This window comes from Arthrobacter sp. 05T442 (genome assembly GCF_056395945.1).
In genome coordinates this window covers 171961-285454 of record NZ_JBFTKM010000002.1, presented here as the reverse complement: position 1 = coordinate 285454, position 113494 = coordinate 171961, and the positions used below count along the sequence as shown (strand labels likewise).

The 113494-nt window shown below is 66.5% G+C and carries 106 protein-coding genes, 1 tRNA gene and 1 other RNA gene (2 of these 108 running past the window's edge); 62 read left to right on the top strand and 46 right to left on the bottom strand.

The window, feature by feature from the left end:
• A protein-coding gene (locus AC1DES_RS04395) for an APC family permease (RefSeq protein WP_476894452.1) crosses the window boundary here: on the top strand, window positions 1–1398 show its 3' portion. The gene continues 579 nt to the left of window position 1, outside the view; only the last 1398 of its 1977 coding nucleotides appear in the window; its start codon lies beyond the left edge, outside the window; it ends in the stop codon at window positions 1396–1398.
• Between the two features lie 139 nt (window positions 1399–1537).
• Here AC1DES_RS04395 and AC1DES_RS04390 read toward each other — a convergent pair whose 3' ends face one another.
• The 3 genes from AC1DES_RS04390 to AC1DES_RS04380 all read right to left on the bottom strand — a co-directional run bounded on the left by AC1DES_RS04390 (window position 1538) and on the right by AC1DES_RS04380 (window position 4608).
• Window positions 1538–1741, bottom strand: coding sequence for a cold-shock protein (locus tag AC1DES_RS04390; protein ID WP_013599688.1), 204 nt, complete (start codon window positions 1739–1741; stop codon window positions 1538–1540).
• Window positions 1742–1986: 245 nt separating this feature from the next.
• On the bottom strand, window positions 1987–2943 hold the full coding sequence (locus AC1DES_RS04385) for an alpha/beta fold hydrolase (protein ID WP_476894451.1): 957 nt from the start codon (window positions 2941–2943) through the stop codon (window positions 1987–1989).
• Between the two features lie 411 nt (window positions 2944–3354).
• Window positions 3355–4608: an ROK family transcriptional regulator gene (locus AC1DES_RS04380; protein WP_476894450.1), complete on the bottom strand. Its 1254-nt coding sequence runs from the start codon at window positions 4606–4608 to the stop codon at window positions 3355–3357.
• A 140-nt stretch (window positions 4609–4748) separates the two neighbouring features.
• Between AC1DES_RS04380 and AC1DES_RS04375 the strand changes: the two genes are divergently transcribed.
• From AC1DES_RS04375 to AC1DES_RS04340, 8 genes are all read left to right on the top strand, one after another.
• Window positions 4749–6161, top strand: coding sequence for a sugar ABC transporter substrate-binding protein (locus AC1DES_RS04375; protein ID WP_476894449.1), 1413 nt, complete (start codon window positions 4749–4751; stop codon window positions 6159–6161).
• Window positions 6142–7113, top strand: coding sequence for a carbohydrate ABC transporter permease (locus AC1DES_RS04370; RefSeq protein WP_476894448.1), 972 nt, complete (start codon window positions 6142–6144; stop codon window positions 7111–7113). The genes AC1DES_RS04375 and AC1DES_RS04370 overlap by 20 nt, the downstream gene beginning before the upstream one ends.
• A complete protein-coding gene (locus AC1DES_RS04365; protein ID WP_476894447.1) occupies window positions 7110–7979 on the top strand; it encodes a carbohydrate ABC transporter permease in 870 nt (289 codons plus the stop codon). The genes AC1DES_RS04370 and AC1DES_RS04365 overlap by 4 nt, the downstream gene beginning before the upstream one ends.
• A complete protein-coding gene (locus AC1DES_RS04360) occupies window positions 7979–9058 on the top strand; it encodes an ABC transporter ATP-binding protein (RefSeq protein ID WP_476894446.1) in 1080 nt (359 codons plus the stop codon). The genes AC1DES_RS04365 and AC1DES_RS04360 overlap by 1 nt, the downstream gene beginning before the upstream one ends.
• Before the next feature lie 2 nt (window positions 9059–9060).
• Entirely contained in the window at window positions 9061–10269 is a 1209-nt protein-coding gene (locus AC1DES_RS04355; protein ID WP_476894445.1) for a CehA/McbA family metallohydrolase, read from the top strand.
• A gap of 138 nt (window positions 10270–10407) precedes the next feature.
• Window positions 10408–11313 (top strand): TIM barrel protein, encoded by a 906-nt coding sequence (locus tag AC1DES_RS04350; protein WP_476894444.1) that lies wholly within the window; start codon window positions 10408–10410, stop codon window positions 11311–11313.
• On the top strand, window positions 11313–12446 hold the full coding sequence (locus AC1DES_RS04345) for a Gfo/Idh/MocA family protein (protein WP_476894443.1): 1134 nt from the start codon (window positions 11313–11315) through the stop codon (window positions 12444–12446). The genes AC1DES_RS04350 and AC1DES_RS04345 overlap by 1 nt, the downstream gene beginning before the upstream one ends.
• On the top strand, window positions 12443–15184 hold the full coding sequence (locus AC1DES_RS04340) for a glycoside hydrolase family 38 N-terminal domain-containing protein (protein WP_476894442.1): 2742 nt from the start codon (window positions 12443–12445) through the stop codon (window positions 15182–15184). The genes AC1DES_RS04345 and AC1DES_RS04340 overlap by 4 nt, the downstream gene beginning before the upstream one ends.
• A gap of 52 nt (window positions 15185–15236) precedes the next feature.
• On the opposite strand, the gene AC1DES_RS04335 is transcribed toward AC1DES_RS04340, so the two are convergent.
• The 4 genes from AC1DES_RS04335 to AC1DES_RS04320 form a co-directional block, all read right to left on the bottom strand.
• On the bottom strand, window positions 15237–18029 hold the full coding sequence (locus AC1DES_RS04335; protein WP_476894441.1) for a PEP/pyruvate-binding domain-containing protein: 2793 nt from the start codon (window positions 18027–18029) through the stop codon (window positions 15237–15239).
• Window positions 18022–18333 carry a hypothetical protein gene (locus AC1DES_RS04330; RefSeq protein ID WP_476894440.1) on the bottom strand — a complete coding sequence of 104 codons (312 nt, stop codon included), beginning with the start codon at window positions 18331–18333 and terminating at the stop codon, window positions 18022–18024. Before AC1DES_RS04330 ends, AC1DES_RS04335 begins: the two co-directional genes overlap by 8 nt.
• Before the next feature lie 148 nt (window positions 18334–18481).
• Window positions 18482–19537, bottom strand: a complete 1056-nt coding sequence (locus AC1DES_RS04325; RefSeq protein WP_476894439.1) for a zinc-dependent alcohol dehydrogenase family protein — start codon at window positions 19535–19537, stop codon at window positions 18482–18484.
• Between the two features lie 39 nt (window positions 19538–19576).
• A complete protein-coding gene (locus AC1DES_RS04320) occupies window positions 19577–20155 on the bottom strand; it encodes a TetR/AcrR family transcriptional regulator (protein WP_476894438.1) in 579 nt (192 codons plus the stop codon).
• A 95-nt stretch (window positions 20156–20250) separates the two neighbouring features.
• Between AC1DES_RS04320 and AC1DES_RS04315 the strand changes: the two genes are divergently transcribed.
• Window positions 20251–21462, top strand: coding sequence for an MFS transporter (locus AC1DES_RS04315; RefSeq protein WP_476894437.1), 1212 nt, complete (start codon window positions 20251–20253; stop codon window positions 21460–21462).
• An 11-nt stretch (window positions 21463–21473) separates the two neighbouring features.
• Complete coding sequence (locus AC1DES_RS04310; RefSeq protein WP_476894436.1) at window positions 21474–22334, top strand: 3-hydroxyacyl-CoA dehydrogenase family protein; 861 nt, start codon at window positions 21474–21476, stop codon at window positions 22332–22334.
• 68 nt (window positions 22335–22402) lie between these two features.
• Here the strand turns inward: AC1DES_RS04310 and AC1DES_RS04305 are convergent, their stop codons facing one another.
• From AC1DES_RS04305 to AC1DES_RS04295, 3 genes are read right to left on the bottom strand one after another with little or no spacing between them, the layout of a single operon-like run.
• Complete coding sequence (locus AC1DES_RS04305; RefSeq protein WP_476894435.1) at window positions 22403–23599, bottom strand: acetyl-CoA acetyltransferase; 1197 nt, start codon at window positions 23597–23599, stop codon at window positions 22403–22405.
• The gene (locus tag AC1DES_RS04300) at window positions 23596–24291 is read right to left on the bottom strand and encodes a CoA transferase subunit B (protein ID WP_476894434.1); all 696 of its coding nucleotides are present in this window, start codon (window positions 24289–24291) and stop codon (window positions 23596–23598) included. The genes AC1DES_RS04305 and AC1DES_RS04300 overlap by 4 nt, the downstream gene beginning before the upstream one ends.
• Window positions 24292–24332: 41 nt before the next feature.
• Entirely contained in the window at window positions 24333–25079 is a 747-nt protein-coding gene (locus AC1DES_RS04295; protein ID WP_476894433.1) for a CoA transferase subunit A, read from the bottom strand.
• A 192-nt stretch (window positions 25080–25271) separates the two neighbouring features.
• Here AC1DES_RS04295 and AC1DES_RS04290 point away from each other — a divergent pair, with 192 nt between their 5' ends.
• A complete protein-coding gene (locus AC1DES_RS04290; protein ID WP_476894432.1) occupies window positions 25272–26057 on the top strand; it encodes an IclR family transcriptional regulator in 786 nt (261 codons plus the stop codon).
• 298 nt (window positions 26058–26355) lie between these two features.
• Window positions 26356–27321 (top strand): plastocyanin/azurin family copper-binding protein, encoded by a 966-nt coding sequence (locus AC1DES_RS04285; protein ID WP_476894431.1) that lies wholly within the window; start codon window positions 26356–26358, stop codon window positions 27319–27321.
• Between the two features lie 178 nt (window positions 27322–27499).
• Here the strand turns inward: AC1DES_RS04285 and nadE are convergent, their stop codons facing one another.
• Window positions 27500–28354, bottom strand: a complete 855-nt coding sequence (gene nadE / locus AC1DES_RS04280) for an ammonia-dependent NAD(+) synthetase (protein WP_476894430.1) — start codon at window positions 28352–28354, stop codon at window positions 27500–27502.
• Between the two features lie 10 nt (window positions 28355–28364).
• Window positions 28365–29420, bottom strand: coding sequence for a LacI family DNA-binding transcriptional regulator (locus tag AC1DES_RS04275; RefSeq protein WP_476894429.1), 1056 nt, complete (start codon window positions 29418–29420; stop codon window positions 28365–28367).
• 194 nt (window positions 29421–29614) lie between these two features.
• Here AC1DES_RS04275 and AC1DES_RS04270 point away from each other — a divergent pair, with 194 nt between their 5' ends.
• The 11 genes from AC1DES_RS04270 to AC1DES_RS04220 all read left to right on the top strand — a co-directional run bounded on the left by AC1DES_RS04270 (window position 29615) and on the right by AC1DES_RS04220 (window position 44039).
• Window positions 29615–30973, top strand: a complete 1359-nt coding sequence (locus tag AC1DES_RS04270; RefSeq protein ID WP_476894428.1) for an ABC transporter substrate-binding protein — start codon at window positions 29615–29617, stop codon at window positions 30971–30973.
• A gap of 11 nt (window positions 30974–30984) precedes the next feature.
• Window positions 30985–32064: a carbohydrate ABC transporter permease gene (locus tag AC1DES_RS04265; protein ID WP_476894427.1), complete on the top strand. Its 1080-nt coding sequence runs from the start codon at window positions 30985–30987 to the stop codon at window positions 32062–32064.
• Window positions 32061–32981 (top strand): carbohydrate ABC transporter permease, encoded by a 921-nt coding sequence (locus AC1DES_RS04260; protein ID WP_476894426.1) that lies wholly within the window; start codon window positions 32061–32063, stop codon window positions 32979–32981. Before AC1DES_RS04265 ends, AC1DES_RS04260 begins: the two co-directional genes overlap by 4 nt.
• A 2-nt stretch (window positions 32982–32983) precedes the next feature.
• Window positions 32984–33832, top strand: a complete 849-nt coding sequence (locus tag AC1DES_RS04255) for a sugar phosphate isomerase/epimerase family protein (protein WP_476894425.1) — start codon at window positions 32984–32986, stop codon at window positions 33830–33832.
• 11 nt (window positions 33833–33843) lie between these two features.
• On the top strand, window positions 33844–35076 hold the full coding sequence (locus AC1DES_RS04250) for a Gfo/Idh/MocA family protein (RefSeq protein WP_476894506.1): 1233 nt from the start codon (window positions 33844–33846) through the stop codon (window positions 35074–35076).
• Window positions 35073–35984, top strand: coding sequence for a sugar phosphate isomerase/epimerase family protein (locus AC1DES_RS04245; protein WP_476894424.1), 912 nt, complete (start codon window positions 35073–35075; stop codon window positions 35982–35984). Before AC1DES_RS04250 ends, AC1DES_RS04245 begins: the two co-directional genes overlap by 4 nt.
• 201 nt (window positions 35985–36185) lie before the next feature.
• On the top strand, window positions 36186–37604 hold the full coding sequence (gene uxaC, locus AC1DES_RS04240) for a glucuronate isomerase (protein ID WP_476894423.1): 1419 nt from the start codon (window positions 36186–36188) through the stop codon (window positions 37602–37604).
• Window positions 37601–39049: a mannitol dehydrogenase family protein gene (locus AC1DES_RS04235; protein WP_476894422.1), complete on the top strand. Its 1449-nt coding sequence runs from the start codon at window positions 37601–37603 to the stop codon at window positions 39047–39049. Before uxaC ends, AC1DES_RS04235 begins: the two co-directional genes overlap by 4 nt.
• Complete coding sequence (manD, locus tag AC1DES_RS04230) at window positions 39046–40275, top strand: D-mannonate dehydratase ManD (RefSeq protein WP_476894421.1); 1230 nt, start codon at window positions 39046–39048, stop codon at window positions 40273–40275. Before AC1DES_RS04235 ends, manD begins: the two co-directional genes overlap by 4 nt.
• Window positions 40275–42590: a gluconokinase, GntK/IdnK-type gene (locus tag AC1DES_RS04225; RefSeq protein ID WP_476894420.1), complete on the top strand. Its 2316-nt coding sequence runs from the start codon at window positions 40275–40277 to the stop codon at window positions 42588–42590. The genes manD and AC1DES_RS04225 overlap by 1 nt, the downstream gene beginning before the upstream one ends.
• 201 nt (window positions 42591–42791) lie before the next feature.
• Window positions 42792–44039, top strand: coding sequence for an FAD-dependent oxidoreductase (locus AC1DES_RS04220; protein WP_476894419.1), 1248 nt, complete (start codon window positions 42792–42794; stop codon window positions 44037–44039).
• A gap of 103 nt (window positions 44040–44142) precedes the next feature.
• Here the strand turns inward: AC1DES_RS04220 and AC1DES_RS04215 are convergent, their stop codons facing one another.
• Genes AC1DES_RS04215 through acsA form a run of 5 tightly spaced genes read right to left on the bottom strand, consistent with a single transcriptional unit; the run spans window position 44143 to window position 49719 of the window.
• The gene (locus AC1DES_RS04215) at window positions 44143–44385 is read right to left on the bottom strand and encodes an acyl carrier protein (protein ID WP_476894418.1); all 243 of its coding nucleotides are present in this window, start codon (window positions 44383–44385) and stop codon (window positions 44143–44145) included.
• A 13-nt stretch (window positions 44386–44398) separates the two neighbouring features.
• The gene (locus AC1DES_RS04210; protein WP_476894417.1) at window positions 44399–45874 is read right to left on the bottom strand and encodes a 2-oxo acid dehydrogenase subunit E2; all 1476 of its coding nucleotides are present in this window, start codon (window positions 45872–45874) and stop codon (window positions 44399–44401) included.
• Window positions 45867–46847: an alpha-ketoacid dehydrogenase subunit beta gene (locus AC1DES_RS04205; RefSeq protein WP_476894416.1), complete on the bottom strand. Its 981-nt coding sequence runs from the start codon at window positions 46845–46847 to the stop codon at window positions 45867–45869. Before AC1DES_RS04205 ends, AC1DES_RS04210 begins: the two co-directional genes overlap by 8 nt.
• Window positions 46844–47827 carry a pyruvate dehydrogenase (acetyl-transferring) E1 component subunit alpha gene (gene pdhA / locus AC1DES_RS04200; protein ID WP_476894505.1) on the bottom strand — a complete coding sequence of 328 codons (984 nt, stop codon included), beginning with the start codon at window positions 47825–47827 and terminating at the stop codon, window positions 46844–46846. Before pdhA ends, AC1DES_RS04205 begins: the two co-directional genes overlap by 4 nt.
• 14 nt (window positions 47828–47841) lie before the next feature.
• Window positions 47842–49719: an acetate--CoA ligase gene (gene acsA / locus AC1DES_RS04195; RefSeq protein WP_476894415.1), complete on the bottom strand. Its 1878-nt coding sequence runs from the start codon at window positions 49717–49719 to the stop codon at window positions 47842–47844.
• Window positions 49720–49875: 156 nt separating this feature from the next.
• Between acsA and pyrE the strand changes: the two genes are divergently transcribed.
• The 3 genes from pyrE to AC1DES_RS04180 all read left to right on the top strand — a co-directional run bounded on the left by pyrE (window position 49876) and on the right by AC1DES_RS04180 (window position 52018).
• Window positions 49876–50460 (top strand): orotate phosphoribosyltransferase, encoded by a 585-nt coding sequence (gene pyrE, locus AC1DES_RS04190; protein ID WP_476894414.1) that lies wholly within the window; start codon window positions 49876–49878, stop codon window positions 50458–50460.
• A 98-nt stretch (window positions 50461–50558) separates the two neighbouring features.
• Entirely contained in the window at window positions 50559–51353 is a 795-nt protein-coding gene (locus AC1DES_RS04185; protein ID WP_476894413.1) for a GAF and ANTAR domain-containing protein, read from the top strand.
• A gap of 95 nt (window positions 51354–51448) precedes the next feature.
• Entirely contained in the window at window positions 51449–52018 is a 570-nt protein-coding gene (locus AC1DES_RS04180; protein ID WP_476894412.1) for a hypothetical protein, read from the top strand.
• On the opposite strand, the gene AC1DES_RS04175 is transcribed toward AC1DES_RS04180, so the two are convergent.
• Window positions 52015–52632, bottom strand: coding sequence for a hypothetical protein (locus AC1DES_RS04175; RefSeq protein WP_476894411.1), 618 nt, complete (start codon window positions 52630–52632; stop codon window positions 52015–52017). The two genes, AC1DES_RS04180 and AC1DES_RS04175, sit on opposite strands and share 4 nt — an antisense overlap.
• Window positions 52633–52762: 130 nt before the next feature.
• Window positions 52763–52939, bottom strand: a complete 177-nt coding sequence (locus AC1DES_RS04170) for a hypothetical protein (protein WP_476894410.1) — start codon at window positions 52937–52939, stop codon at window positions 52763–52765.
• A 77-nt stretch (window positions 52940–53016) separates the two neighbouring features.
• On the opposite strand from AC1DES_RS04170, the gene AC1DES_RS04165 reads away from it, so the two are divergent.
• On the top strand, window positions 53017–54057 hold the full coding sequence (locus AC1DES_RS04165) for a thioesterase domain-containing protein (RefSeq protein WP_476894409.1): 1041 nt from the start codon (window positions 53017–53019) through the stop codon (window positions 54055–54057).
• 31 nt (window positions 54058–54088) lie between these two features.
• Here the strand turns inward: AC1DES_RS04165 and AC1DES_RS04160 are convergent, their stop codons facing one another.
• Window positions 54089–54943 carry an HAD-IIA family hydrolase gene (locus AC1DES_RS04160; RefSeq protein ID WP_476894408.1) on the bottom strand — a complete coding sequence of 285 codons (855 nt, stop codon included), beginning with the start codon at window positions 54941–54943 and terminating at the stop codon, window positions 54089–54091.
• Between the two features lie 67 nt (window positions 54944–55010).
• On the opposite strand from AC1DES_RS04160, the gene AC1DES_RS04155 reads away from it, so the two are divergent.
• From AC1DES_RS04155 to AC1DES_RS04135, 5 genes are all read left to right on the top strand, one after another.
• The gene (locus AC1DES_RS04155) at window positions 55011–55685 is read left to right on the top strand and encodes a TrmH family RNA methyltransferase (protein ID WP_476894407.1); all 675 of its coding nucleotides are present in this window, start codon (window positions 55011–55013) and stop codon (window positions 55683–55685) included.
• A 142-nt stretch (window positions 55686–55827) separates the two neighbouring features.
• Window positions 55828–56163, top strand: coding sequence for a hypothetical protein (locus tag AC1DES_RS04150; protein ID WP_476894406.1), 336 nt, complete (start codon window positions 55828–55830; stop codon window positions 56161–56163).
• Window positions 56148–56759 carry an endonuclease domain-containing protein gene (locus AC1DES_RS04145; protein WP_476894405.1) on the top strand — a complete coding sequence of 204 codons (612 nt, stop codon included), beginning with the start codon at window positions 56148–56150 and terminating at the stop codon, window positions 56757–56759. The genes AC1DES_RS04150 and AC1DES_RS04145 overlap by 16 nt, the downstream gene beginning before the upstream one ends.
• A 209-nt stretch (window positions 56760–56968) precedes the next feature.
• Window positions 56969–57988 carry a class II fructose-bisphosphate aldolase gene (gene fbaA, locus AC1DES_RS04140; protein WP_476894404.1) on the top strand — a complete coding sequence of 340 codons (1020 nt, stop codon included), beginning with the start codon at window positions 56969–56971 and terminating at the stop codon, window positions 57986–57988.
• The gene (locus AC1DES_RS04135; RefSeq protein ID WP_476894403.1) at window positions 57988–58413 is read left to right on the top strand and encodes a DUF3151 domain-containing protein; all 426 of its coding nucleotides are present in this window, start codon (window positions 57988–57990) and stop codon (window positions 58411–58413) included. Before fbaA ends, AC1DES_RS04135 begins: the two co-directional genes overlap by 1 nt.
• 156 nt (window positions 58414–58569) lie before the next feature.
• Here AC1DES_RS04135 and AC1DES_RS04130 read toward each other — a convergent pair whose 3' ends face one another.
• Complete coding sequence (locus AC1DES_RS04130) at window positions 58570–59202, bottom strand: uracil-DNA glycosylase family protein (protein ID WP_476894402.1); 633 nt, start codon at window positions 59200–59202, stop codon at window positions 58570–58572.
• Window positions 59203–59376: 174 nt separating this feature from the next.
• Entirely contained in the window at window positions 59377–60585 is a 1209-nt protein-coding gene (locus AC1DES_RS04125; RefSeq protein WP_476894401.1) for a cobalamin-independent methionine synthase II family protein, read from the bottom strand.
• A 209-nt stretch (window positions 60586–60794) separates the two neighbouring features.
• On the opposite strand from AC1DES_RS04125, the gene AC1DES_RS04120 reads away from it, so the two are divergent.
• The 13 genes from AC1DES_RS04120 (at window position 60795) to AC1DES_RS04060 (ending at window position 70055) form a co-directional block, all read left to right on the top strand.
• On the top strand, window positions 60795–61139 hold the full coding sequence (locus AC1DES_RS04120; protein ID WP_476894400.1) for a hypothetical protein: 345 nt from the start codon (window positions 60795–60797) through the stop codon (window positions 61137–61139).
• Window positions 61140–61447: 308 nt separating this feature from the next.
• A complete protein-coding gene (locus AC1DES_RS04115; protein WP_476894399.1) occupies window positions 61448–62737 on the top strand; it encodes an adenylosuccinate synthase in 1290 nt (429 codons plus the stop codon).
• Window positions 62738–63037: 300 nt separating this feature from the next.
• Complete coding sequence (locus AC1DES_RS04110; protein WP_476894398.1) at window positions 63038–63526, top strand: hypothetical protein; 489 nt, start codon at window positions 63038–63040, stop codon at window positions 63524–63526.
• Between the two features lie 99 nt (window positions 63527–63625).
• A complete protein-coding gene (locus AC1DES_RS04105; protein ID WP_476894397.1) occupies window positions 63626–64174 on the top strand; it encodes an RNA polymerase sigma factor in 549 nt (182 codons plus the stop codon).
• Window positions 64171–64917: a hypothetical protein gene (locus AC1DES_RS04100; protein ID WP_476894396.1), complete on the top strand. Its 747-nt coding sequence runs from the start codon at window positions 64171–64173 to the stop codon at window positions 64915–64917. The genes AC1DES_RS04105 and AC1DES_RS04100 overlap by 4 nt, the downstream gene beginning before the upstream one ends.
• 146 nt (window positions 64918–65063) lie before the next feature.
• Window positions 65064–65489 carry a CoA-binding protein gene (locus AC1DES_RS04095; RefSeq protein ID WP_476894395.1) on the top strand — a complete coding sequence of 142 codons (426 nt, stop codon included), beginning with the start codon at window positions 65064–65066 and terminating at the stop codon, window positions 65487–65489.
• Between the two features lie 388 nt (window positions 65490–65877).
• On the top strand, window positions 65878–66471 hold the full coding sequence (locus AC1DES_RS04090) for a polysaccharide deacetylase family protein (RefSeq protein ID WP_476894394.1): 594 nt from the start codon (window positions 65878–65880) through the stop codon (window positions 66469–66471).
• Window positions 66472–66555: 84 nt separating this feature from the next.
• Window positions 66556–66978 (top strand): MmcQ/YjbR family DNA-binding protein, encoded by a 423-nt coding sequence (locus AC1DES_RS04085; protein WP_476894393.1) that lies wholly within the window; start codon window positions 66556–66558, stop codon window positions 66976–66978.
• Window positions 66975–67523 carry a DUF1990 family protein gene (locus AC1DES_RS04080; RefSeq protein ID WP_476894392.1) on the top strand — a complete coding sequence of 183 codons (549 nt, stop codon included), beginning with the start codon at window positions 66975–66977 and terminating at the stop codon, window positions 67521–67523. The genes AC1DES_RS04085 and AC1DES_RS04080 overlap by 4 nt, the downstream gene beginning before the upstream one ends.
• 13 nt (window positions 67524–67536) lie before the next feature.
• A complete protein-coding gene (locus AC1DES_RS04075; protein ID WP_476894391.1) occupies window positions 67537–68139 on the top strand; it encodes a hypothetical protein in 603 nt (200 codons plus the stop codon).
• A 98-nt stretch (window positions 68140–68237) separates the two neighbouring features.
• The gene (locus AC1DES_RS04070) at window positions 68238–68555 is read left to right on the top strand and encodes a putative quinol monooxygenase (RefSeq protein WP_476894504.1); all 318 of its coding nucleotides are present in this window, start codon (window positions 68238–68240) and stop codon (window positions 68553–68555) included.
• A gap of 128 nt (window positions 68556–68683) precedes the next feature.
• Window positions 68684–68977, top strand: coding sequence for a DUF503 domain-containing protein (locus AC1DES_RS04065; RefSeq protein WP_476894390.1), 294 nt, complete (start codon window positions 68684–68686; stop codon window positions 68975–68977).
• A 136-nt stretch (window positions 68978–69113) separates the two neighbouring features.
• A complete protein-coding gene (locus tag AC1DES_RS04060) occupies window positions 69114–70055 on the top strand; it encodes an endonuclease domain-containing protein (protein ID WP_476894389.1) in 942 nt (313 codons plus the stop codon).
• A 204-nt stretch (window positions 70056–70259) separates the two neighbouring features.
• On the opposite strand, the gene purL is transcribed toward AC1DES_RS04060, so the two are convergent.
• Genes purL through purS form a run of 3 tightly spaced genes read right to left on the bottom strand, consistent with a single transcriptional unit; the run spans window position 70260 to window position 73610 of the window.
• The gene (gene purL, locus AC1DES_RS04055) at window positions 70260–72602 is read right to left on the bottom strand and encodes a phosphoribosylformylglycinamidine synthase subunit PurL (protein WP_476894388.1); all 2343 of its coding nucleotides are present in this window, start codon (window positions 72600–72602) and stop codon (window positions 70260–70262) included.
• Window positions 72599–73357, bottom strand: coding sequence for a phosphoribosylformylglycinamidine synthase subunit PurQ (gene purQ / locus AC1DES_RS04050; protein WP_476894387.1), 759 nt, complete (start codon window positions 73355–73357; stop codon window positions 72599–72601). The genes purL and purQ overlap by 4 nt, the downstream gene beginning before the upstream one ends.
• A gap of 1 nt (window position 73358) precedes the next feature.
• On the bottom strand, window positions 73359–73610 hold the full coding sequence (gene purS, locus AC1DES_RS04045) for a phosphoribosylformylglycinamidine synthase subunit PurS (RefSeq protein ID WP_011690410.1): 252 nt from the start codon (window positions 73608–73610) through the stop codon (window positions 73359–73361).
• 332 nt (window positions 73611–73942) lie between these two features.
• On the opposite strand from purS, the gene AC1DES_RS04040 reads away from it, so the two are divergent.
• Window positions 73943–74128: a hypothetical protein gene (locus tag AC1DES_RS04040; protein ID WP_476894386.1), complete on the top strand. Its 186-nt coding sequence runs from the start codon at window positions 73943–73945 to the stop codon at window positions 74126–74128.
• A gap of 112 nt (window positions 74129–74240) precedes the next feature.
• On the top strand, window positions 74241–77618 hold the full coding sequence (locus tag AC1DES_RS04035; RefSeq protein WP_476894385.1) for a S8 family serine peptidase: 3378 nt from the start codon (window positions 74241–74243) through the stop codon (window positions 77616–77618).
• A gap of 102 nt (window positions 77619–77720) precedes the next feature.
• On the opposite strand, the gene AC1DES_RS04030 is transcribed toward AC1DES_RS04035, so the two are convergent.
• Genes AC1DES_RS04030 through AC1DES_RS04015 form a run of 4 tightly spaced genes read right to left on the bottom strand, consistent with a single transcriptional unit; the run spans window position 77721 to window position 80153 of the window.
• Window positions 77721–78092, bottom strand: coding sequence for a serine protease inhibitor (locus tag AC1DES_RS04030; RefSeq protein WP_476894384.1), 372 nt, complete (start codon window positions 78090–78092; stop codon window positions 77721–77723).
• Window positions 78089–79072: a 3-methyladenine DNA glycosylase gene (locus AC1DES_RS04025; RefSeq protein WP_476894383.1), complete on the bottom strand. Its 984-nt coding sequence runs from the start codon at window positions 79070–79072 to the stop codon at window positions 78089–78091. Before AC1DES_RS04025 ends, AC1DES_RS04030 begins: the two co-directional genes overlap by 4 nt.
• Entirely contained in the window at window positions 79029–79580 is a 552-nt protein-coding gene (locus tag AC1DES_RS04020) for an SSI family serine proteinase inhibitor (RefSeq protein WP_476894382.1), read from the bottom strand. The genes AC1DES_RS04025 and AC1DES_RS04020 overlap by 44 nt, the downstream gene beginning before the upstream one ends.
• A gap of 45 nt (window positions 79581–79625) precedes the next feature.
• Window positions 79626–80153: a MarR family winged helix-turn-helix transcriptional regulator gene (locus AC1DES_RS04015; RefSeq protein WP_476894381.1), complete on the bottom strand. Its 528-nt coding sequence runs from the start codon at window positions 80151–80153 to the stop codon at window positions 79626–79628.
• A gap of 79 nt (window positions 80154–80232) precedes the next feature.
• On the opposite strand from AC1DES_RS04015, the gene AC1DES_RS04010 reads away from it, so the two are divergent.
• Entirely contained in the window at window positions 80233–80457 is a 225-nt protein-coding gene (locus tag AC1DES_RS04010; protein ID WP_476894380.1) for a hypothetical protein, read from the top strand.
• Between the two features lie 146 nt (window positions 80458–80603).
• Complete coding sequence (locus AC1DES_RS04005; RefSeq protein WP_476894379.1) at window positions 80604–80798, top strand: hypothetical protein; 195 nt, start codon at window positions 80604–80606, stop codon at window positions 80796–80798.
• A gap of 112 nt (window positions 80799–80910) precedes the next feature.
• Here the strand turns inward: AC1DES_RS04005 and AC1DES_RS04000 are convergent, their stop codons facing one another.
• The 4 genes from AC1DES_RS04000 to ffs all read right to left on the bottom strand — a co-directional run bounded on the left by AC1DES_RS04000 (window position 80911) and on the right by ffs (window position 86547).
• Window positions 80911–82269, bottom strand: a complete 1359-nt coding sequence (locus tag AC1DES_RS04000; protein ID WP_476894378.1) for an aspartate kinase — start codon at window positions 82267–82269, stop codon at window positions 80911–80913.
• A 485-nt stretch (window positions 82270–82754) separates the two neighbouring features.
• On the bottom strand, window positions 82755–83354 hold the full coding sequence (recR, locus tag AC1DES_RS03995; RefSeq protein WP_476894377.1) for a recombination mediator RecR: 600 nt from the start codon (window positions 83352–83354) through the stop codon (window positions 82755–82757).
• 51 nt (window positions 83355–83405) lie between these two features.
• Window positions 83406–86423 (bottom strand): DNA polymerase III subunit gamma and tau, encoded by a 3018-nt coding sequence (locus AC1DES_RS03990; protein ID WP_476894376.1) that lies wholly within the window; start codon window positions 86421–86423, stop codon window positions 83406–83408.
• A gap of 27 nt (window positions 86424–86450) precedes the next feature.
• Window positions 86451–86547, bottom strand: an RNA gene (ffs, locus tag AC1DES_RS03985) — signal recognition particle sRNA small type.
• A gap of 376 nt (window positions 86548–86923) precedes the next feature.
• On the opposite strand from ffs, the gene AC1DES_RS03980 reads away from it, so the two are divergent.
• Window positions 86924–87008 (top strand) — tRNA-Ser (locus AC1DES_RS03980).
• A gap of 68 nt (window positions 87009–87076) precedes the next feature.
• Here AC1DES_RS03980 and AC1DES_RS03975 read toward each other — a convergent pair.
• On the bottom strand, window positions 87077–87988 hold the full coding sequence (locus tag AC1DES_RS03975) for an oxygenase MpaB family protein (RefSeq protein ID WP_476894375.1): 912 nt from the start codon (window positions 87986–87988) through the stop codon (window positions 87077–87079).
• A gap of 326 nt (window positions 87989–88314) precedes the next feature.
• Here AC1DES_RS03975 and AC1DES_RS03970 point away from each other — a divergent pair, with 326 nt between their 5' ends.
• The 4 genes from AC1DES_RS03970 to AC1DES_RS03955 all read left to right on the top strand — a co-directional run bounded on the left by AC1DES_RS03970 (window position 88315) and on the right by AC1DES_RS03955 (window position 93022).
• Window positions 88315–89754, top strand: a complete 1440-nt coding sequence (locus AC1DES_RS03970) for a M23 family metallopeptidase (protein WP_476894374.1) — start codon at window positions 88315–88317, stop codon at window positions 89752–89754.
• A 116-nt stretch (window positions 89755–89870) separates the two neighbouring features.
• Window positions 89871–90356, top strand: coding sequence for a glutathione peroxidase (locus AC1DES_RS03965; protein ID WP_476894373.1), 486 nt, complete (start codon window positions 89871–89873; stop codon window positions 90354–90356).
• 221 nt (window positions 90357–90577) lie between these two features.
• Window positions 90578–91789, top strand: a complete 1212-nt coding sequence (gene fdhA, locus AC1DES_RS03960; protein ID WP_476894372.1) for a formaldehyde dehydrogenase, glutathione-independent — start codon at window positions 90578–90580, stop codon at window positions 91787–91789.
• Between the two features lie 291 nt (window positions 91790–92080).
• A complete protein-coding gene (locus AC1DES_RS03955; RefSeq protein WP_476894371.1) occupies window positions 92081–93022 on the top strand; it encodes a phosphodiesterase in 942 nt (313 codons plus the stop codon).
• A 52-nt stretch (window positions 93023–93074) separates the two neighbouring features.
• On the opposite strand, the gene AC1DES_RS03950 is transcribed toward AC1DES_RS03955, so the two are convergent.
• Window positions 93075–94652 (bottom strand): stealth family protein, encoded by a 1578-nt coding sequence (locus AC1DES_RS03950; RefSeq protein WP_476894370.1) that lies wholly within the window; start codon window positions 94650–94652, stop codon window positions 93075–93077.
• A gap of 129 nt (window positions 94653–94781) precedes the next feature.
• A complete protein-coding gene (locus tag AC1DES_RS03945; RefSeq protein ID WP_476894369.1) occupies window positions 94782–95696 on the bottom strand; it encodes a hypothetical protein in 915 nt (304 codons plus the stop codon).
• A gap of 176 nt (window positions 95697–95872) precedes the next feature.
• On the opposite strand from AC1DES_RS03945, the gene AC1DES_RS03940 reads away from it, so the two are divergent.
• Together AC1DES_RS03940 and AC1DES_RS03935 are read left to right on the top strand one after the other, a co-directional pair.
• Window positions 95873–96172 (top strand): type II toxin-antitoxin system VapB family antitoxin, encoded by a 300-nt coding sequence (locus tag AC1DES_RS03940; protein ID WP_476894503.1) that lies wholly within the window; start codon window positions 95873–95875, stop codon window positions 96170–96172.
• A complete protein-coding gene (locus tag AC1DES_RS03935) occupies window positions 96165–96842 on the top strand; it encodes a LytR C-terminal domain-containing protein (protein WP_476894368.1) in 678 nt (225 codons plus the stop codon). Before AC1DES_RS03940 ends, AC1DES_RS03935 begins: the two co-directional genes overlap by 8 nt.
• Window positions 96843–96863: 21 nt before the next feature.
• Here the strand turns inward: AC1DES_RS03935 and AC1DES_RS03930 are convergent, their stop codons facing one another.
• The 9 genes from AC1DES_RS03930 to AC1DES_RS03890 all read right to left on the bottom strand — a co-directional run bounded on the left by AC1DES_RS03930 (window position 96864) and on the right by AC1DES_RS03890 (window position 105707).
• The gene (locus AC1DES_RS03930) at window positions 96864–97502 is read right to left on the bottom strand and encodes a TetR/AcrR family transcriptional regulator (protein ID WP_476894367.1); all 639 of its coding nucleotides are present in this window, start codon (window positions 97500–97502) and stop codon (window positions 96864–96866) included.
• A 130-nt stretch (window positions 97503–97632) separates the two neighbouring features.
• On the bottom strand, window positions 97633–98955 hold the full coding sequence (locus tag AC1DES_RS03925; RefSeq protein WP_476894366.1) for a nicotinate phosphoribosyltransferase: 1323 nt from the start codon (window positions 98953–98955) through the stop codon (window positions 97633–97635).
• A gap of 130 nt (window positions 98956–99085) precedes the next feature.
• The gene (locus AC1DES_RS03920) at window positions 99086–99799 is read right to left on the bottom strand and encodes a DsbA family oxidoreductase (protein ID WP_476894365.1); all 714 of its coding nucleotides are present in this window, start codon (window positions 99797–99799) and stop codon (window positions 99086–99088) included.
• A 55-nt stretch (window positions 99800–99854) separates the two neighbouring features.
• Entirely contained in the window at window positions 99855–100400 is a 546-nt protein-coding gene (locus tag AC1DES_RS03915; protein ID WP_476894364.1) for a GNAT family N-acetyltransferase, read from the bottom strand.
• Between the two features lie 134 nt (window positions 100401–100534).
• Window positions 100535–101389 carry a TolB family protein gene (locus tag AC1DES_RS03910; RefSeq protein ID WP_476894502.1) on the bottom strand — a complete coding sequence of 285 codons (855 nt, stop codon included), beginning with the start codon at window positions 101387–101389 and terminating at the stop codon, window positions 100535–100537.
• A 267-nt stretch (window positions 101390–101656) separates the two neighbouring features.
• Complete coding sequence (locus AC1DES_RS03905; protein ID WP_476894363.1) at window positions 101657–102652, bottom strand: sugar phosphate isomerase/epimerase family protein; 996 nt, start codon at window positions 102650–102652, stop codon at window positions 101657–101659.
• 1 nt (window position 102653) lies between these two features.
• The gene (locus AC1DES_RS03900; protein ID WP_476894362.1) at window positions 102654–103853 is read right to left on the bottom strand and encodes a Gfo/Idh/MocA family protein; all 1200 of its coding nucleotides are present in this window, start codon (window positions 103851–103853) and stop codon (window positions 102654–102656) included.
• Window position 103854: 1 nt separating this feature from the next.
• Window positions 103855–104976, bottom strand: a complete 1122-nt coding sequence (locus AC1DES_RS03895) for a Gfo/Idh/MocA family protein (protein ID WP_476894361.1) — start codon at window positions 104974–104976, stop codon at window positions 103855–103857.
• Window positions 104976–105707 carry a sugar phosphate isomerase/epimerase family protein gene (locus AC1DES_RS03890; protein ID WP_476894360.1) on the bottom strand — a complete coding sequence of 244 codons (732 nt, stop codon included), beginning with the start codon at window positions 105705–105707 and terminating at the stop codon, window positions 104976–104978. The genes AC1DES_RS03895 and AC1DES_RS03890 overlap by 1 nt, the downstream gene beginning before the upstream one ends.
• 197 nt (window positions 105708–105904) lie before the next feature.
• Between AC1DES_RS03890 and AC1DES_RS03885 the strand changes: the two genes are divergently transcribed.
• The 5 genes from AC1DES_RS03885 to AC1DES_RS03865 all read left to right on the top strand — a co-directional run bounded on the left by AC1DES_RS03885 (window position 105905) and on the right by AC1DES_RS03865 (window position 112006).
• Window positions 105905–107131, top strand: coding sequence for an ROK family transcriptional regulator (locus tag AC1DES_RS03885; RefSeq protein ID WP_476894359.1), 1227 nt, complete (start codon window positions 105905–105907; stop codon window positions 107129–107131).
• Window positions 107132–107384: 253 nt separating this feature from the next.
• Window positions 107385–108713, top strand: a complete 1329-nt coding sequence (locus AC1DES_RS03880) for an ABC transporter substrate-binding protein (RefSeq protein ID WP_476894358.1) — start codon at window positions 107385–107387, stop codon at window positions 108711–108713.
• A 73-nt stretch (window positions 108714–108786) separates the two neighbouring features.
• Window positions 108787–109761, top strand: coding sequence for a carbohydrate ABC transporter permease (locus AC1DES_RS03875; RefSeq protein ID WP_476894357.1), 975 nt, complete (start codon window positions 108787–108789; stop codon window positions 109759–109761).
• The gene (locus AC1DES_RS03870; RefSeq protein ID WP_476894356.1) at window positions 109754–110593 is read left to right on the top strand and encodes a carbohydrate ABC transporter permease; all 840 of its coding nucleotides are present in this window, start codon (window positions 109754–109756) and stop codon (window positions 110591–110593) included. The genes AC1DES_RS03875 and AC1DES_RS03870 overlap by 8 nt, the downstream gene beginning before the upstream one ends.
• 219 nt (window positions 110594–110812) lie before the next feature.
• Window positions 110813–112006 (top strand): MFS transporter, encoded by a 1194-nt coding sequence (locus tag AC1DES_RS03865; protein WP_476894355.1) that lies wholly within the window; start codon window positions 110813–110815, stop codon window positions 112004–112006.
• A 201-nt stretch (window positions 112007–112207) separates the two neighbouring features.
• Here AC1DES_RS03865 and aceB read toward each other — a convergent pair whose 3' ends face one another.
• On the bottom strand, window positions 112208–113494 hold the 3' portion of the coding sequence (gene aceB / locus AC1DES_RS03860; protein WP_476894354.1) for a malate synthase A. 378 nt of this gene lie beyond the right edge of the window; 1287 of the gene's 1665 nt are visible here — the last part of the coding sequence; the start codon falls outside the window, past its right edge; its stop codon occupies window positions 112208–112210.

Sequence of the window (113494 nt, the reverse complement as noted above, 5' to 3'; positions counted from 1 at the left end):
GCCATCGGCGTCGCGGTCGCCCTGGTGGCGCTGTACCTGGGCCTGAACGTGGTGGTGGTCGCATCCTCCGTCCTTGAGGTGATGAACCATCCGGTTGCCGTGGGGGACTGGTGGCAGGCGCTCTCGACCTCGCACGGCAACCCGGTGATGGTGGTCGGCCTGGCCCTTCTGGTCTTCCCGAAACTCGCCCTCGGCCTGTCCGGCTTCGAAACCGGCGTTGCCGTGATGCCACAGATCCGCGGCCATGCCACCGACACGGAGGACAATCCGGAGGGCCGGATTAGGGGCACCCGCAGGCTCCTGACAACGGCCGCCGTCATCATGAGCTGCTTCCTGATCGTCACGAGCTTCACCACCGTGGTGCTCATCCCCGAGCAGGAGTTCCAGCCTGGCGGCCAGGCCAACGGCCGCGCCCTGGCGTTCCTTGCCCACGAGTACCTGGGCGTGGGTTTCGGCACCGTTTATGACGTCAGCACCATCGCCATCCTGTGGTTCGCGGGCGCCTCCGCCATGGCGGGGCTGCTGAACCTCGTGCCCCGCTACCTGCCCCGCTACGGCATGGCCCCGGAATGGGCCCGGGCCGTCCGGCCGCTGGTCCTGGTGTTCACCCTGGTCGGCTTCCTCATCACATACCTTTTCGACGCCGACGTCGACGCCCAGGGCGGCGCGTACGCCACCGGCGTGCTGGTGCTGATGACCTCCGCCGCGGTGGCCGTGACGCTCTCGGCCCGGCGCCAGAAACAGCGCAAGCGGACCGTGGGCTTCGGCGTCATCGCCGTCGTATTTATCTACACCACGGTGGCCAATATCTTTGAGCGGCCCGAGGGCATCCGGATCGCCTCGATCTTCATCGTGGGCATCATCGTCATTTCCCTGCTGTCCAGGGTCCGGCGGTCCTTTGAACTGCACGCCACCCATGTCCACATGGACCGTCAGGCGCTGGAATTCATGTCCGACGAGGTGGACGGGCCGCTCCGGATCATCGCCCACGAGCCGCTCCGCCTGAGCCCGGAGGCGTACCGCCAGAAGCTGGAATCGGCCATGGAGGTCAGCCACCTGCCAGTGGACTACCGGGCGCTGTTCCTCGAAGTCATCGTGGATGATTCCTCCGACTTCGAGACAGCGCTTGAGGTCCGGGGCATCACCCGGCACGGGTACCACATCCTCGAGGTGCACGGTCCGGTCGTGCCGAACACGATCGCCTCGGTGCTGCTGCACATCCGGGACGTCACCGGGCTGATGCCGCACATCTACTTCCGGTGGACGGAAGGCAACCCGGTCACGAACCTCCTCCGGTTCCTGTTCCTGGGCGAAGGCGAAATCGCGCCGGTCACGCGCGAAGTGCTGCGCGAGGCCGAGCCCGACGTCACGAAACGCCCCTGGGTCCACGTCGGCTGAGCGCCGCGATTGTGTTGAGCTCCCGTCAGGGGACTAGCACACGGGGAACACAAACGCCCCTCCGGAGGAAACCTCCGGAGGGGCGTTGTGGTCTTCGGGGAATGTCCCGGCCGAGCGGCCGGGGCGCTTTCCTGAGTACTTAGAGCGGGCGGATGTTCTCAGCCTGCGGGCCCTTCGGACCCTGCGTGACGTCGAACTCGACCTTCTGGTTCTCGTCCAGGGAGCGGTAGCCGCTGCTGGCGATTGCCGAGTAGTGGGCGAAAACGTCGGCCGACCCGTCATCCGGGGCAATGAAGCCAAAACCCTTTTCGGCGTTGAACCATTTAACTGTGCCTGTAGCCATGCCATATCCTTCTGAAATGCTGCTGATCTCCGGCGGCCATAAGGCCAACGGCTGCGGAGACATTCGTCCGCTGTCCCCCAACGTACGGGGCGATCGCCCGCGGTGCAAGAGGCTGGCGACCGCATTTCGGCGCAGCCGGCCGCCATAGCCGGCCCGCCATGTCCACAACCTCGGTGGTTATCCCTTCCCGGAACGACGCCGAAAGGCCGGCCGTCTGCCGGACAGCGCCGCCGCTGGGAACGGGATCAGGCCGGCGGCCCTGATCCGTCGAAGAGGGCGATGAGATCCCTGCTGATCTGGTACGGCGACGTTTCACTCGGGCTGTGGCCGCCGCGGTAGACCGTGATCCGGGCCCCGATGGACTGTGCGAAACGGCGGTGCAGCGCCAGCGGCCAGAGATCGTGTTCCCCGACGGCGACAAACTTCGGCAGCGTCGCTTCGGCCAGGACCGCGCGGAGATCGGGTGCGTGCTGCATGAGGCCGAAGATGTCGTCGACGGATGCGCGGCGGGTCAACCGGAAGCGGCCCTTCACGAACTCCAGGCGCTTCGGGGGGACGCGGTTGATATTGCGGCGGATGCCCCAGATCGTCAGTGCCGCGCCGACGCGGCTGCTGGCGTAGGGGGTAAGCCGGCCGATAAGCCGCACTCCGCGGAAGCTCTGCCCTGGTTCGGGCGGGCAGCTGATAAGGGTCAGGCTCCGGAACATCTCCGGGCGTTGCGCGAAGGTGATCTGGGCGACGACCGCGGCGAAAGAGTACCCGACCACATGGGCGGGGCCGTCGCCGGCGTCGAGCATGGCGATCAGGTCATCGCGGAAGAGATCGTACGTGTAGCGGGTCCGGGGTGGCACGAGGTGCTCGGGGCCGGCCCCGGCCGATTCATACTGGCCGGCGATGTCGCAGGTGAGCACAAAATACCCGGCGGCGGCGAGCTCGGGCAGCATGAGCGAGAAGTCCTCTTTGGACCCGGTTGCGCCCGGGATCAGCAGCACCCGCGGGTTGCCGGGATTGCCCATGGCGATGGTGGCCAGTGTGCCGCTGGGGGCCTCGAACCGGCCCCGCACCACGCCCTCGGGAAGGACGGCCCAGTCGAAGTCAGGCAGTGCGGCGTCCCTGCGGGCAGCATCGTCAACGAGCCCCGAGCCGAAGCCCTCAGGCTCCGGTTCCGGGGCGCCTCGGGTGTTGCTGCCAGCAGACGCCATGCACTAAACATAGCGCGGGTGTCCACCGCCGCCCCCGACGCGGGCGCCAGGACACCCTGTGAACGAAGGGCCCCACGATGGAAACCGGCACTGAACGCCTTCGCCATCAATGCCCCGGGAAGAATCACCTAAACGCCAACTGCGGATCCGCCGCAAAACAGACACTCTCGTCAACGGACCCTTCCCGTTGGTCCAACCCATTGACTTGCTGAAACTCCTTCAGGAATTTCTGACGAAGCGCAGGGTGACGTGCTGGAAGGACGCAGCGTTGGTTGAACGGTCGTGCCGGTGGTGTCCACGGCCGGGGCGCTGGGAATCTCGCGTACCAAGTGATGACGCGCCCAGGGTGAAGAGTCCGGCCAAATGTCGGGAATTGATTCTCGCCCACGTAAATCCATTTGGATGACTTAGTCAGGAGATACTTGATCCCACCGCCGCGCCCTCGAGAAGCAACCCCTCCGGGCGCGGGGAAAGAGCATGGTCCAGGACTATGCAGGCGGCGCCCACGGCAGCAATGTCCTCACCAAGGAGCGACCCAGTGACCTGTACTTGGTGAATGCTGCCGACGGCGAGCCGATTCGCCAAGGTGGATCGGAGTATTCCCAGGTAGCGTTTGCTGATCGGCGACCAAGAGGGGCCTCCGAATACAATGCGGTCCACGTCCACCAGATTGGCTATGTCTTCGACCGCCCAGGCTAATCGGGCTGCTGCGCCGTCTAGAATTTTGGCGGCGCGGGCGTCCCCCGTGTCGGCCTGCGCCGCAAGTTGCCGGAACTGGGCGGCGATGGCCTGAAGGTCGGAGTCGTCGAAAGGTTCATCGATCACTCCTGTCGCGACACCTTCCCCTACGAGGTACGCGGGCATGATGGCCAGTCCCACGCACCCTGTCCGGCCGCAGCCGCACCGCGGGCCGCCCGGGCCGGTGGAAAAGTGCCCGATTTCCCCGACATTGTTCGATGATCCGCGTACAACCTCGCCATTGTTGACCAGCCCGGAACCCATCCCTGTTCCCAGGTAGATAAACGCGAAGTGCTGGGCCGTCCGGTCTTCGCTGATCCACAACTCGGCATGTGCGGCCGCGGTCGCGTCTTTGTCCAGGAATACGGGAAAGCCCGTTGCCTGCTGCAATGACGCACGCAACTCCACCCGGTCCCATCCTTTCAGCTGAGGCGGGCCGACCACGGCACCTCTCTGCTGATCGATGGGGCCCGGAGACGCGATCCCGACGCCGAGAACCCGATCCCGTGATATTCCCGCCTGATGGACGAGGCTATCTACGGCCGAGGTCATCTTTTGAATGGTCGTATCCGGGTCGGCCACGGACTGGATTGGCACATGCGAACGGGCCACGACCGAACCTGCCAGGTCCAGCAAAACAAAGGTAATGACGGACGGATCCAGATGAATACCGACGGCGAACCTGCTGCTCGGATCGATGTTGAGCACGGTCCGGGGCTTGCCGGTCCGCCCGCTGATCTTTCCGGTTTCATTTATCAATCCCAGATCCAGCAGCTTCCGGACGATATTGGAGACCGTCTGGGTTGACAGCCCGGTGATCCGGACGAGTTCCACCCGGCTGAGGCTGCTGTCCGAGCGCCGCACGTGGTCCAGCACGACGGCCTGGTTGAAGGTGCTGACACGCTCCAGATTCGACCCACGCGGCATGAAAGCTCCTATCTCAATTCAGTTGACTAATACTATACGGTGACTATAGTGGTCTGGGTCACACTGATTGTCAGGTGGTACGGACAATCGATCAAAGCCGCTCCGCCTGAGGCGGAGCCCTTCAGACCAGGGAACCTCATATGACTCGGAAGAGATTTGTTGTGGCTGTGGCAGGCGTACTCGCGGGCACCGTTGCCCTCACTGCCTGCGGCGGCTCGGATGCGGGAAGTTCAAACGCAAGCCAGAACGCGGATGCCAAAGATGTCACTCTCACCATCACCGCAAACTCGATTTCCGGCGGCAAGAACGCCGCTGGGGCCGACTGGATCACCAACTATGTGATCCCGAAGTTCGAGGAAGCCGAGAAGGCAAAGGGTGTCACCGCCAAGGTGAACTTCCAGCCCAATGGTGTTGACGATCAGGCGTATAAGACAAAGATTTCCCTGGATCTGTCTACCGGCCAGGGTGCTGACATCGTCTCCGTCGACGGCATCTGGCTGGGCGAGTTCGCCGATGCCGGGTACATCAAGCCCCTGAACGATGTGGTGGGCAAAGACAAGGTCACCCAATGGGACGGCTGGAAGCAGATCAAGCCCGCCGTGCAGCAGGTGACCAGCTATAACGGCGACCTCTACGGTGTTCCTGACGGTACCGACGGCCGGGTCATCTACTTCAACAAGAAGCTTTTCGCCCAGGCCGGCCTCCCGGCCGACTGGCAGCCCAAGAGCTGGAATGACATCCTGGATGCGGCCCGCAAACTCAAGGGCATCTCGGGTGTGACGCCCCTGCAGGTCAACGCCGGGACGGCGATGGGCGAAGCGACGACTATGCAGGGCTTCCTGCCGTTGTTGCAGGGCACAGGCCAGCCCGTCTACAAGGACGGCAAGTGGCAGGGAAACAGTCCGGCAGTCCAGGACGTCCTGAACTTCTATTCCAGCGTTTACGGGTCCGAGAAGCTGGGCGATCCGTTGCTGCAGCAGGATGCCAAGGGCCGGGACAAGTCGTTTCAGGAGTTCTCCCGGGACAAGCTGGGTATCCTCATCGAAAGCGACTATCTGTGGCGTGGCGTGATCAACCCCAAGTCCGGCATTGACCCGATGGCTGACCGGGATTCGTCGGTCGGTTGGGCCAAGATTCCTGCGCAAGCGGCAGGAAAGGGTCCCGGCGGAGCCGATTTCGTGAGCATGTCCGGTGGTTCGGGGGAAGTCATCAATCCCAAGTCCAAGTACCCGCAGCAGGCGTGGGAACTTCTGCAATTCATGAATTCCGCCGATGCCATCAAAGCACGTATCGGTGCGAACCCGCAGATATCTCCCCGTGATGACGTCAACAGCCAGATTCTGAGTGCGGATCCTCTCTTGTCGTTCATATCGACGCAGGTGCTTCCGATCACCGCTTACCGTCCGGGTCTCGCGGACTACACCCAGGTTTCCGCGGCCTTGCAGGGCGCTACCGCCCAGGTCTCCGCCGGCAAGTCGGCCCAGGATGCCGGATCCGGGTATGAGAAAACGCTGGAGGGAATTGTCGGTGGTAATGACAAGATCTTCAAGTGACACGCTCGTAAAGGACTCCGAGGCCTCTGAGGCCGCCTCCGCGGCGGCCTCAGGCAGGCCCGCCCGTGCCGTCCCTGATGACGGAGACGTGGCGGGCCTGGGCAAGGCCCGGGCAGCGGCGTTCCTGGCTCCGGCGTTGTTGCTGATTTCGATTTTCCTGGTCTTTCCCGCGTTGTGGACGCTGTACCTGGGTGTCACGAACTTCCGGCTGAGCGGATCGGCAGCCAAGAATCCGGTCTTCGTGGGCCTGGATAACTACATCAACGCCCTCACCGACGACCGGTTCCTGAACTCGCTCGGGCTGACCCTCGTTTTCGTGTTTTGCTCCGCGGTGCTGGGCCAGTCGCTGCTTGGGTTCACGATCGCCTGGACCATGAGCAGGGTCCGGAAATCGGTGCGGGCCGTGGTCGAGTTCTTCGTGCTGCTGGCCTGGATCATCCCCAGTTCCGTCACCACGTTTCTTTGGTACGCGCTTCTGGACCGCAGCAATGGAACGTTGAACGCGATGCTCTCGAGCGGACACGTGGCGTGGCTGCTCGACTACCCGCTGCAGAGCATCATCGTGTTCAACACGTGGGTGGGAACGGCGTTCTCGATGCTGCTGTTCAGCTCTGCCTTGGCTTCGGTGCCGCCCTCCCAGCTCGAGAGCGCGCGCATGGTGGGGGCGGGTGCGTGGGCTCAATTCCGCGATGTAGTTTTCCCCCACATCAGGGGACATGCGCTGACCAACACACTGCTGATCACCCTCTGGACGTTCAACACCTTCACCCCGTACCTGCTCACGGCGGGCGGCCCTGATGATCGATCGAACATCCTCCCGATCTTCATCTATCGCCTGGCATTGAACGACGGTGCGCTCGGCCAGGGCTCGGCCATTTCGCTGATCATGATCATCATCAACCTCGTCATAGCCACCGTCTACCTGCGTCTCTTGAAGGAGAAGAAATCATGACCGGCCAGAGAGGCTCCAGTGTTGTTGTCAACCGTGAAAGCCGGCAGATGATCGCCCATTTCATGGGCTTGATGGGCAAGACGGTGTTTACAGCGCTGATCCTGGCTTTCTTCGTGGTTCCGGTGCTGTGGCTGGTGTTTGCTCCGTTTGACGCGCATCCGAGCCTGAACGTGAAACTGCCTGACTTCACTTTCAATAACTTCAAGGTCTTGTTCGAGAACCCCAATGCCGTCGCGTCGTTGGGGAACTCACTGATTCTGGCGTTGGGATCAATGGTCCTGGTACTGGTTCTGGGGTCCCTGGCGTCCTATTCCCTGTCGCGCGTGAGAATCCCCGGACGGGATGTGCTGCTGTATACGTTGTTGCTGCTGTCCTCGATCATCACGGGCACCGCGGCGATGGTGCCGACCTTCCTGCTCATGGTCAAGCTAGGGCTGATCGACTCCCAGTTCGGCGTCATCCTGGTGCTCAGCGGCGGCATCTTGCCCACGGTCATCTTCATTCTCAAGGACTTCATGGACTCGACCCCGAAGTCCTACGAGGAATCGGCCCGCCTGTACGGGGCCAAGCCCCTGCAGATCCTTTGGGACGTGGTCATTCCGCTGGCCAGACCAGGGCTTGCAACCATCGCAGTCTGGGCGGTTGTTCAGGTGTGGGGAAACTTCCTGGTCCCCTACATCCTCCTGCGTTCGCCCTCGAAATCACCGGCCGCTGTGGTCATGTACACGTTTTACACCGAAGGCGGCCAGCCAAACCTTGCCCTGATCTCTGCCTTCTCCCTGCTCTTCTCAATTCCCGTCATCGCTATGTACTTCTTCGTCAACCGGCGCTACGGGTTCCGTTTCCATGGAGGTATCAAAAGCTAATGGCCAGTATCACGACCAGCTCCCTGATCAAGGAGTATCCCGGCGGGGTCCGCGGCGTCGACGAAATGGACGTCACTATCCACGACGGTGAATTCTTCGCCCTCCTGGGCCCGTCCGGCTGCGGAAAAACCACTCTGCTGCGCACTATCGCCGGGCTGGAAAAATCCACCTCGGGCAGCATCAAGATCGGGGACCGGGAGGTCACGAACCTCGAACCCGGCCAGCGCCGGGTGGCCATGGTGTTTCAGGACTACGCTCTCTTCCCGCACATGTCCATCGCGGAAAACATCGCCTACCCGCTGAAAATCCAAAAGATGGCCAAGAAGGACCGTCTTTCCAACGCCGAGGAGGTGGGGAACAGTCTCTCCCTTCAGGGCCTCATGGAAAGGCGGCCTGGCCAGCTCTCCGGCGGCCAGCAGCAACGCGTCGCCCTTGCACGTGCCGTGACGAGCCGGCCAGATGTGTTCCTCTTCGATGAACCGCTTTCGAACCTTGATGCGCGCCTCCGGCTCGAAGCACGCACGTTCCTGAAGAAGCTGCAGCTGGATCTTGGCATCACCACCGTGTTCGTCACCCACGACCAGGCCGAGGCCCTCGCCCTGGCCGACCGCATCGCGATCATGCGGGCGGGCAAAATGCAGCAACTGGGCACGCCCCGAGAAATCTTCCAGCGCCCGGCCAACACCTTCGTGGCGTCGTTCGTGGGCTCGACGTCCATGAACCTGATCAAAGGCACCGTTGCGGGCAACAAAGTCGTGATCGGCCAGCACCACATCCCGTTGCCATCCGCCGCTCAAGACAATGTCGCCGAGGATCAAGCAATTACGTGGGGAGCCCGGCCGGAGTACCTTGCAATCGAAACCGAACCGGTGCCCGATGCCCTCAGCGGAACCGTCACGGTATCGGAAAACCTCGGGGCGGCGGTGCTGCTGACTGTGGATCTGACTGGCGGCGAGAACCAGGTCCAGGTCGTCGTCGGCGAGGATGAAGAGCCCGCGATCGGAACAGCCGTGTGGGTGACAATTGAGCCGCGCCGGACCCTCCTGTTCGATGCTGAGGGATTGCGGATCGGAGACTAAGCATGCGTCTGGCACGAACCCTCACTCCCGGGGACCGGATTGATACGCCCTATTTCGAAGTGCCCTTCGATATCAAGGGCGGCCGGTCCCTGGAAGTGCTGCTCGAGTACGACAAGTCGCGCGCGGTCATCGACCTGGGCTGCCAGGGCCCGGCGGGCTGGAGGGGCTGGTCCGGCGGAGCCAAAGAACGCTTCGTGATCACCGCGGCAGCGGCTTCCCCCGGCTACTGTCCGGGTGAAATCGAAGACGGGGAATGGAAGATTATCCTCGGACTGCACCACGTGCCTGCGGAGGGGATCGCAATTGTCCTGACTATCAACACCCCGGCGGAGGGGAGTGTGGAAGCCGAGCCCGATGCCCCCGTCCCGGCCGCGGTCCGCCCTGCAAGCGGCCGCCGCAACCTCCCGGCCGGAGCAGGTCTGAGCTGGTTCGCCGGGGACTGCCACGCGCACAGTCTTCATTCGGACGGAACCCTCAGCATCCGCCAACTCGCGGCGCAGGCAGCCGGGGAAGGGCTCGACTTCCTCGCCGTCACGGACCACAACACGGTCAGCCATCACCGTGGGCTGTCACCTGCCGGAGCTGAATACGGCATCACGCTGCTGCCGGGACAGGAAGTCACCACGGGACGCGGTCATGCCAACGCCTACGGCCGGATCGGCTGGGTCGATTTCCGCCGCCATCCCGACACTTGGCTGGAGCAGGTCGAGGATCAAGGCGGTTTCCTCTCCGTCAACCACCCCGTCGCCAGCGACTGTTCCTGGCAGTGGTCCCTGTCCCGCAAGCCCACGCACGTCGAAATCATGCACTCAACCTGGCTGCGGGACCGCACCGACACGAGCATCTGGTCCTGGTGGAATGCCTGGGGCACAGACATCATCCCGCTCGGCGGCGGAGACTTCCACAGGCTGGAAGACGGCTACCTGCCGGGACTGCCCACGACGTGGGTAGCGGCCGAGGACCCCGGTGAAGAGGGGATTTTCGCCGCCCTGAAAACCGGTCCCACCGCGCTGAGCATGGGCATTGACTCACCCCTTCTTCTTCGCGTCGACGGCGAGCTTCTGGCCGTCGACGCCGAAGGGGCCGTCCTGATGGACTTCGAAGGGCGTCGGCGGATCATCCGGAGCCCGCTTCAACGTTTAGCGGATGCGAACTGCGGACCCTACCGGCTCGAAACGCCAGAGCGCAGAATCCTGGCCATCAGTCCGTGACCGCCAGGGCGGGACGGGAAATGTCCCGCTTGGACCATTATTTGTAAGGACATGCGGTGTTGCCCTTCCCGACTGAATTTTCATGGTCCGGCCGGGGGCCGCTGGCCGCAATCCATTTTCCCTATGAAGGAGTATGACGTGATCTCTGTGGCAGGTGCACCGGTGAGTTTCGGGGTGTTCGAACTGGGGGCGGAGCTTGGAGCCGTCCTTCCCGGTCCGGACGAGGTATGTGAGATCCTGCGAAGGCACGGCTACACGGGCATTGACCTGGGACCTGTGGGGTTCCTGGGGTACGGCGGCGCCCTCACCGACCGCCTTCGACGGTACGGGCTTTCCCTCGCCGGCGGCTGGATCGATTTGCCGTTCAGCGACGACGAGGCCTTCTCCGGCGCCGTAGCGTCCCTCGCGGAAACGTTGGACATCTTTGCGGATGCAGCATCAGTGGGCGCTGGGCCCGCGCCGTTGCCCACTCTGGCGGACCGCGGTTCGGACCGGCGTCGTGCCAATCCCGGCGGCGGCGGGGATTTGGCGCTGGATGAACAAGGCTGGGAGGTCTTTGCCCGTAATCTTGAGACCGCTGCGAGATTGGTGCGGGAGCGGGGCCTGGAGCCGACATTCCATCACCATGCCTGCACGTTTGTTGAAACACCGGAGGAAATTGACCGCCTCCTTCAGTGTTCAGATGTGGGCCTCACCTTCGACACGGGTCACCTTATCCTCGGCGGAGGAGACCCCGTCGCTGACCTGAAGCGCTGGGGAGCCCGGATCAACCATGTTCACATCAAGGACGCCCGCGTTGAGGTCCTCAGATCCGTCGTGAGGGACAAGGGCGCGATGCTCGATGTGTGGTCCGGCAAAGCTTTCGTGCCGCTGGGCCAGGGCGATCTCGACGTCGACGGTTTCATGGATGCGCTGCTGGCGACGGATTTCGGCGGCTGGCTGGTTGTGGAGCAGGACACCATCCCGTTGCCGGGTGAAAGCGTCGATATCGCAGACCGGGATCACGCCATCAACCGTGAAGTACTCAGAAAGTGGATACCGTAATGACTTTAATTCGAATCGGCGTGATCGGGCTTGGCGCCGTAGCGCAGTCCGTCCACCTGCCGCTGATCAAGCGTCGCTGGGACCTGTTCGATCTCGTCGCCCTGGCTGACCTCTCGCCCGCGCTCCTGGGGCAGGTCTCCGACCAGTACGGCATCGCATCGGAACACCGCTACACAAGCCTCACCGGCATGCTGGCCGGAGAGCAGCTGGACGGGGTTATCCTGCTGACCTCGGGCTCCCATGGCGGTCCTGCGCTGGAGGCCATGGAAGCCGGAGTGGCCGTCTTCTGCGAAAAGCCGATCGCCTTTTCCCTCGCGGAGATCGAGTTACTACGCAAGGCGGAGAGCAACCAAGGACGGCCGATGCTCCTGCTGGGCTACATGAAAGAGTATGATCCCGCAGTCCGGACCCTGAGGTCGGTCCTGCCCGCCGGCGTCGACCTTCGTTATGTCAACGTTGAAGTGTTGCATCCCAGCGGTGCGGCGCAGCTGGCCTACGCCAATCTCCGGCCACCAGCCGGCGACGTCCCGCCCGCGACAATTGCCGCCCTGGTCGCCGCCGATGAAGCGCGCCTCGACACGGCACTCGGCAAGGGCACTCCGGCCCTGGTTCGTCGCCTCTACGAAAACGTCATCCTTGGGAGCCTGATCCATGACGTCGCACTGATCAGGGCGTTAGTCGGCCCGGTCCGGACGGTCGATGCTGTTCACTATTGGGCCCAACAAGACGACCCGGGGTCGATCGAAATTTCGGGGACCATAGGCGACGGCCTCCGGGTCCATGTCAACTGGCATTTCCTTGCGGATTATCCGATCTACAAGGAAACCGTGACGGTGCACCACACGCGGGGATCGGCGGAACTGGAATTCACCGTTCCCTACCTGCTGAACGCTCCCACCCAGTTGCGCCTGACCGAGAAAGCCGGAGACGGCGCCTCCACGCGGACCGTCCGGGACGTCACGGAGCCCTTCGAACTTGAACTGGCCGCGTTCCACGAAATGGCGGCCAACGGGGTCCGCCCCCCTACGGGGATTGACGAGGGCGAAGCGGACGTCCGGGTGGCCCAGCTCATTGCTGCTGCGCTGGCAACATCATTGAACATCACTCTTGACGGAGAGGCCATCGGTCGATGAACCCCACGGACGAAACCGGCATTGTTCTGGTACCGCACACCCACTGGGACCGGGAATGGTACGAGCCGTTCCAGGTCTTCCGTTTCCAGCTCGTCCGGATGTTCGACGAAGTCCTGGAGACAGCCGAGGCCGATGCCGGGTTCCGGTTCACCCTCGACGGACAGACGGCAGCGATTGAGGACTACCTGGAGATCCGGCCGGAAAACCGGGAGCGGGTCAAGGCCATGGTCACCCGGGGACAGCTCGCACTCGGGCCCTGGCAGATTCTGCTGGATGAATTCCTGTGTTCGGGCGAGACCATTATCCGCAATCTCCAGATGGGCATCTCCGGCGCACAGGCGCTCGGCAGTTACATGAAGGTCGGCTATCTTCCTGACATGTTCGGGCACGTGGCCCAGATGCCCCAGATCCTGCGAAGTGCCGGGATCGGGCACGCCTGCCTGTGGCGGGGCGTCCCGTCGGCGGTTACCGGCCACTCGTTCCGATGGGAAGCGCCTGACGGCTCCGCAGTGCGCGTCGAATACCTCTTCGACGGCTACGGCAGCGCCCTGGACCTGTTGGCCATCCCCGAACAAATTCCGCACGCACTCTCCGACTACCGCCGGATGACATCACAGCGCTACGCCGGCGACCCTATCCTAGGCATGGTCGGTACGGACCACATGGCCCCGGATCCGAAGCTGATGGACTGGGTTCGCGCATATGACAGCCCGGAATTCCCCATCCGCGTTGGTACCTTGGAAGAGTACGTGCGCAGGTTCGACGCGGACGAGCCGCTGCCGACCGTCCATGGCGAACTCCGCTCCCATGCCCGCGGCAACATTCTGCCCGGCGTGTTCTCGATCCGCCGCAACCTGAAGACGGCCATGGCCCACGCCGAGCGCATGGTCATGGAAGCAGAGCGCCTGGCCGCGACCCACACCCGGATCGACTTCGAGCCGTTCATCAGCATGGCCTGGCGGCGCATCATCGAATCCACCGCGCACGACTCGGTCGTCGGCTCCGGCACGGACGAAACCGTGGACCAGGTTGACGCCCGCCTCCGTGAAGCCGAACAAATTGCCCGCGCCGTCCGCGACGAGGTGACACGCTCCGCCGCCGGGCACGTTTCGAATGATTCCTATCTCGCGGTGAACACCCTTCCGACCGGCCGAAATATGATGGTCGAACTCGAAGTACCCGCGCCCCGGCAGGACGTTCCCATCGTCGCGGAAGCATCAGACGGCACGGTCCTGATGGTCCAGGAAACGGGACATGCCCCCACGCTGCTTGGCGACGAGGTCATGGACTCGCCGCTCCTCATCGAACGCATCATGAACCGGATCCATGGCCGGGAACTATTCGGCCAGCAGATCGAGGCATACAGGGTGGCTCCGCACACACTGGAGTTCGACGTGGCCGAAGTACCCTCGGCTGGGGTTTTCGATATAGCAGCGCTCAGGACGGAACTCGAGGCTGCCATCGACGTGCACCCGGGAGAGTGGAAGGTAAGGATTACCGCCCAGCCCCGTCGCCGTATCCTTGTCGACGTCCCGGTGCCAGCCATGGGCACCACGCCTTTCAGGGTGTACCAGGCAGAGCGTCCGGCGCAGGGGGGAGTTATCTATGGGGACGGTCTTTTGGACAACGGACTCGTCACCGCGCAGGTCAGGCCCGACGGCACTGTGACATTGACTGGAACCGATGGCACCGTCCTGACGGGGCTAGGCAAACTCGTCGACGGCGGCGACTGCGGTGACAGCTACAACTACGGTCCGCCCGCCTCGGACGTGCTGGTGGAGGAGCCCTCCCGGATCCGGGTCGACGTCGTCGAAAACGGCCCCGTGCGGGCGGTCCTGAAAGTCACGCGCCATTACCGGTGGCCGCGGTCCCTGGACCGGCCCAACGGGTGTCGGGACACGGACGTCATGGATGTTCCAGTAACCCTACTTGTCGAGCTGAGGCGCGGGGAGCCCTTCGTTCGCCTGCGTGTGCAGTTCACCAATGAGGCCTCCGACCACCGGCTCAGGATGCATATCCCGCTCCCGGGAGCAGTCCAGGGGTCGGCAGCCGAAGGCCAGTTCTCGATCACGGCCCGAGGGCTGGACGCCGAAGGCGGCGGCGGGGAATACCCGCTTCCGACCTTCCCCGCCTACAGTTTCGTCTCCGCGGGACAGGCCACCGTCCTCGTCCACGATGCCACCGAATACGAAATCGTTGGCCGGAATGAGCTTGCCCTTACTGTGCTGCGCGCGGTCGGCTCGATCAGCGTGAACGTGCACCCGTTGCGCGACGAGCCCGCCGCGTCGGAGATCCCAATTCCGGGCGCACAGGAACAGGGCACCGGCATCGATACGGAATTCGCCGTCATGGCGTCTTCGGCCGGGTATCGCAACGCCGATGCCGTCCGATTCTCCGATCATTTCAACGCCGGCGCCCTTGCTGTTCGAGGCCGGGGCCGGCGCGGGGTCGGCCTTCCGGCAGCGAGCGAAGGCTTGAAGCTTCGCGGCGAAAATGTGCGGATGAGCAGCCTGCGGACCGTGGACGACGGAGTCGAAGTGCGCGTCGTCCTCCTATCCGGCGAGGGGACCTCCGCAGTCCTGGAAGGTGACTTCGACCAGGCAGCGACGGTGGACCTCACCGGGCAAACCCTTGACACGGCGCAGGCGGACGGTGAATACAAATTCACGCTGGCACCGTGGGAGATCCGAACCCTGATGCTCCGCAAGGCAGGCACGCGATCCTCGACGCGCGCGTGACCAGGGGGCACGTGCGGACCCGCATCCGGCACGGAATGTCGATCCGCGGGGGTCATCCAGCCATTCTGCCGGCGATCTCGGCCGGGGACTGGAGGTCTTCAACCAGCGTCACTGTTCCGGCCGCGCCGTCCACCGTGACTCTCTGGCCGGTGCGCAGGAGCGTAGTGGCGTCCGGCACGCCGACGACGGCAGGGATGCCGTACTCCCGTGCCACTACGGCCCCGTGGGAGATGACCCCGCCCATCTCCATGACAAGGGCACCGGCGGTCATGAACAGCGGAGTCCAGCCCGGATCGGTGGAGGGCGCCACCAGGATTTCGCCGGGCTCAAGGTGGGCGCCCACGGGGTCCGTGACCACCCGGACCGTCCCGGTCGCGGTCCCGGCCGATGCCGGCGTCCCGGCCAGCGCGCCCGAAGCCGGGGACTTCGTCATCATCGCGGCCTCGACATCCGTACCGTCAGAGAGCAGAAGCCGCGGAATCCGCCGTCGCCGCAATTCCACCTCGTAAAAGCGGCGGCGATCCGCGACGATACCGGCCAGATTGGCGCCGCGCAGGCCAACGCGCACCTCGTCGAAGTCCAGGAAGAAGACATCGTCCGCGGCCGCGACGGCGCCGGAACGATTCAGCTCGGCGCCGACGACCAGGAGCTGCCGGTGCATCTCGGCGAGCGCCAGCACAATGTAGTACTTCGGCAGCTCCCGCAGACCCGAGAGCTGGCGTGCGCGGCGCAGGCTCCGCTCCACCATCCGCGCGCGCCACGGGCTCCGGGCCCGGGTCCGCTCCACCAGGTCGCGGATTCTGTCCTCGGCATGCTCGACTGCCCGGGCGAACTGCCGGTCGGGGGCCTGTTCGGGATCCTCCACGCGAAGGTAGTTCGAGATCATGCCCAGAATATGGTCCGGTTTCTCCGACCACCGCGGCATGCCGAGGTCGATCTCGGCCACGGCGCGGTGGCCGTAACAGGCCAGAAAATCCCGCAGGCCCCCCTGCGCCACCGCAGGAAGCGTACCGGCCCCATAGCCGGCGGCCAGATCCTCAGGGCGCTCCGCCAGGAATGCCTCGCGGGCGCCGGCATCCGTCCCGATCGCGACCGCCAGCTGCCAGAGGTCAAGGTCCATCTCGGTGGTCACGTTGTGGGGGAGCCCGCGCAGTACCGCCTCCAGCTCCCGCGGCTTCGCGATGCCGCGGAGCAGCCGGCGGGCCACGGCCAGCATGATGTAGCCGATCGAGGGGGCGGGCAATGTGGCGAGGATCAGCCCGTCCACGGTGCGGTCCAGGATGCGCTGGGTGTGTTCGAGCCGGCGGAAGGCACTGGCAGGTTCGGGCAGGGCAAGCTCCGCTTCGAGCCGTTTTCCGTAGGCCTCCGCCCGCTCCAGCTCCGCCTCGGGCCGCAACGCGGCCCTGATCAGGCCCGGAACCAGCCGGGCGATCAAGGCAAGACTCGCCGTTCCCTCTGAGCCGGAGAACCCCCGGTCGGATATTACCCTGGCGACGGATTTCCGGCGCTGGGCTTTGACGACGCTGAACCGTGGGTCTTCCAGCAGCGCAGGAAAAACCGAGGCTGACCTCGCGTCCGCCAGCGGGAGAATCAGCTGCAGATAGCGCCGCCCATATTTGTTGCGCACGATCGGCGTCAGGTCCACGTACATGCGCAGGCCCGGGTTGATGTACTGCCAGGGCCCCTTGCGGTTCCGCATCGCGCCCAGCGCCGCAAGGCCCATCGGCGTAATGGGGCGGGTGAGTCCCTGGAGAAGTGTGCCGCACAGGTACACGCGGGTTCCGGCGGACGGCGCCGATTCCAGTCCGGAGGGTTCCGCGGCGGCCGGGTCGGGCAAGGGATACAGGGTGGTGATCGGCCGCGACTGGGTCAGCCAGATCCTGCCGCCGGCATCGATGACCCATTCCACGTCCTGGGGTGCGCTGAACAGGCGCTGGACGGCGTCCCCGAGCGTGGTGAGTTCCCGGATCTGGGGGTCGCTCAGGCTCGGCCGACGTCCGGCGTCGTGCCCTCCGGGGGAGCGGAGCAGGACCCTGCCCGTGGCCGTGTCCACCACAAAATGGTCGGGGTTCACCGCGCCGGAAACCACGGCATGTCCCGGGCCGGGGCTGGCATCGATGACCGTCTCCGTTCTCGTGCCGGTGACCGGGTTAGCGGTGAACAACACCCCCGCGCTGGCGGCGTCGACGACGGCCTGGACGACGACGGCGAGTGCCACCTCCCGATGGCTGACGCCGTTGGCGGAGCGGTAGGTCACCGCCCGTTCGGTCCACAGGGAGGCCCAGCAGCGCCGGACTGACTGGACAACGGCGTCGGCGCCGACGATGTCGAGATAGGAGTCCTGCAGCCCGGCGAAGCTGGCGAACGGCAAATCCTCTGCCGTGGCCGAGGACCGGACCGCGACAACGGCCGCCGGGCCCATCGCGGCGTAGGCCGTCCGTACGGCGGCATCCACATCGGCAGGGATCGGTGCTGTCACGATCATCTCGCGCGCCCGTCTCGCCAGCTCACCGAGCGTCGGCTCGGCCACGGCCACGGGCCTTCCCGGAGCGGCAGTTCCCGCCGCTCCGGCGTCGGCGCTTCCGTCGCCGGAGGTCCGTGGGCCCAGGCTGTCCAGGTGCCCCGCGAGCGCGTCGAGCCCCGCGGGGGCCGCCTTCCGGTACGCGAGGGTGGTCAGGCAGAAGCCGTGCGGGACGGCGAACCCGGCTGCGGTGATCTTGCCGAGGTTCAGCGCCTTGCCGCCCACCAGCGGCAGCGGTGCCGATCCCACCTCACTGAGGGCTATGACGAGACCGGTCGGCGTCCTGCTGTCTGCGGCGACCCGTTCCCCTGATCCCTCACTCACCGGTCTCGCCGGTGTCCTCCCATTGGACGTCCAGGTTGCGGAACACGGGCGGGCTGTCGCACAGGGCCGCCATCTTCGCGGCAAAGTCGGAGGTCTCGGGCCGGTTGGAGTTTTCCATGGCCGATTCGTAGGAATCGAATTCGACGATGGTTAGGTACGTTCCCGGGCGGTCGCGGTCTGCTGTGGCCATGATGCGGCGGAAAGTCGGGGCGGTGGTGCCCTCGGTCCGCGACGGGCGGCCAAGGGCTTCGACCTCCTCGATGCGGGACGTCTGGATTTCAATGATCTGCACAAACCTTGCCATGACGGCTCCTCGACGGCGGCGGCGGATGCTGATGCGCTTCACGCTAGACCCGCGCAGTTGGCAGTGCAAGAGCCAGTGCAGCGGCGGGGCACAAGAGCCCGGCGTCGCCGCCGTCGGGGGCCGGCTGGTGGTCCGGCGGCTCGTCCGGTTAGGGGGTGAGCAGGACCTTGATGGCGCGGCGTTCGTCCATGGCGCGGTAGGCCTCCGGCGCCTCCTCCAGCGGCATCACAACGTCGAACACCCGGCCCGGGTTGATGCTGCCGTCGAGCACGTCGGCCAGCAGTTCCGGGATGTACGTGCGGGCGGGGGCCATGCCGCCGGCGATGGAAATGTTGGTGTCGAACAGGTAGCGCAGCGGGGCCTCGGCGCCGCCGGTCGGGACGCCGACAAAGCCGAGGGCGCCGCCCGGGCGGACGCTGTGCAGCGCCTGGTCCATGGATTCTTTGGTTCCGACGCACTCGAGCACGGAGTCGGCCAGGACGCCGCCGAGGAGTTCGCGGACCTTGGCCACGCCCTCTTCGCCTCGTTCCGCGACGATGTCCGTGGCGCCGAACTCGCGGGCGATGGCCTGCCGGTCGGCGTGCCGGGACATGGCGATGATCCGCTCCGCGCCCAGACGCTTGGCTGCCAGGACGCCGCAAAGCCCCACGGCGCCGTCGCCGACCACAACGACGGTCCGGCCGCGGCCGACCTTCGCGGCCAGGGCGGCGTGATGGCCCGTGGCCATCACATCGGAGAGTGTCAGCAGGCTGGCGCGCAGGGCATCGTCCGGCTCCGCTACGCCGGGGACCTTCACCAGTGTGGAGTCGGCGAGCGGCACCCGGACGGCCTGGCCCTGGCCGCCGTCGATGCCCAGGCCGGTGTCGTCCTTGCCGCCCCAGCCGGCCAAGTGGTCGCAGGCGACGGTGACGCCGTCCAGGCACTGCGGGCACTTGCCGCAGCTGACCACGAACGGTGCGATCACGAAGTCGCCCACGGCGAGGGTCGTGACGTCGTCGCCGATGCTTTCGACCGTCCCGATGAATTCGTGTCCGATTGCCGACGGTTTGTGGGTGGGCTTGACCCCGCGGTAGGGCCACAGATCCGAGCCGCAGACGCAGGAGGCGGTGACCTTCACGACGACGTCGGTGGGCAGCTGGATGGCGGGGTAGTCGCGGTCTTCGACGCGGATGTCGCCGGGGCCGTGGATGATGGTGGCGCGCATGGGGGCTCCTCGCAGGTGGTGGGTGGGCTGGAACCGAGTTTAGTCCGCCCGGCCTGCAGAGGTCGCTTCGGGCCCGAGCAGCCGGGCGATCCTGTCCCGGACGCGCAGTTCGGGCGCGGATTCGTGATTGAACAGGATCCGGTAGATCACGGGCGCCACGACGACGTCGATGATCTCCTGCGCGGCCGGCGCGGTTTCTCCTCGCGTCCGGGCGAGGTCCCGGATCTCCTCGACATGGCCCTGCATCAAGGCGAAATAATCCCGGGTCACCGCGCCGTCGGCGAGCATGTCCCGCAGTACCTGGCGGCCGAGCGTCGAGGAAAACTCCTCGACATAGGGCACGAACCAGGCCTCCATGTCCGCTTTCAGCGACCCGGTGTCCTCCACCTGCTCGGGCAGCATCCGGTTGGAGGCGACGGCGGCGAGTAACCGCTGCAGGTCGCCCCACCGCCGGTAGACGGTGGAGGAGTTCACGCCGGCGCGTTCAGCCACGAGAGGCACCGAAAGGGCCGTGCGGTCCCCGCCGTTCTCCTCCAGCAGCGAACGAACAGCTCCGTGGACTGCCTGCTGGACCCGGGCGCTGCGGCCGCCGGGCCGTGGTGTCGCTGTAGCCATCATCACACCATGTTAATGCAGATTCTCCGCTTTAGTTGGCATTCTGAGTGTTAGTCTCTTAATGCACAGATTGTGCTTTTAGTAGGTTGGGAAGAGCATTGAAGAACACCCGCACCGCGTTCTGGCTGCACGCGGCCCTCCTGACGGTCTTCATCGGGGCCTCGTCGGCCCCGTCGCCGTTGTACGAGTTATATGCCCGGGAATGGGGGCTGGGCTCCGCTGCCGTGACGGTGGTGTTTGCCGTCTACGCCGTGGCCGTGCTGCTGACGCTGCTGGTTGTGGGGTCCCTCGCGGACCACGTGGGCACCCGCCCGGTGCTCCTGGGGGCCGTGGGACTTCAGGTCGCGGCCATGATGACGTTCGCCTTCGCCGCCGGCCCGGAGGTCCTCATTGCGGCCAGGGCGCTGCAGGGGATCGCCACGGGAGCGGCCATGGGCGCCGCCGGAGCGGCGCTGCTTGCCTTCGAAGGCGCCAACCGGCGCGGCCGCGGGTCTCTCGTGAACAGCGCGGCTTCCCCGGTGGGACTCTCCATCGGGGCACTTGGCTCGGCCTCGCTGGTCCGGTTCCTGCCCGAACCCACCAAGGCCGTGTACTTCCTCGTCGCAGCCCTCCTGCTCGTCTTGGGGGCAACCCTGGTCTGGATGCCCAGCGCCGGCGCGAAGGCCCCGGGCGGCTTCCGGTCCCTGGTTCCGGAGGCGAGGATTCCCCGTTCCGCCCGCCGGACGATGGCCTCAACCATGCCGGTCGCGCCCGCAACCTGGGCCCTGGCCGGCTTTTACCTCTCACTCGGCCCGTCCCTGGCGCACGCCATCACCCGGGACGGATCGGTCCTCGTCAGCGGACTGGCCCTTTTTGCCCTCTTCGTCCCCGGCGCGCTGGCCATTCTCGTGGTCCGGCGCTGGTCGGACCGGAACACCCTTCTCACCGGCGTCGTCTCGCTGATTGCGGGGATCCTGGTCACCGTGCTGGCCGTCCAACTCGGCTCCGTGCCGCTGTATTTCTGCGGCACGGTGATCGCCGGCATCGGGTTCGGCAGCGGCTACTTCGGTGCGATGCGCATGACCTTGCCCTTGTGCAGGCCGGAGGAGCGGATCGGAATGCTCTCGAGCATCTACGTCATCTGCTATCTCGGCTTCAGCGTTCCGGCCGTCGCCGCCGGTCTGCTGGTCCCGTTTGCCGGAATGAAGAACACCACCCTGATCTACGGTGCGGCCCTTGTGCTTGCCGCCGTTCCTGCCCTTGTATTGATCGCCAAGGGCACCCGCACGAACCGCATCAATCTGGCAGCTGCATCGTCAGCGGCCTCCTGAAAGGAATTGACATGACCTACACGCTCCCCGCCAACATCGCCGACCGGCCCATGACCGTCATCGGCGGCGGCACCCTGGGCCGGCGCATCGCATTGATGCTTTCGCTCCAAGGCGCCGAAGTCCGCGTCTACGACACGAACCTCGCGGTGGCCAAGGCCGCCGTGGAGTTCATCGCAACACAGCGCCACCGCGCCGTGGAAGAGCTTGGGGGCACCCCGGCGGTCCGGCTTGCGGCCAAGGACGATCTCGCGGACGCCCTCCGGGATTCGTGGCTCGTGGTCGAGGCGGTCCCCGAGAAACTCGGACTCAAACAGGCGATTTTCGCTGACCTTGACCAGTTGGCAGCCTCGGACGCGGTGCTGGCCAGCAACTCTTCCTCGTTTGCCTCCTCCGAATTCATCGGCGGCGTGAGCAGCCCGGAGCGCGTCCTGAACATGCACTTCTACATGCCGCCGGCAGTACGTTCGGTGGAGCTGATGTCCAGCGGCCACACCGATCCGCGGATCATCGAGCTGCTCATGGCCCAGCTGCCGAAGTACGCGCTGATGCCCCACCGGGTGCGCAAGCAGAGCACCGGCTTCATCTTCAACAGGATCTGGGCAGCGATCAAGCGCGAATCGCTGCTGGTCGTCGCCGAGGGCGTGGCGGACCCGCAGGACGTGGACGCCCTGTTCTCCGACGTCTTCAAGTCCGACACCCCCCCGTTCCGCTTCATGGACGAGGTCGGCCTGGACGTCGTCCTGGACATCGAGAACCATTACTGCGAGCTGGCCGGTGTTGAGAACAAGTCGGCCCCTATGCTCCAGGAGTACATCGACAAGGGCTGGCTGGGGATCAAGAGCGGCCGCGGCTTCTACAGCGACTACTCCTGAAAGCAACGCGGGGTCAGCTACGGCCCATTAAGCCCCGGCACCGGCCGTAGCTGACCCCGCGTTGCGTGTTAGAGCGCTTCAAGCACGCTGACGTAGTTCGCGATGCCGACGCCGCCCATGTTCTGCACCGCCGCGCGGCGCGGGCCGGCCAGCTGCATGTCCCCGGCGGTGCCCGTGAGCTGCATCGCGGCAATCACGTGCTGCGAGACGCCGGTGGCCCCGACCGGGTGGCCTTTGGCCTTGAGGCCGCCGGAGACGTTGACGGGCAGCTTGCCGTCCTTGAAGACCCAGCCTTCCTCGAGCGCGCGGGCGCCCTGGCCGCGTTCGGTCAGTCCCATGGCCTCGTACATGAGAAGTTCGGCGATGGTGAAGCAGTCGTGGACCTCCGCGAAGTCGAGGTCCTCCAGCCGAACGCCGGCCATCCCCAGGGCGCGCTGCCAGGACGCCCGGGTGGCGGCGAATTCGGTGGGGTCCCGGCGGTCGGCCGGGAAGAAGTCGTTCGCCTGGCCGAAGCCGGCGAGCCGCACCGGCGTGGTGGCCCCGCCGGTGCGGGCGACGCTGAGCACGACGGCGGCGGCGCCGTCGGAGACGGGGGAGCAGTCGGTACGGCGCAGCGGATCGGCGACCATCGGGTTCTTGTCCGAGACCGTTCGGCAGAACTCCTCGCCCAGATCCTTGTGGAGCTGCGCGTAGGGGTTGTCGACGCCGTTGCGGTGGTTCTTCGCCGCGATGGTGCCCAGGATGTCGGACAGGTTTCCTGCGCCAGCGCCGTAGCGCTTCTCGTAATGCTTGGCCACCTCGGCGAAGAGGCCCGTGAATCCGGTGGTGGAGGGCTTGCCGGCCATGTCGTAGTCCGCTCCGAGCAGGGCCGCGCCCACGACGTCGGCGCCCGCCTGGGTCATCTTTTCGGCGCCGATCACCAGGACCGTCCTGGCGGTGCCCGCCAGGAGGGATTTGGTGCCCTGCTGGAACGCGGCGGAACCGGACGCGCAGGCGTTCTCGACCCTAGTGGACGGCACGTTGGCGAGCTGCTCCGAGACCTGCAGGGCGAGGGAGGACGGGAAGGCCAGCGGCATCATCCCGGAGTTGAACTGGCCAAGGTAAATCTCGTCAATCTGGCCCGGTTCGATCCCGGCGTTGCCGATCGCCTCGGCGGCCACCTGCACGATCAGGGACTCCAGGGTCTCGTCCGTGAGTTTTCCGAACCGGCTGTGTCCCCAGCCGGTGAGCAGGACGTCCTTGCCGAACTGGTCTTTGAGGCTCATGCGGGGGCACCTTCGAGGCTGGGCGTTGCGTCGAGGGAGGCTTCGACGGCGAACTCGGCCCCGGTCTTTTCGCGGATCTCCTCCACGCTGACCCCCGGGGCGAGGCGGGTGAGCGTGAGCCGCCGCGCGCCGCCTGTTTCTTCATGCTTCACCAGATCGAAGACCGCGAGGTCGCTGATGATGCGGTCCACACAGCTCAGCCCGGTCAGCGGCAGGGTGCATTCCTTGACGATCTTGGCGGTGCCGTCCTTGGCGTTGTGTTCGGTGAGGACAACGACGCGCGGGGTGCCGGCGACGAGGTCCATGGCGCCGCCCATGCCCTTGACCATCTTGCCGGGGATGGTCCAGTTGGCGAGGTCGCCGGCGCCGGAGACCTGCATGGCGCCGAGGATCGCGACCTTCACGTGCCCGCCGCGGATCATGCCGAAGGAGGTGGCGGAGTCGAAGATGCTGGCCCCGGGCAGGACCGTGACGGTCTGCTTGCCGGCGTTGATGAGGTCCGCGTCCTCCTCGCCCTCGTAGGGGAACGGGCCCATGCCGAGCAGGCCGTTCTCGCTCTGCAGGACGACGCGGACGCCCTCGCGCAAGTTGTTGGCGACCAGCGTGGGGATGCCGATGCCAAGGTTGACGTAGTCGCCGTCGTTGAGTTCTTCGGCCGCGATGGCAGCCATTTCGTTGCGGGTCCAAGCCATGATGATCTCCTGAAGAATTGTGGGGCGGCGCTCGGGCCGGATTAGACGGCGGCGGCGGATGCGGCGCCGGCCGCTTCTGCTTCCGATTCGGGGCGCGGGCGTACCGTGCGCTGTTCGATGTCTTTGGGCCGGCCGCTTGCCTGGACGAGTCGCTGGACGAAAACGCCCGGGGTGATGATGTGGTTCGGGTCCAGCTGGCCGGGTTCCACGATCACCTCGGCCTCCGCGACGGTCACGGCGCCGGCCGTGGCCACGACGGGGTTGAAGTTCTGCGCGGTGTAGCGGTAGATCAGGTTGCCGTCGGTGTCGGCCGTGTGGGCGTGGACCAGGGCGACGTCTGCCTTGATGGCGCGTTCCAGGAGATAAGTTTCGCCGTCGAACTCCGCCAGGGGCTTGCCCTCGGCGACGAGGGTGCCGACGCCGGTCTTGGTGTAGAACGCCGGGATGCCGGCCCCTCCCGCGCGGAGGCGCTCCGCGAGCGTGCCCTGCGGGGTGAACTCCACTTCCAGCTTGCCGGCGAGGTACTGCTCGGCGAACAGTTTGTTCTCACCGACATAGGAGGCGATGACCTTGCGGACCTGGCCGCCTTCGATCAGTACGCCGAGGCCCTTGCCGTCGATGCCCATGTTGTTCGATACCACCGTGAGGTCCTTCACGCCCGAATCCCGCACGGCCTCGATCAGGTCCGCCGGGATGCCGCTGAGACCGAAGCCTCCGACGGCGAGCGTCATGCCGTCCCGCAACACGTCCTGCAGCGCGGCGGCTGCCCCGGATTTCACCTTTGACATTGCATCTCCTCATTGAGCACTTCCGGCACCAATCCACTTTGTGGACTGTTCGTCTGAAGAAGGAGCCTATGGTGTGGCGTGGAGCACTGTCAACGCCAGGATTTCGCGTCAAAAAGTGCATTTCTACAGTGTGGACGCTAGGCTTGGGACTGTCCATATTATGGACGATCTACGGAGTTTCGTGGGGGATCTATGAAATCTTTACCCGTCCAAGGCGCTGTCCAGGGCGCCCAGGTGGTCAGCCGCGTCGCAGCCCTGCTGAGGATCGTGGGGCGGAAACCGGAAGGCTCGCCGCTGGTGGAGCTGGTCAGGGAGTCCGGCCTCACCCGGCCCACTGCCCACCGGCTGCTCAGCTCCCTGGCCGCGGAAGGCCTGCTGGACCAGGACCCGCACAGCGGCAACTGGGTGCTGGGACCGGAGATCCTGCTTTTGGGCTCCGTGGCCTCGGCGCGTTTCCCCCTGGAGGACATCGCCAGGCCCAGCCTGCGCCGTCTCGCCGAGGAGACCGGCGAAAGCGCCTTCTTCTCCATCCGCCGCGGGAATGAGACGGTGTGCCTGCTCCGGGAGGAGGGCAGTTTCCCGGTGCGGTCCTTCGTGCTGCACGAGGGCGTCCGGTTCCCCCTGGGGGTCGCCTCGGCCGGGACCGCGATCATGGCGTTCCTGCCGGCCGGGGAACAGGAAGAACTGCTCGCCGGTTGGACCGCCCATGCGGGCAGTTTCGCGGCGGCGCACACCGAAAAGCTGGTCCGGAAGAACCTGGAAGCGACGCGGCAGGCCGGATATTCAGTGAACCCGGGCCTGGTCCTGGAAGGCAGTTGGGGGATGGGCGCGGCCGTGTTCGACCGGCGGGGACGCCCTGCCTGGGCGCTGTCCCTCACCGGCATCGAGCCGCGCTTCCGGGAGGACCGGCGGCCGCAGCTGGGGCGCCTGCTCATGGACGAGGCGCACCGGATTTCCGTTCAGCTCCAGAGCGCCTGACGGAGCGCCGGGAACTTAGCCGGAGACCTCGACAAACCCGTCCTCCGCGGAGCACGATGGGAAATGCATTGGCAGTTGCGCCCCGCAGCTGCCGAAACCGCGTCTATTCACTTGTCCGGGTGGCGCGACGGGTCCGAGGACTGCTTCCCCGCCTTGATGCTGGGTAATTGTGGGAACCGAAGAAGCGCGGCGGCCGCACGCCATGCCGGTGCGTGCCGGCGTCGTGAACGACGCCGGGCGTCAACCTTCCCAGCCGGTTCCCCGGCCGCTTCACCCCACCATTGAAGGAATGAGTCTCATGACTCCCGTGAACAGAATCCACAGAATGCCGCGCCTGCTGCGCATGCTCATTGCGTTCGCCGCCGCCCTGCTGATGCCACTGGCGGTCAGCGGTGCCGCCGTCGCCGACGGCGGCAAATCGGCCAGGACCTGGACCGTCCAAGTCGGTTCCGAATCATCGGACCAGGCGATCCAGGGCATGGCCTTCCTGCCTGCAGACATCTACGTCAACGCCGGGGACAAGGTCACGTGGAAGGCCCACTCGGCGGAAATCCATACAGTCACGTTCCTGGCCGCCGGCCAGTCCCTGGACTCCACGCAGCCGTTCAACCCCATGGATCCGCAGGAACTCTTCAAGCAGGGTGGTGACGTCTATGACGGCCACTCGTATTACAACTCCGGGGTCATGACGAACGTGTCCAACAGCGGGTTCAAGGAATCCCGCAAGTACACGCTGGCATTCCCCGACGTCGGTGAATTCACCTACTACTGCCTCGTGCACGGGATGGCGATGAAGGGCACCGTCCACGTCCGGGATGCCGGAACGGACTACCCGTACACCCAGTCGCAGTATGACAAAAAGGCCCAGAAGCAGGAGCGGGACATCCTGCGCGACGGAGACAAGTCCTGGGACGCGGCCCGCGGCCACGCCAACAACCACACGGTGATCGCCGGCACGGACAACGGGACCTCCATGGTCATGCGGTTCGTGCACCAGGAGATCAAGGTCAAGGTCGGCGAAAGCGTGACATTCGTGAACAGCGGCATGGGTGCCCCGCACACAGTCACCTTTGGCACGGAGCCGGCCAACATCTTCGCCCCCCTCGGCGATCCATCCGGTTTCGCGGGCGGGGATCTCAACTCGGGACTCATGCCGCCGGACACCAGCTTCACCGTGACGTTCACGAAGGCCGGGGAGTTTGACTACATCTGCGCCCTGCACGATTTCATGGGCATGAAAGGAACGGTGGAAGTCCGGGACTGACCGGTCCGGTATGCGGTCGCGTGCAGGAACCGTCTGGGGCGACTTTGACACGGACACGCCGGCATTCGAATCTCAAGGTGCCGGGGGTGAGGCTCAAAGCGCCCCGGGGCGGGGCCGTCCGGTGGGCGGGCGACGGCTTCCCGGCGGAGTCCGCCTCGACGTCGTGGTTCCGCTCAGCTCAAAGACCTGCCCGCGGTTCCTCCGGGCCTTCGTGCATCCACCAGGTGTCGCTGAGCGTGACCGGGACAGTGCGCTTGTGACGGGTGCGGAGGTATTTCTCCTCGATCCGCTCGGCCACCTCGTCCGCGACGTCCCGGCCTTCAAGGTAGTCGTCGATGTCGTCGTACTTGAGGCCGAGTTCGTCCTCGTCGGTGCGGCCGGGCTTGCCGTCGAGCAGGTCGGCGGTGGGCACCTTGTCCCAGACCCGCGCCGGGGCGCCCAACTCGGCCAGGAGGGCGCGGTTCTGGCGCTTATTGAGTCCGAACAAAGGGAGCACGTCCGCGCCGCCGTCGCCGAATTTGGTGAAGAACCCGGTGACCGACTCGGCACCATGGTCTGTGCCGATGACGAGGTAGTTATGCTCGCCGGCCAGGGCGTACTGGGCAATCATGCGGGAGCGGGCCTTCATGTTGCCCTTGGTGAAATCGGAAACGGGCGCGCCGGTCGTCTTCTCGAACTCGGCCTCGAAGCCCTCTACGGCCGGGGCGATGTTGAAGGTCCACTCGGTCGTGGCGCCGATGAAGTCCAAGGCCACCTGGGCGTCTTCTTCGTCGTGCTGGAATCCGTGGGGGAGCCGCACAGCCACGAAGCTCGCCTCGGTGCCCTCGGCTTCCAGTTCCTCAACGGCCAGCTGGGCCAGGCGTCCGGCGAGCGAGGAATCCAGTCCGCCCGAGATGCCGAGAACAAACCCCGTGGTGTGGGTTGCCTTGAGGTATTCCTTCAGGAACGTCACCCGCTTGCGCACCTCCCCGGCGGGGTCGATCCGGGGCTGCACGCCCATTTCCTCAATGATCTTCGCCTGGAGTTCACGCATGACTCAAAGCCTAGCCAGCGGTGTCAACCGCGCTCAACTGTGACCGGATGATTGGTGCAGGCCCGGTGGAGCCGCGCACGGTCAGGTGGGTTGGCATGACGGCGAGCCGCCGTTTCGTTCCCCCCTGGAGCGGATTGAGCTGGGACAGGAGCATCGAGACCGCCACCCGGCCGGCCTGCTCGATTGGTGAAGCAATGGTGGTCAGGGGCGGATTGCAGAAATCCGCACCGAAGATGTCGTCGCAGCCAATGATGCTCATGTCCTCGGGAACGCGCATCCCGCGCTCGCGGAGCCGCTGCAGCATGCCGATCGCCAGGAGGTCATTGAAGACAATGCACGCCGTGGCGCCGGTGTGCGCAGCTGCGTCCGCCGCGGCTGCGCCTGATGTCATCATGGGAGCGAACGGCCCCACCCGGGACGTTGCCAGCCCGCGTACCCGGGTTTCGTCCTCGAAGGCCTTCCACCGCTTGGCATTGGACCAGGAGCTGGCCGGACCCCCCACGAAGCAGATCCTGGTGTGGCCGAGTGAGGCCAGGTGTTCCAGGGCCTGGACAATGGCCGACGGCGTGTCGATGACCACCGTGGGCACGTCCGCGGACGCACGGTTGATGGTGACGATGGCGTGCTGGGCGGCGGCCCCGGCCAACTGGGCATCGGTGAGCCGGGACGCGGCCAGGATGTAGCCGTCCGCCGTGCTCTGCATCTTATGCAGGGCGTTCTGCTCCACTTCGGCGGATTCTTCAGTATCAACCAGCACTTGTGTGTATCCAGCCGCGCGCAGCTCACGTTGCGTTCCGCGGATGATGTCGAAGAAGAAGGGGTTGGTAACGTCGGGGACCAGGAGGGCGATGGCCTGCGTCCGTCCGGAGCTGAGGCCCCGGGCCTGCGAGCTGGGCACGTAGTTGAGTTCGGCGGCCACCTCCTCGATTTTCTGGCGCGTCACCGGGTTGACCCTGCCGGGATTAGACAGTGCCCGGGACACCGTTGACGTTGCGACGCCGGCGCGCTCCGCCACGTCTCGAATGGTCGGCGGCCGGGCGGGCGACGGGATGTGCGGGTCTGCCATAGTGTTGCCATTCCTCATGTGCGGGGATTCTTCGCGGTGAGCCAAGGGCATCCGGTTTGTCCGTCAATTGCAACACTTTTGGCAACATTTGGCAATCGCTTGCCGTCGGAGAATTGCCGACCGTAGACTCAACGCCGAAGACCCATGTGACTCATGCCACTCCCTGTGGCTGATGGGTACCCAAGGAGGAAACAATGAGGTTTGCATCTTCAGTCAAGCTTGCGGCCGTGGTATCGGCGGCGGCGCTGGCCTTGACGGCTTGCGGTTCAGGAACTGCCGATTCCGCCAGCAGCGGCGGAGCCGTGGATGGAAAAGGCAAGAAGCTAAGCGTCCTGGTCAACGTCAGCAGCCAGTACCCCGAGCAGCAGAAGCAGTGGTTCAGCGACATCGCCGCCAAGTTCAAAGCCGAGACTGGCGCCGACGTGGCTTTCGAGACCTTCGCGTCCGGCAACGACGAACTCACTCGCATCCAGACCTCCGTGGTTTCCGGCCAGGGGCCGGACGTCTACAGCCTCGGCACTACTTTCACCCCCACCGCCTACGCCACCAAGGCGTTCGTGACCTTGACCGATGATGACTGGAAGAAGGTCGGCGGCAAGGACAAATTCAACCAGGCCGCGCTCGGCATCTCCGGACCGGACCCGGAACACCAGGCCGGGATCCCGTTCGTGAGCCGCCCCTTCGTGATGGCCTATAACAAGGAACTCCTGGCCGCGGCGGGCATCGAGAAGCCGGCCTCGTCCTGGGACGATCTCGCCGCGCAGGCAAAGAAGCTCACCAACCCCGGCACCGGAACTTTCGGCATTGCCACGGGCTACAAGGACAACTTCGACCCGTGGAAGTTCATCTGGGCCATGTCAGTCCAGGCCGGCAACCCGCTCGTGGACGGCAAGAACCTCAAACTTGATGACCCTACCGTCAAGAATGCCTACGAGACGTACTTCGGCTGGCTGACCAAGGACGAGGTAGTTGACCCGAATGCCGTGGGGTGGAGCAACAGCAACGCCGTCGCGGCCTTCGCAAGCGGCAAGGCGGCCTATCTGATGATGACCACCTCAAGTTCGCTCCCCACGCTGGAAAAGTCGGCCGTGGCCGGCAAGTACGCCTACTCGACCATGCCCACCACGGCCCCCGGGGAAACCGCACCCAAGGGAGACGGGGACAAGGCCGCCAGCATCCTTTCCGGGGACAACGTAGTGGTGGCCGACTACTCCAAGCAGAAGGACCTCGCCTTCGCCTACATCAAGCTCATTACCTCCAAGGATGAGCAGCTCAATTACCAGAAGATCTTCGGCGATCTGCCTGCGAACGCGGACGCCCTGAAGTCGCTGACGAGTCCCCAGCTGCAGCCCATCGCGGACGCGGCGGCCAAGTCCAAGGCAACGCCGTTCACCGGCGCATGGGGTGACATCCAGCTGGCGCTGCTCAATGTCACGGTCCAGTCGATTCCCGAGTTGTCGAAGGGCTCAGTGGACTCGTCGGCGCTTGAGGGCCGGCTCAAGGACGCGCAGTCCAAGGGCCAGGCTTCCCTTGACCGGGCCACGAAGTCCTAAGGGGACCGGTCATGTCCACCGATTCCTCCAAGGTGCCAGGGGGTGCGCCCGGCACGCTTGCCGTCGCCCGCGCCCAGGGCACCCAGGAAGCCGTGGCTGGAGCAGCTGAACAAGCCGCGGCCGCCCTTGCGGCCACGGTGGGGGCGCCGGCTCCGGCCGGCCCCCCGGCTGCCCGGCCAGGTTCGAGCGGACGCCGCAAAGGCCTGAGCGAACGCAACCGGCCTCTCTGGATGCTCATTCCCGGCGGAGCGCTGATGTTCGTCATCATCGTGGTTCCGCTGCTTCTGGGCATCTTCATGTCGGCGCTGGACCTGGATCAGTACACCCTGCGCAAGTGGGTCAGCTCGCCGTTCATCGGAGTGCAGAACTTCGTGGAGGCGCTGACCTCCTCGCCGTTGCTGCACTCCGTTTGGCTCAGCGTCAGCTACTCCCTTGTCGCCATGGTGGTCACCTTGCCACTTGGAATCGGTGCGGCTGTGGCCACCCAGAATGCCTTCAAGGGCAGGGCCCTCGTACGCTCAATCTTCCTCGTCCCCTACGTTCTGCCGGCATTCGTTGTCGCAACCGTCTGGCGGACGATGTTGCAACCGGACGGCGTGGTCAACTCGGTCCTGGCATCGGTCGGCGTTGACGCCGGATTGTGGCTGAACGGCCCCCAGACCTACTGGACCCTGATTCTTGTGCAGATCTGGGCTTCCTGGCCGTTTATCTACCTGCTGGCGCTTTCAGGGCTGCAGGCTGTGGACCACGAGGTCCACGAGGCATCCGCCCTGGACGGGGCCCTCTGGTGGAACAAGCTACGGTATGTCGTGTTCCCCTACCTCAAGGGCCCGCTGTCGCTGGCATTCCTGATCGGGATGCTGCACCACATCAACAACTTCACGCTGCCGTTCGTCCTGTTCGGCGTACCGGCCCCGTCCGACGTCGAAGTCCTTCCGATCCTGACGTACGTCACCAGCTTCCAAAGCTTCCGGTTCGGGCTGAGCGCGGCCATGGCGTTCGTCTCGCTGGTCCTGATCGCAATCCCCTTGTTCGTCTACCTGCGCGCCGTCAAACTTGACGACGCCGACACCCCGGGAGGAAAAAAGTGAGCGCCACCGTCACCTCCGTCCGCCGGTCTTCCGGGACATCCTTCCGGCCCGGGTCGAAACGCCAGAGCGAAGTCACCCGGCTCCTGCCGGGACCCCTGCTGGCCATCATCCTGGTCTTCCTTTGCGCGATCGTGCTCATTCCGGTGCTGTATATCTTCCTGGCATCCGTAAACTCCGACATCGGGGTGGCATCCGGTGAATTCTGGCCGTCGAGCTTTTCCCTGGAAAACTACTCCAAGATCTGGTCCAGCGTGGGGCTGGCCACCGGGCTGGCCAACAGCGTCCTGGTGGCGGGGACCACGGCCGTGGTATCGGCGATCATGTCCGTGTCGACAGCTTTCGTGCTGGTCCGGTACCAGTTCCGGGGCCGGCTCACGGTCCTCCGTGGCCTGCTCGCCCTGCAGTCCGTGCCAGGGACTCTGATGGTCCTTCCCGTGTTTGTCCTGTTCTCTTCGGCGGCCAGCTATCTGGGGATCCAGGTGATCGGCACCCAGTGGGGTCTCTTCGTGACTTACCTGACGTTCGCCATGCCGTTCTCCACCTGGGTCATGGTCACCTACCTGCGCGGGCTTCCCCGCGAGCTTGAGGAAGCGGCCAGGATCGACGGCGCCAGTAACCTGGGCGTCCTGGTGCGCATCGTCCTCCCGCTGAGCTGGCCGGGCATTGTGGTCTCCGGGATATTTGCCTTCCTGCTCGGCTGGAACGACGTCCTCTTCGCGTCCGTCATGACGCGTCCGGAAAGCCAGACGGCCGCCGTCGCGCTCCAGATCTTTGGAGCTTCCCAGGAAGGCGGCGCCATTCCGATGTACGGCCAGATGATGGCCGCCTCCCTGGTCTGCGCGGCGCCCGTGGTCATCCTGTACCTGATATTCCAACGTTACCTAGTCGGCGGTCTGACCGCCGGAGGAGTGAAGTAACCATGACCGACTCGCCAGCCGTCGAATGGGAGCTCTCGGGCTTCGGAGACGAAATCGACGACGACCCCAAAATCCAGATCGCGGTGCTGCAGGCACTGGGCGCGAACCATATCGAGGTGCGCAGCGCGTGGGGGACCAACATTGTGGACCTCGATGAGGGGCAGCTGCAGGAACTGAAGACGCTGCTCGATGCCGCAGGCATGGGCGTTTCCGCAATCGCCTCGCCGATCGGCAAGGTTGACGTCTCCCTTCCCGTCGAGCATGAGGTCGGCCGGCTCCGGCGGGCCGTCACTGCGGCCCGGACCCTGGAATCCCGCTACATCCGCATCTTCTCCTTCTACTACGGCGAGGGCGTGGAGGTCGGCAGCATTCGCGACGCCGTCATCGAGCGGATGCGGGCCCTGGCCGCGGTGGCGGAGGAAGCCGGCGTCGTCCTGCTGCACGAGAACGAGAAAGACATCTTCGGCGACATCCCGGAACGCGTCCTGGACATCATCGAAACCGTCGGTTCGCCGGCGCTCAAGGTGGCCTGGGACGCCGCCAACTTTGTCCAGGTGGGCGTGAAACCGTTCGATGAAGGCTATGCGAAGCTCCGCCCCCACCTGGAGTACTTGCAGGTCAAGGACGCACTGTTTGCCGATGCTTCCGTGGTGCCGGCCGGAGAAGGAGACGGCGACCTGCTGCGCACAGTGGAGGCTCTGAAAGCCGACGGTTACCGGGGCTTCGCCAGCCTGGAACCGCACCTCGCCGGGGCCCACGGCCTCGGCGGATTCTCTGGCCCCACGGCGTTCGGAATTGCCGCCCGGGCCTTCGCCAAGGTCCTCAGGGACGCAGGAGTACACACCAAATGAGCAGGGAGAACATGGGCACCCCAGAGGAAAACACCCAGCAGGCACAGCGAAGCGAAGAGCCCCTCCGGGTCGCGATCGCCGGGTGCGGCGTCATCGGACGCACGCATGCAGCCGTGGTTCGCGAGCTGCCGGAACTGCTGGTGGCGGCGCTGATCGACGAGGTCGACGACGCGGCGGATGCGCTCGCTTCATCCATCGAAGACCAGGGTGCGCAACGGCCTAAGACGTTCCGCACCCTTTCCGAGGCTCTCGCCGGCGCGCCGGTGGACCTGGTCATCATCGCCACACCGAGCGGACTGCACATCCAGCAGGCCCTTGAGGTGCTCGCCGCCGGCAAGCATGTCGTGATCGAAAAGCCGCTGGACGTGGACCTGAGCCGGGCCAAGGAGATCCTGGCGGCCGCGGAATCCGCGGAGGCCAGGGGCCTTGTGGCCAGCGTGATCAGCCAGCACCGCTTCGACCCGGCCAGCCGCGCGGTCGACCTGGCCCGCCGCGCGGGTCGCTTCGGCACGCTCACGTCGGCCATTGCTTCCGTCAGCTGGTGGCGCAGCCAGGCGTATTACGACTCCGGCGCGTGGCGCGGCACCTGGGCCATGGACGGCGGCGGTGCCGTCATGAACCAGGGCGTCCACACCGTTGATCTGCTGCTCTGGTTCCTGGGCCGTCCTGTGGAGATCAGCGCGAAGACCGCCCTGCTCGCTCACGACGGCGTCGAGGTGGAGGACACCGCCGTGGCCACCGTAACCTTTGAATCGGGCGCGCTCGCCGTCCTGCATGCCACCACCGCGGCCTACCCCGGACTCACCGTCCGGCTGCAGCTGATGGGCAGCAAGGGTTCGGCAGTAATCGACGGTGACCAGCTCGAGTACTTCCACGCAGCCGACGCCGGCGGCGAAGGCAGCGATATGGGACTCCTTGGCGCCGGCAACCAGGCAGCCGACGAACTCGCCAAGTTCCCGGACGAGCCCGTACAGGCCCTGGATCCCACCGTCTATCCGGCGGGCCACGTCCGGCAGTACCACGACATAGTCGATGCCATCCGTGCGGGGCGCCCCGCCGGAGTCACGGTCAGGGATGCGGTGACCGCCCTGGCCACCGTCCGCGCGCTCTATGTGTCCGCCACCCTGGGGCAGCCGGTGCTGATCGATGAGGTCCTTGCCGGCAGATACGACGACGTCGACGTGCGGACGGGCGGCAACGGGCCGGCCGACTCCGCGTCAGCACTGGAAGAGGTATCGGCATGAAGTTCTCCGTCTTCACGGCCTCCACCCCCGATTGGTCGCCCACAGAGGCTGCATCGACGCTTGCGGCGCAAGGCTGGGACGGCATTGAATGGCGCATCACGGACCAGGCTGACTCCCCGGAGCCCGGGTTCTGGGCCGGCAACCTTGCCACGTGGCCCATGACCGGGCTTGAGGAGAACCTGCCGGAGATTGCCAGGATCACCCACGCGGCGGGCCTTGAGTATTCAGGACTCGGTGGCTATGCCCGGTGCGACAACCATGGGCAGGTCGAACGCATCCTGGCTGCCACCGCGGCACTCGGCGCCCGGCAGGTCCGCGTGAACGTGCTGCCCTTGGGCAACTCAACAATGGGCGGGCAGGCCGCAAGCGGCATCCCATACCCCCAGCTGTTCGACTCAACCCGCGAACACTACGAATGGGTCGCGGCCCGCGCGGAGCACCATGGCGTGAAGGCGCTGGTGGAACTGCACCACGGCACCATCACGTCCTCGGCCTCCGCCGCCCGCCGATTGCTGGAAGGCCTGGACCCCCGGCACGTGGGTGTCATCCATGACCTGGGCAACCTGGTCATTGAAGGCTGGGAGGATCCGCTGCCGGCCCTCCAACTGCTCGGTCCGTACTTGGCCCACATCCATGTCAAGAACGCCCGCTGGGTCCGGCAGGACGAGAGGGACGAGTCCGGGGCCGCGGTGTGGAGAAACGAATGGGCGCCGTTGGCCGAAGGGCAGGGGAGCGTCCTTGCCTACTTCCAGGCGCTTGCCGACGTCGGCTACGACGACTGGGTCACCGTGGAGGACTTCTCCACCGAGCTCCCGCTCGGCGAACGGACGGCCGGCAATCTTGACTACCTTCGGCGCACGGCCGCTCTGGCCGGGCTCACGGCCCACGCGCCAGCGGACGCCACTTAGGGGTTTGAAGCGCGGTCAGTGGGTGACACTGCGCGTTCGGCCGGCCACCGGGTCCCTTGACGGGACCGGGCGGCCGGCCGAACGCGCTTAAGGGACGTCCGGCTGTCGCATCCCGACCGCAGGATTCCACCGCATGGCAACATTTTGGCAATTTGTGGCAACCGGTTGACACCAGATTGCCGGATTCACAATCATTGATCTATGTCACAGTCGATTGCCGCACACCCCGACCGGCTCCTGCCCGCGGATCCCGGAACCCGCAGTATTGCGCGTTCGTTGCTGGAACGGGTGCAGGATCTGCCCATCATTTCCCCGCACGGGCACGTGGACGCAGCGGTCATCGAACAGGACCTCCCGTTCCCCGATCCCGCCGCCCTCCTCGTCAGCCCGGACCACTACGTCACCCGGCTCATCCACTCCAGCGGCGTCCCCCTCGACAGCTTGCAGACGCGGCTGGACGGGCAGACGGGAACGGCTCCTGATTCCCGCAGCGTGTGGCGGGAATTCTGCGCGGCGTGGCCCCTGTTCGACGGCACCGCCTCCGGCTACTGGCTCCGCACCCAGTTCCACAGCGTCTTCGGCCTCGAGCAGGAAATCAGCGCCGAGACCGCGGACGCAAGCTACGATGCGCTCTCCGCCAGGCTCCGGGAACCGGGCTTCCGGCCGCGCCAGCTGTTCAAGGACTTCAATATCGAAGTGCTTGCCACGACCGACGATCCCCTGGCCGACCTCGCCAGCCACGCGGCGATTTCGGCGGACCCCACCTTCCACGGCCGTGTCCTCCCCACCTTCCGGCCGGATGCATACCTGAACATCGCCCACCCGGACTGGTCCGCGAACGTGGACCGCCTCATGGGGGAAGCGGGCGACGGCGCCGGCGGCTACGACGGCTACCTCCACGCGTTGGAGAACCGCCGCCGCTATTTTGTGGAGCACGGTGCTGTCTCGGCGGACCACGGGGTCCGGACGCCCTCCACCGTAAAGCTCGACGCCGGTGAAGCGGCCCGGCTCTTCGACCGCGCCCTCTCCGGCCGTGCGACGGCGAAGGACCGCGACCAGTTCGAAGCCCACATGCTGTACCAGATGGCGCGGATGTCCGTGGACGACGGGCTGGTGATGACCATCCACCCGGGCTCCTTCCGGAACCACCATGCACCCACCTTCGGGGCCTTCGGTGCCGACACAGGCCACGACATTCCCGTCGCCGTCAGTTACACCGAGGCCATCCGGCCCCTTCTGCAGGACTTCGGAACGGCCAAGGACTTCCATCTGGTGCTCTTCACCCTGGATGAGACCGTGTTCTCGCGCGAACTGGCACCGCTGGCGGGCTTCTACCCGTCCGTGTACCTCGGCGCTCCGTGGTGGTTCCTGGACGCCCCCGACGCGATGCTCCGGTTCCGCTCCGCCGTGACCGAGACCGCAGGCTTCTCAAGATCCTCCGGCTTCATCGACGACACGCGGGCCTTCTGCTCCATCCCGGCCCGCCATGACGCCTCCCGGCGGATCGAGGCCTCGTTCCTGGCACGTCTCGTGGCCGAGCACCGGGTCAGCGAGGACCGCGCCCATGAGCTGATCGTCGACGTCGTCGATTCGTCCCCCCGAAGGGTCTTTAAACTGTGAGCGCCGATCCCGTTGAAACGCCGCCGGAAACGGCATCCCCACGTCCTGATGCACTGCCGCGGCTGGGGCGCACGGCACGGACCGCGGCCAAAGCCCCGATCCGCATTGTGCACCTGGGCCTCGGAGCCTTCCACCGCTCGCACCAGGCCTGGTACACGCAGCACGCCGGCGACGCCGGGGAATGGGGGATCTCCTCGTTCACCGGCCGGCGCCCGGATGCCGCCGATGTCCTCACGGCGCAGGACGGCCTGTATACGCTGCTGGTGCGTTCGGATCAGGGCGACGACTTCGAGCTCATGGGCAGCATCGTCGAGGCCGCCGACGGTGCCGACCTCGACCGGCTCGCCGAACTTGTGGCCTCGCCGCGGACGGCAATAGTCACCCTGACCATCACGGAAGCCGCCTACGGGGTGCGGGAGGTTGCGGCCAGGACTGACAGACCGTCCACGCCGCTGGGGCGGCTGGCGTTCGCGCTCGACGCGCGCAGGGCTTCCGGGGCGGGCCCGGTCGCCGTCGTCAGTTGCGACAACCTCCCCGACAACGGCAGCGTCGTACGGCAGGCCCTGCTGGGGCTGGCCGAGGAATCCGATCCGGAGCTGGCGGCCTGGATCCGCAGCGAGGTCAGCTTTGTCAGCACCTCGGTGGACCGCATTACGCCCCGCGCCACGCAAGCCGATGTTGCCGCCGTCGCCGCCGCTTGCGGTTATCTGGACGAGGCACCCGTTGTCACCGAGCCCTTCCACGACTGGGTCCTGTCCGGGGACTTCCCTGCCGGGCGTCCGCGCTGGGAAGATGCCGGGGCCTTGTTTGTGGACGACATCGAACCCTACGAAAACCGCAAACTGTGGCTTCTCAACGGCGCACACTCGCTGCTTGCCTACGCCGGCCAGCTCCGCGGCCACGAGACAGTGGCCCAGGCCCTGGGGGACGACGCCTGCCGCACTGCAGTGGAGGCGTTCTGGGACGAGGCCTCCTCGCATCTGGCAGAGGCAGAAGCCAACGGTGCAGACCTGCGCATCCCGGAGTACCGGGCCGCGCTGCTGGAGCGCTTCGGCAACACCCGGATTGCGCATCATCTGGCGCAGATCGCCATGGACGGAACCACCAAACTGCGAATGCGGGCCTTGCCGGTGCTCCGCGCCGAGCGGGCCGCCGGGAGGACCGGCGCGGCTGCGGCCCTGATGCTCGCCGCCTGGGCGGACTTCGCCGCGGCCGCCCCCGAGCTCGCGGACCCATTGGCGGCCGAGGTGGCGGCAGCCAGCACCCTGGCAGGACAGCCCCGACTGGCTGCGCTGCTCACACTGGTGGATCCGGGTTTGGCCGAGGATCCGCAGGTCCTGGACCTGGTAGCCAGCCTCCTCGGCTGGTTTCGCCCCGGCGCCCCATCCCGCACGAATGCCGACCTTCGCTCGAACGCCGAGCCCCGCTCGAAAGGAACCTTGTGAAAATCATTGCCGCTGAAGTCTTCGTGACCAGCCCCTCCCGGAACTTCGTCACCCTCCGGATCACGACGGAGGACGGTGTGACCGGGATCGGGGATGCGACGCTGAACGGCCGTGAGCTGGCGGTGGCGGCGTATTTGAAGGAGCATGTTGCGCAGCTGCTGATCGGGAAGGATCCGCACCGGATCGAGGACACCTGGCAGTTCCTGTACCGGTCCTCCTACTGGCGCCGGGGTCCAGTGACGATGGCCGCGATTGCCGCGGTGGACATGGCGTTGTGGGACATCAAGGGCAAGTTGGCGGGGATGCCGGTGTACCAGTTGCTGGGCGGGGCGTCCCGGAACGGGCTGCGGGCCTACGGCCACGCTTCGGGGGCGGATCTTCCGGCGTTGTTCGATTCGGTGCGGGAACACCTGGAGCTGGGGTACAAGTCGATCCGGATCCAGACCGCAGTGCCCGGGATCAAGGCTGTCTACGGTGTCGCGGCGCAGGCGCAGGCCTCGGGGGAGCGGTATGACTACGAGCCGGCCGGCCGGGGGGCGTTCCCGGCCGAGGAGGACTGGGACACCCGCGCCTACCTGCGGCACCTGCCCACGGTTTTCGAGGCGGTCCGGAACGAGTTCGGCCCGGAGATCCCGCTGCTCCATGACGGGCACCACCGGATGACCCCGATCCAGGCCGCGAAACTGGGCAAGGCGCTGGAGCCCTACGACCTGTTCTGGCTCGAGGACTGCACCCCGGCGGAGAACCAGGACGCGCTGCGGCTGGTCCGGTCCCACACCACGACCCCGCTGGCCATCGGGGAGGTCTTCAACACCGTCTTTGACTTCCAGACCCTGATCAAAGAGCAGCTGATCGACTACGTCCGGGCCGCCTCCACCCACTTTGGCGGGATCTCGCCGTTGAAGAAGGTCATGGACTTCGCCGCGCAGTACCAGGTCAAGTCCGGCTTCCACGGGCCCACGGACATCTCCCCGGTCGGGTTCGCCGCGCAGCTGCACGTGGGCCTGGCGATCCATAACTACGGGATCCAGGAATACATGCAGCACTCTGATGCGACCAATGAGGTCTTCGAGCAGTCCATGACGTTCACGGACGGCTACCTGCACCCGGGCGAGACGCCCGGCATCGGTGTCGAATTCAACGAGGAAGCCGCGGCGGCGTACCCGTACCAGCAGGCCTACCTGCCGTACAACCGGCTCGTCGACGGAACGGTCCACGACTGGTAATGAGCAACGAACCCTCTTCCCCGACAGCCGGCGGACCGGCCAAGCCACGGGTCGTGGTCATGGGCGTCTCCGGCTGCGGCAAGACCACGATCGGGGACCTCGTAGCCCGCGAACTAGGCGTTCCGTTCCTTGACGGCGACTCACTGCACCCCGTCGAAAACGTGGCCAAAATGGCGTCCGGCAGTCCGCTCACGGACGCGGACCGCTGGCCGTGGCTCGCCACCGTGGGCGCCGAGCTTGCCGCCGCAGGGCCCGCCGGCCTGGTCCTGGCCTGCTCCGCGCTGAAGCGCAGCTACCGGGACGCCATCCGCGCCCAGGCGCCGGACACGGTCTTCCTGCACCTGCACGGCAGCAGGGACGTCCTCGGCGGCAGGATCGAGGGCCGCTCCGGCCACTTCATGCCGCCGGCGTTGCTTGATTCGCAACTTGCAGCGCTGGAACCGCTCGAGGCCGACGAAACCGGTGTCGTCGTCGACGTCGGTTACGCCGTCGACCAGGTGGTCGGTGAGGCGCTGGCCGGCATCGCCGGTGTGGCCGGCACTGCCGTCGGTGCCGCCGGCACCCAACCGCGCCAGTTCGACGTCGACCTCCGGGCGGCGCCGTTCAACCTCGACGACGACGCCGTCGCCTGGGTGGTTTCCACGATCGGCTCCATGTCGCTCGAGGAAAAGATCGGCCAGCTGTTCATCAACCACAACAACGACTACTCCCCGCAGTACCTCGACAAAGTGTTGGAGCAGTACCACGTGGGCGGCATGCGGTACCGGCCCGGCCCCTCGGCCGCGGTCCAGGAGCACATCCGGTACGCACAGTCCAAGACCCGCATCCCGCTGCTGGTGGCTTCCAATCCGGAGATGGGGGGAGCCGGAAGCTGTGACGATGGAACGTTTGTATCCACGCACCTGCAGGCCGGCTCGCACCCGGACAAGGCCATCGCCCGCCAAATGGGGCAGGTGGCGGGTGTGGAAACCGCCGCGCTGGGCTGCAACTGGGCCTTCGCGCCGATCGTGGACATCCACTACAACTGGCGGAACACGGTCATCTCGACCCGGGCCTTCGGCAACACCCCGGAGATCGTGGTGGAACGGGCCAGGGAGTACTTCGACGGCATCAGCGAATCGCCCACCGTGTGCGCCATGAAGCACTTCCCTGGCGACGGCATGGATGAGCGCGACCAGCACGTGGTCACGTCCTACAACACGCTGGGCTACGAGGACTGGAACCGGACCTATGGGCACGTGTACCGGGAGATGATCGGCCACGGCGTGCAGTCCATCATGATCGGCCACATCGGCGCGCCGGAGCTCTCCCGGCACTTCCGGCCCGGCATGGCGGACTCTGACATCCTGCCCGCCACCTTGTCGCCGGAACTCCTCCAGGACCTGCTCCGCGGCGAACTCGGCTTCAACGGGCTCGTCCTCACCGACGCCTCCCAAATGGTCGGCCTGACCCAGGCCATGAAACGCAGCGACCTCGTCCCGGCGACCATCGCGGCCGGCTGCGACATGTTCCTCTTCTTCCGGAACCCGGCAGAGGACTTCGGGTACATGCTGGAGGGGTACAAAACCGGGGTCATCACGGAGTCGCGGCTGCACGACGCCCTGCGCCGGATCCTGGGCCTGAAGGCGTCGCTCGGATTGCACAAGGCGGCACGGGAATCCCTCGTCCCGCCGGTCGAGGCGCTGCAGGTGATTGGCAGCGCGGCCCACCGTGCTGTTGCCGCCGAAATCGCGGACAAGACCGTGACGCTGGTCAAGGACACGGCCCACAACCTGCCCATCACGCCGGAGACGCACAAGCGCATCCGGTTGTACGGGATCTCCGGCGGCTCGGACTTCACTCGGGCTGACCCGCTGGCCTACCTGGACACTGTCAAGGAGGAGCTGGAAAGGGCCGGCTTCGAAGTGCATCTGTTCAAGACAGCGGAGCAGCGCGAAGCCGCGGGGGAGACCGAGGTGAACTTCATGTCGATCATCTCCGAGGAAGCGACCGGCGACTATGCGGACAAGTATGACGCCGCCTTCGTGTTCGCCTGCGTCTTGGGCTTCGCGCAGGAAGCAGCGATCCGGATCAAGTGGTCCTCACCGATGGCGGCGGAGATCCCGTGGTACGTCACCGAGGTCCCCACCGTGTTCGTTTCGCTCAACCAGCCCAACCACCTCATTGACGTGCCGATGGTGAAGACGGCCATCCACGCCCATGCGGGCACCCGCGAGGCCATCCGGGCAACCATCGACAAGATCCAGGGCAAATCGGAGTTCCAGGGCACGTTCAACGAGAACGTCTTCTGCGGTTCCTTCGACACGAGGCTCTGACCCGGCGGTGACCCGGCGGTGGCCCGGCGGTCCGGCCCTCCGGTGCACAGGTTTCCGCTCTCCGCTACGGTTTCGGACTGGCGCTGCGCGGGTCCCCGCCGCGCCGGTCCGAAACCGCAGCACCGGTCCGAAACCGCCGCGAAAACCCCTCCCGCGGGGCCGGGTATTTTGCGTCCCGGGGCGCAGGCGTACCGTGGGCCCATGGAGAAGACCGGATGCGCGGTGGTGGGCGGCGGCCCCGCCGGGATGATGCTCGGCCTGCTGCTGGCACGCGCCGGCGTAAACGTGACGGTGCTGGAAAAACACGCCGACTTCCTCCGGGACTTCCGCGGCGACACGGTGCACGCCTCCACGATCCGCCTCATTGACGAGCTCGGCCTCGGGGCGGAATTCCGCCGGCTCCCGCAAAGCCGGCTGAGCAACGTGGCCTTCCCCGTGTCCGGCGGACCGCCCATCACCATGGGCAACTTCGACGCCCTCCGCCCGCCCTACAACTACGTGGCCATGATGCCGCAATGGGACTTCCTGAATTTCCTGGCGGATGCCGCCTCCCAGGAGCCCGCTTTCACACTGCTGATGAGCCACACCGCCACGGGACTGGTCCGCAACGGCGGCCGCGTACGGGGCATCCGCTTCAGGGCCCCGGACGGGACCGAGGACGAGCTCCTGGCCGACCTCGTCATCGCCACGGACGGACGCCACTCCGCGCTCCGCGCCGCCGCCGGACTGGCGCCGAAAGTGTTCCCGGTCCCGTTTGACACTTGGTGGTTCAGGCTGCCCCGCCAGGCCTCCGAGCAAGGCCAGGTCGCGGGCGTGGTTCCGGCGTTCGGCCGGGGGGAGGCCCTGCTGGCCCTGTTCCGGAACGATTACTACCAAATGGGCTACCTCGCACCCAAGGGTACGGACGCCAGAATCCGGTCCGAGGGCCTTGGCCGGTTCCGTGAACGGATCGCGGCACTCCGGCCGGACCTCGCTGACCGCGTGGATGCCATCACTTCGCTGGAGGACCTGCACTGGCTCGACGTCCGCATGGACCGGCTGCACTCCTGGCATATCAACGGCCTGCTCTGCATCGGCGACGCCGCCCACGCCATGTCCCCCGCCGGCGGCGTCGGCATCAACCTCGCCATCCAGGACGCCGTGGCCGCAGCGGAATGCCTCGCCCCCGCACTGCTGCGCGGCCAGGTGAGCGCTGAGGACCTGGAATGCGTGGAACGACGGCGGCGCATGCCCACCGTCGTCGTGCAGGCCGTCCAGCGGATCATGCACCGCGTGCTGTTCTCGCCCCTCATGACAGGCAAACGGTCCGGCGTGCCTCCTGCCCTGCTGTACGCGGCGCAGCATGTCCCGGCCGTCCGCAGCATTGTCCCGCGGTTCATCGCCTTCGGCCCCCGCCCCGAACACGCGCCCGCATTCGCCCGCCGAGCCGAGCCGCGGCCGCAACCCTAGCCAGGCAAGTGGCAAGAGGCAACGGCCAGCCACCCCCTCGTTGATTGCTCCAAAACCGCCCTTTAGAGCCTCCAAAAGGGCGATTACGGAGCAGTCGATGGGGTCAGCCGTGCGTGGCGAGGTACCCGATCAGGCCTTTGACGGTGGCCACCGCCGGGTAGTCGCGTTCGGGAATGTCAACACCGGTGGCGGTGTCGATGGTTTCGACGAGCCGCAGGAAATCCAGGGAATCGAGTTCCAGGTCCTGCCGCAACCGGGCGTCCTCATCCACGTCGGCCAGATCCACGTCCGGCGCGACCTTGCCGAGGGCGGCATGCACTGCCGCGCGGGCGTCCTGTTCGTTCATCTCTCCTCCGGTTTCACAGTGACTCGGGGTCCTGCAGCAGCTCCTCGATACGGGCGAGATAGCGCCCGCCGCGCAGCCCGTCGCTGACCCGATGGTCCGCCGATAGCGTGGCGATCACGGCGTGCCGGACGCCGAGAAGCCCGTTCTGCGCCCACGGCTGTTCCACCACCCGTCCGAAGCCGACCATCGCGACCTGCGGCGGGTAGATCACGCCGTAGACGCTGTCCACGCCGAGGTCCCCGAGATTGGTTACGGTCAGGGTCGGATCGGCCATTTCGGCACGCTGCAGCCGGCCGGCCCGGGCCCGGCTGACGAGGTCCCGTAGCTGTTCCATCAGCACGTCCAGGGGCAGGGTATCGGCGTCGTGGATCGCCGGCGCCACCAGGCCGCCCTGGCGCAGGGCGACCGCGACGCCCAGATGCACCGCGCTGCTCGGCCGGAACCCGCCGTCGTCGTAGAAACCGTTGACCTCCGGGACATCCCTGGCCGCCAGCGCCGCGGCCTTGAGCAGGAGCGCAGACGGGACCAGCCGCGCGGTCACCGGCCGTTGGGCATTGACGGTCTGCATCCAGCCGACGGCGGCCCGCAGGTCCAGCGTCATGCTCAGATAGTAATGCGGGATGGTCTTCTTCGAACGCGACATCAGGGCGCCGATGGCGCGGCGCAGACTCGCCACCCGCTGGCGGGCCTCCGATGCTTTCTCCGCACCCGGCTCCGCTGCCGGTTCCCCGGCCCGGGGCGCCTCAGGTCCCGGTGTCCCGGGCGCCTCCAGTCCCGGGATAGGCAGGCGGGCCGCTTCGGCGTGGGCCGCGGCATGCTGCACGTCTGACTCCGTCACGGCGCCTTGCGGGCCGGTGCCGACGACGGCGCCGAGGTCGAGGCCGAGCCCGGCGGCGAGCCTGCGGGCCCGGGGCGAGGAGCGAATCCGGCCGACGGGCCGGGCGGCGGCGTGCTCCACGTCGGCCCGCGTGATGGCCCCGTCCTTGCCGGTGCCCTGGATCCTGCCGGTATCGACGCCGAGCCGGTGCGCGAGATGCCGGACCGGCGGCGCAATCGGAGCGGCCGCCTCCGGCCCAGGGCCAGACGGTACAGCCGGCGGTACCGCAGACGGTACAGCAGAGGGGACAGCAGCAGGAACAACCAGGGCAGGCGGGGCCGCGGCCTTGACTGTTGCTTTCGCTGGTTTCCTGCCCGCGTGGGCGGCGGGCGCCCGGGACGGCGCCGCCTCGTGGACCGGTGGCGTGACCTCGGCCGGCGTCTGCGTGATCCGGGCCAGCGGCGTGCCCACCGGGACCGTCTCGCCGATGCCGACCAGCAAATCCGCGACGACGCCCTCCTGGAAAGACTCCACGTCCATGACGGTCTTGTCCGTGTCCACAACCGCCACCAGATCCCCGCGCCGCACGTAGTCGCCGGGCTTGACGAGCCACTCGACGAGCTTGCCGTGCTCCATGTCGGCCCCGAGCGAGGGCATCAGGAAGTCACCCACGGGTGCCCGCCGCCTCCTTGGCCGCGGCGACAATCCGCGCCGCGGAAGGCAGGGCGGCCAGTTCCAGGTGCTTGGAATAGGGGATCGGCACCTCGGCGCTGCAGACCCGGCCCACGGGGGCGTCGAGGTCGAAGAACGCGTGCTCGGAGATCCGGGCGCTGATTTCGGCGGAGATACTCCCGCTGCGCCATCCCTCGTCGACCACGACGGCGCGGTGGGTCTTGCCCACGGAGGCGAGGATGGCGGCGTCGTCGAGCGGGCGCAGGGTGCGCAGGTCCAGGACCTCGGCGTCGATGCCCTCGCCCGCGAGCTGATCGGCCGCTTCGAGCGTTACGGGAAGCGTACCGCCGTAAGTGATGAGTGAGATGTCGTTGCCGGGCCGCCGGATGGCCGCGGTGTCGATGTCCACGGGGCCGGCGTCGTCGGCGAGTTCACCCGGCACGTTGTAGAGCGAGCCGTGCTCAAAGATCAACACGGGATCGGGGTCCTCCAGCGCCGTCCACAGCATCCCGCGGGCATCCTCGAGGGTGGCCGGGGCGAGGATCCGCAGGCCAGGAATGTGCGCGTACCAGCCCTCAAGGCTGTGCGAGTGCTGGGCGCCCAGCTGGCGTCCGGCTCCCGTCGTCATCCGGATGACCAGCGGGACGTGGAACTGTCCGCCGGACATGTGCAGCAGGGAAGCGGCGTTGTTCACGATCTGGTCCAGGGCCAGGAGGCTGAAATTGACGGTCATGATCTCCACGATGGGCCGCATGCCGCCGAGCGCGGCCCCAACGCCGGCGCCGACAAAGCCTGACTCGGACAGCGGGGTGTCCCGGATGCGGTCCGGTCCGAACTCCTCCAGCAACCCGAGGCTGACCGCGAACGATCCGCCGTAGGCGCCCACATCCTCGCCCATGAGGAAAACCCGCCCGTCGCGGAGCATCGCGTCGCGGATTCCTGCCCGAAGGGCCTCACGGAAGCTGGATTTCATGGCGCCTTCCGCTCGCTGTAGACGAAGCGCGTGAGATCCTCCACCGGCTCCAGCGTCCCGGCTTCGGCGAAGTCGACGGCGGCGGCGATTTCCGCCTGCGCGCCCGCCTGCAGTTGCTCCCACTCGGGTCCCGTGAGCTGGCCTGCCGCCTCCATCCTGGCGCGGAGCAGCCCGATGGGATCCCGCTCAATCCACTTGGCCACCTCGGCCTTCTCCCGGTACCGTTCGGGATCGAACATCGAGTGGGCACGGAAGCGGTAGGTCCGCAGCTCAAGGAAATGCGGTCCGCCGCCGGAACGGACGCCGTCCACCGCGCGGCGCGCGGCCTCTTCGACGGCGAGGACATCCATGCCGTCCACGGCCCAGGCCGCGATCTCGTAGGCGGCGGCTTTAAGTGCGATATCCGTCTGCGATTCGGAGCGGACCAGGGCGGTCCCCATGGCGTACAGATTGTTCTCGCAGCAGAACAGCACGGGCAGCTGCCAGAGCGCGGCCAGATTGAGGCTCTCGTGGAATGCACCCTCCGCGACGGCGCCCTCGCCGAAAAAGCACGCGGTGACGTTGGAGCGTCCCGCCATCTTGTCCGCGAGCGCCAGCCCGACGGCGAGTGGCAGGCCCCCAGCGACGATTGCGTTCCCGCCGAAAAACCGGGTCGCGGCGTCGAAAAGGTGCATGGAGCCACCGCGGCCGCGGCAGCAACCTTCGAGGTAGCCGTACATCTCGGCCAGGATCGCCCCGGGAGCCACGCCGCGCAGCAAAGCGTGGCCGTGCTCCCGGTACGTGGCGACGACGGCGTCTTCCGGCGACAAGGACTCCAGGACGCCCGCCGCGACAGCTTCCTCACCGATGTAGACGTGCAGGAAGCCGCGGATTTTGGCGGCGCTGTACAGCTCGACGCATTTCTCTTCGAGCTGCCGCACCCGGAGCATCTGCAGCAGCAGGTGCCGCCCGTGTTCCGGGTCCACGCTGCTTCCGGGCATGCCCAGGGGGCCGGTCACGGCCGTGCCTCCTGTGCCGGCGTCTCCGGCGGCGCAGGGCTCGTCGGTGCAGGGTTCGGCGGCGGCGCTTCCGGCGGGGATTCAATGGTGGACGTGTCACCCTCCGGCAGCCCGAGTTCGCGGGCCTTGAGCAGGCGCCGGAGGATTTTGCCGCTGCGGGTCTTGGGCAGGGCCGTAGTGAAGTCCAGCAGCCGGGGTGCCACGGCCGGCCCCAGGCGCTTGCGGGCGAATCCGATGATGTCCAGCTGCAGCTCCTCGGACGGTTCCCAGCCGGGTCGGAGCTCCACGAAGGCTTTGACAACCTCGCCGGCCACGGGGTCCGGGACACCGATCACGCCGGCCTCGGCCACGGCCTCGTGCTCCATAAGGGAGCTTTCCACCTCGAAGGGGCCGATCAGGTGTCCGGAGGACTTGATGACGTCGTCACCCCGGCCGACAAACCAGTAGTAGCCGTCAGCGTCGCGCTTCGCGAGGTCGCCGGTAAGGTACCAGCCGCCCACGAAGCAGCGGCGGTAGCGCTCTTCCTCATGCAGGTAGCCGCGGAACATGGAGGGCCAGCCGGGCCGGAGCGCAAGCTCGCCCACCGCGTCCGGGTCCGTCACGAGCACCGCTCCGCCGTCGCGGAGGACCGGTTTGTCGTGCTCGTCCCGCGCCACGATGGCCGCTTCGACGCCGGGCAGCGGCCGTCCCATGGACCCCGGCCGGATTTCCGTGGCCGCGTAGTTGGAAATCATGATGCCGCCCGTTTCGGTCTGCCACCAGTTGTCGTGCACCGGCTGCCCGAAGGCCTCCCGGCCCCACAGCACCACCTCGGGGTTGAGCGGCTCGCCGACGCTCGCGACAAAGCGCAGGGCCGAGAGATCGTGGCCCGCGGCCCGGCCGGCCCCGGCCTTCATCAGCATCCGCAAGGCCGTCGGGGCCGTGTACCAGACCGTGACGTGCTGTTCTGCGAGGATCCGGTACCACCGGTCCGCGTCCATCTCCTCCTCGTCCACGATGGTGGTAATCCCGTGGCACAGGGGCGCGATCACGCCGTAGGAGGTCCCGGTGACCCAGCCCGGATCGGCGGTACACCAGTAGACGTCCTCCGGGTGCAGGTCCAAAGCGAAGCTTCCGGTTGCGTGGTGGGCCGTGACGGCGTCGTGTACGTGGATGGCGCCCTTAGGCGTGCCCGTGGTGCCGCTCGTGAAGTGCAGCAGGGCCATATCCTCCGCCTGGGTGGCCGCGATGTCCCCGTTCGGCGGAGCGTCCTGCATGAGCGCGGCGAGGTCGAGTGTGCCTGGTTCCGGGCTGCCGCCGGCGTCGGTCAGCAGGACATGCCGCAGGTCCGGGAGCGAGTCGCGGAGCGGGGCGATCTTCCGGCGGTACAGCGCCCGCGTCGTCACCAGCGCCCGGCCCGATCCCAGGTGCAGGCGCTGCCGGACCGGCTCCGGGCCGAAAGCCGAGAAAAGCGGGCAGAAGACGCTGGCGTTCTTGAGCGTGCCGAGCACCGCGACGTACAGCGCCGGGCTGCGGCCCGTCAGGGAGAACACCCGTTCCCCGCGGCCGACGCCGAGGCTGCGCAAAACGTTCGCGAAGCGGTTGGTCTGCTCGGCCAGCTCCGCGTAACTGAGTGAATGGGTGCTGCCGTCCGCACGGACAAAGCGCAACGCCTCGCGGCCGGCGCGCTCGCCGGTGGCATGCCGGTCCACGGCCTCGTAGGCGATGTTGACGCCGCGGCCGCCGGGGAGCCCGGACAGATCCCGCCGGGCCTCATCCCACGTGAAGGCGGCGCACGCCGCGTCGTAGTCCACCAGGTTCGGCCGGATCCGGAAGCTGCCGACATCCTTGGGGATCGCAGGCCAGCGGGTCGATGGTTCGGTTCCGGCGGTCATGGTTCCATCGGACTCCCGCCCGCCCGTGCTGCCTAGGGCAGAAAGGCCCGTGTGGAAAGCCCGTAGGGAAGGGCCCGTGAAACAGGGCCGGGAGGAATCTTCCGAGGCTTTCGACATCTGCGGAACCACCGCGAACCAGACACTAAACTGGGTCCCATGACTGCCACCCTTGACTCTGCTTCTGCCACCGCTGCCGCCCGCGCCCGACTTCTGGAACTGATCAAGGAACTGGCCGTCGTGCGCGGCAAGGTCATCCTCTCCAGCGGTGCCGAGGCCGACTACTACATCGACCTGCGCCGGATCACCCTGCACCACGAGGCCGCCAAACTGGTGGGCCAGGTCATGCTCGCAATGATGGACGACGCCGGGATTGGCTTCGAATGCGCCGGCGGACTCACCATGGGGGCAGACCCGGTGGGCACCGCCGTCATGCATGCAGCCGTGGATGCGGGCCGTCCGGTGGATGCCTTCGTGGTCCGGAAAACGCAGAAGTCCTATGGCATGGGCCGCCAGGTGGAGGGCCCCTCGGTCGAGGGCCGCAACGTCCTGGTCCTGGAAGACACATCCACCACCGGCGGCTCCGCGCTGACCGCCGTCGAGGGCGTCCGCAAGGCCGGCGGCAACGTGGTCGCCGTCGCCGTGATCGTGGACCGTGACACCGGTGCGAAGGAAAAAATCGAAGCTGAGGCCGGCGTCCCCTACCTCTTCGCGTTCGGCAAGGACGAGCTCGGCCTGAGCTAGCGATTTCACCTGCGGCTGACACGTGTGGACGGGTGCAGGACGGTGACCTACCATTTTCTTAAATACCCGTCAGTTCCTGCACCTGGAGAACACGCGCCATGCTCCCGTCCGATCAGTCCCTAAGTGTTGGAGAAATCCTGAGCACTGAATCCGCGCTGAGTACTGTCGACCAGATCCAGAACCTGATCCTGGACAGCGCGGACTTCGAAGAATTCCTGAACGAGCTCGCGCGGTTTTCCGCGCACCAGGTTGCAGGCTCCGGCGATGACGCACTGTGCGGGATCACGCTGCTGAGGGACCGCAAGGCCGCCACTATCGGCTGGAGCAGCGATTCCGCCCGGGAAGTCGACGAGATCCAGTACTCCCTGTCCCAGGGCCCCTGCCTGACCGCTGCCAAGGAGGAACGGGAAGTCTATGTCCCGGACCTCTTCGATGAAGACCGGTGGGGTCCTGACTACGCCAACGCCGTTGCTTCGCACGGGTTGCGCTCGGTGTTGTCTGTCCCGTTCCATCTCCAGGGTGAAGCCCAGGCGGCACTGAACCTGTACTCCGATGTACCGCGCAAGTTCGACGGCGATGTCGCCGCCCGTGCCCGCGGCTACACCCGTGAAATCTCCCAGGCGCTGCGCCTGGCTGTGCGCTTCTCCTTGCACACCGACAGTGCCACGAATTTGCGGGCCACGCTCGAATCACGCACCATCATCGACATGGCGATCGGGATCGTCATGGCGCAGAACCGCTGCAACCAGGAAACCGCCGTCCGGATCCTCACCGACGCGTCCAGCAACGGCAACGTGAAGCTGCGGGAAATCGCCGCATCGCTGGTGCAGTCTGTCGGTGGCGCCGGGACGCGGACGCACTTCGAAGAACCGAACCGCAAAGAGGCGGTCTGAACCGGCAGCAGCCTATGACTTGTGCGAGCCCTTAGCCGCCGTTACGCTGAATGAGGTTGAGCCGTCGGCCATAGACACCCTTTTTTGGAGTACCTATGGACCAGACACTGCAAGCCCATGTCAAACTCGACATCACGTCCGATGTTGTCCGGATCGATGTCCGGGGAAGCCTCACGCAGAACTCCCGACCCTCCCTGGTGCACACTATTCAGCGTGTCCGGCGCATGGGCATCACCTCCCACATCCGCGTCGACCTCGGCCGGGCCGCCTTCGTGGAGTCATCGGCGCTGTCGGGCCTCCGCAACGACCTCAACGCGGTCGACGGCGGGTCTATCCAGGCCGATATCTCCAGTGGGCTCAACCTCTCCAGTGGGTTCACGGCCGGCTCCGGGGTCTCCCTCGAGCTGAATCCGCACCGCAATGACTCCACCCTTGTCCTGCAGACGCTCGATCTGTCCGGCGACTTCATGGCATCCGTCGACACCACAGGCACGCGTCCGCTCACCCGATATTCCGACGACGAACTGCTGGAGGCCAGCGACTCGGTCTTCGGCATGCTCGACAACCCCGCCGACATGGCCCGCACGGAACTGCTGGCAACCTACGACGAGATCGGCCTCGAGATCAGCCGGCGTGAAATACGCGCCGAGCCAGAACCTGCCTAGTCCCGAACCTGCACCTGAGTGCCTCCGCCGACGTTCGGTCTGCCGCGCACCGATTGCCGTAACTCTTTCGCGAGCAGGCGCAAAGCCATCCGACGGATGAGCGAGCTAAAGGGACCAATGAGCAGCCAGTAGCGCCTGAACCGGCGGCGGCTCTTGTCGTCCGTGGTGGCGACACGCGTCTCCACCGTCAGGATCGATGAACCTGTCCCGTAGGGATCGATCCTGAGGCTGGTGGCAATCCTGGCGAAACCCTGTTCGTCGAAGCTGGTGAACTTCTCTGGAGTGGCCGGTGCACCGGTGGTGGCCGCAACCGATTTCCAGGGGCGGCTCACCTGGCCAAGGACCATCTCCTTACCGGGTGTCTCGCCGAGCAGAATCCACCCCAGATCGACCATGTCCTTGAGCCGGAACGTAAGTTGAGGAGTTCCCGGGACGGTTCTCTTCCCTCGTCCCTTAAGAGTGCCCGCCAGGCGCTGCGGGAGTCCCCGGATGCCGATCAGGGTGCGAACCAGCGGGGCCTGGAAAAGGTCCAGCTCGCAGGCCGCCGCGTAGCACTCGATAGACGGTGCCCGTACAACGTCTGCGTGCACGATCGAGAGGTCGTACTTTGGCAAGAATCGATCCACAAGCAGCTGAGAGTCAGCCGATCTTGCGAAGTTCTGTTCAGGCGGTTGTGCCGGGGGCGCACTCATCAGGAACCTCCTTCATACGGGGACCTCCCCGGTGGCAGCGCGTCTGCAGACATCACCCGCCGAGAATCGGCTTCCCCGCTATGGCCTCCTGCAACACCGTGGCCTCTTCAAGCGGGAGCGTCACAGGGTCGAAGGTCCCCGTTGGTGACGGCAGGCCCGGTGCCGCGGCCTTTGCGCTTCGCGATGCTTCCATTGCCTTGGCCAGAAGCTGCCGGTCTGCTGCTGGCACAGTGCTATGGCAGCTGCCGCGCGGATTGGGTCCTGATCCGTTTCTGATAGCTGCCCGGCTGTGGATACGGTAGGGATGTGCCGCGTAAGACGGAAGCAGACGATGGGCGCGGACCCGGCTCTGCCGAGGCCCGTTTGCTTCGGCACGCCGTCGACCTCAAGAGGTTTTCGCGGCGGACCTTCCTGATCGGTGCGGGGTCCGCCTCGCTGCTCGCCGCGGACATGCTCTACACCCGGAGGGTCCAGGAAGAGCGCCGCGTCAACAAGGTCCTCACAGTCCCGGATGACGTTGCCGAACGGTATTTCCCCTACGCGAGCTGGATCCTGTTTCCCGGCTACAAGACGAGCTGGGAGGAGGCCCAGTGGATCCTGAACGCCCTGCGCGGGTCGCTGAACCAGAGGGGCCAGCTCGCTGCCGTCGGGTACTCCAACGACGGGCTGGACATCGACCGGATCGTGATCGCCGTGATCGAACATGTGCGCGCCCGCAAGCTGACCACGCTCTACTTCTACGGCCACAGCTTCGGCGGCATGGTGGCCACCCAGGTGGCCGCCCGCCTCCGTGAGCTCCACGGCGTCGAAGTCGCGCTCATCCTCCTCGACTCGAGCCCCGCCAGCCGGAACGACGTGCTGGACCAGAGCTGGTTCGAGGGGGTGGTTTTCCTCTACGAGAGCGGATTCCGGTTCCCGTCGGTGCTGCGCGGCGGTTACGAGCTGGGCGAGCGGATGCTGCACAAGGACGAGCGCAGCTGGAGCCAGATCCTGGACCAGACCCTCGAGCAGCTGTCCCCGATCGCGCCCTCAAGTGTGCTGATCCAGTCCGAGTCCGCCTACATCTACCATTTCGATGTCAGCCGGTTCGTGGGAATGCTCGGAGCCACCAAGATGGCCTTCATCGGCAATCCCCGGGACAAGACTGTGGACTACGAGACCGCCCGCGACTCGTGGTCACTGACCTTCCAGGCCAACATGGCCTCCGACAACCTGCGCACCGACGGCGCCCGGCCGGAGCACGCCAGCCCGGGCTGGAGCCCGTCCGTCTACGGGCCCATCATCGACAAACTGCAGGACGAGCTCTTCCCCCTGCCGGCCGGCGGCGGGAAGCGGACGGCCGTCTGAATCCTCGCCGACCGAACCGGCGGGCCGTCGGCTAGATCTGGTTCTTCAAGTCCGCCACGGAGTTCAGGATCTGGTTGGGCCGGAACGGGTACGCGGCGATGTCGTCCCGGTGCGTGATGCCGCTGAGCACCAGCACCGTGTGCAGCCCGGCTTCCATGCCGGCGATGATGTCGGTGTCCATGCGGTCGCCGATCATGGCCGTCGTCTCAGAGTGGGCATCGATCTGGTTCATCGCCGAGCGGAACATCATCGGGTTCGGCTTGCCCACAATGTACGGTTCGCGGCCGGTCGCCTTGGTGATCAGGGCCGCGATGGCGCCGGTGGCCGGCATGGGGCCGTCTTTGGACGGGCCGGTGGCGTCCGGGTTCGTGGCGATGAAGCGGGCGCCGGCGAGGATCAGGCGGATCGCCATGGTGATGGCTTCAAAGGAGTAGGTGCGGGTCTCGCCGAGCACCACGAAGTCCGGGTTCTGGTCGGTGAGGATGAACCCTGCCTCATGCAGCGCCGTTGTGAGCCCTGCCTCGCCGATCGTGTAGGCGCGGTTGCCGGAGTCCGAGCCCCGCACCTGGTCCTTGAGGAACTGGGCCGTGGCCAGGGCCGAGGTCCAGATGTTCTCCTCCGGGATTTCCAGGCCCGACGAGCTCAGCCGGGCGGCGAGGTCACGCGGCGTGAAGATGGAATTGTTGGTCAGGACCAGGAACCGCTTGGACGTGTCCACCCAGCGCTGGATCAGCTCGGCGGCGCCCGGGATGGGCTGGTTCTCATGGACCAGGACGCCGTCCATGTCCGTCAGCCAGCATTCGATTTCCTGGCCGCTGCGGTACACCGAGGCCGATGAGCGCACGTCGTCTGAACCTGCCCTGTGGTCCGCCGCTTGATCCGCCATTTGCTCCGCCATGATGTCCTCCGCCGATGATGTGCCGCTTCCTGCGTCCTAAGTCTAATGTTGAGTGGTGACTGAACCCGAGACCTCCAGCGAAGTCCCCCTTCCCGCGGACGGCGGGACGGAGCCGAAAGCGGAAGTCGGCGTCGGCCCCTGGGAAGGCGAACTGCCGCGGGGAGACCACTGGGACCCGGACCTGCTGGCGGACGGGGACCGGCGCAACGTGGTGGACAAATACCGGTACTGGAAGCACGACTCAATCGTGGCGGATCTGGACTCACGCCGGCACAATTTCCACATCGCCATCGAAAACTGGCAGCACGACCTTAACATCGGCACCGTGGTCCGCACCGCGAATGCGTTCCTGGCCAAGGAAGTGCACATCATCGGCCGGCGCCGGTGGAACCGCCGCGGGGCCATGGTCACCGACCGCTACCAGCACGTCCGCCACCACCCGACCGTCGAGGACTTCGTGGCTTGGGCGCAGGGGGAGGGGCTGGCGATCATCGGGATCGACATCTTCCCGGACTCGGTCCCGCTGGAGACTTATGAACTGCCCAAAGACTGCGTGCTGGTGTTCGGGCAGGAGGGCCCGGGCCTGACCCCGGAGGTTCACGAGGCCGCTCTCGCGACGCTGTCGATCGAGCAGTTCGGGTCCACACGCTCGATGAATGCCGCCTCGGCCGCTGCCATCGCGATGCACGCCTGGATCCGCCGACACGTATTCGGCCAGCTCCCGGGGTAGTGCTCCCAAGAGTCCGGCCCAGTTGGCATTTCACGGCAGTGTTATCGCGGAACACTGTCGCCAAATGCCAACTCGATGCGCTGGAGGACCCCGGGGTGTGGATAACTCGCCCGGGACGTAGCGTAAGCAGCAACAATTGGCCATGCGCAGGGCACCGCTTCCGCTCCATCTGACAACCGGATCGTTCTCGCTGCGCGCCTCGGACAAAGCCGGTGTCACCCGCACCCGAACCGCGGCGCGGGATCTACTGACCGTGTCTCGCGGCATCCGTGTCCCCACGGACTCTGCCGCCGCTGGAGCAGCCGCCCTGCGGGCCTATACCGACCTCGACGACGAGTCCATCCTCAGTTTCGGCTCGGCGGCTCGCCTCTGGGACGCACCCTGCCTGGCTGGCTCCAGGCGGACTGGCGCATCCACCTCGCCCGGCGCCGGGGCGGCAGCACGCCACGGCGGGTCAACGTCGTGGGACACCAGCTGAGGCTCCTTCCAGATGAAGTGGTGGAGCTCGACGGCGTCCGGCTGACCTCGCCGGCCCGCACCTGGCTGGACCTGGCCTCTGTACTTAGCATCGAAGACCTTGTCACTGCCGGCGATTCCCTGGTCTGCGAGCACGGGCGTGAGTTTCCCTCCCCCCGGAAGGCCTTGTGCAGCATCGAGGAGTTGCGGTCCATGGTGGAGCGGCACCCTGGAAACCGCGGCGTGCGGAAGGCGCGGGCTGCGGTCGAGCTCATCCGGGTGGGTGCCGATTCCCCACCCGAAACCGCCCTGCGCCTGGCCTTGGTCCGGGCAGGGCTGCCCGAGCCGGAACTTAATTACGTGCTGTTAGGAGTGCACGGCGCCCCGGTGCTGTGGCCGGATGCGGCATACGTGGAATGGCGGATCTCCATCCAGTACGACGGAGCCGGCCACGCCCGCCCTGAGCAGTACCTGAGGGACATTCGCCGCGAATCGGTGACACGGGAGCATGGCTGGTTTGAGGTGCGGGTGTCCAAGGACGACCTCGCTGGGGACCGTCCCGCCGTCGTGCGCAAAGTCCGTGCCGCCCTGGAGAGCCGGGGCTGGCGCGCCAGTTGACATTTCACGGCAATGTCCTTGCGCATCATTGCTGTGAAATGCAAACTCGACGGAACCACGGGGTCCCGGGCCTGGTCGGACGCGAGTGTTACAGCGGGCTAGTGACCGGACACACAGCCCCGGCTCAGGAATGGCTAGGATAGTTCCTAGCCGACGAGGTTCCCTCCAGGATCACCAGCCCGTAGACGAAATTCACTTTAGGAGTCAGCATGCCCATTGCAACCCCAGAGATCTACTCCGAGATGATCGACCGCGCAAAGACGGGCGGCTTCGCATTCCCGGCCGTCAACGTCACGTCCTCCCAGACGCTCAACGCGGCCCTGCGCGGCTTCGCCGAGGCCGAGTCCGACGGCATCGTCCAGGTCTCCACCGGCGGTGCCGCCTACTGGTCCGGCGCCTCCACCAAGGATATGGTTGCCGGCTCCCTGGGCTTCGCCGCCTTCGCCCGCGAGGTCGCCAAGAACTACGGCGTCAACATCGCCCTGCACACGGACCACTGCCCGAAGGACAAGCTGGACGGCTTTGTCCTGCCGCTGCTTGCCGCGTCCGAGGCCGAGGTCAAGGCCGGCCGGAACCCGCTGTTCAACTCGCACATGTGGGACGGCTCCGCCGAAACCCTGACCGAGAACCTGCGCATTGCCCGCGAACTGCTTGAGCGCACCGCGGCCGCAAAGATGATCCTCGAAGTTGAGATCGGCACGGTCGGCGGCGAGGAAGACGGCGTCGAGAACGCCATCAATGACAAGCTCTACACCACAGTCGAAGACGCACTGGCAACGATCGACGCCCTTGGCTCCGGCGAGAACGGGCGCTACATCACCGCACTGACCTTCGGCAACGTCCACGGCGTGTACAAGCCCGGCGGCGTGAAGCTGCGCCCGGAGATCCTCAAGGACATCCAGGAGCAGGTGGGCGCCAAGATCGGCAAGACCAGCCCGTTCGACCTCGTCTTCCACGGCGGCTCCGGTTCCTCCGAGAAGGAAATCGCCGACGCCGTCTCCTTCGGCGTCATCAAGATGAACATCGACACCGACACCCAGTACGCCTACACGCGTCCGGTGGTAGACCACATGTTCCGTAACTACGACGGCGTGCTCAAGGTCGACGGCGAGGTCGGCAACAAGAAGCTCTACGATCCCCGCGTCTGGGGCGCCTCCGCCGAGGCCGGCCTCGCGGCCCGCGTCGTCGAGGCGGCCCAGCAGCTCGGCTCCACCGGCAAGACGTTCTAGTGTCCGACGAGTTCCGCAGGAACCTGATGGGTCCCGAGCCCACGCTCCTGCCGGCCGAGACGGAGATCTACGCGGCGCTGGATGCCGGCCAGGAAGCACTGGATCTCGTGGAAAAGCACCCGACCTCGTCACTGCTCTGGGCCACCCTGGCCGAGGAAGCGTGGAAAGAAGGCCGGACCATCGATTCCTACGCCTACTCCAGGGTCGGCTACCACCGCGGGCTGGACTCGCTGCGCCGCAACGGCTGGCGCGGCGTCGGGCCCATCCCGTGGGAGCACGAACCCAACCGCGGCTTCCTGCGCGCACTGTATGCGCTGGGGCGCGCTTCGGCGGCGATCGGCGAACCGGAGGAGCCGGAGCGGATCGAGAAGTTCCTCAAGGACTCCGACCCCGCCGCCAAGTCGGCCATCGAAGCGAGGGACTAACCCTCCCCGCCTCCAACAGCAAGGACGACGGCGGGCGGCCACCTTTCGGTGGACGCCCGCCGCCGTCGTTGGTTGGCGCTTGCGGTGCGGTGCGGGTGGGTGGGCCCACGCCCGCCGGGTTCCCTGGCCGAGCTTGCGGTGCGGTGCGGGTGGGGACTAGTTGGTCTTCGCGAGACCGGTGCGGGCCATGGCGTCGGTGTATGCCGTGTGCATTTCTTCGAGGTACTGCTCCTGGCGGGCCGGGGTGCCGGCGAACGCACGGCCGCTGAGCGAGCGGACCTTGTAGGTCTTGAGACCGCGGCGCCAGATCATGGGCACTTCGGTCTTGAGGAGCAGGTTCGCGAGGCGGTTGGCTTCGGTGCCGTGGGCGACGATCACGGAGGCGCGGGGCACGAGGGCCAGGAACTTCAGCAACGGCTTGAGGCCCGCGGAAATCTGGTCCGGCGTGAACTTGCCGTTGGGCTCGCCGGGAACGTGCCACGGGTGGACGTTCCACGGCATAACGAACTCGGGGCGCAGGCCGAGTTTCCACTGGACGCCGAGCATGCGGGTGGCCGCCTCGTCGTCGCCGGCGGTGATGAAGCCGGACTCATCCGCGGTTCCGATGTTGGAGTACAGGCTGATGATGCGGCACTCGTCGACGTCGTGCATGGGGTCCACATAGGGGACATCGGTGCCAGCTTTGGCGGCCTGGAGCGTGTCGCACAGCTCATTGACGGCTGCGACATTAGGTTCGTAGCGGCGGCTCAGAAGCTGTTCGCGGAAATTTTCAGTGGCCAAGGCTGTCATATATTGCTGAGTCTCCTGCGGGATTGGTAACGCTGCCAAACCGTACGCGGGCACGCCGAATAACGCGCACGCCAAGTATGGTGTGGGTTGAAAATGTGGTGTGGACCGATTCCTGGTCGATCCTTATCAGTCTATCAAGCCCTGCGAAATGCGCCGAGGGTTCTCCGGGATCCGCTACCAGAGCCGCTTGGTGGCGCGGCGGGCGCCTTCACCGAGGGCTTCGAGCTTGGCGAACGCGATCTGTGGATGGACCCTGCCGCCCAGACCGCAGTCCGTGGACGCAATAACATTTTCACGGCCCACAAGCTCGGCGAAGCGCACGATCCGGTCCGCCACGAGCTCCGGGTGTTCCACCACGTTCGTGGCGTGCGAGACAACTCCGGGGATGATGACCTTGCCCTCGGGGAGCTTGGTGTCTTCCCAGACCCGCCATTCGTGCTCGTGGCGGACGTTGGCCGCCTCAAAGGAGTAGCCGCCGGCGTTGATCTGCAGGACCGAACCCAGGATGTCCGCGAAGGGGATGTCCGTGGTGTGCGGGCCGTGCCACGAGCCCCAGCAGACGTGGAGCCGAATCTGGTCCTGGGGAAGGTCCCGGAGCGCCCAGTTCGTCGCCTCGACCCGGAGTTCGATGAACTTCAGGTAGTCCGACAGGCTCGGCTCGGGGTTGATCTGGTCCCAGCTTTCGGCGAGGGACGGGTCGTCGAGCTGCACGGTCAGCCCGGCATCGATGATGGCCTTGTACTCCTCACGCATCGCGTCGGCGCAGGCGTAGAGAAGCTCCTCGTCAGTCTTGTAGTACTCGTTGGCGACGCGTGCGCAGGACCCGGGCGAGAGGGAGGCCACGAAGCCTTCGGCCAGGCCCGCGGCCGCCAGGCCGGTCTTGAGGTTGGCGATGTCCGAGGCCACGAGCTCCTGGCCGGTGTAGCTCAGCGGTCCGGCGATCTTGGGCTGGGTGACGCTTTTGCGGTGGGCCAGGATTCCGGAGGAGGGGTCGTTGTACGCCTCATTGAACGTCTGCCGGTCCCGGCGGTCCGGGAAGGAGGTCAGGACGATGTTCCCCGGCGTGGAACGGTGCACCGCGGCGTCGGCCCAGCGGTCCACGTCGGTTGGTTCCAGGCCGCCCAGCCGGGAGAAGGAGTAGTTCCACCAGGCCCCGTAGTCTACGGAGCTGGCCATGGCGTGCCCGTACTCGCCGTCGTTGGGGATGTCGATGCCGAGGTCCTTCTGACGCCGCACGATGTCCACCACCGAGTTCTCCAGCAGGTCCAGGAATTCGGGTGTGATGCCGTCGGCTTCCTTGGCCTCGTTCGCGGCGATCAACTCAGGAGTGCGGGGCAACGATCCGGCGTGGGTGGCGCGGATGTGGTCGGTGTTCTGGGGCATGTGACGGTTCCTTCCATCGGTCCTGGCGGTAGCACCGTGGCCGGCCAGGCCGGCCGTAGAGGCAGGCTGTGTCCGGCAGGGTTGCTGCGGCGTCAACGGTCCAGGTCCCTCGGCCGCTCGGGATGGTCACTCTCACCTAATTCCACGCGGGCGCGTCCCGCAAGTCGTGCCCGCTATGTGGCGTGGCCGTCATGGAGGATGATGCAGCTATGACGAACGCCATGAAGAAGAAAGAGTCCCCTGCCGCCGTCGACGCCTTCGAAGGCGTGGCAGCAGATCTGGCCGGCGCGGGAGTTGCCCTGGGCCAGACCTTTGGCTCACGCGCCCTGATGGCCAACCGGAAGGCAATCGCCTGCCTCACCGGTGACGCGATGGCGTTCAAGCTGGGCCGGGATTCGCCCGAACACACCCGTGCCCTCGGTCTCCCCGGCGCGCAGCTCTTCGATCCGTCGGGGATGAACCGTCCCTTCAGGGACTGGGTGGAAGTGCCCGCCGGCTCAGCGCAGGCGTGGACAACTCTGGCGGAAGCCGCGCTGGCGTTCACCGCACCCTGAGGTGCAGCCTGCAGCCTGCAGCCTGCAGCCTGCACCCTGAGCTGCAGCCTGCAGGCTGCAGCGGGCCCCGGGCCCCGGGGCGCCCACCCAGACCCGCGCGGGCCGGCGGTCCCCGCGTCCGTCCAGTGGATGGTCAAATGAGTGCCCGGCACCGCGATCGGCTAAACTTGGGTGGTAAGAGCCCCGGAACTCTGGCGTTGGTTAAGAGCAGCGGTAGAATTCGGGGCATTCTCATGAACGGCGCTGAACTGCGGTGACCACCTGGTGGATCAAACGCAGTCCGGCCCGAACGAATGGGGGAGGATCCCATGCCAGCAATCGTGATCGTCGGAGCCCAATGGGGCGACGAAGGCAAAGGAAAGGCCACCGACCTGCTCGGCGGCCGCGTTGACTACGTCGTCAAGCCCAACGGCGGCAACAACGCCGGGCACACCGTCGTCGTAGGCGGTGAGAAGTATGAGCTCAAGCTCCTTCCGGCCGGCATCCTGAGCCCCAACGCGGTTCCGATCATCGGTAACGGCTGCGTGGTGAACCTGGAAGCCCTGTTCCAGGAAATCGACGGCCTTGAGGCCCGCGGCGCGGACACCTCCAAGCTGCGCATCTCCGCCAACGCCCACCTGGTGGCTCCGTACCACCAGGTCCTGGACAAGGTCACCGAGCGTTTCCTTGGCAGCCGCGCCATCGGCACCACCGGCCGCGGCATCGGCCCCGCCTACATGGACAAGGTGGCCCGGCTGGGCATCCGCGTCCAGGACGTCTTCGACGCCTCGATCCTGCGCCAGAAGGTCGAAGGCTCGCTGCGGCAGAAGAACGAACTCCTGGTCAAGGTCTACAACCGCCGCAACATCGAGGTGGACGAGATCGTGGAGTACTTCCTGTCCTTCGCCGAGCGACTCGGTCCGCTGGTCATCGACAGCACCTTCGTCCTCAACACGGCCCTGGACGAGGGCAAGGTGGTCCTCATGGAGGGCGGCCAGGCGACGTTCCTGGACGTCGACCACGGCACCTACCCGTTCGTGACCTCCTCGAACCCGACCGCCGGCGGCGCCTCCGTGGGCTCGGGGATCGGGCCGACCCGCATCTCGCGCTCCATCGGCATCATCAAGGCGTACACCACCCGCGTCGGCGCCGGACCGTTCCCCACCGAACTGTTCGATGACATGGGCATGTACCTGCAGAAGACCGGTGGCGAGTTCGGCGTCAATACCGGGCGCCCCCGCCGTTGCGGCTGGTACGACGCCGTGCTGGCGCGCCACGCCTCCCGCGTCAACGGCTTCACGGACTACTTCGTCACGAAACTGGACGTGCTCACCGGCATCGAGCAGATCCCGGTCTGCGTGGCCTACGACGTCGACGGCGTCCGGCACGACGAAATGCCGATGACCCAGACGGAGTTCCACCACGCCAAGCCGATCTTCGAGTACTTCGAAGGCTGGACCGAGGACATCACCGGCGCGCGCACCCTGGATGACCTGCCGGAGAATGCCCGGAACTACGTTCTGGCCCTTGAAAAGCTTTCAGGCACGCGTTTCTCCGCGATCGGCGTCGGCCCGGACCGCGACCAGACCATCGTGGTCAACGACCTCATCAACGACTGAAACCGTAATCGCTGACTAACGTCCGGCGCACTGAAGTCCGACGGCGGCGGGTCACCTGCAAAGGTGGCCCGCCGCCGTCGTCGTTTCAGCCCGTGTGAACCGCCCCCTGAAAGAGAAGAAAAGAATTTCCGATCGGTGCGTAACCTTTCGGGGTGCCCCGGCGATTACTCCTTTGTAAGCGCCGCCGGAGCCTGGACCCCCACCAGGCCTCCGGCCGGCCTTCCAATGCAAGTGCAGGCCGGCGCCCGCCCCCATCGGGCGCCGGCCGGCCTTCCACCAACAAAAGGATGTATGTCTGTTATGAAGAGTGTTAGCAAGACCACCAAGATTGCTGTCGGCGCCGCCATTCTGGCTGTCGGAGGTTTCTCCGGCATTGGACTGGCCAACGCGGCCCAGATGTCCAGCACCCAGCAGGCTGAAGTGAACCACGCTACGCCCGCCATCCCGGCCACCCCCGCGGTTCCGGCCGCCCCCAAGCTTCCCGCCACTACGGCTGTCCCGGCCGTCCCCGCCGTTCCCGCTTCCCCGTCCGCCGACGGCGCTGCCAAGGGCGACGCCGACGCCAAGGGCACCAAGGCTGCCGGCGAAGGCTCCGTCGACGCCGACAAGGATGGTGCCAGCATCAGCGGCACCGCCGGCGTCAAGGGCGCTGCGGGCGAGGCGCACGCCAACGCAGACGTAAACGCTGCCGTTCCGGCCGTGCCTGCAGTTCCGGGCGCCAAGGGCGTTCCGGCTGTTCCGGCCACCCCGGCCATGCCGTCCGCCGAGCTGCCCAAGGTTGAGAAGTAGTCCTCGACCAGTAAGCGTTGAATGCCTCCACGGAGGCATCGGGGTGCGGCCGCTAGAATTGCCGAGGCCGCACCCCAGCAGTAACGGAAGGACAGCCTCTTGGCAGAACAGCTAAGCGATGACGAATTGTCAGCCGCCTTGGCTGGCGACCCGTCAGGCTTCAGCGCTGTCTACACGGTTATTTCGCCCGCGGTGCTCGGCTATTTCCGGGCACGCGGTGTGGAAGATCCCGAGGCGCTGACACAGGACGTCTTCGTCGACGTCCTGCCAAAGCTGGCCAACGTCACTGGCGGCCACGCGGGACTGCGGACCTTCATTTTCTCCGTCGCCCACGCGCGGTTGGTCGACTCCAGGCGGCGGGCGGAACGCACGCCATACCTGGCCGAATACGATCCCTTGGACGACGCGCGGTATTCCGCTTCCGCCGAGGACGAAGCGCTCGGCTCCCTGGGCGGGATCTCCGGCACCCTCTCCCAGCTCAACGAGGACCAGCGGGAGGTCGTGGTCCTGCGCATCGTCGCGGACCTTTCCATCGAACAGGTGGCCGGCATCATGGACAAGACACCCGGCGCCATCAAACAGCTTCAGCGACGCGGGCTCAGCGCCTTGCGCGAACTCGTAACCGAAAAGGACCACGCAGCATCATGACCGGCACACGCGACACCCAGCAGGATGGCAGCATCCAGGCGATGCTCCGCGATTCCGGCCTCGAAGCTGCCACCGAGCTCCGCACCTCCCTGGAACAGCTCCGTGCGCTGGTCCCGGAGCAGGCTCCGGCGCCCCGGGCCGATCTCGCTGCACTCCTCGCGGCAGGAACAACCGGTTCGCCGACAACCGGGACGGCGCCGCTGGATCGTGCATCGTCCGTCGACGTCGCCCTCCCGGCCGGCGTCGTGAGCCTCGCGGACCGCAGGAAGAGCCGGAACCGCCGCCTGGCCGTGGTCGGCGGCGCCATTATTGGCGCGATGAGTCTTGGGGCAGGCGCCGTGGCCGCCTCAAGCGAGGACTTCCGCCACAACCTTAGCCTGAGCGTCGGCGCCATCTTCCAGCCCACGACCCACAAGCCCCCGGCCCCGCAGCCTGCCGGGCCGTCGCCGGCTTCCATTCCTGCTGGTCCCGTGCCCCCCTCGAGCCCCGCCACTGCCGGCACGCCGAGCGGTACGCCCGCTCCCGCAGCGCGGATTCCCGGAGCACCGGCCACCTCCGCGCCGCCGGCAGCTACACCACCCGCCGACGGCCGCGGCGGGATCCTGCCGGCACCGGCAACGCCAGGGCTGCCCGCCGAACCGGATCTGCCCGGCTCCGACGCCGGCCGGCTGCCCCACGTCCCCGTTCCGGTCAAGCCCACCTTCCCGGGCGCCGTTCCCACCAAAGTCCCCAGCCAGCCTTAATCCGTTGGACTATCACCCCGGGTCATTCCGGGCATCATCCTGAGCGTCGAAAACGACCCTGCGTGATAGCGCCATGGGCAGGCGGCGGGCGTGGCCGGCGGCGTGCCCCCGCGGCAAGCCGCGCCCGCGGCACGTAGGCTGTGCTCATGGCCCACGTCAACGATCCTGCCGTCCTCGAACGGCTTATGCGCACCAAGGGACGGTGGGCCATCGTCGGCCTCACCACCAACGAATGGCGCGCCGCCTACGACACGTCGCTGTTCATCCGCGACCGTCTCGGCATGGAGATCATTCCCGTGAACCTGCCGGGCAACTCCGTCCACGGCGAAACGGGATACAAAAGCCTGGCCGACATCCCGGACAGCAAGCGGCCCATCGACGTCGTGGACTGCTTCGTCAATTCCCAGAGGGTGGGCGCCGTCGTGGACCAGGCGATTGCTGTCGGGGCCAAGGCCGTGTGGATGCAGCTGGGAGTCATTGACGAAGCGGCAGCCGAACGGGCCAAGGCTGCCGGCCTGGACGTGATCATGAATGCCTGTCCGGCGCAGGATGCCCGTCGTTTCGGTCTGTAGGTGCCGTCCCGGACGCCACGTCCACAACGTGCATTTTGGTCTGCTAGTCTTCTGCTGAATCTTTCCCCGGACGCCAGGATCAGCCATGTGTGAGCACTACCCGACGGTGCCCCCGGCCGCCCTCCCGATTGCACTCACGGGGCGTCCGGGCAGGAGGGCCGCGTTGGGCTTGTTGGGGGCCTCGCTGATGGCGGCATTGGGGGCTTGCGCGTCTCCGGAGAATCCGACGCCGGGCCCCGACCCGGTCCCGGGTCCGCCCCGCGGGTCCGGACTGCCGCCGTCCATCCTGACGGTCGGCGGGCGGAACGCCGAGGTCCCCGGCGCTCTGCGTCCGGAGGGGGCCAAACACGTTCGGCGGAGCTTCATCCCCGATTTCGTGTTGCCCCCCGTGCAGAACGGGATGGCCCCGGTGCTCAGCAGGATCCCGACGAAGCACCCCGTCGTGTTCCTCACGATCGACGACGGCATGACGAAGACTCCGGAGATGGTGCGGCTGCTGGCCGAGTATGACTACCCGGCGACGATCTTCCTCACGCGGAACTTCGTGCAGGATAACCCCGGCTTCTTCAAACAATTCGAAGCCCAGGGAAGCCTGGTGGAAAACCATACGATCAGCCACAACGTGAACATGTCCCGCCAGCTCGGCTACCAGCAGCAACTGGCCGAAATCGCGGGTATGCAGGACTACGCCCAGCAGCAGTTCGGGCGGCGGCCCACGCTCTTCCGGCCACCTGGCGGGGACTACTCCAATGCCATGCGCCAGGCTGTGGCAGCGGCCGGCCTAAAGGCTGTCGTGACGTGGGAGGCGAAGGCCAACGCAGGCCGCATGGACTTCCAGTACGGGAATGCGTTGCGGCCGGGGGACATCGTGCTGATGCATTTCCGGCCGGAGTTCGCCGCCGACCTCGCGGCATTCCGGGCGGCGCAGCTCGCCGCCGGACTCGAAGTCGTGCTGCTGGAGAACTTCCTCGGCGTCGCCTGAGCGCGGGCTGCAGCTCCGGCCTCGTAATCCAAGGCCGGCGGCAGCCGCCCGCAAAATGTCGGCAGCGGGAAGTAGGCTCGAACCATGGACGCAGCTGCACTCCGGGACATCTGCCTTGGCTTTCCCGGCGCTTACGAGGACTTTCCCTTCGGCCCGGAGACCTCCGTTTTCAAGGTCCGGGCCGCGGTCTCCGGAGGAGCCCGGCATGAAGCCAAGATGTTCGCCCTGTCAGCGACGGGCGCGGCCGACTTATCCGTCAGCCTGAAGTGCGAGCCCGCGCTGGCCGAACAGTTACGCGCCGCTCATGCGGAGATCACGGGGGCCTGGCACCTGAACAAGACCCACTGGAACGGGGTGCGCCTGGATGGCTCCCTGTCGGATTCGATGATCCGGGACATGGTGGAAGACTCCTACGACCTCGTTGTTGCCACCCTGAGCCGGCGCCAACAGGAACAACTTGGCTGGGCCAGGCTTACCCGGGGCGCCGAGGGGAAGACGCCGCCGTGAGCAGCCCGCGGATTGCGGCAGGCGAGCTCAACTATGCGGGGATCGGCGCCACGGAGCACGGCCCGCTGCCGGCCGATGTCGAGTGCCTCGTCTCGCAGGCCTACCTGGGACACGGCGTACCGACGTACCGGCGAGCCGTCCAAGGCATGCTGACATGGCAGCTCCAACGGAAGGCGGGACTGCGCGTGCGGGCGGAGTCCGACGTCGTGGTCCCCGGCGCGCGCGTGGTGAGCGGCTTCGGCCTCGGGCCGTTCCGGATCAACGCACCCTGCGAAGTGGTGTGGGTGCGGCGCCCGGTATCGGGGGACGGACCCCAGTCCGCCGGGTTCGGCTACGGCACGCTCCCGGGACATCCGGTCCGCGGGGAGGAGGCATTTGAGATCTCCATCGATGAGCAGGGCATGGTGACGATCGAAATCACGGCTTTTGGAGTCCCGTCGAACTGGTTCTACGCCGCCGGCGGCGCCCTGACCCGGCGGGCCCGTGCGCGCATCACCTCCCGCTACATTAGGAGTGCACAAGAACTGGCCGCAGGAGTGAGCTGAGCAGGAGCAGGCAATGCTTGACCAACAAATCCTTGACCGACTGTGGGACTTCGACAACCCGGAACTTTCCGAAACCCGGTTCCGTGACGCGATCGCCGACGGGACGTTCGACGCCGACGAACGGGCAGAGCTCGCCACCCAGCTGGGCCGGGCCATCGGACTGCAGGGCCGCTTCGAGGAGGCCGATGCCCTGCTTGACGCGATCGACGGCGACGAACCCACCGTGGCCGTCCGGGTGCTCCTGGAACGCGGCCGGGTGCTGAACTCCAGCGGTCATGCCCAAATGGCGGTGCCGTTGTTTGAGCAGGCCGCAGAACTCGCCGATCACCTGGGCGAGGAATTCCTGGCGGTGGACGCACTCCACATGCTGGCCATCGCGGACACCGCGCATGCCGAGGCCTGGACGCGGAGTGCCCTGGAGTACGCTTCGACCGTGCACGATCCCCGGACGAAGCGGTGGATGGTGGCCCTGCACAACAACCTGGGCTGGACGCTCCACGAGGCCGGCCGCTGCACCGAGGCGATGGTGGAGTTCCAGCTGGCCGAGCAGTGGGCCGAACGCGTGGGGACACCGCGGCAGCAAGAACGGGCGCGGGAAGCCATCAAGGCCTGCTGACTTAGGCTGGTTGCGGCGGCCGGAATGGGCCGGATGTGACCCCGTGTCGCTGTCTTGCAACAATGGAAAGCCGACATACCCAAGCGAAAGGCCGTGCCGTGATCTTCATCGTCGTCAAATTCAAGGTCAAGCCCGACTGGTCGGAGCGCTGGCTCGGCCTTGTGGAGGACTTCACCCAGGCCACCCGCAGGGAACCCGGAAACCTGTGGTTCGACTGGTCCCGCAGTGTGGAGGACCCCAACGAGTTCGTCCTGGTTGAGGCCTTCAAGGACGACGCCGCCGGAGACCACGTCAACAGCGCGCACTTCAAGCAGGCCATGGCGGACATGCCGCAGGCGCTGCTCGAAACTCCCCGGATCATCAGCCGCCAGTTCGACGGCGAGGGTTGGGACCGGATGGGCGAACTCACCATCTAGTCCCCGTCGATTGCTCCGCGCCGGCCCTTATGGGGTCCCAAAACGGCCGTGGGCCCACGCCGGCAGGGTTACCTGGCCGAGCTTGCGAGGCGTGGGGGCCGGTGAGGAGCAATCGATACGCTTAATCCATGTGGATCGGCTGGATTGAACTCGATGTCCTCCTCGGCGACGTGCACAGCCTCAAGGAGAAGCGGTCCGTGGTGCGGCCGGTGCTGGCCGAAATCAAGCGCCGCTTCGACGTCTCCGTGACCGAGGCGGAGTACCACGACCAATACCGGCGCACCGTCATCGGCGCCGGGCTCGTCGCGGCGGACCGGGCCCATCTCGTGGACGTGCTCGCCGCCGTTGAACGCTTCGTGGCGGCCCGGCCCGAACTCGAACTTCTCAGCGCCCGGCAGCGCGAGCTCCGCAGCGACGACTGACGCGCAACGTGGCGAGCACACTATCGACTGCTCCGTACGAGCCCTTTTCAGGGCTCATAACGGCACTTCTGGAGCAGCGGATAGGAGGGTGTGGATAATTTCTGCGCCCCTCGTTCGGTTCTGGTCTCATGAAGCCATGAAAACCCCGCGCCCGCTGCCGGCGGACTTCCATGGACGGCCCTTCATGGTTGCCGAAGCCGCAGCGGCCGGGGTGTCGCCAAAACGGCTCCGCCACCGCTCGCTGACAGGACTGGGCAGGGGGATCCGTTCCATGGTCCTCACGCAGGGTCTTCCCCTCAGTGTGAGGGTGCGGCCTTTCATTGAGGTCAATGAGCGATGCGCCGCGTCGCACCTCACCGCGGCGGAGCTTGGTTCGCTTCCGGCGCGTCAGCCAAAGGAGGGACCGGAGATGTACCACGTGATCAGGCCCGAGGGGGCGGCCCACCTAAACCGGCCACATGTCATCGTCCACCGGATGAGGCTCTACGACGACGAGATCACGGTCGTGGACGGGATTCCCATCACCACCACGGAGCGAACCTGGCTGGATCTGGCCGAAATGCTGACCGTAGACGAACTCGTCGTGGCCGGCGACAGCTGCGTCCGGGTGCCCCGGCGTGAGTTCGAGGGCAGGGACCTGCCATTATGCAGCTTGGGGGATCTGCAGCGGATGATCGACCGACACAAGGGAAAGCGCGGAATCCGCAGGGCGAAGGAGGCCATTAAACTCATTCGAGTCGGCTCGGATTCGCCGCAGGAGTCCTTGCTGAGGCTTGCCATGGTCCGGGCCGGACTTCCGGAACCGGAGTTGAATGTGCCGGTCGTCGATGATCGGGGCACTCAGCATCACGAACCCGATCTGTCCTATCGGGAATACCGTATCGGCATCGAGTACGAAGGCGAGCATCACGGTGATGAGGGGCAGATTGTCAGGGACATTGCCCGTTCCGAGCGGTACACGGCCTTGGGCTGGACCGAAATCCGGATCTCCAAGCGCCACATGAACGATGACGCCAAAGCCGCGGTGGCCAAGGTCCGGACCGCGCTCGTCCAGGCCGGCTGGCGCCCGGGACGGTAAACCAAAACGGCTGCTCCGTATCCGCCGTTCTGAGGCTTCAGAATGACGGCTACGGAGCAGCCGATGGAGGCGGCGCCGTGGCGCTGGGTGGGCCCACGCCGCCGGGGTTCCCTGGCCGAGCTTGCGAGGCTAGGGTGGCGGTGGGTGGGCCCACGCCGCCGGGGTTCCCTGGCCGAGCTTGCGAGGCTAGGGTGGCGGTGGGGACTAGCCGAAGTACTTCGGAAGCGTCGCCTCATGGGCTTCGCGGAGCGCATCGAGGTTCATGGTCTCGACTCCGTTGATCTCCAGCGTTCCGCCCTCGGCATCCACGACGCCGATCCGGATGTGCGCAAAGCCACGGGCGGTGCACATGTCCTTAAAGCGGATCTCCTCGGAGCGGGGCACTGCCACGACGGCGCGGCCCTGGGATTCGGAGAACAGCGCCGTGAACAGGTCCACGCCGTCCCGGTCCAGGACATCCTGCAGCGCGATCCGGGCACCGACGCCATAGCGCAGCGAGGACTCCACGAGGGCTGCCGCGAGGCCGCCCTCGGAGAGGTCGTGCGCGGAGTCCACCATGCCGTCGCGGGAGGCGTTGATCAGGATTTCACCCAGCGCGCGTTCGGCCGCGAGATCGACCTTGGGCGGCAGGCCGCCGAGGTGTCCGCGCATGTTCGACCATTCCGACCCGTCCAGCTCTGCCGCCGTCGTGCCCAGCAGGTAGATGGCCTGGCCGTCTTCCTTCCAGCCCGACGGCGTGCGGCGGGCGACGTCGTCGAACTTGCCCAGGACGGCGACCACGGGGGAAGGATGGATCGGGACGCTTCCGGTCTGGTTGTACAGCGAGACGTTGCCGCCGGTGACCGGGATGCCGAGCACCATGCAGGCGTCGGAGAGGCCGCGGATGGCTTCGGCGAGCTGCCACATGACGTCCGGGTCCTCCGGGGAGCCGAAGTTCAGGCAGTCGCTGACGGCCATCGGCACGGCGCCGGAGGTCGCGACGTTGCGGAAGGCCTCGGCGAGGGCCAGCTGTGCGCCGTGGTAGGGGTCGAGGTAGGTGTAGCGTCCGTTGGCGTCGGTGGCCAGGGCCACGCCCAGGCCGGTTTCCTCGTCCACGCGGACCACCCCGGCATCGTCCGGGAACGCCATGGCGGTGTTGCCGCCGACGTAGCGGTCATACTGCTGGGTGATCCAGGACTTGCTGCACATGTTCGGCGAGGCAACGAGCTCGGTGATGGCGGCGGCCAGGTCCGCGGGGGCGGAGGGACGGCCGGCGTCCTGCACGGACCCGGTGAAGGAGTCGGCCTGGACGGCGTCCTGCCATTCGGGGCGGGCGTACGGACGGTCGTACACCGGGCCGTCGTGGGCGACTGTGCGCGGGTCGACGTCGACGATGACCTCGCCTTCCCACGTGATGATGAGGCGGCCGGTATCGGTCACCTCGCCCAGCCAGGAGTACTCCACAGCCCACTTGTCCATGACCGCTTCAAACGCGGCCATGTTCCCGGGGGTGACGACGGCCATCATGCGTTCCTGCGACTCGGACATCAGGATTTCGCCCGGGGTCAGAGTGGGGTCGCGCAGCAGGACGGAGGTCAGCTCGACTTCCATGCCGCCGTCGCCGTTGGAGGCGAGCTCGGATGTGGCGCAGGAAATGCCGGCGGCGCCGAGGTCCTGGATACCCTCAACCAGTGACCCCTTGAACAGCTCCAGGCAGCACTCGATCAGGACCTTCTCGGCGAAGGGATCGCCGACCTGGACGGCGGGGCGCTTGGACGGCTTGGTGTCGTCGAAGGACTCCGAGGCCAGCACCGAGGCGCCGCCGATTCCGTCGCCGCCGGTGCGGGCGCCGAACAGCACCACCTTGTTGCCCTTGCCGGAGGCGTTGGCGAGGCGGATGTCCTCGTGGCGCATGACACCGACGGCGAGGGCGTTGACCAGCGGATTGCCCTGGTACACGGAATCGAAGACCATTTCGCCGCCAATGTTGGGCAGGCCCAGCGAGTTGCCGTAGCCGCCGATGCCGGCCACGGCGCCGTGCATGACGCGGGCGGTGTCCGGGTGGTCGATGGCGCCGAACCGCAGCGGATCCATCACGGCTACCGGACGGGCGCCCATGGAGATGATGTCGCGGACAATGCCGCCGATGCCCGTCGCGGCACCCTGGTAGGGCTCCACGAACGACGGCGAGTTGTGGGACTCGATCTTGAACGTCACGGCCCAGCCGTCGCCCAGGTTGGTGACGCCGGCGTTTTCGCCGATGCCCACGAGCATGTCCTTCTTCATCTCCTCGGTCACCTTTTCGCCGAACTGGCGCAGGTGGTTCTTGGAGGACTTGTAGGAGCAGTGTTCGCTCCACATCACGGAGTACATGGCGAGTTCGGCGCCGGTCGGGCGGCGGCCCAGGACCTTGACGACCTCTTCGAACTCGTTCTGTTTCAGGCCCAGCTCGGCCCAGGGGAGTTCGGTGTCCGGGGTCTTGGCCGCGTTCTCGACGGTGTCGATGTTGAACTTCCTGGCGGTCTCGCCGGCGCTTCCGGTGATCGGGCTAGTCGAGGTCTCCGTCATTTGCTTACTCCCACGATCTTGTTCAGGACAGAGGTGAAGAACCCGAGGCCCTCGGTGCCGGTCCCGTTCTCCGGGCCGAAGCCTGCCTCCACGGCATGCTCCGGGTGCGGCATGAGGCCCACCACGTTGCCTGCGGCGTTGGAGATGCCCGCGATGTCGCGGCGGGAACCGTTCGGGTTGAAGCCGACGTAGCGGAACACGACGCGGCCCTCCGCCTCGAGGGCGTCCAGGGTCTTTTCGTCGGCGATGTACTGGCCGTCCTGGTTCTTCAGCGGAATGGTGATTTCCTGGCCGGCAGCGTAGTCGCCGGTCCACGCCGTGGTGTTGTTTTCCACACGCAGGACCTGCTCGCGGCACATGAACAACAGGTGGTCGTTCTTGATCATCGAGCCGGGCAGCAGATGCGACTCGGTGAGGATCTGGAAACCGTTGCAGATGCCGAGGACCGGGAGTTTGGCGTCCGAGTTGGCGGCGTCGATGACCTTGGCCATCAGCGGTGCGAACCGTGAAATGGCGCCCGCCCGGAGGTAATCGCCGTAGGAGAATCCGCCGGGAATCACGACGGCGTCGACGTCACCGAGCGTGGTGTCGGCGTGCCAGAGCGCCACCGGAGTGCCGCCGGCCAGCCGGACCGCACGGGCGGCGTCGCGGTCATCCAGGGTGCCGGGGAAGGTGACGACGCCGATCTTCGCGCCCGCGAGCTGGGGGTGGGCGGCGACGGCGACAGCCTCGCCGATCAGGGGAAGTTCAGTCATGTCAGGCCTCAACGACCTCGACGTTGACGACATCCTCGATGACGGGGTTGGACAGCAGGGTCTCCGCCGCGTTCCGGGCCTGGGCCAGGATCTCCTCGGTCACCTCGCCGTCAACCGTGAGTTCAAAGCGCTTGCCCTGTCGGACAGAGCTGAAGGCGGTGAAGCCCAGCCGGGGGAGTGCACCCACGATGGCCTTCCCCTGCGGGTCGAGAATCTCGGGCTTGGGCATGACGTCGACAACGATCCGGGGCATCCGGCAACTCCTGTGCGTGAGCGTTGGTAGGGGCGCAGCGGAGTGGTGCCGTCTCACGCCGGTCCGCTGTGTGGTGAGGACTGCTTGGTGATACAGCGTGAAAGGGCGCTCCGCGAGCTTGCACGCCCATTCTACCGGCCGCGCTGCGTCCGGCCGCATTCGGCCCGCGAGTGTGAACCCGGCCGTGCCAGGGTCCGGGAACCAAATCCGCGCCAACGGCCACTGGCGGCCTGTCCCCGCAGCCTCGGACCGGCCGCTGAACTGCGCAAACGCCGCCCGGGGAAGCCGCGGCTGCTATGGCTCCGGCGCGCCGGCGTCAGTAGGATGTGCGCATGGCTGAGAACCCGAAATCCGTGCTGTTGCCCGTCATCGCCGCCGCCGTGTTCGCGGGCCTTGGCCGGATGGTCCTGCAGAAGATCAAGGCGGACCGCGCGGCCAGGGCAAGCAATGTGGTTGGTCCCCTGGATGAGAAAACCCGGGCCTGGATCAGCGACGTTGTCAGGACCCCGAGGCAGTAGGGTCACCCTAACGGCATGAGCCGGACCGCAGTGCGCGGTTCGGCGGTTCCTTGCTGCCCCCAGTCGCGTCCTGTCGAATTGTCTGTCAAATTTAAACTGGCCCTTGTGTTCTATGTCATATTCAGCTCTCAGTCTGTACTGTATGAATCGGCTGGTATCCGTCGGGGCCGCACGAGGTGCTTTCCGGGCCGCCCCGCCAGCCGCCGGGGCCGGTATTGCCGCTGGCACCGTTCCTTTACGAAAGGTTCAATCACTCGTGACATCACCAGGAAAGAGCTTCCTTCGAAGCGGGGGACTCCGGAGGGCCGCGGCACTGACCCTGGGCTTGCCGGTTCTTCTGTCGACCATTGCAATCGCACCCGCCAATGCGGCCCCCGCGCAGGGGTCCTCTGTTGCCGGAGTGGCGCCGAAGAACGTGGATCCGAACAACTACAAGGACGGCCGTTACATCGTCGTCCTGGCCGAAAAGCCCGCAGCCACCTATGACGGCGGGACGGCCGGCCTGCCGGCCACCAAGCCGGTGGCAGGCAAGAAGCTCGACGACAACAAAGCTGAAGTCAAACAGTACGAGGCGCACCTCGAAAAGAAGCAGGCTGAGGTCGCAGCGCAGCAGAACGTCGCTATCAAGCGCCAGTTCACCGCGGCCGTCAACGGTTTCAGCGCCACCCTGACGTCAGACCAGGCCATCAAACTGGCGAAGAACCCCGGCGTCCTGGTGGTCGCCCCTGACACGGAAAACGCGCCGGACTACTCCAGCACCGATTTCCTGAAGCTCAGCGGATCCAACGGCACCTGGAACACCAAGTTCGGCGGCCAGGATGCCGCCGGGAAGGGCGTCGTCGTCGGTGTTATCGACACCGGCTACACCCCGTCCAGCCCCTTCTTTGCAGGCGAGCAGGTCAAGCCGCTGGTTGGAGACCCCGTCGTCGGCGTGCCCTACCGCAACGACGACGGCAAGATTGCGATGCTCAAATCCGACGGCGACACCTTCATCAGTGACTGCCAGACGGGCCAGGACTTCGACGGGTCCGCCTGCAACTCCAAGGTCCTCGCCGCGCACTACTTCGCCGATGACTTCCTGAACGTACAGCCGGCACACCGGTCGCCGCTGGAACGGATCTCCCCGGTCGACGTCGCGAGCCACGGAACGCACACGGCGAGCACCGCCGCGGGCAACGCCAACGTCGAGTCCTTCGTGGACGGCCGCAGCTTCGGCCTGACCAGCGGCATCGCCCCGGCCGCCAAACTCTCCGTCTACAAGGTCTGCTGGGAGGACGACGACGCCAACACGGGCGGCTGCTACAGCTCCTCGTCCGTCGCCGCCATCGACCAGGCCATCAAGGACGGCGTCGACGTCCTGAACTACTCGATCTCCGGAGCCACCACGACCACCACGGATCCGGTCTCCATGGCATTCCTTTCTGCCGTCTCCGCCGGCATCTTCGTTGCAGTCTCAGCCGGCAACTCCGGCCCGACGGCGAGCACCGTCAACCACGGCGCCCCGTGGCTCACCACCGTGGCCGCCAGCAGTTTCTCCCAGGAACTGCAGGGAACTGTTGAGTTTTCGGACGGCAGCAAGTACCGCGGTGCGAGCATCATGAACCGCCAGGTTGCCAAGGCCGGTGTCGTGTTGGCCGCCAACGCTGCCGCAACAGCCGGAGACGCCAACGCGGCCCTCTGCGGCCCGGGTACCCTGGACCCGGCAAAGGTCGCCGGCAAGGTCGTCGTCTGTGACCGTGGCGTCGTTGACCGCGTCGCCAAGAGCGCCGAGGTGCTTCGAGGCGGCGGTGTCGGGATGATCCTGGTGAACCTGAGCAACTCCTCGCTGGACACGGACAAGCACGCAGTCCCGACTGTCCACGTCAATCCGCCGGCCACCGAGGCCATCAAGGCAAAAGTCGCCGCCAACCCGGCCATCACGGTCTCCCTTGTCAACAAGGACACCACCGGGTTGCCGCTCGAAGCGCAGCCGCAGATCGCAGGTTTCTCATCCCGCGGCCCGCTCCTCGCCACCGGCTCGGATCTGCTGAAGCCCGATGTTGCGGCTCCCGGCGTGGCCGTCCTGGCTGGCGTCTCGCCGATCGGAACGGGCGGGGACAACTTCGGCTTCATGTCCGGTACCTCCATGGCATCCCCGCATGTGGCCGGCTTCGGCGCACTGATCCTCGGCAAGAACCCCACGTGGTCACCCGCCGTCGTGAAGTCCGCCATGATGACCACCGCAGGCGACATCAAGCTCGCCGACGGCAGCAAGGACCCGGATGTCTTCGCCACCGGCGCGGGCGAAGTGGACCCGGCCCGGGTGCTGGATCCCGGTCTGGTCTACGACGCCACCGCCGATGATTACCTGGCTTTCATCCAGGGCACCGGCGTTGACCTGGGGATCCCCGGGATCGGCACCACGAAGCCGCGCGATATGAATCTTCCGTCCTTTGCGCTGGGCAACCTCACCGGCAAGATCGAGGTCACCCGCACGCTGACGGCGCTGACCCCGGGGACTTACCGGGTAAAGACCGACCTGCCGGGCGTCAAGGTCACTGTGACGCCGACCATCCTGAACTTCAGCGCGCCGGGCGAAAAGAAGACGTTCAAGGTTTCCTTCGAGAACCAGAATGCGGCCCTGGGCAAGTTCGCCATGGGTTCCCTGACCTGGCAGGGTGCCAATAAGAACGTCGCGTCCCCGATCGCGGTCCGCCCGCAGGCGGTTGTTGCGGCGCCGGATGTTGCCTTCACGTCCCAAGGGGGCACCGGCTCCGGTGACATCAAGGTCGTCTCCGGCACCAACCTGCCCGTCAACATGAGCCTGGACGGTCTTTCCAAGGCGGATTCGACCGCCATCGAACTGACTCCCGGCGGAGCGCAGCTCGGGGCCACCAATGCCTCGAACTTCGCCAAGACTGTCGACGTGCCGGCCGGCAGTCCGCTGGCCAAGTTCTCGGCCTTCTCCGCGGACCCGAATGCCGACTTCGACATGTTCGTGGTGAACCCCTCCAACCAGCTGATCCAGGTCGCGACCTCGTCGGCGAGCGAGTCGCTTTCGATCCCCAACCCGGCTCCGGGAACCTACCGGATTTTCGTGAACCTGTTCGCGAGCCCCAATAGCCAGGCCACCAAGGCGAGCGTGGATGCGGCTATCCTCGGCGCCAACGTGGGCAATGCGACGCTGACGCCGAACCCGCTGCGGCTGGGCAACGGCAAATCCGGCACGGTCACCCTGAAATGGGCGGGCCTGGCCGTCGGTTCCTACATCGGCCGGGTGACGTTTGCCGGCGCCAGTGATCCTACGTTTGTCAGCGTGCTGGTGACACCGTCCGGTGCCGTCGTGGTCCCGCCGACATCGGAGGACCAGGACAGCAACGACGGCCCCGGTGAGAACGCCGACAACGGCCAGGGCCACAAGGATAAGAAAGACAAGGGCGCCAAGGTGAAGAAGGAGAAGGGCAAGATCCAGAACGGGGATCTTAACGAGGCTCCGGACAACGCCGTCTAGGCGGAACTCCGCAACCTGGCAACGGCAGCGGCCGGCGGTTCGAACCGCCGGCCGCTGGTGTTTAAGGGCTCAGGCCGCGTGGAGCTGCCCGTTTGTCCGAGCTCAGATCGCACCGGTGGAGCCGGCAACGCCGCCGAGCAGGGGCGCCATCGCGCGCCAGCGGGCGATTTCGCAGCCGTCGGTGCGGCTGAACCGGCTGTGGACTTCGCGCCCCAGGAACCAGCCCGTCACGACGGCAAGCTGGGGACCGCCGTATTGTTGGGTGCAGACCTTGGGCGGGCCGGGTTTGGGGAAGAAGATGTCCTCCCCGTGCCGCTGCACTGCGTCCAGGGCCGCAACGGGGTCCGGCAGGGTGGACGCGCTGGAAACGGCGCCCCCGCTGGCCTCCAGCCGGAACGTGGACTCCGGCGCTCCGGGAGCCTCCGTCAGGCGGATGGTGAGGTCGACGTCGTGCACGCTGGAGGCGGCAGTCATGGGTTTCCTTCCGGGTCCAGGGCTGCGTCCGTTGCGTGCGGCAGCCGGGCCAGCTCCCGCAGCAGGCGCTGCCGTAGTTCCTGCGATTCGGCGGCGAATGCCCGCTGGTATTCAACGTACTCGGCCTTGCCCTCCGGCGTCTCGATCTTGATGGCCGGATAACCCCACTCGGCGAGCTCGTACGGGGAAGCCTGCATATCCATGGCCCGGGTCCGCCAGGAAAGTTCGAAACAGTCCATGACGAGTTCGCTGGGCAGCGCGGGCGCCAGCTTGTAGGCCCACTTATAAAGGTCCATGTTGGCGTGGAGGCACCCGGGCTGCTCCATCGTCCGCTGGTTCTCCCGGCTGGGCTCGAGGCTGTTCAGCGGAACGGCATCCGGGGTGTAGAAACGGAAGGCGTCAAAGTGGGAGCAGCGGATCCGGTTCTCCTCCACCACCTGATCAGTGCGGTCGGGGCCAAGCCGCAGTTGCAGGTACTCATGCCGGAGCTCGAACTTGTCCTGCCGGTACACCATGGCCCACTCGTGGAGCCCGAAACAGCCGAACTGGGCCGGCCGCGCCGCGGTCCCGGCCAGAATGATCCGCGCGAAGTGCAACGCCTCACGGCGCTCCCGCACGAAAGTGCCGACGTCGACCGTCACCGCCGTGGTGCCCGTAGGCAGGCCGGCGGCGGCGAGTTCGCCGTCGTCGAGCGGACGGTAGAACTTCCAGCCGTTCCGCCCGGCCGCCTCCGGACCGGAAAGCACGACGCCGGCGCCCGGGTGCCAGCGCAGCAGCTGGCCGGGTTTCTGGGTGTAGTAGGTGAAAAGGAAGTCCTCCACCGGGTGCTTCCGGCCGGCGGAGCGCCGGGCAAGATAGGGATCCGCGTAGCGCCGGACGCGCTGCTGGTAGGCGGCCTGGAGCGGCAGCCAGTCTTCCTGGGGGAGGTGCACCAGTTTAGACAGCTCCGCCGGTGGAGCCCAGGACGTCCTTGGCGGCATTCCAGAGCGCGATTTCGCAGCCGTCCCGCAAGCTGAAGGTCGCCTCAACGTTCCTGCCGTCGACGACGCCGGTGACCGTGGCCTGCTGCGGGCCCCCGTACTGCTGGGTGCAGACCTGGTCCTCGGCCGGCGGGGCGGGACTGAGGAGAACCGGGTTGTTTTTCAGGGCCGTGCACGCCGCGCCGGCAGACGGGTGCTGGCTTTCGGCCGCCGGAGCGCCATTCTGGCAGACGAGGGTGAAGCTGGCGGGGGCGCCGGTTTGGGACGGTTTGATCATGATGGAGAGTTCGGCATTGCCCTGGCCCGGCCCGGAAGGCAGCGGGGACGCCGACGGCGAGGGAGCCGTCGAGGTTGTCTCGGTGTCCGGCGACGGGGTGCCGGAGGCGCTGCCCGTCGGTGCAGTGGCTGTGGTGGACGGGGAGGGCGCCGGTCCGCCGCCCGGGGCGCAGGCCGCCAATCCGGCCAAGGCCATCAGCACGAGCGCCGCATGGCTCAGTTGCTTGCGCATCAGTAGTCCTCCTCCGTTTTGCCCAGTCTACCGCCGGGCCGTGTCCTACCGCCGGGCATGGTCGGCGGCGGCCGTGTCCTCGGCGGCGGCTCCCTGTGCTGCCCGTGTCGCGGCGATCAGGTCCATCATGGACGCATGCAGCTGGCCGACCTGGTCCCGGGTCAGCCCCAGAAGGGCCATCATGGTGCCGGGGACCGCCGTCGCCTGCTGCCGCAGTGCGGCGCCGCGCGGAGTCAGCCGCACGTCAAGGGTCCGCTCGTTGCCTTCCATGCGCTGGCGCGTGATGAAGCCGGCCGCTTCGAGGCGGCGCAGCAGCGGAGAGATGGTTGCCGGTTCCTGGGCGAGGGCGTCGCTGATGTCACGGACGGAGCGGGGGCTGGATTCCCAGAGGCAGAGCATGACGAGGTATTGGGGATGGGTCAGGCCCAGCTTGTCGAGGACTGGCTTATAGGCGCCCACCACACTCCGGGACGCCACGGTCAGGGCGAAGCAGAGCTGCTGTTCCAGCAGAAGGTCCTCCTCGGCTGCCCGGGCTTCCTGGGTTGTCTGGGTTGTTCCGGTTCCTTCGGTCACACCCGCTCCTTGTAATAGTTAGTGCACTAATGATTAGCGTACACTGGCATTATTGTCTTGTTCACGAGGAGAGGTAGCGATGGCCAAGGAAAACTCCGCCCAGAGGTTCATGCGGGCGACCGGGAAGCTCCGGGCAATCTTCGGACCGGCCAACCGCGGCTCACTCGGCCACGAGATGACGGAGCAGAACCGCCAGCTGCTGGCGCAGCGCCAGGCCGAATCCCGGCAGTGGGAGACGGTGCACCGGCCCGACGGCAGCACCTATGTTGTGCCGCGCAATCCTGGCGATAAATCCCTCCGCTAGGCTGCGGGTTCACGCCTTTCCCACCCCGGGCTTTTTGCCGCCGTCGGGCGTAAAATGGGGGCACTGACACACCGCAGTGCAGCATCCGTGATCCACCCGTGAGAGGGAAGGGGGTGGGATTTGTGGCATATGCAGTCAGAAGGTTCATGAATATGACCGACAAGCTGAGGCTCCTTTTCGGACCCGCAAACCGGGGGGACACCGCAGCGCCTGTGCTTCACCGGCATGACGATTTTGAGCACGCCTCGGAAGACGACCTGGCGTCGTTTGAAGTCGAGACTGACTCTCAAGGGCATCACTACGCGGTCCGTAAATCGGACTTGTGGAAGGAAGAGGTTTGACGGATCTCTTCCGGCCTCCGAAGCAGGCGCGGAAGTAGTCTGAGGGACCTCGGCACGCCTCGAAAGCAGACGCGAAAAAGGGAGCGGCGGCGCCGCTCCCTTTTTCGCGCTGTTAGCGGCCGGTGCCGCCGTAGACCGTTGCCTCGTCCTCGCTGTCAAGGCCGAAGGCCTTGTGGATGGCGCGCACGGCGTCGTCCAGCAGATCGGCGTGGGTCACCACGGAGATGCGGATTTCCGACGTGGAGATCATGTTGATGTTGATGCCGGCTTCGGAGAGCGCGGCGAAGAACCGTGCCGAGACGCCGGGGTGAGAGCGCATTCCGGCGCCGATCAGGGACAGCTTGCCGATCTTTTCGTTGTATTCGATGTTTTCGAAGCCGATCTCGGCTTGGGCGGCGCGCAGGGCGGCGAGGGCGTCGGCACCCTCGACGATCGGCAGCGTGAAGGAGATATCCGTTCGGCCGGTGCCATGCGTGGAGACGTTCTGGACGATCATGTCGATGTTGGAGTGCGCGTCGGCGATGACCTGGAAGATCGCCGCAGCCTTGCCGGGGATGTCCGGAACGCCGACCACCGTGACCTTGGCTTCGGAACGGTCGTGCGCAACGCCGGAGATGATTGGCTGCTCCAAGGCAACTCCCTCTTGAATTGTGATCTTGTCATCGGCGCTGGGCAGGACCCATGTGCCTTCGTTTTGGCTGAATGAGGAACGGACGTGCAGCGGCACTCCGAAGCGGCGCGCGTATTCAACGCAACGCAGATGCAGGATCTTCGCCCCGGAGGCCGCGAGCTCGAGCATTTCCTCGCTGGAGATCCGGTCGATCTTCCGTGCGGAGGGCACAACGCGCGGGTCCGCGGTGTAGATGCCGTCCACATCGGTGAAGATCTCGCAGACATCGGCGTCGAGGGCTGCGGCCAGCGCCACCGCCGTCGTGTCCGAACCGCCCCGGCCCAGAGTGGTGATCTCATTCGTGGTGCGGCTCATGCCCTGGAAGCCGGCGACAATCGCGATGTGCCCCTTGTCGAGGGCGGTGCGGATCCGGTGCGGGTCGACGTCGATGATCCGGGCCTTGCCATGGATGCCGTCGGTGATCATGCCGGCCTGGGAACCGGTGAAGGACTGGGCGGAGGCGCCGTACTTGTTGATGGCCATCGCCAGCAGGGCCATGGAGATGCGCTCGCCGGCGGAAAGGAGCATGTCCATTTCCCGGGCGGGGGCGGAATCCGTCACCTGGGCTGCGAGATCAAGGAGTTCATCGGTGGTGTCGCCCATCGCGGAGACAACCACCACGACCTCGTCTCCGGCATTGTGGGCGTCCACGACGCGCCGGGCAACGCGCTTGATGCCTTCCGCGTCCGCCACGGAGGAACCGCCGAACTTCTTCACGACGAGGTGCTTGGTGACGGCGGCCGAGACAGGCAGCTCCTGGGGCTGCGACCCGGGCTGGACTTCGGTAGTGGGCAAACTCATGCGCGCACCCTCACTGGATCATCGGGGTTCTGGGCCAAGCAACCAAACGGCGCGACGGCGTAACTTCTCAGCCCAGTTTATCGCCGGGAGCCGCGCGGCGTTGAATTGTGACCGAATGGCAGACGGCCCCGCTCGTTCTCCCACTGGACATGCCCTCCGGGTTTGAGGACATGCTCTTTCCTTAGGCCGAGGGGTGGGCATGCCGTCGGGTTGGCTCCAGGGATGGGCATATTGGCATCATGTCCAGCCGTGGGCGTCAGGGGTGGGCATGTCCTACGGGGCGCGACTCGTTGACGCGGGTTCTGCCCTCCGGGTTTGGGGACATGCTCTTTCCTGAGGCTGTGGGGTGGGCATGCCCTCGGGTTGGCTCCAGGGATGGGCATATTGGCATCATGTCCATCCGTGGGCGTCAGGGGTGGGCATGTCCTACGGGGCGCGACCGGGCATCACGACGGCGGCCGGCCCGGCCATGCGTGCAGGGACGGTCAGCTCAACGCGTTGCGGCGGCCCTCGAAGGCCCGGCCCAGTGTGACCTCGTCGGCGTACTCCAGGTCTCCGCCGACGGGCAGGCCGGAGGCAAGCCTGGTTACAGCGATGCCGATGGACTTGAGCATCCGCGCCAGATACGTGGCTGTGGCTTCGCCCTCCAGGTTGGGGTCGGTGGCGATGATGATTTCCTGAATGGCGCCGTCGTTGAGCCGGGTCAGGAGTTCGCGGATCCGGAGCTGTTCCGGGCCGACGCCGGCGATCGGGTTAATCGCGCCGCCCAGGACGTGGTACCTGCCCCGGAACGACCGCGTCCGCTCCACCGCAAGGACGTCCTTGGATTCCTCCACGACGCAGATCACCGACGGATCCCGGCGCGGGTCGCGGCAGATATTGCACAGTTCCTGCTCAGTGACGTTGCCGCAGACCGTGCAGAATTTGACCCGCTCCTTTACCGACGTGATGGCGTCGACGAGCCGTTTCATGTCCTGCGGATCGGCCTCGAGGATGTGAAAGGCCAGGCGCTGGGCAGACTTGGGGCCGACTCCGGGAAGGCGTCCGAGCTCGTCAATCAGCTCTTGAACTGCACCTTCGTACACAATGTCCTCGTTCGTTTGGTGTGGATGCGGGCTGCGTGCCCGGCGGGTCGGCTAGAAGCCCGGCGACAACGGGCTTCCGTCCAGGGACCGCTCTTCGACCAGTTTTCCGCCCAGAATACGCTCGACGGCGGCCCGCCCAAAGACGCCGGACTCCTCTATCGTCTCGTCGTCCGCGCTGGGAATGTCCTGGACATAGGTGGTCGCTGCCGCCGTGGCGCGGGCAGGCGCCTTGGCACGCCCGGCCTCGGCCTCCGGACTATTGGACAGCCGCTGGTAGAGGCTTTGCCGGCCTGTGGAGTTTGGCGCCGGCGGGGTTGCGGGGGCTGTGGCTGGTGCGGCGGCCGGGGCAACCGGCGCAGCGCTGACTGCGACCGGAGCCGAGGGGGCGCCGGCCGTTACCAACTCCGCGGTGTCTCCCCAGCCGTTTGACGTTGGAGCGACGGGCTCATACTCGCTGGAGGCTGCCACTGCCACGGCGTAGTGCGGGACCTGGGCCGTTGCTGGCTCGTAGTGCGGGGGCTCCGGCTCCGGTGCTGGGTCGGGAGTGACGGGTCCCTCGGGCGGGTAGTTTCCGACGTTGGAGTCCGTGCCAATCGTCCAGATGCCGGGCGCCTGCTCGACGGCACGGGCCCATGGGTCGTTGGCGGAGTCCGTCGGCTGGGGGGCCGGCGTGTGGGCTTGGGCCGTCTTTGCAGCGGCGCCGGAACGCGCCGGAGCGGCGGCATTCTTGCGGACCGGTGCCGGTGCCGACTGGGCAGCCCGCGCCACTGGAGCTGAGGGCTCCCAGTCCGTCGGCGGTTCCTCGTCCAGCGGCGGAGCATCCTCGTCGCGCGGCGGACCCCAGTCGTCGTCGGGGTAGCCGTAGGAGCCGGCGTCGTCCGGGGCGGCGCCCGGCTGTTCGCCGTCAGCCGCGGGTCCCGGCACGTGCGCCGGCGCCGGGGAAGGGACGGGTGTGGCCGGTGGCTGGACCGGCGAGGCCTGATCGGCCGGAACGGTTGCCGGAGCCTGCGCGGTTCCCGACAGCTCCGTTCCGGCCGGGGAGATCTGGGCGGGTCCGTTTTGCGCCGGGGCGGCGGGGACCAGTCCCCAGTCGGCGTCAGTGGACGTTGCCGGGACGTTCCGGCTAGCGGATGCTTTTGGGTCTGGCTCAGAGCTCGCTGCGCTGTTGCTTCCGCCGGCCACGGCCTTGATCTGGCAGTCGATCCCGATTGTCTTGTGGATCGCCTGCCGCAGGTTCTCGGCGTGGTCGGCACGGCCGAAGGCGCCGGCCAGGCCCGACGTCGTGAACGCGAGCGTCAGGATCTGGTCTTCGAAGTGGCCGACCTGCGCGTTCGGTTCCACCAAGGCCCACGTGCTGCGCTTGATCCTGGTCAGCGTCTGCAGGATCTCGGGCCACGCGCGGCGGAGAACCTCGACGTCGGGCCCGGGCCCTGACACCGGTGCCGGTGCACGCGCAGGTTCCGGTGCGGAGGTCGGGGTGGGCGGGGCCTGCACCGGGCTTGGCTGGACGGGTGTGGACTGCTGCAGCGGCGCGGATGCCTGGGGCGGGGCGGACGTCTGGACTGCCGGGGCCTGGCCCGAGGGGATCCGGCTCGCTGGCGCGGATTCGTCCACAGGCCAGTCGTTCGTGCTCACGCGCGGAGCTGTCAGCGGTTCCCGGACCCCTTCGACGCGCTCCGCGGGCGCCGGGGCAGCGGCGGGTACGGATGCCCGGACCGGTGCCGGGGGCGCAGCGGGCTCGCTGACAGGCGCCACGGGAGCCGGCGTTGGAACCGCCCGGGCGGGGACGGCGGAGGAGACGGCGGCGGCGGGGACAGGGACGGCGGCAGGGGCGGGGGGCGCGGAAGCAGCCGACGCCGGTGCGGGGCCGGCCTGCGCCGGCGTCCCGACGTCGTTCCCTGCGTAATTGAGGCGGCGCTCCACGCGGTCGATCCGGGCGGCAATGCCGCGCTCGGTCTGTTCCGAGCTCGGCAACAGGATGCGGGCGCACAGCAGCTCAAGGTGCAGCCGCGGCGAAGTGGCGCCGGTCATTTCGGTGAGTGCGGTGTTGGTGACGTCCGCCGCCCGGGAGAGCTCGGCAGCCCCGAGGTTATGCGCCTGGTTCTGCATGCGCGCGATCTGGTCTGCGGGCATGCCGCGGAGGATCGACTGGGCGCTTTCGGGCATCGCCTGGACGATGATCAGGTCACGGAAGCGCTCGAGGAGGTCCTCCACGAAGCGTCGGGGGTCGTGGCCGGTCTGGATGACCCGGTCCACGGCACGGAACACGGTGGCGGAATCGGAGGCGGCGACGGCCTCGACGACGTCGTCCAGCAGCGAGGCGTGGGTGTAGCCGAGGAGGGCGACGGCGAGTTCGTAATCCAGGCCCTCCGGTCCTGCGCCGGCCATGAGCTGGTCCAGCACGGAGAGCGAGTCGCGCACGGAACCGCCGCCTGCGCGGATTACGAGCGAGAGAACGCCGGGCGCCACGGGGACGTTTTCCTGGGTGCAGAGCAGTTCCAGATACGCCATGAGGGGCTCAGGAGGCACGAGCCGGAAGGGGTAGTGGTGCGTTCGCGATCGGATGGTGCCGATTACTTTGTCCGGCTCCGTGGTGGCGAAGATGAACTTGATGTGCTCCGGCGGCTCCTCCACGATCTTGAGCAGGGCGTTGAAGCCGGCCGAAGTGACCATATGGGCTTCGTCGATGATGAAGATCTTGTAGCGGTCGCGGACGGGGGCGTACGTGGCCCGCTCGCGGAGGTCGCGAGCGTCGTCGACACCGCCGTGGCTGGCCGCGTCGATCTCGATGACGTCCAAGGAGCCGGAGCCGCCGCGGGCGAGTTCGATGCAGCTGGGGCACTTGCCGCAGGGCGTATCGGTGGGGCCTTCGGCGCAGTTCAGGCAGCGTGCCAGGATGCGGGCGGACGTGGTCTTGCCGCAGCCGCGAGGGCCGGAAAACAGGTACGCGTGGTTGACGCGATTCTTGCGCAGGGCCGTCATCAGCGGCTCCGTGACATGTTCCTGACCGATTACGTCCGCGAACGAATCGGGCCGGTATCTACGGTAAAGGGCAGTAGTAACAGTCACAGATCAACCCTACCAATCGGCACAGACATAAAAGACCCCCCATGCACCCGCCAGAGCCCATTTACCCTTGCTACCTTCCGGTCCTGGGGGAGTTCAACAGGATGACGCCACATGAGGGGCCGTCAGCAAGTTTACCCGACGTTTGAGTGTGCCCCGAATCCACCCAATCCGGCCCCGGATTTCCTGGGGGACATGCCCATTTTTCGGGCCCGCGGATGGGCGGGATGGGGTTATGTCCAATCCTGGTTCCGAAGGTGGGGCATGTCCCGCGGGTGAGGAAGGTGGGGCATGTCCCGCGGGGAGGTCGGGGCGGGCGTCGGGTCCGGGGGCCGGCCTGGGGGACATGCCCATTTTTCGGGCCCGGGCATGGGCAGGATGGGACTATGTCCACTCCTGGTTTGGAAGGTGGGGCATGTCCCGCGGGGGAGGCGGAAGGGCCCAATTGGGTGATGCCGCAAAGTTCAGGTATTCTAGTATCTGCTTTTGTTTCAGAAGCTACTGGAGAATTCGCCTAGCGGCCTATGGCGCACGCCTGGAACGCGTGTTGGGTTAACGCCCTCGGGGGTTCAAATCCCCCATTCTCCGCGGTTGGCCCCGGTCCCTTGGACCGGGGCCTTTTTGCATCCTATGTCACCCGGCTAACCGGCTAACCCTCACCCCGGACAGCCGAGCCGGCGGAGGCGGTCACGTGCTGCCTGCTCGCTCGGGCCCGTCCGGCCCAGGGCAAGATGGACGACGGCGAGCGTCGCCCGCGTTGCCAGCGCCACCGGCAGCGGAATGGGCCCCAGTCGAGCGGTCCGGAGGCCCAGCCGTTCCCGGTACTTTGGTTCGAGGCTCGCCACCGCGGCAGAAAACAGCACACGGTAGCCGGGCCTGAGCGCCGGGTGGAGCGGCGGATCGCGAATGAACGCCACGGTTTCCGCGACCCTGTCATCCCCGCGGAGCTCGCCGTCGTCGTACCAGCGGTCCAGCTGCTGGCGCATTTCCGCCTCGCTGAGCGGCGGAGAGTCCACGCCCATGAGCCGGCCCGCCTGGGCCCACTCGCGGACATATGCGTCAGGTCCCCCCGGAATGGGGCCGCCCCACATCTTGTGGGCGGAGAGGAAGGCATCGGTGAAGGCAATGTGGACCCAGCGGAGCAGCTCGGGATCGTTCGCAGCGTAGCTTCGGCGGATCCCGTGAGCGTCCACATAGCTTCCGCGTACTGACTCGTGCAGGCGCAGCACCCAGTCGGAGGCTTCCCGGGCTGCGGTGGTCGAACCGTACGAGACTGTGAAGATCCAGCGGATCGTCCCGGCCAGTCGTCCCAGGGGGTCTTCGCGGAAACGGGAGTGATCGTGCACCCCGGCCAGTGCCCCCGGGTGGAGCGCCTGCATCAACAGGGCCCGGATGCCGGCCACGATGGTCGGCATGTCCCCGTGAACGGCCCAGACCGCCGAACCGGGCAGGTGGTAGCCGGCGTCGTCGCCGTGCGCCAGGCGCGGCACCCAGTCCGGCACGGCGTCCCGCGTCCCGGTAAAGGTCTGTTTAAGTTCGGCCTGCAATTCCCTGAAGACGTTGCGCATAGTCAATTCTTGCGCCTGCGGACGCTCCAGCGAATCCCGCACCCCGGGTTACTTCATTCTTACCCACCCGTGCGGTACCCAACACCTGCTTCTGCGTGGGGAACTACTGGGCCGCCACTGACGGAGTACGTGGGGTGTGAAAAGAACCCGGATTGGGTGCTCAAAAGGATGGCTTTGGCGGTTCACAGACCCGGCCGACTGTGTTCACATAGATAGGTGAGTCCGTCGAGATTGGGGTCTGGCGGACATACTGCGGGAGTCACATCGTGGGAAAACACTGGGGAAACTCATCGAGTGAGCGATCGGTCAGGGCACGGACTATTGCCGTGCGTTGCTTATCCGGAGGCGTCTGCCTGTCACTGGCCGTCCTGACCTTCGGGTTCCAGGGGCTGGCAGGCGGCGTGTCCTACGTCGTGCCCAGCGCAATGCCCGCCACGGGCGTCGTGGGGCCGGGGACGCTGGATCCGGGCGCAGACGTCCTTTCCGAGTCGCCGGCCACGCCGGGCATGCCGAGTGCGTCGCCCGCTCCGGGCGGGTTCACTGCGGACGCCCTGGCTCTTGTGGCATTCAGCCGGTCCACGGTCGAGACGGCGACGAAAGAGGGAGTCGGCGGCGAACTCAATGTGGCGTCCGCCGGTCTGAAGCGGCCGCCGGTTGGTTCACTCATGGCCCCTCTGGAAACGCTGGTGCCGTCATCCCCTTTCGGGCTGCGCACCAGCCCGCTGACAGGAACCGCGGGTGAATTCCACTGGGGCCAGGATTATGCCGCGGCCTGCGGCACCCGTGTCTATGCGGCCGACGCCGGCGTGGTGCGGGCCGTGGGCTGGCATCCCTGGGGCGGGGGCAACCGCGTGGAAATCGACCATGGCAACGGCCTCATCACGACCTACAACCACCTCGAGGCAATCGCCGTTAAGAAGGGTGACTCTGTGCGTGTGGGCGAGGTCATTGCCAGGGTGGGGACCACCGGAAACTCAACGGGCTGCCACCTGCACTTCGAGACCATCCTCAACGGCGCGCACACCGATCCGCTCCATTGGTCCATGATTCCCATCAGCCAAGTGGACCCCCTCGGCCCCATCGAGATGACCAGCTACGCGCCGGACGCCGGCAACGCCTCCAATGCCGGCCTGGGATGGGCTATCCCCGTCCGGACGGCCCTGACGCCCGTGGTGGCCGGCGGCGCCCAGGAGCCGCTGGCGGTCCCACTGGCTGCGCCAGCATCACCCGCGGCAACTGAAGCGGCCGCCGGCGCGCCGCCCTCCACTCCGTCAGACACACCTTCAGTGCCGGCCACGCCCAGCGCGACGACAGTGCCGGCGACGCCCAGCGGGACGACACCCCCGGCGACGCCCAGCGCGCCGCCGCTGTCGCCGGGAACGGCAACGCCGCCGCCCACGCTCAGCGTGACGCCCACGCCCAGTGAGACGCCCACGCCCAGCGTGACGCCACCGGTCACGCCCAGTGAGACGCCGGCGCCGGCAACTCCGGCGGCGGACCCCCCAACTGCAACCCCGCCCGCCGCCACCCCGTCTGACATTCCTGCCCCGCCCCCCGCGCCAGCCGCAGCCCAGACACAATCAGTCACCGACGCCCCCGTCCTGACACAGACTGCCGCACCGGCGGCCCCGGCCCCGACGACGCCTCCCGTGCCCGCAGCTCCTGCGCCGGAACCGCCCGCAGCAACCGCGACCGAACCCGGCACGGAACAGACGGCGACCCCCCAGCCCGCCACAACACAGCCCACTACGGCACCGAGCCGGTAGCTGCAGCAGGACACCCGGGGCACAAACCCACACCCGCGCGCGTTGGTATCGAATGACAGGGGTGACCATTTCCGGAACACCCGCTTCGAAGCCCCACCACCGCGAGGAAGACCCCCATGACCTCTCTGCACTCCATTCCCCTGAACCTCATCGACGGCACGGAGACTGATTTCGGCCGATTTAAGGGAGAAGTGGTGCTGGTGGTGAACGTGGCTTCCCAATGCGGGTTCACGCCGCAGTACACAGGCCTGGAGGCCCTCCACACCAAGTTCCGCGACCAGGGCTTCCAGGTGCTCGGAGTCCCCTGCAACCAGTTCGCCGGGCAGGAGCCGGCCGCCGAGGCCGAAATCGCCGAATTCTGCGAACGCAATTTCGGCGTCACGTTTCCGCTGACCACCAAGGCCGACGTCCGCGGCAAGAACCAGCATCCGCTATACGCCGAGCTGACGAAGTTCAAGAACGGCCTCCTCCCGGGCCTGGTGAAGTGGAACTTCGAGAAGTTCCTGGTGAACCGCGACGGCGACGTCGTGGCCCGCTTTGCCCCGACGGTCGAGCCGGATGCGCTCCAGGTCATGGAGGCCGTCCAGGCGGCCCTCGACTGAGTTTCGATGACGTACCGCGGCCAGGGACAACGGACCCTACCCCTAAGCATGCTTCCCGCCTAGACTGGCCGGACCCTCCAACTTTCCGGGCATACCCGCGGCGCAGTCCCGACTGCCTGCCGGCCCAGCACCTGAGGTATTCCTGCGGGAGGGCGCATCAGAAAACTTCGTGAATCACAACGGGGCCCTCATCGCGGGGTCCGTGAAACCAGGAGGAAGAGATGACAGGGAACAAAGCCGTTGCCTACAAAGGTCCGGGCAAGGTCGAACTCATCGACATTGACTACCCCAGCTTCGAACTCAAGGACGGCCCGGGCGTCAACCCCGCCAACGTGGGCCGATCGGTGCGCCATGGCGTGATCCTCAAAACCGTTGCCACCAACATCTGCGGCTCCGACCAGCACATGGTCCGGGGCCGCACCACCGCTCCCGCAGACCTCGTGCTTGGGCACGAGATCACCGGTGAAGTGGTGGAAGTAGGCCCCGACGTCGAATTCATCAAGGTCGGGGACATCTGTTCCGTCCCGTTCAACATCGCCTGCGGCCGCTGCCGGAACTGCAAGGAACGCAAGACCGGCATCTGCCTCAACGTCAACCCGGACCGACCCGGGAGCGCGTACGGCTATGTAGACATGGGCGGGTGGGTCGGGGGACAGGCCAACTATGTGCTGGTGCCCTACGCCGACTGGAACCTCCTGAAATTCCCGGACCGGGACCAGGCGCTGGAGAAGATGATGGACCTGACGATGCTCTCGGACATCTTCCCCACGGGGTTCCACGGCGCCGTCACCGCCGGGGTAGGCGTGGGCTCCACCGTCTACATCGCCGGCGCCGGACCCGTGGGCCTCGCGGCGGCCACCAGCGCGCAACTGCTGGGCGCCGCCGTCGTCATCGTCGGTGACATGAACGAGGACCGTCTGAAGCAGGCGCGCAGCTTCGGCTGTGAAACGGTCGACCTCAGCAAGGGCGGCCCGGCCGAGCAGATCGAGCAGCTGCTCGGGGTCCCCGAAGTCGATTGCGGGGTGGACGCCGTCGGATTCGAGGCGAAGGGCCACGGTGCCGGAGCCCATGAAGCCCCGGCGACGGTGCTGAACTCCCTCATGGAATTGACCGCGGCAGGCGGCGCACTCGGCATTCCGGGGCTGTACGTCACGGGTGACCCAGGCGGGGTGGATGAGGCGGCCCAGAAGGGCTCGCTCTCGCTCAGCCTCGGAACGGGCTGGGCCAAGTCGCTCAGTTTCACAACCGGCCAGTGTCCCGTGATGAAGTACAACCGCCAGCTGATGATGGCCATCCTGCACGACAGGGTCCACATTGCGAAGAACGTCAATGCCAAGGCTATTGCCTTGGAAGACGCGCCGAAGGGCTACGCGGAGTTCGACGCCGGCGCTGCCACGAAGTTCGTTCTCAACCCGAACGGTTACCTGAGCTAGCGGGTGGGCCCGTCGTCCAGGGCCCCGTCCAGGCGGCACTGCCCGGCCTCCGCCCTCGCGCGGGGCAGGGCGGTGCCAGCCGCTGGCCGCTAGGCGGGATGCCGAACTGTGGTGCTGCGCCTGAGCCCTCCCATATGCCAGTGGGGGAATATGAGGGCCGGCAGACTCTTAATCGGTATTTTTCAAACATGCCCGCCCAAGTTTGTACATTGTTCGCCCAATGTCTGGTTGGATAGTCCTTACTGAGAGGGACACTGGAGGCACCGCTTCCACCCAACCAAGAAGGTAGCAATGGAGCTCATCGAGGCCGAGCACCCCCGGCCACGTCATTTCCTACTTCACCTGAGCGATCCCCACCTGCTGGGCGGTCCGCAACCCCTTCACGGCGTAGTAGACAGCGGTGCCCGGCTTAAACAACTCTTCGACGAAGTCCATGCTTCGGGCGCGCGCCCCGAAGCGGTGATCTTCACAGGGGACCTGGCCGACCTGGGCGAAGCCGAGGCCTACGCCAAGCTCCGCGCCATCGTCGAACCCGCCTGCAAAGCCATGGGCGCCAAAGTTATTTGGGCGATGGGAAACCACGATGACCGGGCCAATTTCCGGGCCGGGCTTCTGGATCAGCCGGGCAATGACTCCCCGGTGGACCACAGCTACTTCATCAACGGGCTGCGGGTCATCACCTTGGACACTTCCGTGCCCGGGTTCCACCATGGTGAGCTGAGCCCCGCCCAGCTGGACTGGTTGGCCTCGGAACTGGCCACCCCGGCCCCCGACGGGACCATCCTGGCCCTGCACCATCCCCCGGTTCCCTCCGTGCTGGATCTCGCGGTCCTCGTTGAACTGCGCGGCCAGGCTGCGCTGGCCGGTGTGCTGCGGAATTCCGACGTGCGCACGATCCTCGGTGGCCATCTGCACTACTCGACGACCGCGACGTTCGCAGGCATTCCGGTCTCAGTGGCGTCAGCCACCTGCTACACCCAGGACCTGAACGTTTCTGTGGGCGGCACGCGCGGACGCGACGGCGGTCAGGCCTTCAACCTCGTGCACGTCTACGAACACACGATCGTGCATTCGGTAGTCCTGCTGGGGGACACCCCTGCGGTGGGAGAGCTCGTCTCTGCCGAGGAAGCACAGCGGCGGATTGGGGCCGCTGGAATCCGGATCCCGCGAAAAGCGCGGCTGGAGGACCCGGCCAAGACGCCGGGCCACCGCCGCGTGACGACCCGCAACTAGGACCCCCGCAGACCGGCGGACCCGCGGCACTGGCAGCAGTGCTTGTCCGGACCTACTTCTCCCAGGGTGCCTTGATCGGGTAGTACTTTTCCAGGAAGTCCGTCACAAGCTCTGCCCGCTCCTGCGCCGGGACCTCAGGGAAGCTGCCGTCGTTCAGGCAGAAGAAATCCATGTTCCGCTTGGCGAGCAGCTTGGGCAGGTAGTTGAGGCCAGCCCGCGCCGTAGTGTCGACGTACTTCACGCGCGCCGCCGTCTGGGTGACGGCGCGTCCGGTGAGCAGTGCGTAGTAGTGGTAGAACGAGTTGGTTACGGAGATGTTGTCTGCGGCACGGAAGGTGCTCGCGGCGGTCTTGGCGAATTCGGTCGGAAACTCCTGCTCCATCCGGGCCACGACGGAGCGCCGCAACGGCGCCGCGGTGTGTTCGAGATGGCGGGTGGTGATCCGGCCAAAGCGGTTCCAGAGCAGTTTGCGGTTCACCCGTGCAGCGTTCTCGAAACCGCTGCGCTCGGCGTCGTTGTCGCCGAGCCCGATCCTCGTCTCCGCCTCGATGAACTTGGTGATTCCGCCCGGCGTGAAGAACATGTCCGGTCCCACGGCCCGGCCGAAGAACATGTCGTCATTGGAGTACAGGAAGTGCTCGGAGAGTCCCTCGATGTGGTGGAGCTGGCACTCCACCGCCTGCGAATTATGGGTCGGCAGTACCGACGGGTCCGCGAAGAACTCCTCGCTGCGCACGATCGTCACACTCGGATGTTCCGCCAGCCATGACGGCGTGGGGGAGTCCGTGGCAATGAAGATCCGGCGGATCCACGGCGCAAACATGTAGACCGAACGCAGCGCGTACTTCAGCTCGTCAATCTGGCGGAAGCGGGCCTCGTGGTCATCGCCTTCGCCCACCACGACGCCGGCCATGCGGGCTCGGCGCGCTGCGATGTATTCGGGGGAGGAGCCGTCCACCCAGGAAAACACGAGATCAATGTCAAAGCTGATGTCGCTGGCGTGGTCCGCGAACATGTTCTCGATGGTGGGCCAGGTGTGGCCGTAGCGCTCCACGGTGCCGCGGACCGCGTCCTGCCTGAGCATGGTGCGCCGGGTCAGGGAGTTCTCGATCGGGAGTATCAATTGATCCCCTTCGAAGCTCCAAAGTTCAAGCTGGACGCCGGCCGAGGCGCCGAATTCGAAGCCGCCCTCCGGCTCGACCCGGGGCCGGTACAGCCGGAATATCCGCGACTGACGGTTGGGGGAGAGCTCCCCGTCGGCCACCAGCACCGATGACTTCTTCTTCGCATCGACGCTCATGGAGTAGAAAGGCTCGTCGCGGCAGGCCTCCACGAGCGCATCCCGGAGCTCCTTGCGGTTCTTCCAGTCCACGGCGATGACCGGCCGGTGGTTGTTGCCGCGGACCAGGAGGTAATCCAGGCCGGCAGCGGCGAGCACGGACCGGATGAACATCAGATCTTCGACCATGGCCTGGTACGGCGTACGGTTCTCATTGATCAGGGCATACCGTCCGCGCCGGCGCACCACATCAGTGCGGGCCCTGAACCTGGCACCGGCGGCCGCCGAGGTGACCTCGTCGTGGGCGTCCTCGGACGCCTGGCCGCCATAGTAGATCTCGTCCTGGATCAATGCGTCTGTGATGTCGTCGCTCCGGCTTCTCTGAGTGTTTTGCTGCTTACTTGCATGATAACGCGCGGCGAAAAATCGCGGCGGAAGCTGGCCTGGGCCGCTGCGGGAACACCGCGCCCGGGCCGGTCGTCAGCCCGTGATGAGGCCCAGCCAGTGGCGGAGGAAGGCCGCGCCCGCGTCGTCGTGAATCACGTCCGCGGCGAGGCCCAGATCGGCCGCCGTGAGGATCCCGTACGGTTTCGCGGGGACGCCGTCGGCGGGCCGGACGTCGACGTGCTTGACCGCGTGGTCGTTGTGGTGCAGCCAGTCCGCCATGGCGTAGTCCGTCCGGGAATCGCCGACGGTGCGCCATGCCTGCGGCGTGATGCCTTGGGCGGCCAGGAGCTCCACGGCCCGGCTCGCTCCCAGATCCTTGCCAAGCCGGACCGATTCGATGTCCGTGGAGATGATGGTGGGGTCCACACGGAAGTTGATCTGGTCGTCCGAATCGGGGGCGTGGTGGTCCAGCCGCACGACGCCGAGACCGTGCCGCACCATCAGTTCCATGGCATCGGCGTCGAAGAGTTCCTGCTCGGCGCGGTAGTCGGCGTTGGCGACGCTGATGTGCTGTTCGACGGAGACCATGGCACGTTTGGTTTCGTCGAAAAACATGTGGGCGGAGTAGTCCTCGGCGACGAGACGGCGGACGTCGTCGCCGAACGTGCGCGGGATGGCGAGTTCGTTGTCCACATGGACGGGCCCGGGGCCGGCAGCCGTGTAGCTGAACCAGACGGCGCCCTTTTCGCAGACGGCGTGGATGATGATGCCGGCCGGCATCCCCGCCGCGATCATTGGTTCCATGACCTGCTCCCGGATGAAGGCATCCGAGCGGCCGGTGTTGAAGACGATGGGAACCCCCGCGGCGGCCAAGGCCAGCAGGTCCGCGATGATGCCAGGCTGGACGTCGCGGGTGACCGGGCTCGCCACCGGACCGTCGACGTCGAGCAGCAGGGCCAGCGGGGGGGCCGACGGCGACGGGACGGCTGGAGTCTCGGGTGAAGTCATGTACCCATTCTGTCAGCCGCCCGTTCGGGTGTGAGAAGTGTGTAGCCGGGCGACGGCCCCGCGTCGACGGTGACGGGCACACGTCAGGTGTGACAAATGGTTACCATTTGGCTACAACCTCCCGCCGGACGGGGACTTTGATTCCTTTGGTCCGCCAAGTTCCCTAGGCTGGCATGGTGATATTCAAAGCTGTGGGCGAGGGACGCCCGTACCCCGACCATGGTTACAACACGCCCAAGGATTGGGCGGCCCTGCCGCCGCGCCCGGTCCGGCTGGATGAATTGGTGACCACCAAGCGCACCCTGGACCTGGAAGCCTTGCTGGCGGAGGATTCGACGTTCTTCGGTGACCTGTTCCCGCATGTCGTGGAATTCCGCGGCGTGCTGTACCTGGAGGACGGGTTGCACCGTGCTGTCCGGACCGCGCTGCACCAGCGCACGGCCATCCACGCACGGGTTTTGGTGATAAATGGCTAGGAAGCCTACGGACGTCACCGTCCTGCACGGTCACCGGGTTGTCACCGGCTCTGAATTGCGGGCCACATTCGTGGAGCAGGACGACACGCTGGACAATCCGGTCCGGTTGCGACGACGGATCCTCCATGGCGTCGTGCTGGTCCTGCTCGTCGGCTTGCTTGTCTCGGCGATCGTGGTGGCCATGGAGATCATGAACGGCCAGATCAAGCTTCCGACGACGGAGCGAAGCCATGCGGCAGCATCCGTGTGTCCAGCCGCCACATATGACTACACGCCGCCGGACAAGATCAACCTCAACATCTACAACTCCACCAGCCGGCCGGGCCTGGCGCGGAGCGTGGCCGACGAGTTCGCCGTCCGCAAGTTCATTGTGGGCGCCGTGGCCAACACGACGTCCAGCTACCACGGTGTCGCGATGGTCGTCTCAGGGGCCGCGGGCCAGTCGGCGGCGTTCAGCGTCCAGCGCAACGTGCCCGGCTCGGACTACTTCCAGGACGGCCGCACCGACCCCAGCGTCGACGTTATCCTCACAGCCGATTACAAGGAGCTGGCCAAACCGGAGCTGGTGGACCAGACGCCGGGCAAGCTTAGCTGCCCCCGGGAGGACCGGCGCGTTGTCGAGGATCCCACCTTGCCCGTGGTCCCGACGCCGCTGCCGTCCACCGGCTAGGCGTACTCGGCCAGCGGGTGGTTAGGCGCCCGCGCGAAGGGGACGGCCGCCGCCGTCGAACCTGGCGCCGGCACCGAGCTGGATGAACCGCACGGTCCGCGCAATCCGCGCCTCGGCCTCGGAATCCCGGCCCGCGCCGTCGCCCCGGGCGGCACTCGAGGACAGTGTGCCGTGGATGAGCTGCGCGAGGTGTGCGATGTCCGCCGGGGGCAGGTAGCCCTGGGCCATGCCGTCCCGGAGGATGCCCTGCAGGAGCACGCTCAGTTCGCCGACGTGGTCTGCGAGTTTCGCGAAGGATGCCGGCGAGAGGACAGCGCCCATGGCCGGTCCCGGAGGCAGGTGCCGGCGGCTCAGGTCCTCCACCTGGGCACGAACATAGACGGCCAGCCGCTCCACCGGATTCTCCAGCGAGTCCAGTGATTCCCGCAGGTCCAGGAGGAATCGCTCCGTCTCGTCCAGGGCGTAGGCGATAAGGAGCTCTTCGATGTCCGCATAGTAGTTGTAGACGGCGGTGCGGCCGATCCTGGCATGGCGGGCCACGTCGGTCATGGTCAGGCCCGGCAGTCCGTGGGTGAACAGGAGCTCGCCGAAGGCGGTCAGGATGCGGCGCTGGGTCTCGGCACGTTGGGCGGCGTTGCTCGCGGCCGAAATCCTGGGCATACAGACACTTTAGCGTGATCTGTCACTAAATTGGGCGGCCGAAAGACTGTGACACGGCCGGCGCGGCGTCCGGCAGGGCGGCCGCCGGGCGCTACCAGCAACACACCACGAAGCGCCTCGCCGTGACACGTCACTCATAGATGGTCGGGATGGCGGGCTCGCCGGGTTGCAGCCGGTCGACCACCCGGGGCAGCTCCGCCATGGAAAGCCTGTGCCGCTCCCGCGCCCGCCCCACCGCTTCCGGGCCGGTCCAGCCGGGCAGAATTTCGCCGTCCTCCATGAACTGCTGCAGAAGGGGACGACCGATCCTGCCGCCCGTTGGCGGGTGGCCCACGCCGAGGACCTCGTGGGTGGCGGTCCCGCGCTCATCCAGTCGGCGCACGGCGAACTTGCGGCCGCCCACATTGATCTTGTCCTTCGAGGTCTTCGCCACGGCAACCAGCTCACCGGAGTCATCGGCCCGGCTCACCAGCTTGTAGACCATGCCGGCCGTGGGCGCCCCCGAACCGGTCACCAGCGATGTGCCGATGCCGTAGGAATCGGCAGGAGCGGACCGGAGCGCGGCAACGGAGAACTCATCCAGGTCCGAGGTCACCACGATCCTGGTATGCACGTTGCCGAGGCTGTCCAGGAGTCCGCGGACCCACCGCGCCTGGGCCACGAGGTCTCCTGAGTCCAGCCGGACAGCCCCGAGCCTATCTCCCGCGAGGTCGACAGCGGTACGGACGGCCGCTTCGACGTCGTACGTGTCCACGAGCAGCGTGGTGCCGGGCCCCAACGAGGCCAGTTGCGCCGCGAAGGCGTCGCGCTCGGAGTCATGGACCAGCGTGAAGGAATGGGCCGCGGTGCCGACGGTCCGTAGCCCGTACCGCCGCCCGGCGGCCAGGTTGGACGTGCCGGCGAAACCGGCGATCACGGCCGCGCGGGCCGCCGCGGCGGCCGCTTCCTCGTGCGTGCGGCGGGATCCCATCTCAATGCAGGGCCTGCCGTCGGCGGCACTGATCATCCGGGACGCAGCCGACGCGATAGCGCTGTCATGATTTAGTACCGACAGGACATAGGTCTCCAAAACGCAGGCCTCCGCGAACGTCGATTCGACGATCAGGACGGGGGAGTGCGGGAAGTATGCCTCGCCCTCCGGATAGCCCCAGATGTCGCCGGAGAACCGGAAAGCGGCCAGGTGCTCCAGCGTGTCCTCATGCACCACTCCGGTCCCGGCCAGAAAGTCGAGGTCGTCCTGGTTGAAACGGAAACCCGCTATGCCCTCAAGGAGCCGGCCGGTGCCGGCCACGATCCCGTACCGGCGGCCATCCGGCAGACCCCGGACGAAGGCCTGGAACACGGACCGGCGGTGTGCCGCCCCGGAGTGCAGGGCCGCCTGGAACATCGTCAGCTCATAGTGGTCCGTAAACAGGGAGGTCCGGGGTCCGTTCGGTCCCGCCGAAGTATCCATGACTCACTCTAGGCCGGGGATCGCCGTGAGGGCCGTGAGTTCGCCGGAATCCTTCGGGGTCGCCGGAAACTTCCCGCGAACTCGGACGCTTCCGGCGACTTCGACGGGATCGGGGCCCAGACGGCGGGGCTCAGACGGCGCAGCCGTCGGGGCCGCAGGCGGCGGCATCCGCAGCGGATCCCGCGCCTGCGCTCACGATGACCAGCGGGTGGCTGTCCTGCCACGCCTGCTCGAGGGCCGCCGTGAACGTCTCAGCCGGCTGGGCGCCGGAGAGGCCGAACTTCCGGTCGATCACGAAAAACGGGACCCCGCTGATGCCCAGGGCCCGGCCCTCTGCGAAATCGTGCCGGACGGCATCGGCGTACTTGTCGGTGCTGAAGAGCTCGGCCAGTTCGCCGGCGCCTATTCCGAGATCCCGCCCCAGCGCCGTCAAGTAGTCCCGGCTGCCGATGTCCAAGCCGTGCTCGAAGTGGTCGCTGAGCAGGCGTTCCTTTGCGGCGTCCTGCTTACCGTGGGCGGCGGCGAGGTGGATCAGGCGGTGGGCGGTGAAGCTGTTGGCCACCACGACGTCGTCGAAGCGGTAGTTAAGCCCCTCGGCGGCGGCCTGGGCCGCCACGTGCTCGAACATCTGCGACACCTGGGCCGGAGCCATGCCCTTGCGGGTGCTCAGGTATTCCAGTTCGGTGCCGTCGTAGTGCTCCGGAAGGGCAGGGTCCAGCTGGTAGCTGCGCCACTGCACCTCGACGGATTCACGGTGCGGGAAGTCTGCAAGGGCGGTTTCAAAGCGGCGTTTGCCGATGTAGCACCAGGGGCAGGCCACGTCGGACCAGATCTCAATCTTCATGCTGGCGACAACCCGCGCCCTTGCCGTGGCATTCCCCGGCCGGCTGACGGGTTCATCACTCCCGCGGAGCGGGGAGGGTGAGCTCCATGACGAAGTCGTGTTCCACCGTGTGGCCCAGCCGGAAAGACCTCGTGCCGACCCGGCGGAAGCCAGATTTCTCGTAGAACCGGATGGCCCGGGCGTTCTGGCTGTTCACACCCAGCCAGAGTCCTTGGGCGCCGGTGGCCGACCCAGCGCGGACGCTGGCGTGCATGAGCCCGGCTGCGGCGCCGAGACCGTGGTGGTCCGGGTGGACGTAGCATTTGCTGAGTTCGACCGAGGGCAGCAGGGTCAGCGCCCCGGCAACGTCCGGGTCCTGGGCGGCCCGGTCCACCAACAGGCTGTAGCCGCAGAGCTCGCCGTCGGCGTCGATCACGAGCACCGTGACATCCGGATCTGCCAGGTAGGCGCGGAAGTTGTCCGCGCTGAGCGTGTTCGCGACGTGCGCCGCGATGTCCTCCGGGGGTGAACCGGGCGGGCAGGCCAGCGGAAAGGTGGCGGCCGCCAGCGCTGCCAGCTTGCCGGCGTCGTCCGAGGTTGCTGTCCTGATCACGTGGGTCATGCAGAGAACCCTAGTCCGCTGCAGGGCCGCGTTCGATCCGTGAAGCCTTGTCGCGGCAGGCGTCCTTTCGACGGCGGACGCCTGCTTGCGCCGGATTCCGCTGCGCAAAGGGGAGTCCCCCGTGGACCGCAGCGTCAGCCGACGGGGTAGGCAACGTACGCGAACCGGGTCGAGTCGGGGGACCAGCTGTTGACATTGAGAGTTCCCTGCCCGCCAAACAGGGTCCAGGAGTGGAGCGGCATGGTCCAGTCCGTCATTGAGACCGCGACGGTGTCAACCGGCAGGTCGGCTGGGTGACCAATGGTCCCTGGCGGGAACCGCAGGTAGCACGCGAAACGCCCGTCGGGTGAGATATGCGGGAACCAGTCCACCCTTTCGCTCTCGATCAGGCGCTCAAGGCCGCTTCCGTCCGGGCGCACGCGTCCGATCTGGGCGTGCCCGGGCTGGCTGGTGAAGGCTTCCGTGTTGAGGTAAAGCCACTCACCGTCCGGTGAATACTCCGGGCCGTCGCAGTGCCCGGGCCCGACGTCGATGTGTGCGGAGGCGCCCCCGCTGGCCGGCATGGTCATGATCCGGCCCGGGTGTCCGGAATTGCCCGTCTCGATGCCCACGTAGGCCAGCTCCTGTCCGTCGGGGCTCACGCCGTGAAGAAAATGGAGCATGCCGTCCTCTGCTGTGATCCGCGTTGCCTGACCGCCCTGGAGCATCGACCGGTAGATGTGGCCGTCGTTGGCCGAGAGGTAGATCAGGCCGTCGGGCGCGAGCACGTGATCATTGTTCAGGGCGGGGATGCCGGCGAGGGGCACCCGGCCGAGCAAGCACGTGCCAAGGTCCAGCCGCCACAAGGCGCCCGCGCCATTGAGAACGAGCGAGCCGCCGTCATGGGTCCAGTTCGGTGCCTCCAGGAGCAGACCGTCTGTAGCGAAGATCAGCTCCCGCGAACCAGTCGTGACGGACGCGACCCAGACCTCGCAGCGCTGGCCGGGCATGAGAATCCGCCCCGCGGCCGCGTTTGGTGCCAATGCTGGTTCCGCAGCAGGTCCTGTTGAGGAAGTGCTCTCCGGGTCATTCGACATGGCGACTCCTGACGGCGGCGTGCGCGGGACCCGAATTGGGACCGAACCCCGCGGTTTCCGCTACGCAAACGGACCGGGGCGGCGGAAACGGAGCGGCGCTGCTTGGATCTGCGGCGTGCCGGACCGTTTCCGCCGCCCATGTCCGGATCCGTAGCGGAGATGGGCGCATGCTTCGTGAAGCTACTGCTTGAACGCGGCGTCGAAGGAGGTGTTCGACGCCGGGAAATCGAACCTCTTGAGCGCGGCCAGGGCTTCAGGGGCGCCGTGGAGCCGGTCCATGCCGGCGTCCTCCCATTCGATGCTGATGGGGCCGTCGTAGCCGATCGCGGTGAGGGCGCGGAACGACGATTCCCAGGGGACGTCGCCGCGGCCTGCCGAGACGAAGTCCCAGCCGCGGCGCGGGTCGCCCCAGGGCAGGTGCGAGCCCATGACCGTGTTCCGGCCGGTGGGCCGGAGCTTCGTGTCCTTGCAGTCCACGTGGTAGATCCGGTCCTTGAAGTCCCAGATGAAGGAGACCGGGTCGATGCCCTGCCACATGAAGTGGGAGGGATCCCAGTTCAGCCCGAACGCCGCGCGGTGGCCGATGGCCTCGAGGGTGCGGACGGTGGTCCAGTAGTCGTAGGCGATTTCGGAGGGGTGGACTTCGTGGGCGAAGCGGACGCCGCATTCGTCAAAGACGTCCAGGATGGGGTTCCACCGGTTGGCGAAGTCCTGGTAGCCGGCCTCGATCACCTTCTCCGGGACGGGCGGGAACATCGCGACGTACTGCCAGATCGAGGAACCCGTGAAGCCGACCACGGTGTCCACGCCAAGGGCCTTGGCGAGCCGTGCGGTGTGTTTCATTTCCTCGGCGGCCCGGGTGCGGACGCCTTCGGGGTCGCCGTCGCCCCAGACCCTGGTCCCGACGATCGCCTCGTGCCGGAAATCGATCGGGTCATCGCAGACGGCCTGGCCCTTGAGGTGGTTGGAGATGGCCCAGACCTTGAGGTCGTACTTCTCGAGCACGGCGAGTTTGGACTCGACGTAGCCGGGCTCGTCCCAGCGCCACGCGTCCAGGTGGTCGCCGGAGACGGCGATTTCCAGGCCGTCGTAGCCCCAGCCGGACGCCAGGCGCGCGACTTCCTCGAAGGGGAGGTCGGCCCACTGGCCGGTGAACAGGGTGTACGGGCGGGGCATGTCAGGTTCCTTCGGTCATGGGGGCGGGCGCGGGGGGCGCTGCCAGCTGGATGGTGGAGCTCTTCGCTGCCGCGCTCTCCTGAACCGCGGCCAGAATACGCTGGACAGCCAGCCCTTCCTCGAACGACGGCGAGGGCTGGGTTCCGCTGCCGATCGCCACGAGAAAGTCCCGAGCCTGGTGGGTGAAGGCGTGTTCCCAGCCGAGAACGTGTCCCTGCGGCCACCATGCGCTGACGTAAGGGTGCTCGGGCTCGGTCACGAGAATGCGGCGGAATCCCTGTTCACGGACGGGCGCCGTGCCGTCAAGGAACTGGAGCTCATTGATGGTCTCCAGATCGAAGTGGAGCGCGCCGCGGCTGCCATAAATCTCAATCGACAGGGAATTCTTCTTTCCGAGCGCGACACGGGAGACCTCGACGCTGGCCACGGCGCCCCCGGCCAGGGACAGGGTGGCCCAGGCGGCGTCGTCGACCGTCACGGGCTCCGGGCCGGCGGGCCCGGGGCGTTCCGTGGTGAACGTGTGCAGCCGGCCGGAGACGTCTGTAACCGTGTCGCCCAGGAGGAACTGGATCTGGTCCACGGCGTGCGAGGCGATGTCCCCCAGCGCCCCGGACCCGGCTGACTCCTTGCGCAGCCGCCATGTCATCGGCGCCTGCCCGTCGGCCAGCCAGTCCTGGAGATAGCTGGCGCGCACCTGCCGGATGGTGCCCAAACGGCCCTCGCTGATCAGTTCCCTGGCCAGTGCCAGCGCAGGGACGCGCCGGTAGGTGTAACCCACCATGGACTGCACGCCGCGGTCGCGGGCAGCCTGTGCGGCCTCGACCATGGCTTCGGCTTCGGCCAGGGTATTGGCTAAGGGCTTTTCGACCAGGACATGTTTGCCCGCGGCCAGGGCTGCGGTGGCGATCTCGGCGTGCAACCAGCCAGGGGCGCAGATGTCGACAATGTCGATGTCGTCCCGGGCGATCACGTCCCGCCAGTCCGTGGCCGCCTCTGCCCAGCCGTACTCTGCGGCGGCGGCCGCGACCCCGGCGGGGTCGCGGCCGACGAGGACCTTCTGTTCGAAGGCCGGCACCTCGAAGTAGCTGGCCACGTTCCGCCACGCGTTTGAGTGGGCCTTGCCCATGAAGGCGTAGCCGATCATGGCCACCCCCAGGGGGGAAGGGCCAGGGGCGGCCGTGTGATCCAGCATCGGGGGCATCCTAGAGGGTAGCGGCGGTAGGGTCCCAGTCAGCGGGCAGCGGGGGAGCCGCCGACGCAGTACTGGCCAGGTCAATGAACGTCCCGGTTTCGATGGATTCGGCGATCGACACCATGGCGTCGAGCACGTGGTAGGCCATCTGCCCCTGGGCGCGGTGCGGAACGCCGGCCCGGATGGCACGGGCCATTTCCAGCACACCGGTGCCGCGGGAGGACTTCGAACCGACGGCTGCTATGACCTCCGGCGCCTCCGCGCCGCGGCGCGTCAGCAGAATATCGCCGTCGAACATATTCGGATCGGGGAAGGCAATGGTCGCCTCGGTCCCGTTGACCTCGACAAAACCGGCCCGCTGCAGGTTGGAGTCAAAGCTGAAGATGCTCTGGGATGACTCGCCTCCTGCGAACTGGGCGATCGCGCTGACGTGGCTCGGCACGGTGACGTCGAATTCCTCGCCGGCCTTGGGGCCGGAACCAATGATGCGCTTCTGCCGGGAGGTGGATCCGAAGGCCGCCACCTTGGCGATCGGGCCAAAGGTCTGGACGAGCGTTGTCAGATAGTAGGGCCCGATATCGAAGAGCGGTCCCGCACCCTCCTGGAACAGGAAGGCAGGATTCGGGTGCCAGGATTCCGGGCCCGGGGACTGCATCAGCGTCAACGCGGTCAGCGGAACGCCGATGCCGCCTTCGGCGATTATCCGCAGGGCTGTCTGCAGGCCGGCACCCAAAAACGTGTCCGGTGCGCAGCCCAGGCGGACACCTGCGGCGTCAGCGTCTTTAAGCAGTGCGAGGCCACTGTCCCGGTCAAGCGAGAAGGGCTTCTCGCTCCAGACGTGCTTCCCGGCGTTGACGGCAGCGGTGGCAACTTCCACGTGGGCTGCCGGCGTGGTCAGGTTGACGACGATTTCGACGTCGGGGTGGGTCAGGGCAGCTTGGACGCCGCCGGAGGCGGGAATGCCGAATTCTGCGGCGCGCGATGCGGCGGCCTCTTCGAACATGTCGGCCACGACGTGGACCGTCACGTCCGGGAAGCTCGTGAGGTTGCTTAGGTATTCCTTGCTGATGACTCCGGCGCCAATGATGGCGACGCCGACGGGACCGGTCCGCGGAGAGCTTGCCGTTGCCATTACTTCCCTGCCTTCAGGTACGTCAATGAGTCGCCGACGGCGTCGAAGACGTCTCCGGTGAAATCGTCCAGTTCCACGACCCCGGCTTCGAGGTTCTTGGCGGCAGCGATGATCTCCCGGATCGGCATCCGGCCGGCGCCTACAGCGACCTGGTCTTTGTCCACCTTGGTCAACGGGCCGTCCTTGATGTGGATGAACTTCACCCGGTCACCGAGCCGTTCGAGCAATGCGACCGGCTCTTCTCCGCCGACGGCGGCCCAGTAGGTGTCCACCTCGAGCACCACCTGGGGATCCAAATTCTCTGCCAGCACTTCCAGCGCAGATCGGCCGTTGATCCGGTTTTCAAGCTCGAACTCGTGGTTGTGGTAGCCGACGGCGATGCCGTATTCAGCGCCCTTGGCGGCTGCCGCGTTGAGCGCCTTAGCCGTCTCCTTGATGTCGGCCTCTGTGGTCCACCGGGCGCTGTCGACGTGCGGGTCGATGACCGTTCCGATACCAAGCTTCTGCGCTGCCTGGAAGATTTCGTCCTGGTCGGCGCGGAGCAGGGGGGCATGGCCAGAGGGGGCCGTGAGCCCGTTCGCGCTCAGGGCGGCCGCCAGGGCGTCGGCCGTGGCCACGAAGTTGTACGGCTCCACCGCGGTGAAGCCCAGTTCGGCCACGCGTTTGACCGTGCCTTCCAGATCTTCTTCCAAGGGGCCGCGAACGGTGTAAAGCTGAAGGGAGTAAGTCACAGATTCTCCTGGCGTAGATGCTTTCGGCCTAAGGCCGATCCCGGCAGTTGCTGGCTCGTGCGCAGCGAATGATTGTTGCGGACCGCCGCACCAGTAAAGCTAGAACAGCTTTTGTCGACAGTCAAGCAAAAGTTGCGCGTGGTCAGCCGCCAATAGAGATTGTGACAGGAATAAGCCCGTCATGCTTACATTGATCCATGTCAACTCCGCCCGTCTCCGAGCTGCAGTCCTCCCGCATTCCCGCGTCTGCCGCGCCGGCGGGCGGCCAGTCGCGAACGGGGGAGCTTTTCCAGCTCCTGCGCGACGGCCGGGCACGCACGCGCGCTGAACTCGCCGACATGACCGGCCTGGCAAGGTCAACCATCGCTGCCCGTGTTGACGCGCTCATGTCATTGGGCCTCATTGGTCCGGCCGGTGAGGCGTTTTCCTCCGGCGGGCGTCCGCCGTCGCGCTTCGCCTTCCAGCCCTCCGCGCGCATAGTCATGGCCGTAGACGTCGGCGCCACGCACATCCTTGTCGCGGCCACCGACCTGAGCGGCCGGGTCCTCGCCGAGTCCAGGGTGGACATCGAGATCTCCGCCGGGCCGCAGGCAGTCCTTGACCTTGTCGTGAAACTCTGCCGCACGCTGCTGGCCCGGACCGGCCGGGATGCACGCGAGCTTGCCGGCATCGGGATCGGACTGCCGGGACCCGTGGAACACTCCAGCGGGAAACCGGCCAATCCCCCCATCATGCCGGGCTGGGACGGCTTCGACGTCCCGCACTATATCCAGCGCAGTTTTGATACCCACGTCGCCGTCGACAATGACGTGAACATCATGGCGCTGGGGGAGCGGGCCTTCTATTGGCCCGACGTCGACAGCCTGCTCTTCATCAAAGTCGCCACCGGAATCGGGGCCGGTATCATCAGTGGCGGCCTGCTGCAGCGGGGTGCTGACGGCACCGCCGGCGACATCGGACACGTCCGGGTGCCGCGCGGGGAGGGCCTTCTTTGCCGGTGCGGCAACTACGGATGCCTGGAGGCGCTGGCCTCTGGACCAGCAGTGGCCGCCGCCCTGACCGCCGAGGGAGTGCACGCCGAAACCGGCGAGGATGTACTCGAGCTTGCCCGCCGCGGCAATGTCAAGGCCGTCCAGGCCATGCGCCAGGCCGGCCGCGACGTGGGGGACGTGCTGGCAACGTGCGTAAACCTGCTCAACCCCTCCGTGATCGTTATTGGCGGAGGGTTGGCTGCAGGCGGGGAATACCTCCTGGCGGGCGTCCGCGAGGTGGTCTACCAGCGTTCCCTGCCGCTGGCCACTGCCCGCCTGCGCATCGTCCAGTCGATGGCAGCCGACCAGGCCGGCGTGCTTGGTGCGAGCCGCATGGTCGTTGATGACATTCTCTCCCCTGCAAGTATCGAAGCCCTCCTCGAAAAGGCTTAACCAACCCTGGGCCGGGCCCGGGCAATCCGGGGGCCGTGCCCGGCCCGGGATCCGCGCCCGCGTCGGCCCTGAGGGCCCCATACTGTCGAACCGTCGCGCCCGGCGATCCGGGCTGCCGGGAAGCCCGAAAAAATTCCACCAGCTGAGATTGAACTTTTGATTGACCATCGATATAAGTTCCACTAGTTTTGTGGAAAGTCCGGAGGCCGGACTCTCGATGTGCATTGCGAATCTCAGACAAGGAAGTCATGAAGTGAAAATTCGTACCCTTGCTGCTACTGCTGCTATCGCGGCCCTAGCGCTGACGACAACCGCCTGCGGCGGCAACAGCAACTCTTCTTCCTCCTCTTCCTCCGGTTCGGACGCTTCCGGATCGGGCGGAACCATTACGTACTGGGCCAGCAACCAGGGCACCAGCCTGGACAATGACAAGCAGGTCCTGACACCGCAACTGGAGAACTTCACCAAGCAGACCGGGATCAAGGTCAACCTGGAGGTCATCGGCTGGAACGATCTGCAGACGCGCATCCAGACGGCCGTCACTTCAGGCCAGGCGCCCGACGTCGTCAACATCGGCAACACGTGGGCGGCTTCCCTGCAGTCCACCGGGGCCTTCATGCCCTTCGACGACGCGGCGTTCAAGGCCATCGGCGGCAAGGACAAGTTCGTCAAGACCGCCATGGACACCGGCGGGGTAGCCGGCCAGGATCCGACGTCGGTTCCCGTCTATGGGTTGGCCTACGGGCTGTACTACAACAAGGCCATGTTCACCGCTGCCGGTCTGACGCCCCCCAACAACTGGGAGGACCTGGTCGCCGACGCCAAGAAGCTCACCAGCGGCGATAAGTACGGTTTTGCGCTGGCCGCCGGCAGCTACACCGAAAATGCCCACTTCGCCTTCATTAACGCAGCCCAGAACGGCGCGGATCTCTTCGACAAGGACGGCAAACCGACGTTCTCCTCCGACGGCGTGGTCAGCGGGATCGAGCGGTACCTCGACCTGATGCAGAAGGACAAGGTTGTCAACATCGGCAACGCCCAGTACGACAACGGGACCAAGGCAGTCAACGACTTTGCCACCGGCAAGGTAGCCATGATCCTGAACCAGAACAATGCCGACAACTCCATCGTCGCCAACGGCATGACGAGCGACAAGTACGGGGTTGTTCCGTTCCCGGCGCCCTCGGACGCCAAGGCCCAGACGGCCAGCCACGTTGCCGGCATCAACCTGTCCATCTTCAAGAATACGAAGAACCAGGACGCCGCCCTCAAGTTCGTGAACTTCATGACCAGCGCGGAGACGCAGACGGCCCTCGACAAGCCGTTCTCGGCGCTGCCCGTGCTCAACGCGGCCACGCCAAACTTCACCGACAACGCGGATGAAGCGAAAACCTTTGCGGATATCTACGCCAGCAAGGCCAAGCCGCTTCCCCTGGTACCCGCCGAGGACCAGTTCGAAAGCACCGTCGGCAAGGCAATGAACCAGATGTTCGCCAAGATTGCCTCCGGCGGAACCGTCAGCACTGATGACATCCGCACCGCGATGAAGACGGCGGAGCAGCAGGTCGCAGCCGCCGGCTAACGCCACCGGGTGGTGCCGGCAACCCCCGGCACCATCCGTCCGGTCGCCCGCACCTACAGAAAGGTCAGTTCCCGTGGCTGCTGCAACGGCACCCCCTGTCACTACCGAGGCCCCTCCCAAGTCCGAGCCCACGCAACGCCGGCCGCGCCCGTCCGGCTGGTGGCTGCCCTACGCCCTGCTGGCACCGGCCATCGTCTTCGAACTGGTCATCCACGTCATCCCGATGGTGACCGGTATTTGGATGAGCTTCCTCAAATTGACCAAGGCATTTATCTCCAATTGGGGCAATGCGCCCGTCACCGGCCTGAAGAATTACCAGGTTGCCCTGGACTTCAATGGCGCCGTCGGGTCGGCCTTGCTGCAGTCCTTCCTGGTCACGTGTGCCTTCACTGTCCTGGTGGTCGGCATCTCCTGGACCCTTGGCATGGCGGCGGCCGTGGCCCTCCAGGGCAAATTCCGCGGCCAGGGCTTCTTCCGCACGCTCTTCCTGGTGCCTTATGCCCTGCCCATGTACGCCGGCATCATCGCCTGGAAGTTCATGCTGCAAAAGGACACCGGCGCGGTGAATCACTTCATCTATGACAACCTCCATCTGGGCGGGGACAAGCCGTTCTGGCTGATCGGCGACAACTCTTTCGTCGCCGTCGTCGTGGTCGCCATCTGGCGGCTCTGGCCCTTCGCGTTCCTGATGCTGATGGCCGGGCTCCAGTCCATTCCCACCGATGTCTACGAAGCGTCCGCCGTGGACGGGGCCAAGCCCTTCCGGCAGTGGCGCTCCATTACGCTGCCGATGGTACGGCCGGTGAACATGGTGCTGCTCCTGGTCATGTTCCTGTGGACGTTCAACGACTTCAACACACCCTTCGTGCTGTTCGGCAATGCCCAGCCGCCTGCGGGGGACCTGATCTCCTTCCACATCTACAACGCCTCGTTCCTTACCTGGAACTTCGGCTCGGGCGCGGCCATGTCCGTGATGCTGCTGCTGTTTCTGCTGCTGGTCAGCGGAATCTACCTGCTTGTTTTGAACCGGAGGTCCAAGCGTGCGTGAAACCAGCGGATCCAAGGTGTTCCGGATCATCGTCGTTGCACTACTGACCGTCTTCACGGTGGTGCCCGTTTATGTCATGGTCACCTCAGCCATGAAGCCCCTGTCCGACGTTCAGGGCGCCTTCACCTGGTGGCCGACCTCGGTGACCTTCGCCCCGTTCATTGACATGTGGAAGACGGTGCCGCTGGCATCGTATTTCGTCAACAGTGTCATCGTGGCCGGAGCCGCGACCATCCTGAGCCTGATTATCGCGGTCTTTGCCGCCTATGCGATCTCCCGTTACCGCTTCCTGGGGCGGACTGTCTTTTCCACCACGGTACTGTCGACGCAGATGTTCCCGGGTGTGCTCTTCCTGCTGCCGTTGTTCCTGATTTTCGTGAACATCAACTCGGCCGTGGGAATCCAGCTGGTCGGCACCCGTGCTGGCCTGGTGATCACGTACCTGACGTTCTCCCTGCCGTTCTCCATCTGGATGCTGGCGGGCTACCTTGACGGAATTCCACGGGATCTGGACGAAGCCGCCAAGGTGGACGGGTGCGGCCCGATGGGCGCCCTGTGGCGCGTAGTGCTTCCGGCCGCGCGGCCAGGACTGGTGGCCGTCGCCATCTACAGCTTCATGACCTCGTGGGGTGAAGTGCTCTTCGCCTCCGTCATGACCACAGACGCCAACCGGACCTTGGCCGTCGGCCTGCAGCTGTATTCCACACAGACCAACGTCTACTGGAACCAAATCATGGCCGCATCGCTGGTGGTCAGTGTCCCGGTCGTGGTCGGCTTCCTGCTGCTGCAGCGCAATTTCGTCGCCGGGCTCACCGCCGGTGCCGTCAAGTAGCGGCCCCGGCTGGAGAGCACGGCACGGGCCCCGTCGCCAGGGAAGCTTCCCGGCTCGGGTGTGGGGGTCCGTGCCGGCAGCGCCCTCGCCAGCGTGGACCCTGGGTGACCAAACGTAGGGAGTCGCATTTCGGTCACCGTCCGGCAGCGGTGACGGGCCCGTGATAGCAATGGGACTGATGAAACCGTATTTTTGCCCGCCGGCCGAGCCGCGGCACACATGAGCGCCAACATTCTCGCGAAAGCGCCGCGCGGCTGGATCCTGCTGGTTTCTATCGCGCTCATCGCCCTGAACATGAGGGGCCCCTTTGTCGCCGTGGCGCCGGTGGTCGGCCAGATGCAGCACGATCTCGGATTCTCGCCGGTGGAGCTGGGCTTCCTGACCGGCATCCCGGTGCTCTGCTTCGCTTTGGCCGCGCCGCTGGCCTCCCTTGCCGGGCGAAAGCTCGGCCCGGAGTTCGCGGTCACGCTGACCCTGCTCGGCGTGCTTCTGGGCGTGGTGGTCCGATCGGCGGGCGGGGGCGCCCTCGTCATGCTTGGGACAGTGATTCTCGGCGTCGCCATCACCATCGGCAACATTGTTGTCCCGCTGATCATCCGCAGGGACTTCGCGCCCGCCCGCCAGGGGACGGCCATGGGAATCTACACCGCGGCGCTGAACGTCGGATCCTTCGTGACCTCCATGGTCTCCGCACCGCTGGCAGAGCTCCTGGGCTGGCGCCCTGCCATCGCGGCGTGCGGTATTTTCGCGCTCGCGGCTGCCGCAGTCTGGGGCCTCGCCGTCCGCCGCCGCGCCTTCGTACCCGAGGCCGTGCCCGGGACGGATCCGGCGCGCGCCGCCGGCAAGCCCGCGTCGCGATGGATAACGGCGGGCCTCACGGCCGGGTTCGCGGGCCAGGCGTTTTCCTACTATGGCGTGACCGCCTGGCTGCCCAGCCTCCTGTCCGACGAGCTCGGCATGGCGCCTTCGGCCGCCGGAGCAGGGTCCTCGCTCTTCCAGATTTTTGCCATTGCCGGCGGCCTGGGGGTCCCGTTCGCGGCCCGTTTCGCCAACACGACGACGGCGGGCCTCACCCTCGGGCTCTTGTGGCTCACCGTGCCCGTGGGCCTGCTGCTGGCCCCGGAGCTGTGGTGGCTGTGGTCCTCGTTCGGCGGAATCGCCCAGGGCGGCGGCATCACCCTCATCTTCATCGCCATCATCCGGCTGGCCCGGGACCAGGCCTCGGCAAGCCGGATGTCCGCCGTCGTCCAGGGGGCCGGGTACTGCTTCGGGGCCGCAGCGCCGACCCTGCTGGGCTACGTGCACGGGGTTTCCGGCTCCTGGACCGGAGCGCTGCTGCTGATCCTGGGCTCTGTGGCCGCGTTTATCCTCGGCACCTCGCTGTCCCTGCGCCACGTGCCGAAGGCCCACTGACGAGGGCCCACAGTCGCCAACATGACAGCCCAGGCCCAGGTTTCGGAGGAAACCTGGGCCTGGGCTGTTTTCTCGATTCCGTTGTCGATGGTGGTGAGGGTGTTCCGTCGCTGGGCTGCCGCCCGGATCTCGGGGTGCCTGTTGCGAAGGGCATGGCAGCCCAGCAGACGGAAATCTGAGCGGGCCGTCTTGGCCGCGCGGTTATGCCGGGATCAGCGCGGGGTCCTCGTTGGCGGTGTCGGCGCCGTCGCGGGCTTCATGAAGGAACCGGTCGTAGGCCGGCAGCGTCAGGAAGGCCGGGAACTCGTTGCCGAGCGTGACCTCCTCGAAAATGTCCCGCGCGTCGGCGAAGCGGTCCCCTTCGAAGCGTTCCAGTTTCGCGAACTCCTCGTCGAGCATGTCCTCCGCCCACTCGCGGGTGACGACGTCGCCGTCGTCCGTGATGGCCCGGGAGAAGATCCACTGCCACAACTGCGAACGGGAGATCTCCGCGGTGGCGGCGTCCTCCATCAGGTTGTGGATCGCCACGGCGCCGTTGCCGCGCAGCCAGGACTCGATGTAGCGGATGCCGACCTCGATGTTGTTCCGGATGCCCTGTTCGGTGATGGTGCCGGTGGTCGAGGCGATGTCGAGGAGCGCACGGTCGTCGGGAGTGACGTCCTCGCGGAGGCGGTCGAGCTGGTTCGGACGGCCGCCGAGGACGCCGTCGAACACCTCGCGGCAGACCGGAACCAGGTCCGGGTGCGCCACCCACGAGCCGTCAAAGCCGTCGCCGGCCTCACGGGTCTTGTCCGCGCGGACCTTTTCGATGGCGATCGAGTTTGCTTCGGCGTCCTTGCGGTTGGGGACAGCCGCGGCCATACCGCCGATCGCCATGGCGCCGCGCTTGTGGCAGGCGCGGACGAGTTGCTCGGTGTAGGCCCGCATGAACGGCTGCGTCATGGTGACCTGGCCGCGGTCCGGGAGCACGAAGCGCGGCCCGCGGGTGCGGAAGTTCTTGATCAGGGAGAAGATGTAGTCCCAGCGGCCGGCGTTCAGGCCCGCGGCGTGGTCGCGGAGCTCGTAGAGGATCTCTTCCATCTCGAACGCGGCGGTGATGGTCTCGATCAGTACCGTGGCGCGGATGGTGCCCTGCGGGATGCCGAGCAGGTCCTGGGCCAGGATGAAGATGTCGTTCCACAACCGGGCCTCGAGGTGGTTCTCGATCTTCGGCAGGTAGAAGTACGGCCCCTTGCCCTGCGCGATCAGGCGGCGGGCGTTGTGGAAGAAGTACAGGCCGAAGTCCACGATCCCGCCGGCGATCGGTGTGCCGTCGATGAGCATGTGCTTTTCGGGCAGGTGCCAGCCGCGGGGACGGACCACGATCGTGGGCAGGTCCTCGGCGGCGCGGAGCTTGTACTCCTTGCCCTCCGGGGAAGTGAAATCGATCCGCCGCTCCAGCGCGTCGGTCAGGTTCAGCTGGCCCTGGATGACGTTGCGCCACGACGG

Bases quoted from the DNA above. Each gene is read 5' to 3' on its own strand.
- purQ (WP_476894387.1), bottom strand. From the start codon at position 73,357: ATGACTGAACTTCCCCTGATCGGCGAGGCTGTCGCCGTCGCCGCCCAC.
- AC1DES_RS04360 (WP_476894446.1), top strand. From the start codon at position 7,979: ATGGCCAGTATCACGACCAGCTCCCTGATCAAGGAGTATCCCGGCGGG.
- fdhA (WP_476894372.1), top strand. From the start codon at position 90,578: ATGACAGGGAACAAAGCCGTTGCCTACAAAGGTCCGGGCAAGGTCGAA.
- AC1DES_RS03925 (WP_476894366.1), bottom strand. From the start codon at position 98,955: ATGGATACTTCGGCGGGACCGAACGGACCCCGGACCTCCCTGTTTACG.
- AC1DES_RS04300 (WP_476894434.1), bottom strand. From the start codon at position 24,291: ATGGCTTGGACCCGCAACGAAATGGCTGCCATCGCGGCCGAAGAACTC.
- AC1DES_RS04020 (WP_476894382.1), bottom strand. From the start codon at position 79,580: ATGCGCAAGCAACTGAGCCATGCGGCGCTCGTGCTGATGGCCTTGGCC.
- AC1DES_RS03920 (WP_476894365.1), bottom strand. From the start codon at position 99,799: ATGAAGATTGAGATCTGGTCCGACGTGGCCTGCCCCTGGTGCTACATC.
- AC1DES_RS03975 (WP_476894375.1), bottom strand. From the start codon at position 87,988: ATGCGCAACGTCTTCAGGGAATTGCAGGCCGAACTTAAACAGACCTTT.
- AC1DES_RS03955 (WP_476894371.1), top strand. From the start codon at position 92,081: ATGGAGCTCATCGAGGCCGAGCACCCCCGGCCACGTCATTTCCTACTT.
- AC1DES_RS04340 (WP_476894442.1), top strand. From the start codon at position 12,443: ATGAACCCCACGGACGAAACCGGCATTGTTCTGGTACCGCACACCCAC.
- AC1DES_RS04330 (WP_476894440.1), bottom strand. From the start codon at position 18,333: ATGGCAAGGTTTGTGCAGATCATTGAAATCCAGACGTCCCGCATCGAG.
- AC1DES_RS04220 (WP_476894419.1), top strand. From the start codon at position 42,792: ATGGAGAAGACCGGATGCGCGGTGGTGGGCGGCGGCCCCGCCGGGATG.
- AC1DES_RS03945 (WP_476894369.1), bottom strand. From the start codon at position 95,696: ATGACTTCACCCGAGACTCCAGCCGTCCCGTCGCCGTCGGCCCCCCCG.
- AC1DES_RS03915 (WP_476894364.1), bottom strand. From the start codon at position 100,400: ATGACCCACGTGATCAGGACAGCAACCTCGGACGACGCCGGCAAGCTG.
- fbaA (WP_476894404.1), top strand. From the start codon at position 56,969: ATGCCCATTGCAACCCCAGAGATCTACTCCGAGATGATCGACCGCGCA.
- AC1DES_RS04215 (WP_476894418.1), bottom strand. From the start codon at position 44,385: ATGAACGAACAGGACGCCCGCGCGGCAGTGCATGCCGCCCTCGGCAAG.
- AC1DES_RS04075 (WP_476894391.1), top strand. From the start codon at position 67,537: ATGCTTGACCAACAAATCCTTGACCGACTGTGGGACTTCGACAACCCG.
- AC1DES_RS04005 (WP_476894379.1), top strand. From the start codon at position 80,604: ATGAATATGACCGACAAGCTGAGGCTCCTTTTCGGACCCGCAAACCGG.
- AC1DES_RS04325 (WP_476894439.1), bottom strand. From the start codon at position 19,537: ATGCGCGCCACCATCATCCACGGCCCCGGCGACATCCGCGTCGAAGAC.
- AC1DES_RS04030 (WP_476894384.1), bottom strand. From the start codon at position 78,092: ATGACTGCCGCCTCCAGCGTGCACGACGTCGACCTCACCATCCGCCTG.
- AC1DES_RS04385 (WP_476894451.1), bottom strand. From the start codon at position 2,943: ATGGCGTCTGCTGGCAGCAACACCCGAGGCGCCCCGGAACCGGAGCCT.
- AC1DES_RS04265 (WP_476894427.1), top strand. From the start codon at position 30,985: ATGTCCACCGATTCCTCCAAGGTGCCAGGGGGTGCGCCCGGCACGCTT.
- AC1DES_RS04010 (WP_476894380.1), top strand. From the start codon at position 80,233: ATGGCCAAGGAAAACTCCGCCCAGAGGTTCATGCGGGCGACCGGGAAG.
- AC1DES_RS04320 (WP_476894438.1), bottom strand. From the start codon at position 20,155: ATGATGGCTACAGCGACACCACGGCCCGGCGGCCGCAGCGCCCGGGTC.
- AC1DES_RS03930 (WP_476894367.1), bottom strand. From the start codon at position 97,502: ATGCCCAGGATTTCGGCCGCGAGCAACGCCGCCCAACGTGCCGAGACC.
- AC1DES_RS03910 (WP_476894502.1), bottom strand. From the start codon at position 101,389: ATGCCCGGCCAGCGCTGCGAGGTCTGGGTCGCGTCCGTCACGACTGGT.
- AC1DES_RS04255 (WP_476894425.1), top strand. From the start codon at position 32,984: ATGACCGACTCGCCAGCCGTCGAATGGGAGCTCTCGGGCTTCGGAGAC.
- AC1DES_RS04365 (WP_476894447.1), top strand. From the start codon at position 7,110: ATGACCGGCCAGAGAGGCTCCAGTGTTGTTGTCAACCGTGAAAGCCGG.
- AC1DES_RS04205 (WP_476894416.1), bottom strand. From the start codon at position 46,847: ATGAAATCCAGCTTCCGTGAGGCCCTTCGGGCAGGAATCCGCGACGCG.
- acsA (WP_476894415.1), bottom strand. From the start codon at position 49,719: ATGACCGCCGGAACCGAACCATCGACCCGCTGGCCTGCGATCCCCAAG.
- AC1DES_RS04290 (WP_476894432.1), top strand. From the start codon at position 25,272: ATGAAATCTTTACCCGTCCAAGGCGCTGTCCAGGGCGCCCAGGTGGTC.
- AC1DES_RS04180 (WP_476894412.1), top strand. From the start codon at position 51,449: ATGGACCAGACACTGCAAGCCCATGTCAAACTCGACATCACGTCCGAT.
- AC1DES_RS03935 (WP_476894368.1), top strand. From the start codon at position 96,165: ATGGCTAGGAAGCCTACGGACGTCACCGTCCTGCACGGTCACCGGGTT.
- AC1DES_RS04125 (WP_476894401.1), bottom strand. From the start codon at position 60,585: ATGCCCCAGAACACCGACCACATCCGCGCCACCCACGCCGGATCGTTG.
- AC1DES_RS04310 (WP_476894436.1), top strand. From the start codon at position 21,474: ATGACCTACACGCTCCCCGCCAACATCGCCGACCGGCCCATGACCGTC.
- AC1DES_RS04150 (WP_476894406.1), top strand. From the start codon at position 55,828: ATGCGCAGGGCACCGCTTCCGCTCCATCTGACAACCGGATCGTTCTCG.
- AC1DES_RS04110 (WP_476894398.1), top strand. From the start codon at position 63,038: ATGAAGAGTGTTAGCAAGACCACCAAGATTGCTGTCGGCGCCGCCATT.
- AC1DES_RS04095 (WP_476894395.1), top strand. From the start codon at position 65,064: ATGGCCCACGTCAACGATCCTGCCGTCCTCGAACGGCTTATGCGCACC.
- AC1DES_RS04085 (WP_476894393.1), top strand. From the start codon at position 66,556: ATGGACGCAGCTGCACTCCGGGACATCTGCCTTGGCTTTCCCGGCGCT.
- AC1DES_RS04250 (WP_476894506.1), top strand. From the start codon at position 33,844: ATGGGCACCCCAGAGGAAAACACCCAGCAGGCACAGCGAAGCGAAGAG.
- AC1DES_RS04270 (WP_476894428.1), top strand. From the start codon at position 29,615: ATGAGGTTTGCATCTTCAGTCAAGCTTGCGGCCGTGGTATCGGCGGCG.
- AC1DES_RS03865 (WP_476894355.1), top strand. From the start codon at position 110,813: ATGAGCGCCAACATTCTCGCGAAAGCGCCGCGCGGCTGGATCCTGCTG.
- AC1DES_RS04225 (WP_476894420.1), top strand. From the start codon at position 40,275: ATGAGCAACGAACCCTCTTCCCCGACAGCCGGCGGACCGGCCAAGCCA.
- AC1DES_RS04035 (WP_476894385.1), top strand. From the start codon at position 74,241: ATGTCATATTCAGCTCTCAGTCTGTACTGTATGAATCGGCTGGTATCC.
- AC1DES_RS04355 (WP_476894445.1), top strand. From the start codon at position 9,061: ATGCGTCTGGCACGAACCCTCACTCCCGGGGACCGGATTGATACGCCC.
- AC1DES_RS03885 (WP_476894359.1), top strand. From the start codon at position 105,905: ATGTCAACTCCGCCCGTCTCCGAGCTGCAGTCCTCCCGCATTCCCGCG.
- AC1DES_RS04130 (WP_476894402.1), bottom strand. From the start codon at position 59,202: ATGACAGCCTTGGCCACTGAAAATTTCCGCGAACAGCTTCTGAGCCGC.
- purS (WP_011690410.1), bottom strand. From the start codon at position 73,610: ATGCCCCGGATCGTTGTCGACGTCATGCCCAAGCCCGAGATTCTCGAC.
- AC1DES_RS03895 (WP_476894361.1), bottom strand. From the start codon at position 104,976: ATGGCAACGGCAAGCTCTCCGCGGACCGGTCCCGTCGGCGTCGCCATC.
- pyrE (WP_476894414.1), top strand. From the start codon at position 49,876: ATGACTGCCACCCTTGACTCTGCTTCTGCCACCGCTGCCGCCCGCGCC.
- AC1DES_RS04380 (WP_476894450.1), bottom strand. From the start codon at position 4,608: ATGCCGCGTGGGTCGAATCTGGAGCGTGTCAGCACCTTCAACCAGGCC.
- AC1DES_RS04120 (WP_476894400.1), top strand. From the start codon at position 60,795: ATGACGAACGCCATGAAGAAGAAAGAGTCCCCTGCCGCCGTCGACGCC.
- nadE (WP_476894430.1), bottom strand. From the start codon at position 28,354: ATGCGTGAACTCCAGGCGAAGATCATTGAGGAAATGGGCGTGCAGCCC.
- AC1DES_RS03965 (WP_476894373.1), top strand. From the start codon at position 89,871: ATGACCTCTCTGCACTCCATTCCCCTGAACCTCATCGACGGCACGGAG.
- AC1DES_RS04160 (WP_476894408.1), bottom strand. From the start codon at position 54,943: ATGGCGGATCAAGCGGCGGACCACAGGGCAGGTTCAGACGACGTGCGC.
- AC1DES_RS04375 (WP_476894449.1), top strand. From the start codon at position 4,749: ATGACTCGGAAGAGATTTGTTGTGGCTGTGGCAGGCGTACTCGCGGGC.
- AC1DES_RS04115 (WP_476894399.1), top strand. From the start codon at position 61,448: ATGCCAGCAATCGTGATCGTCGGAGCCCAATGGGGCGACGAAGGCAAA.
- AC1DES_RS04060 (WP_476894389.1), top strand. From the start codon at position 69,114: ATGAAAACCCCGCGCCCGCTGCCGGCGGACTTCCATGGACGGCCCTTC.
- AC1DES_RS04185 (WP_476894413.1), top strand. From the start codon at position 50,559: ATGCTCCCGTCCGATCAGTCCCTAAGTGTTGGAGAAATCCTGAGCACT.
- purL (WP_476894388.1), bottom strand. From the start codon at position 72,602: ATGACGGAGACCTCGACTAGCCCGATCACCGGAAGCGCCGGCGAGACC.
- AC1DES_RS04345 (WP_476894443.1), top strand. From the start codon at position 11,313: ATGACTTTAATTCGAATCGGCGTGATCGGGCTTGGCGCCGTAGCGCAG.
- AC1DES_RS04040 (WP_476894386.1), top strand. From the start codon at position 73,943: ATGGCTGAGAACCCGAAATCCGTGCTGTTGCCCGTCATCGCCGCCGCC.
- AC1DES_RS04305 (WP_476894435.1), bottom strand. From the start codon at position 23,599: ATGAGCCTCAAAGACCAGTTCGGCAAGGACGTCCTGCTCACCGGCTGG.
- AC1DES_RS03905 (WP_476894363.1), bottom strand. From the start codon at position 102,652: ATGCCCCGCCCGTACACCCTGTTCACCGGCCAGTGGGCCGACCTCCCC.
- AC1DES_RS04390 (WP_013599688.1), bottom strand. From the start codon at position 1,741: ATGGCTACAGGCACAGTTAAATGGTTCAACGCCGAAAAGGGTTTTGGC.
- AC1DES_RS04285 (WP_476894431.1), top strand. From the start codon at position 26,356: ATGACTCCCGTGAACAGAATCCACAGAATGCCGCGCCTGCTGCGCATG.
- AC1DES_RS04100 (WP_476894396.1), top strand. From the start codon at position 64,171: ATGACCGGCACACGCGACACCCAGCAGGATGGCAGCATCCAGGCGATG.
- uxaC (WP_476894423.1), top strand. From the start codon at position 36,186: ATGTCACAGTCGATTGCCGCACACCCCGACCGGCTCCTGCCCGCGGAT.
- AC1DES_RS04065 (WP_476894390.1), top strand. From the start codon at position 68,684: ATGTGGATCGGCTGGATTGAACTCGATGTCCTCCTCGGCGACGTGCAC.
- pdhA (WP_476894505.1), bottom strand. From the start codon at position 47,827: ATGCCCGGAAGCAGCGTGGACCCGGAACACGGGCGGCACCTGCTGCTG.
- AC1DES_RS04000 (WP_476894378.1), bottom strand. From the start codon at position 82,269: ATGAGTTTGCCCACTACCGAAGTCCAGCCCGGGTCGCAGCCCCAGGAG.
- AC1DES_RS04370 (WP_476894448.1), top strand. From the start codon at position 6,142: ATGACAAGATCTTCAAGTGACACGCTCGTAAAGGACTCCGAGGCCTCT.
- AC1DES_RS04245 (WP_476894424.1), top strand. From the start codon at position 35,073: ATGAAGTTCTCCGTCTTCACGGCCTCCACCCCCGATTGGTCGCCCACA.
- AC1DES_RS04295 (WP_476894433.1), bottom strand. From the start codon at position 25,079: ATGTCAAAGGTGAAATCCGGGGCAGCCGCCGCGCTGCAGGACGTGTTG.
- AC1DES_RS04275 (WP_476894429.1), bottom strand. From the start codon at position 29,420: ATGGCAGACCCGCACATCCCGTCGCCCGCCCGGCCGCCGACCATTCGA.
- AC1DES_RS04025 (WP_476894383.1), bottom strand. From the start codon at position 79,072: ATGCCGCCAAGGACGTCCTGGGCTCCACCGGCGGAGCTGTCTAAACTG.
- AC1DES_RS03900 (WP_476894362.1), bottom strand. From the start codon at position 103,853: ATGCCCCCGATGCTGGATCACACGGCCGCCCCTGGCCCTTCCCCCCTG.